This window comes from Pinibacter soli, assembly GCF_029961145.1.
Lineage (GTDB): Bacteria > Bacteroidota > Bacteroidia > Chitinophagales > Chitinophagaceae > Pinibacter > Pinibacter soli.
In genome coordinates this window covers 57,897-173,239 of sequence record NZ_JASBRG010000007.1, presented here as the reverse complement: position 1 = coordinate 173,239, position 115,343 = coordinate 57,897, and the positions used below count along the sequence as shown (strand labels likewise).

Annotated in this window: 92 protein-coding genes, 1 pseudogene and 1 riboswitch (1 of these 94 only partly in view); of the genes and pseudogenes, 46 read left to right on the top strand and 47 right to left on the bottom strand. The window is 41.3% G+C overall.

Translation table 11 applies throughout. The features are described 5' to 3' along the window. Window positions 1-836 carry the 5' portion of a phosphoglycerate dehydrogenase gene (serA, locus tag QJ048_RS11730; RefSeq protein WP_282334544.1) on the bottom strand. 397 nt of this gene lie to the left of the window's left edge, so the window shows 836 of its 1,233 coding nt (coding positions 1-836); it begins with the start codon at window positions 834-836; its stop codon lies off the left edge, out of view. A gap of 265 nt (window positions 837-1,101) precedes the next feature. Here serA and QJ048_RS11725 point away from each other — a divergent pair, with 265 nt between their 5' ends. Then, window positions 1,102-2,289, top strand: a complete 1,188-nt coding sequence (locus tag QJ048_RS11725) for a serine hydrolase domain-containing protein (RefSeq protein ID WP_282334543.1) — start codon at window positions 1,102-1,104, stop codon at window positions 2,287-2,289. A 392-nt stretch (window positions 2,290-2,681) separates the two neighbouring features. After that, the gene (locus QJ048_RS11720) at window positions 2,682-4,196 is read left to right on the top strand and encodes an NAD(P)H-hydrate dehydratase (protein ID WP_282334542.1); all 1,515 of its coding nucleotides are present in this window, start codon (window positions 2,682-2,684) and stop codon (window positions 4,194-4,196) included. 333 nt (window positions 4,197-4,529) lie between these two features. Here the strand turns inward: QJ048_RS11720 and holA are convergent, their stop codons facing one another. Further along, window positions 4,530-5,528 carry a DNA polymerase III subunit delta gene (holA, locus tag QJ048_RS11715; protein WP_282334541.1) on the bottom strand — a complete coding sequence of 333 codons (999 nt, stop codon included), beginning with the start codon at window positions 5,526-5,528 and terminating at the stop codon, window positions 4,530-4,532. A 216-nt stretch (window positions 5,529-5,744) separates the two neighbouring features. Here holA and QJ048_RS11710 point away from each other — a divergent pair, with 216 nt between their 5' ends. Next, window positions 5,745-6,722, top strand: a complete 978-nt coding sequence (locus tag QJ048_RS11710) for a coiled-coil domain-containing protein (protein WP_282334540.1) — start codon at window positions 5,745-5,747, stop codon at window positions 6,720-6,722. 334 nt (window positions 6,723-7,056) lie between these two features. Here the strand turns inward: QJ048_RS11710 and QJ048_RS11705 are convergent, their stop codons facing one another. After that, window positions 7,057-10,533: a hypothetical protein gene (locus QJ048_RS11705; RefSeq protein WP_282334539.1), complete on the bottom strand. Its 3,477-nt coding sequence runs from the start codon at window positions 10,531-10,533 to the stop codon at window positions 7,057-7,059. A gap of 460 nt (window positions 10,534-10,993) precedes the next feature. Here QJ048_RS11705 and QJ048_RS11700 point away from each other — a divergent pair, with 460 nt between their 5' ends. Beyond that, window positions 10,994-11,200, top strand: coding sequence for a hypothetical protein (locus tag QJ048_RS11700; RefSeq protein WP_282334538.1), 207 nt, complete (start codon window positions 10,994-10,996; stop codon window positions 11,198-11,200). A 118-nt stretch (window positions 11,201-11,318) separates the two neighbouring features. Beyond that, the gene (locus QJ048_RS11695) at window positions 11,319-12,383 is read left to right on the top strand and encodes an ankyrin repeat domain-containing protein (protein ID WP_282334536.1); all 1,065 of its coding nucleotides are present in this window, start codon (window positions 11,319-11,321) and stop codon (window positions 12,381-12,383) included. A 130-nt stretch (window positions 12,384-12,513) separates the two neighbouring features. Here QJ048_RS11695 and QJ048_RS11690 read toward each other — a convergent pair whose 3' ends face one another. Both QJ048_RS11690 and clpB read right to left on the bottom strand, forming a co-directional pair. Further along, complete coding sequence (locus tag QJ048_RS11690) at window positions 12,514-13,071, bottom strand: DsbA family protein (protein ID WP_282334534.1); 558 nt, start codon at window positions 13,069-13,071, stop codon at window positions 12,514-12,516. 154 nt (window positions 13,072-13,225) lie between these two features. Next, on the bottom strand, window positions 13,226-15,841 hold the full coding sequence (gene clpB / locus QJ048_RS11685) for an ATP-dependent chaperone ClpB (RefSeq protein ID WP_282334533.1): 2,616 nt from the start codon (window positions 15,839-15,841) through the stop codon (window positions 13,226-13,228). 323 nt (window positions 15,842-16,164) lie between these two features. Between clpB and QJ048_RS11680 the strand changes: the two genes are divergently transcribed. From QJ048_RS11680 to QJ048_RS11670, 3 genes are all read left to right on the top strand, one after another. Continuing rightward, window positions 16,165-17,226, top strand: coding sequence for a serine hydrolase domain-containing protein (locus QJ048_RS11680; RefSeq protein WP_282334532.1), 1,062 nt, complete (start codon window positions 16,165-16,167; stop codon window positions 17,224-17,226). Window positions 17,227-17,414: 188 nt separating this feature from the next. Further along, entirely contained in the window at window positions 17,415-17,921 is a 507-nt protein-coding gene (locus QJ048_RS11675) for a hypothetical protein (protein ID WP_282334531.1), read from the top strand. Between the two features lie 709 nt (window positions 17,922-18,630). After that, window positions 18,631-19,512, top strand: a complete 882-nt coding sequence (locus tag QJ048_RS11670) for a T9SS type A sorting domain-containing protein (protein WP_282334530.1) — start codon at window positions 18,631-18,633, stop codon at window positions 19,510-19,512. A gap of 114 nt (window positions 19,513-19,626) precedes the next feature. On the opposite strand, the gene QJ048_RS11665 is transcribed toward QJ048_RS11670, so the two are convergent. After that, on the bottom strand, window positions 19,627-20,970 hold the full coding sequence (locus QJ048_RS11665) for a sigma-54-dependent transcriptional regulator (protein ID WP_282334529.1): 1,344 nt from the start codon (window positions 20,968-20,970) through the stop codon (window positions 19,627-19,629). Between the two features lie 363 nt (window positions 20,971-21,333). Here QJ048_RS11665 and QJ048_RS11660 point away from each other — a divergent pair, with 363 nt between their 5' ends. Next, window positions 21,334-21,741, top strand: coding sequence for a DUF2141 domain-containing protein (locus QJ048_RS11660; RefSeq protein WP_282334528.1), 408 nt, complete (start codon window positions 21,334-21,336; stop codon window positions 21,739-21,741). A gap of 326 nt (window positions 21,742-22,067) precedes the next feature. Here the strand turns inward: QJ048_RS11660 and QJ048_RS11655 are convergent, their stop codons facing one another. The 8 genes from QJ048_RS11655 to QJ048_RS11625 all read right to left on the bottom strand — a co-directional run bounded on the left by QJ048_RS11655 (window position 22,068) and on the right by QJ048_RS11625 (window position 33,056). Beyond that, the gene (locus tag QJ048_RS11655) at window positions 22,068-23,762 is read right to left on the bottom strand and encodes a HAMP domain-containing sensor histidine kinase (RefSeq protein WP_282334527.1); all 1,695 of its coding nucleotides are present in this window, start codon (window positions 23,760-23,762) and stop codon (window positions 22,068-22,070) included. Continuing rightward, window positions 23,759-24,829 carry a sensor protein KdpD gene (locus QJ048_RS11650; RefSeq protein WP_282334526.1) on the bottom strand — a complete coding sequence of 357 codons (1,071 nt, stop codon included), beginning with the start codon at window positions 24,827-24,829 and terminating at the stop codon, window positions 23,759-23,761. Before QJ048_RS11650 ends, QJ048_RS11655 begins: the two co-directional genes overlap by 4 nt. 224 nt (window positions 24,830-25,053) lie before the next feature. Continuing rightward, window positions 25,054-26,154: an outer membrane beta-barrel protein gene (locus tag QJ048_RS11645; protein ID WP_282334525.1), complete on the bottom strand. Its 1,101-nt coding sequence runs from the start codon at window positions 26,152-26,154 to the stop codon at window positions 25,054-25,056. A gap of 189 nt (window positions 26,155-26,343) precedes the next feature. After that, on the bottom strand, window positions 26,344-26,907 hold the full coding sequence (locus QJ048_RS11640) for a K(+)-transporting ATPase subunit C (protein WP_282334524.1): 564 nt from the start codon (window positions 26,905-26,907) through the stop codon (window positions 26,344-26,346). A gap of 137 nt (window positions 26,908-27,044) precedes the next feature. After that, window positions 27,045-29,114, bottom strand: coding sequence for a potassium-transporting ATPase subunit KdpB (gene kdpB, locus QJ048_RS11635; RefSeq protein WP_282334523.1), 2,070 nt, complete (start codon window positions 29,112-29,114; stop codon window positions 27,045-27,047). Between the two features lie 92 nt (window positions 29,115-29,206). After that, entirely contained in the window at window positions 29,207-30,925 is a 1,719-nt protein-coding gene (kdpA, locus tag QJ048_RS11630) for a potassium-transporting ATPase subunit KdpA (RefSeq protein WP_282334522.1), read from the bottom strand. A 180-nt stretch (window positions 30,926-31,105) separates the two neighbouring features. Continuing rightward, complete coding sequence (gene kdpF, locus QJ048_RS23455; RefSeq protein ID WP_217794469.1) at window positions 31,106-31,183, bottom strand: K(+)-transporting ATPase subunit F; 78 nt, start codon at window positions 31,181-31,183, stop codon at window positions 31,106-31,108. Between the two features lie 433 nt (window positions 31,184-31,616). Beyond that, window positions 31,617-33,056 (bottom strand): hypothetical protein, encoded by a 1,440-nt coding sequence (locus QJ048_RS11625; RefSeq protein ID WP_282334521.1) that lies wholly within the window; start codon window positions 33,054-33,056, stop codon window positions 31,617-31,619. A 320-nt stretch (window positions 33,057-33,376) separates the two neighbouring features. On the opposite strand from QJ048_RS11625, the gene QJ048_RS11620 reads away from it, so the two are divergent. Next, window positions 33,377-34,177: an alpha/beta fold hydrolase gene (locus tag QJ048_RS11620; RefSeq protein WP_282334520.1), complete on the top strand. Its 801-nt coding sequence runs from the start codon at window positions 33,377-33,379 to the stop codon at window positions 34,175-34,177. On the opposite strand, the pseudogene QJ048_RS11615 reads toward QJ048_RS11620, so the two are convergent. From QJ048_RS11615 to bshB1, 4 genes and pseudogenes are all read right to left on the bottom strand, one after another. Beyond that, a pseudogene (locus QJ048_RS11615) lies at window positions 34,145-34,996 on the bottom strand (IS3 family transposase); the annotation flags it as partial. The gene QJ048_RS11620 and the pseudogene QJ048_RS11615 sit on opposite strands and share 33 nt — an antisense overlap. Window positions 34,997-35,134: 138 nt before the next feature. After that, window positions 35,135-35,317, bottom strand: coding sequence for a helix-turn-helix domain-containing protein (locus QJ048_RS23450; RefSeq protein ID WP_425607797.1), 183 nt, complete (start codon window positions 35,315-35,317; stop codon window positions 35,135-35,137). Window positions 35,318-35,476: 159 nt separating this feature from the next. After that, window positions 35,477-36,544 carry a fatty acid desaturase family protein gene (locus QJ048_RS11610; RefSeq protein WP_282334519.1) on the bottom strand — a complete coding sequence of 356 codons (1,068 nt, stop codon included), beginning with the start codon at window positions 36,542-36,544 and terminating at the stop codon, window positions 35,477-35,479. A gap of 259 nt (window positions 36,545-36,803) precedes the next feature. Next, window positions 36,804-37,541 (bottom strand): bacillithiol biosynthesis deacetylase BshB1, encoded by a 738-nt coding sequence (gene bshB1 / locus QJ048_RS11605; protein WP_282334518.1) that lies wholly within the window; start codon window positions 37,539-37,541, stop codon window positions 36,804-36,806. Between the two features lie 230 nt (window positions 37,542-37,771). On the opposite strand from bshB1, the gene QJ048_RS11600 reads away from it, so the two are divergent. The 3 genes from QJ048_RS11600 (at window position 37,772) to QJ048_RS11590 (ending at window position 39,352) form a co-directional block, all read left to right on the top strand. Continuing rightward, window positions 37,772-38,077 carry a YtxH domain-containing protein gene (locus tag QJ048_RS11600; RefSeq protein ID WP_282334517.1) on the top strand — a complete coding sequence of 102 codons (306 nt, stop codon included), beginning with the start codon at window positions 37,772-37,774 and terminating at the stop codon, window positions 38,075-38,077. Between the two features lie 187 nt (window positions 38,078-38,264). Beyond that, a complete protein-coding gene (locus QJ048_RS11595; RefSeq protein WP_282334516.1) occupies window positions 38,265-38,819 on the top strand; it encodes a hypothetical protein in 555 nt (184 codons plus the stop codon). Next, entirely contained in the window at window positions 38,816-39,352 is a 537-nt protein-coding gene (locus QJ048_RS11590; RefSeq protein WP_282334515.1) for a hypothetical protein, read from the top strand. Before QJ048_RS11595 ends, QJ048_RS11590 begins: the two co-directional genes overlap by 4 nt. A 141-nt stretch (window positions 39,353-39,493) precedes the next feature. On the opposite strand, the gene QJ048_RS11585 is transcribed toward QJ048_RS11590, so the two are convergent. Both QJ048_RS11585 and QJ048_RS11580 read right to left on the bottom strand, forming a co-directional pair. Next, window positions 39,494-40,117, bottom strand: a complete 624-nt coding sequence (locus QJ048_RS11585) for a class I SAM-dependent methyltransferase (RefSeq protein WP_282334514.1) — start codon at window positions 40,115-40,117, stop codon at window positions 39,494-39,496. Between the two features lie 187 nt (window positions 40,118-40,304). Next, on the bottom strand, window positions 40,305-40,655 hold the full coding sequence (locus QJ048_RS11580) for a HesB/IscA family protein (protein WP_282334513.1): 351 nt from the start codon (window positions 40,653-40,655) through the stop codon (window positions 40,305-40,307). 278 nt (window positions 40,656-40,933) lie between these two features. Between QJ048_RS11580 and QJ048_RS11575 the strand changes: the two genes are divergently transcribed. The 4 genes from QJ048_RS11575 to QJ048_RS11560 all read left to right on the top strand — a co-directional run bounded on the left by QJ048_RS11575 (window position 40,934) and on the right by QJ048_RS11560 (window position 44,394). After that, the gene (locus tag QJ048_RS11575; protein WP_282334512.1) at window positions 40,934-41,446 is read left to right on the top strand and encodes a DUF7935 family protein; all 513 of its coding nucleotides are present in this window, start codon (window positions 40,934-40,936) and stop codon (window positions 41,444-41,446) included. A 117-nt stretch (window positions 41,447-41,563) separates the two neighbouring features. Further along, a complete protein-coding gene (locus tag QJ048_RS11570; RefSeq protein ID WP_282334511.1) occupies window positions 41,564-41,986 on the top strand; it encodes an SRPBCC family protein in 423 nt (140 codons plus the stop codon). A gap of 101 nt (window positions 41,987-42,087) precedes the next feature. Next, window positions 42,088-42,690 carry a DUF1801 domain-containing protein gene (locus QJ048_RS11565; RefSeq protein WP_282334510.1) on the top strand — a complete coding sequence of 201 codons (603 nt, stop codon included), beginning with the start codon at window positions 42,088-42,090 and terminating at the stop codon, window positions 42,688-42,690. A 141-nt stretch (window positions 42,691-42,831) separates the two neighbouring features. Continuing rightward, on the top strand, window positions 42,832-44,394 hold the full coding sequence (locus QJ048_RS11560) for an acyl-CoA mutase large subunit family protein (protein ID WP_282334509.1): 1,563 nt from the start codon (window positions 42,832-42,834) through the stop codon (window positions 44,392-44,394). Window positions 44,395-44,640: 246 nt separating this feature from the next. Here QJ048_RS11560 and QJ048_RS11555 read toward each other — a convergent pair whose 3' ends face one another. Then, window positions 44,641-45,795, bottom strand: a complete 1,155-nt coding sequence (locus QJ048_RS11555) for a prolipoprotein diacylglyceryl transferase (RefSeq protein ID WP_282334508.1) — start codon at window positions 45,793-45,795, stop codon at window positions 44,641-44,643. Between the two features lie 345 nt (window positions 45,796-46,140). After that, window positions 46,141-46,554: a BrxA/BrxB family bacilliredoxin gene (locus QJ048_RS11550; RefSeq protein WP_217794406.1), complete on the bottom strand. Its 414-nt coding sequence runs from the start codon at window positions 46,552-46,554 to the stop codon at window positions 46,141-46,143. A gap of 216 nt (window positions 46,555-46,770) precedes the next feature. Here QJ048_RS11550 and QJ048_RS11545 point away from each other — a divergent pair, with 216 nt between their 5' ends. The 7 genes from QJ048_RS11545 to QJ048_RS11515 all read left to right on the top strand — a co-directional run bounded on the left by QJ048_RS11545 (window position 46,771) and on the right by QJ048_RS11515 (window position 52,694). After that, window positions 46,771-47,208, top strand: coding sequence for an Hsp20/alpha crystallin family protein (locus QJ048_RS11545; protein ID WP_282334507.1), 438 nt, complete (start codon window positions 46,771-46,773; stop codon window positions 47,206-47,208). Between the two features lie 246 nt (window positions 47,209-47,454). Then, on the top strand, window positions 47,455-47,949 hold the full coding sequence (locus QJ048_RS11540) for an RNA polymerase sigma factor (protein WP_282334506.1): 495 nt from the start codon (window positions 47,455-47,457) through the stop codon (window positions 47,947-47,949). Between the two features lie 10 nt (window positions 47,950-47,959). Continuing rightward, a complete protein-coding gene (locus QJ048_RS11535; RefSeq protein ID WP_282334505.1) occupies window positions 47,960-48,586 on the top strand; it encodes a hypothetical protein in 627 nt (208 codons plus the stop codon). A gap of 110 nt (window positions 48,587-48,696) precedes the next feature. Beyond that, the gene (locus QJ048_RS11530; protein ID WP_282334504.1) at window positions 48,697-50,007 is read left to right on the top strand and encodes a hypothetical protein; all 1,311 of its coding nucleotides are present in this window, start codon (window positions 48,697-48,699) and stop codon (window positions 50,005-50,007) included. Window positions 50,008-50,118: 111 nt separating this feature from the next. Beyond that, window positions 50,119-50,721 (top strand): NTP transferase domain-containing protein, encoded by a 603-nt coding sequence (locus QJ048_RS11525; RefSeq protein ID WP_282334503.1) that lies wholly within the window; start codon window positions 50,119-50,121, stop codon window positions 50,719-50,721. 280 nt (window positions 50,722-51,001) lie between these two features. Then, window positions 51,002-51,682, top strand: coding sequence for a phosphatase PAP2 family protein (locus QJ048_RS11520; protein ID WP_282334502.1), 681 nt, complete (start codon window positions 51,002-51,004; stop codon window positions 51,680-51,682). A gap of 70 nt (window positions 51,683-51,752) precedes the next feature. Then, window positions 51,753-52,694, top strand: a complete 942-nt coding sequence (locus tag QJ048_RS11515) for a TraB/GumN family protein (RefSeq protein ID WP_282334501.1) — start codon at window positions 51,753-51,755, stop codon at window positions 52,692-52,694. 187 nt (window positions 52,695-52,881) lie between these two features. Here QJ048_RS11515 and QJ048_RS11510 read toward each other — a convergent pair whose 3' ends face one another. Beyond that, window positions 52,882-54,804 (bottom strand): menaquinone biosynthesis decarboxylase, encoded by a 1,923-nt coding sequence (locus QJ048_RS11510; RefSeq protein WP_282334500.1) that lies wholly within the window; start codon window positions 54,802-54,804, stop codon window positions 52,882-52,884. 350 nt (window positions 54,805-55,154) lie between these two features. Here QJ048_RS11510 and QJ048_RS11505 point away from each other — a divergent pair, with 350 nt between their 5' ends. Then, entirely contained in the window at window positions 55,155-57,092 is a 1,938-nt protein-coding gene (locus QJ048_RS11505) for a T9SS type B sorting domain-containing protein (RefSeq protein WP_282334499.1), read from the top strand. A 386-nt stretch (window positions 57,093-57,478) separates the two neighbouring features. Here QJ048_RS11505 and QJ048_RS11500 read toward each other — a convergent pair whose 3' ends face one another. From QJ048_RS11500 to QJ048_RS11480, 5 genes are all read right to left on the bottom strand, one after another. Next, window positions 57,479-58,321 (bottom strand): DUF6089 family protein, encoded by an 843-nt coding sequence (locus QJ048_RS11500; protein WP_282334498.1) that lies wholly within the window; start codon window positions 58,319-58,321, stop codon window positions 57,479-57,481. 169 nt (window positions 58,322-58,490) lie between these two features. Continuing rightward, window positions 58,491-58,976, bottom strand: coding sequence for a cytidine deaminase (locus QJ048_RS11495; RefSeq protein WP_282334497.1), 486 nt, complete (start codon window positions 58,974-58,976; stop codon window positions 58,491-58,493). A gap of 172 nt (window positions 58,977-59,148) precedes the next feature. After that, the gene (locus QJ048_RS11490; RefSeq protein ID WP_282334496.1) at window positions 59,149-60,705 is read right to left on the bottom strand and encodes a S26 family signal peptidase; all 1,557 of its coding nucleotides are present in this window, start codon (window positions 60,703-60,705) and stop codon (window positions 59,149-59,151) included. Window positions 60,706-60,990: 285 nt separating this feature from the next. Beyond that, entirely contained in the window at window positions 60,991-61,845 is an 855-nt protein-coding gene (locus QJ048_RS11485) for a fumarylacetoacetate hydrolase family protein (protein ID WP_282334495.1), read from the bottom strand. A gap of 190 nt (window positions 61,846-62,035) precedes the next feature. Further along, on the bottom strand, window positions 62,036-62,800 hold the full coding sequence (locus QJ048_RS11480; RefSeq protein WP_282334494.1) for an SDR family NAD(P)-dependent oxidoreductase: 765 nt from the start codon (window positions 62,798-62,800) through the stop codon (window positions 62,036-62,038). A gap of 452 nt (window positions 62,801-63,252) precedes the next feature. On the opposite strand from QJ048_RS11480, the gene QJ048_RS11475 reads away from it, so the two are divergent. Continuing rightward, a complete protein-coding gene (locus tag QJ048_RS11475) occupies window positions 63,253-65,481 on the top strand; it encodes a sodium-translocating pyrophosphatase (protein ID WP_282334493.1) in 2,229 nt (742 codons plus the stop codon). Window positions 65,482-65,760: 279 nt separating this feature from the next. Here the strand turns inward: QJ048_RS11475 and QJ048_RS11470 are convergent, their stop codons facing one another. From QJ048_RS11470 to QJ048_RS11460, 3 genes are all read right to left on the bottom strand, one after another. Continuing rightward, window positions 65,761-66,417 (bottom strand): HAD family hydrolase, encoded by a 657-nt coding sequence (locus QJ048_RS11470; protein ID WP_282336699.1) that lies wholly within the window; start codon window positions 66,415-66,417, stop codon window positions 65,761-65,763. A gap of 291 nt (window positions 66,418-66,708) precedes the next feature. Beyond that, window positions 66,709-67,545 carry a rhomboid family intramembrane serine protease gene (locus QJ048_RS11465; RefSeq protein WP_282334492.1) on the bottom strand — a complete coding sequence of 279 codons (837 nt, stop codon included), beginning with the start codon at window positions 67,543-67,545 and terminating at the stop codon, window positions 66,709-66,711. Window positions 67,546-67,715: 170 nt separating this feature from the next. After that, on the bottom strand, window positions 67,716-68,528 hold the full coding sequence (locus tag QJ048_RS11460; RefSeq protein ID WP_282334491.1) for a hypothetical protein: 813 nt from the start codon (window positions 68,526-68,528) through the stop codon (window positions 67,716-67,718). Between the two features lie 224 nt (window positions 68,529-68,752). Between QJ048_RS11460 and QJ048_RS11455 the strand changes: the two genes are divergently transcribed. Beyond that, a complete protein-coding gene (locus QJ048_RS11455; protein ID WP_282334490.1) occupies window positions 68,753-69,025 on the top strand; it encodes a DUF4242 domain-containing protein in 273 nt (90 codons plus the stop codon). Between the two features lie 102 nt (window positions 69,026-69,127). On the opposite strand, the gene QJ048_RS11450 is transcribed toward QJ048_RS11455, so the two are convergent. The 6 genes from QJ048_RS11450 to thiM form a co-directional block, all read right to left on the bottom strand. Next, a complete protein-coding gene (locus QJ048_RS11450) occupies window positions 69,128-70,627 on the bottom strand; it encodes a glycosyltransferase family 39 protein (RefSeq protein WP_282334489.1) in 1,500 nt (499 codons plus the stop codon). A gap of 249 nt (window positions 70,628-70,876) precedes the next feature. Then, complete coding sequence (locus QJ048_RS11445; RefSeq protein WP_282334488.1) at window positions 70,877-73,018, bottom strand: TonB-dependent receptor; 2,142 nt, start codon at window positions 73,016-73,018, stop codon at window positions 70,877-70,879. Between the two features lie 316 nt (window positions 73,019-73,334). Further along, on the bottom strand, window positions 73,335-73,988 hold the full coding sequence (gene tenA / locus QJ048_RS11440) for a thiaminase II (protein ID WP_282334487.1): 654 nt from the start codon (window positions 73,986-73,988) through the stop codon (window positions 73,335-73,337). Beyond that, window positions 73,972-74,808, bottom strand: coding sequence for a bifunctional hydroxymethylpyrimidine kinase/phosphomethylpyrimidine kinase (gene thiD, locus QJ048_RS11435; RefSeq protein ID WP_282334486.1), 837 nt, complete (start codon window positions 74,806-74,808; stop codon window positions 73,972-73,974). The genes tenA and thiD overlap by 17 nt, the downstream gene beginning before the upstream one ends. 124 nt (window positions 74,809-74,932) lie before the next feature. Then, the gene (thiE, locus tag QJ048_RS11430) at window positions 74,933-75,568 is read right to left on the bottom strand and encodes a thiamine phosphate synthase (RefSeq protein WP_282334485.1); all 636 of its coding nucleotides are present in this window, start codon (window positions 75,566-75,568) and stop codon (window positions 74,933-74,935) included. 2 nt (window positions 75,569-75,570) lie between these two features. Then, on the bottom strand, window positions 75,571-76,362 hold the full coding sequence (thiM, locus tag QJ048_RS11425) for a hydroxyethylthiazole kinase (RefSeq protein WP_282334484.1): 792 nt from the start codon (window positions 76,360-76,362) through the stop codon (window positions 75,571-75,573). Window positions 76,363-76,427: 65 nt separating this feature from the next. After that, window positions 76,428-76,520, bottom strand: a riboswitch (TPP riboswitch). A 162-nt stretch (window positions 76,521-76,682) separates the two neighbouring features. On the opposite strand from thiM, the gene QJ048_RS11420 reads away from it, so the two are divergent. The 3 genes from QJ048_RS11420 to QJ048_RS11410 all read left to right on the top strand — a co-directional run bounded on the left by QJ048_RS11420 (window position 76,683) and on the right by QJ048_RS11410 (window position 79,603). Beyond that, window positions 76,683-76,862, top strand: coding sequence for a hypothetical protein (locus QJ048_RS11420; protein ID WP_282334483.1), 180 nt, complete (start codon window positions 76,683-76,685; stop codon window positions 76,860-76,862). A gap of 213 nt (window positions 76,863-77,075) precedes the next feature. Further along, complete coding sequence (locus tag QJ048_RS11415) at window positions 77,076-78,497, top strand: tetratricopeptide repeat protein (RefSeq protein WP_282334482.1); 1,422 nt, start codon at window positions 77,076-77,078, stop codon at window positions 78,495-78,497. Between the two features lie 302 nt (window positions 78,498-78,799). Then, on the top strand, window positions 78,800-79,603 hold the full coding sequence (locus QJ048_RS11410; protein WP_282334481.1) for a DUF4382 domain-containing protein: 804 nt from the start codon (window positions 78,800-78,802) through the stop codon (window positions 79,601-79,603). 97 nt (window positions 79,604-79,700) lie between these two features. Here QJ048_RS11410 and QJ048_RS11405 read toward each other — a convergent pair whose 3' ends face one another. Beyond that, on the bottom strand, window positions 79,701-80,897 hold the full coding sequence (locus tag QJ048_RS11405; protein WP_282334480.1) for a neutral zinc metallopeptidase: 1,197 nt from the start codon (window positions 80,895-80,897) through the stop codon (window positions 79,701-79,703). Window positions 80,898-81,486: 589 nt separating this feature from the next. Between QJ048_RS11405 and QJ048_RS11400 the strand changes: the two genes are divergently transcribed. From QJ048_RS11400 to QJ048_RS11385, 4 genes are all read left to right on the top strand, one after another. Continuing rightward, window positions 81,487-81,738, top strand: a complete 252-nt coding sequence (locus QJ048_RS11400) for a hypothetical protein (protein ID WP_282334479.1) — start codon at window positions 81,487-81,489, stop codon at window positions 81,736-81,738. Window positions 81,739-82,110: 372 nt separating this feature from the next. Then, the gene (locus QJ048_RS11395) at window positions 82,111-82,461 is read left to right on the top strand and encodes an ArsR/SmtB family transcription factor (RefSeq protein WP_282334478.1); all 351 of its coding nucleotides are present in this window, start codon (window positions 82,111-82,113) and stop codon (window positions 82,459-82,461) included. Next, entirely contained in the window at window positions 82,458-83,432 is a 975-nt protein-coding gene (locus QJ048_RS11390) for an SRPBCC domain-containing protein (protein ID WP_282334477.1), read from the top strand. The genes QJ048_RS11395 and QJ048_RS11390 overlap by 4 nt, the downstream gene beginning before the upstream one ends. A 365-nt stretch (window positions 83,433-83,797) precedes the next feature. Then, a complete protein-coding gene (locus tag QJ048_RS11385; RefSeq protein WP_282334476.1) occupies window positions 83,798-87,055 on the top strand; it encodes a T9SS type A sorting domain-containing protein in 3,258 nt (1,085 codons plus the stop codon). A 157-nt stretch (window positions 87,056-87,212) separates the two neighbouring features. On the opposite strand, the gene QJ048_RS11380 is transcribed toward QJ048_RS11385, so the two are convergent. Together QJ048_RS11380 and QJ048_RS11375 are read right to left on the bottom strand one after the other, a co-directional pair. Beyond that, window positions 87,213-89,450: a glycoside hydrolase family 95 protein gene (locus QJ048_RS11380; protein WP_282334475.1), complete on the bottom strand. Its 2,238-nt coding sequence runs from the start codon at window positions 89,448-89,450 to the stop codon at window positions 87,213-87,215. Between the two features lie 245 nt (window positions 89,451-89,695). Beyond that, complete coding sequence (locus tag QJ048_RS11375) at window positions 89,696-90,478, bottom strand: carboxylesterase family protein (protein WP_282334474.1); 783 nt, start codon at window positions 90,476-90,478, stop codon at window positions 89,696-89,698. Between the two features lie 256 nt (window positions 90,479-90,734). Here QJ048_RS11375 and QJ048_RS11370 point away from each other — a divergent pair, with 256 nt between their 5' ends. The 3 genes from QJ048_RS11370 (at window position 90,735) to QJ048_RS11360 (ending at window position 97,241) form a co-directional block, all read left to right on the top strand. Beyond that, window positions 90,735-93,194, top strand: a complete 2,460-nt coding sequence (locus QJ048_RS11370) for a TonB-dependent receptor (RefSeq protein ID WP_282334473.1) — start codon at window positions 90,735-90,737, stop codon at window positions 93,192-93,194. A gap of 66 nt (window positions 93,195-93,260) precedes the next feature. Further along, a complete protein-coding gene (locus QJ048_RS11365; RefSeq protein ID WP_282334472.1) occupies window positions 93,261-94,565 on the top strand; it encodes a PepSY-associated TM helix domain-containing protein in 1,305 nt (434 codons plus the stop codon). Window positions 94,566-94,823: 258 nt separating this feature from the next. After that, complete coding sequence (locus QJ048_RS11360) at window positions 94,824-97,241, top strand: cation:proton antiporter (RefSeq protein WP_282334471.1); 2,418 nt, start codon at window positions 94,824-94,826, stop codon at window positions 97,239-97,241. Between the two features lie 106 nt (window positions 97,242-97,347). On the opposite strand, the gene QJ048_RS11355 is transcribed toward QJ048_RS11360, so the two are convergent. Both QJ048_RS11355 and QJ048_RS11350 read right to left on the bottom strand, forming a co-directional pair. Beyond that, window positions 97,348-98,511 carry a sigma-54-dependent transcriptional regulator gene (locus QJ048_RS11355; RefSeq protein WP_282334470.1) on the bottom strand — a complete coding sequence of 388 codons (1,164 nt, stop codon included), beginning with the start codon at window positions 98,509-98,511 and terminating at the stop codon, window positions 97,348-97,350. Window positions 98,512-98,976: 465 nt separating this feature from the next. After that, window positions 98,977-99,579, bottom strand: a complete 603-nt coding sequence (locus QJ048_RS11350) for a hypothetical protein (RefSeq protein ID WP_282334469.1) — start codon at window positions 99,577-99,579, stop codon at window positions 98,977-98,979. Between the two features lie 188 nt (window positions 99,580-99,767). Here QJ048_RS11350 and QJ048_RS11345 point away from each other — a divergent pair, with 188 nt between their 5' ends. The 4 genes from QJ048_RS11345 (at window position 99,768) to QJ048_RS11330 (ending at window position 103,627) form a co-directional block, all read left to right on the top strand. Next, a complete protein-coding gene (locus tag QJ048_RS11345) occupies window positions 99,768-101,171 on the top strand; it encodes an MATE family efflux transporter (protein WP_282334468.1) in 1,404 nt (467 codons plus the stop codon). A gap of 585 nt (window positions 101,172-101,756) precedes the next feature. Then, window positions 101,757-102,326, top strand: coding sequence for a Crp/Fnr family transcriptional regulator (locus QJ048_RS11340; protein ID WP_282334467.1), 570 nt, complete (start codon window positions 101,757-101,759; stop codon window positions 102,324-102,326). A gap of 151 nt (window positions 102,327-102,477) precedes the next feature. After that, on the top strand, window positions 102,478-102,915 hold the full coding sequence (locus QJ048_RS11335) for a carboxymuconolactone decarboxylase family protein (RefSeq protein WP_282334466.1): 438 nt from the start codon (window positions 102,478-102,480) through the stop codon (window positions 102,913-102,915). A gap of 154 nt (window positions 102,916-103,069) precedes the next feature. Beyond that, the gene (locus tag QJ048_RS11330; protein ID WP_282334465.1) at window positions 103,070-103,627 is read left to right on the top strand and encodes a GNAT family N-acetyltransferase; all 558 of its coding nucleotides are present in this window, start codon (window positions 103,070-103,072) and stop codon (window positions 103,625-103,627) included. Window positions 103,628-103,779: 152 nt separating this feature from the next. Here the strand turns inward: QJ048_RS11330 and mtaB are convergent, their stop codons facing one another. Further along, window positions 103,780-105,054 carry a tRNA (N(6)-L-threonylcarbamoyladenosine(37)-C(2))-methylthiotransferase MtaB gene (gene mtaB, locus QJ048_RS11325; RefSeq protein WP_282334464.1) on the bottom strand — a complete coding sequence of 425 codons (1,275 nt, stop codon included), beginning with the start codon at window positions 105,052-105,054 and terminating at the stop codon, window positions 103,780-103,782. Window positions 105,055-105,419: 365 nt separating this feature from the next. On the opposite strand from mtaB, the gene QJ048_RS11320 reads away from it, so the two are divergent. Continuing rightward, entirely contained in the window at window positions 105,420-105,848 is a 429-nt protein-coding gene (locus QJ048_RS11320) for a DUF4258 domain-containing protein (protein ID WP_282334463.1), read from the top strand. A gap of 45 nt (window positions 105,849-105,893) precedes the next feature. Continuing rightward, a complete protein-coding gene (locus QJ048_RS11315) occupies window positions 105,894-106,640 on the top strand; it encodes a lysophospholipid acyltransferase family protein (protein WP_282334462.1) in 747 nt (248 codons plus the stop codon). A gap of 194 nt (window positions 106,641-106,834) precedes the next feature. Here the strand turns inward: QJ048_RS11315 and QJ048_RS11310 are convergent, their stop codons facing one another. Continuing rightward, a complete protein-coding gene (locus QJ048_RS11310; RefSeq protein WP_282334461.1) occupies window positions 106,835-108,502 on the bottom strand; it encodes a chloride channel protein in 1,668 nt (555 codons plus the stop codon). Window positions 108,503-108,853: 351 nt separating this feature from the next. On the opposite strand from QJ048_RS11310, the gene QJ048_RS11305 reads away from it, so the two are divergent. Further along, the gene (locus tag QJ048_RS11305) at window positions 108,854-109,534 is read left to right on the top strand and encodes a Crp/Fnr family transcriptional regulator (RefSeq protein WP_282334460.1); all 681 of its coding nucleotides are present in this window, start codon (window positions 108,854-108,856) and stop codon (window positions 109,532-109,534) included. A 368-nt stretch (window positions 109,535-109,902) separates the two neighbouring features. Here the strand turns inward: QJ048_RS11305 and QJ048_RS11300 are convergent, their stop codons facing one another. Then, complete coding sequence (locus QJ048_RS11300; RefSeq protein ID WP_282334459.1) at window positions 109,903-110,880, bottom strand: alpha/beta hydrolase; 978 nt, start codon at window positions 110,878-110,880, stop codon at window positions 109,903-109,905. Between the two features lie 172 nt (window positions 110,881-111,052). On the opposite strand from QJ048_RS11300, the gene QJ048_RS11295 reads away from it, so the two are divergent. Next, window positions 111,053-111,580, top strand: a complete 528-nt coding sequence (locus QJ048_RS11295) for an HD domain-containing protein (protein WP_282334458.1) — start codon at window positions 111,053-111,055, stop codon at window positions 111,578-111,580. Between the two features lie 47 nt (window positions 111,581-111,627). Here QJ048_RS11295 and QJ048_RS11290 read toward each other — a convergent pair whose 3' ends face one another. Further along, window positions 111,628-113,256, bottom strand: coding sequence for a hypothetical protein (locus QJ048_RS11290; RefSeq protein WP_282334457.1), 1,629 nt, complete (start codon window positions 113,254-113,256; stop codon window positions 111,628-111,630). A gap of 122 nt (window positions 113,257-113,378) precedes the next feature. Continuing rightward, on the bottom strand, window positions 113,379-114,071 hold the full coding sequence (locus QJ048_RS11285) for a DUF1345 domain-containing protein (protein WP_282334456.1): 693 nt from the start codon (window positions 114,069-114,071) through the stop codon (window positions 113,379-113,381). A gap of 320 nt (window positions 114,072-114,391) precedes the next feature. Here QJ048_RS11285 and QJ048_RS11280 point away from each other — a divergent pair. Beyond that, a partial coding sequence (locus QJ048_RS11280) for a hypothetical protein (protein ID WP_282334455.1) occupies window positions 114,392-115,343 on the top strand: 952 nt, incomplete at its 3' end.

Here is a 115,343-nt window from a genome sequence, read left to right as displayed (position 1 = left end):
GTAAATTTGTCCCCGTTTTTCTCAGGTTCCCAAGGATAAACGTCGATCGCAGCACCGGATAATTTGCCTTCTTTGAGGCAATCAGCCAGTGTATCCAGGTCAACCACTTCTCCCCTTGCATAGTTTATAAGTATAGAACCTTCTTTAAATTGCTTTAGTACGTTCTTGTTGATCAGGTTTTTGGTAGAATTGTTCTCTGGAACGTGCAGTGTTACTACATCCGCTTCACTTACCACATCTTTAATGCTTTTTTTCGCAATAGCATTTCCAAGAGGCAATTTGGTTACCGCATCGTAAAAAATTACGTTCATACCCAGGGCTTCCGCAAGAATACTTACCTGCGTACCGATGTTACCATAGCCAATGATACCCAATGTTTTACCACGTAGCTCAAAGCTTCCTTTGGCGTCTTTCATCCAGATGCCTTCGTGTGCCGCTTTGTTTTTGTCGATGATGCGACGGATGAGCATGATGGATAAACCGATAACCAGTTCTGCAACCGAGCGTGTATTGGAGTAAGGCGCGTTAAACACTACAACACCATTGTCTCTGGCACTCTTCAGGTCAACCTGGTTCACGCCAATGCAAAAACAGCCAATTGCCTGCAATTTGGTCGCTGCTTCCAGTACTTTTTTGGTGATTTGAGTTTTCGAGCGGATGCCGAGTAGGTGTACATCTTTAATTTCTCTGATCAGGTCCTCTTCAGAAAGGGCGCCGGAGAGTTTTCGTGTGTTACTGTAACCTTCTTCCTTAAAATGTTTTACAGCTTTATCGCTGATGTTTTCCAGGAACAATACATTGATCTTCTCTTTGGGATAGCTAGTCGTTTTGTCCATTATGTTACATGATATTTAAAAAAACTGTTGCAAAGATGAATTATTTTAGGTTAAAAACGGTAATCCGTCCGTAAATTCATCAAAAATGCCTTTTTTAATAAAAAAATTGCAAAATATCGAAACAGCTCGTCGTTTGGCTGGTTTAGTTTTGCAATTGTAAATTTCTGTAAAATAAATTTAAAAATTATTCGTCTTTAGGTTGTCAGTAGCAAGTGTATTTTATATTTGCCCACTTTCAGAGAAAAATCATTAGTTAACCTGATCAATGTTCCTTTTGAAAAACAAGAACTTATTTTTAATACTAACCATAGCCGGCGCATCGGCATTTTTTTCCTGTAACAGTCAGTCTCAAAAACCTCCGGTAACCAAAACAGTTGTTGATTCTTCTGCCACCGTTGCCGTTAATATGCTACCCAAAGCAGAATACGACCGTTATCATAATACAGCCAAACATTTCTTCGACTCTTTGTTAAAAGATATAAATGGAAGTTACCTCGTGGCCAAAGATGGTCAGGTGGTTCTGGAAAAATATGTTGGCTTTATAGATCCGCAGCGAAAGAAAGACTCCATTACCAGCACCTCGGCATTTCACCTTGCATCGGTGTCCAAAACCTTTACGGCAATGGCTACTTTGAAGCTTTGGCAGGATGGCCGTCTTCGCCTGGAAGATGATCTGACAAAATATTTCCCCAACTTCCCTTATCCGGGCGTTACTGTAAAAATGCTGCTGACACACCGCAGTGGCTTGCCAAATTATGTACACTACCTGGAAAGCTACCATTGGGATAAACGCAAACTGGTTACAAATGAAGATGTGTTGAGTACACTTTACACAATGCACCCGCCATTGCAATTTGCTACGGGCAAACATTTTGCGTATTGCAATACCAACTATGCTTTGCTGGCCCTTATTATTGAGAAAGTGTCGAACATGAAGTACGCTGATTTCCTGAGTACGACCTTCTTCAAGCCTTTGCAGATGAACGACACTTACGTGTACAACATCAGCGACTCGCTAACCGCAATGCCGTCGTTTGAATATAACAACAGGAGATTTCCACTCGAATTTCTTGATCTCGTGTATGGCGACAAAAATGTCTACAGTACTGTTCGCGACATGTTGAAATGGGATCAGGCTTTGTATGCAGGTAAATTCTTCCAGCAGGCAACGCTTGACAGCGCCTTTTCGCCATACAGTTTTGAAAAGAACGGTAAAAGAAATTACGGACTGGGCTGGCGCATGACTTTTTTGGACAATGGTAAAAAACTATTGTACCACAACGGCTGGTGGCACGGTAACAACACTGCCTTTATCCGCCTGATCGACGAACACGCGACCATCATTGTGCTGGGAAACAAATTCAACAAAAGAATCTACCAGTCAAAAAAATTGGCTGATATGTTCGGCGACTATCAGCAACACGGGGACTTTGAAGAAGAAGGTGCGCCGTAAACGGCAAATGTGGAAATATGGAAATTTGAAAATAATTTCTCCGCGAGATTTTCTATAGAATTTGATCTGCTCGATACAAAATTAAAATGGGACTTCAGTAATGAGGTCCCTTTTTATTTTACTGCATTCCCAAATTTCCAAATCGTTCAATAACCGTACAACAATCGCGAAAGACTGCTTGTCATCCCGAGGAACGAGGGATCTGGGTGATGAGCCGGCGGGCTGTTAGTGCCAGTCACAGATCCCTCGTTCCTCGGGATGACAAGTGAGAGTCTTTATTTTTTTGAATTTTCAAATTGTGCAAACCGATGCAACTTCACTATTTTCAAATCTTCAAATTTTCATATTTTCAAATTGCTCCCGTTTTCAAATTGTTTGCATAATTTTCAATTATGCAAATCTTGTCTGCTGAACAAATTAGGGAGTGGGATGCGTATACCATTGCGCACGAGCCGGTGGCTTCTGTTGATTTGATGGAACGCGCCGCTGAAGCTTGTGCGGAATGGATCGAGAAGAAAGGCTGGCTGCATTTTGATTATTCCGTTTATTGTGGCAAAGGGAACAATGGCGGCGATGGCCTGGCCATTGCGAGGATGCTTTCTCAACGCGGCTGCAAGATCACTGTACATATATTGGAATTTGGCCACAAAGGCACGGATGACTTTCAGGTGAATCTTGAGCGCTTGCATGAATGCAATGTGCCGATCGTTTTCATACAGGACAATGGTTTTCATCCGACACCCAAAGGCAATATCATCATTGACGCTTTGTTCGGCTCTGGTCTCAACCGGCCGCTGGAGGGCATTGTAGCGGATCTGGTTGATTTCATGAACAATAGTGGCAACAAAATTGTCAGCATTGACATTCCCAGCGGATTGTTTACCGATAAAAGTTCGAAGGGAAACACCGTGGTGAAAGCCGCGCATACATTGAGTTTCCAGGTATACAAGACTGCTTTTGTAATGGCTGAAAATGGCCAATATACAGGGCAAATTGAAATACTCGACATCGGTTTACACAAAGATTATCTGGAGCAACACAAAGGCGCTTTCTTCCAAATGACGGATGAAACTTTCATTCGTTCCATCTATAAAAAAAGAACTTCGTTTAGCCATAAGGGTAACTTCGGCCATGCATTACTGATGGCAGGAAGTTATGGTAAAATGGGCGCTGCGGTGATGGCCGCGAAAGCCTGTTTGCGAAGCGGTGTTGGTTTGTTAACCGTCCACCTTCCAAAGTGTGGTGTTGATATTATGCAAACATCCACGCATGAGGCCATGGTGAGTATTGATAAGGACGAACATTGCATTATTTCAATTCCTGATGATATTTCGAAATACAATGTAATCGGCGTTGGTCCCGGCATTGGCCTAGAGAATGAAACGAAATCGCTTTTGCCTGCTATCCTGCAACTGAAAAAACCGTTGGTGATAGATGCCGATGCTTTGAACATCATTGCGGAAAACAAAGCACTCTTGCAACAACTACCAGCACAAACAATCCTTACGCCACATCCAAAAGAGTTTGACCGTTTATTTGGCGAAAGTCCCAACGATTTTGTGAGAATGGAAAAGGCACAGCATGCGGCCTCAAAACATAACTGCGTAATCGTTTTGAAGGGACACAATACATTTATGGCAGCTCCGGGAGCAAAAGGATTTTTTAATAATACAGGAAATCCGGGAATGGCGACAGGCGGCAGCGGAGATGTGTTAACCGGGATCATTACCGGTTTATTGGCTCAAAAATACAGCGCTTTGAATGCGGCGATTTTAGGTGTTTATTTACATGGCCTTTCGGCAGATATGGCATTGCAATTCAATAGTTTCGAAACCCTATTACCTTCGGACATTATCAAGTACTTGTATAGGGGTTTTAAGAGCATTATAACAGAAAAAAAAGAATAAAAAAAAGTTATTTTTCTGTTGTTTTTTTGTCAATTATCTCTACATTTAACCCCTAGTTGATCTAAAAAGGCCAACTATTCAGCTTTTGCTTATAAAAACATTCCTGCGAAGGAGAACGATTGCCTGTTCATAGAGATCCCGCTTCGGCGGGATTTTTGTTTCCCTTCGGTAAACAAAAAATTTGAAAATTTGAAAATATGGGAATTTGAAAATGCTTTCTGTGTTTGTCTCCAATTAATTCATTTCTCTCGCAATGCAATCAGTTTTGAATTACTCATGAATGATGCACTAAAAGAATTTTCAAATTAGCATATTTTCAAATTCTCAAATTACTTAAAGCATTGCTTTCACAATCATTTCCTTTAATAGCGAAGCGTCGCTGGTCCCCGCATCATTAATCCCCAGGCTTTTTAAGTTGTAGTCGTGTAACAAGAGCAGCACCCTTTCTGTGGCTTCGTAATTGAATTTTTGGGCGGCTGCGAGGTAGTCTTTTACAAAGAATGGACTTACACCAAGCGCTGCAGCAGCAGATTTTTCATCCTTAGATGCCGTGCCATGTAATATATATAGCTTGCTGAAAAAGTTGTAGATGGAAGGCAGCACTAACTGTATAGGTGCGGCTTTTGGGTTACCTTCGAAATATTGCAAAATTTTCATTGCCTTGCCCAGATCTTTTTTGGCTATGGCATTCTGCAATTCAAAAACGTTATACTCCTTACTTACCCCAATGTATTTTTCAATGTCGTCTTCCGTGATGTTCTTTCGTTGCGAAAGATTTACCAGTAGTTTTTCAACTTCATTATTAATACGGCTAAGGTCATTTCCTATATGATCGACCAATAACATTAAAGCTTTTTGTGATATGGAGTAGCCTTTGGATTCTACAAGCTCATTTGTCCATTGTGGAAGTTGATTCTCATACATCTTTTTGGTAGTAACCAAAACCGCTTTATCCTTTAATAACTTTGCCAGCTTGCTTCTCCCGTCAACTTTTTTTTCTTTATAGGCCACCACAAAAATAGTTGACTTCAGCGGACTCTCAATGTAGTTTTCCAGCTTGTCAATATCCTTCATTTGTTGCGCTTCTTTTAAGAGCACCACCTGCTTGTCTGCAAACATAGGATAGCGCATACAGGCATTTACAACGTCTGCCCAGTTTGCGTCGCGTCCGTAAAAAACAGTGAGGTTGAAACCGGCTTCAGATTCAGACAGGATGTGATGTTCGGCATAGTTTACTACCTTGTCAATATAATAATCTTCCTCCCCTTCCAGCCAATATACCGGTCCGAATTTCTTCTGTTTCCAATCCTGAACTATTTTATCTGCAGACATAATTTTTGTTTTGTAAAAGCGTTTGCAATTTCAGCTTTTATTGGCGAACTTTCATAGGTGGAAACTCTTATGAAAATATTTTTCTCCAAACCCTTAGTGGCATTGAGTTTCAGGGAGTCATATTTTTTGGCATGGTTTTGGAAAAAGGAAAGCTGAACAAAGTTTTTAACCAAAAGTTTTTCGTTTATTCACTAAATCCTGAAAAATAATAACAAAATGAGTAACACAAATTATCCATCAGCAACTCCTCCAAGTCAGTCACCTAAGAAAGATTATCGTGGCCTTATCATCGGTTTGTTGGCCCTTGGTTTGATCGGCACTTGGGGTTATTTATTGTGGAACAACAATAAGAACGAACAAGTACACACTGCAGATCAGCAAACTATTACTAAAGTTGAAGACGAAAAAGCAGACCTTAGAAGAAACTATGATGCGTCTGTAGCACGTCTGGATTCAATAACAGGTAGCAATAACCAATTACAGGGTCAGCTTTCTTCTGCTAATAGCGAGATCGCTAAAATGAAAGGTGAAATCCGCAGCATTCTTAACAAGAAAAATGCAACTGCTGCTGAACTTAGCAGAGCAAAATCATTGATCAGCGAATTGAACGGTAAGATCGATAACCTTGAACAAGAAGTTGCACGTCTTACACAGGAAAACAAACAACTTGGTACTGATCTTGGCGTTGAAAAAGAGAAAACAACTAAGTTGACAACTGACCTGGCTTCTACCAACGCAGCTAAAGAAGATTTGGCTAAGAAAGTAGACGTTGCTTCTACATTGAACGCAACAAACATCACCATCACTCCAATCAACGAAAAAAGCAACGGTAAAGAAAAAGTAACTACTACTGCAAAAAGAGTAGACAAACTGGTTATTGCTTTCGATGTAGATAACAGAATTGCACAGTCTGGCAACACTGATATTTATGTTTCAATCACTGGTCCTGATGGCAAACCGGTTTCGGTTGAAGCTTTGGGTTCTGGCACGTTTGAAACACGTGATGAGGGTTCAAAACCTTACACAGCAAAAGTGCCTGTAGAATATGAAGCTGGCAAAAAGAAAAATGTTCAGTTTGCATGGAAACAAAACAGCGATTTCCAACGCGGCGATTACAAAATTGAAATCTACAACAATGGTTTCAAAATTGGCGAAGGCGTTCGCACTTTGAAAAAAGGCGGTTTGTTTAGCTAATATGAATACGAAAGAATTTGAAAAAGCTGTCACAATTGTGGCGGCTTTTTTTTTGCTCAATTGGCTGGAGCAAAATATTCATTTGGTGCAGTCTGTAGTTGCGGTCACCCAGATCCCTCGTTCCTCGGGATGACAAGCGGTCGTTGTTTTACTTGAAAAAACTCTCTCACTTGGGATGCCTTTTCTCGTTTATACATTTGAATGTCCGATGCATTAGATGAGTCAGCTTGTCATCCCGAGGAACAAGGGATCTGGGTCTTGCCTAGCGACCTGTTTCTGGTAATAGAAAAAGCCGCACCAAAAGAATTTTCAAATTCTCAAATTTTCAAATTGATTACAATAGCGCTCTCAAACTCGCTCTCCCTATATTCACTGTCTTTCCATCTCCTGGTTTACGGCCTTCGTACTGGAGGTTTATTTCAAGGTTGTTTGCCAGTCGTTTTGTGACATCTAATGTCCATAAATAGTTTTTGCCGGGCAGCAAACCATCAAGCATTGTGTAGCTTACCGTGGTGTTTGTAGGGAAAGGATATTTAATCTGGTTGAATGTAAATTTTCCCTGTATGGATGTGCTTTGCAGCAAATTGTATTTCACTTCTGAGTTCAACGAATTGGAATTATATTTTTCATTGTCGCCAATCTGGTTTTGGCGATTCAGGTATTTGTAACTGGCAAGAATGCGGAAGGTGGAGCTTTGTGTAAATGTAATTCGCGGCTCTGCGGAATACTGATCAATGCTGTAGTTTCTATTGTCGAACTTGTTGCTTTCTGTAGTCAGGCGATTGTAACCTGTCTTAAAGTTCGCATCCAATGTGATTTTACGAGTGATGTTCCAGCGCGGCTTGAAACCCCACTCTGCCGTTTGGCGACTTTCTAATCCATATGTAAGCAACGCTTTTCCATTGTTGCGAAGATTGGTTATATCAAAGCCCCATTTGGAACTGAACCTGTTATATGCAAATGTATTCGACCACACGTTCGCCAGCGTAAGTAATGACGTGTCGTTGATTGCTTTCGCAAATGGATTCAAGTTAATAAACCCGTGTGCAATTTCTTTCTTCGAGATCTGCAGTGATGACTGAAAGTTAATGTTCGACAATATTTTTTTAAAGCCATGCCTGTTTTTCGGGTCAATGATCGAACGTGGATTTATCGAAACGCTATAGTTGAACGTGTTATAGTTTGCTTTTACAAACTGATTAGTTGGCGTAAATATGCGAATGTACTTTGCCTGGTCCTGGAACTGCGCCAGTTCAAATTCATTCAGCTGTTGCACACCATCGTTGTTATAATCGATCCATGTATACTGTCCTTGTCCTGCAGGCACTTCAAGGTACGCGTAGTCCCTTTTTTGTTCCTGCCCGGATCCAACCTCATATAAAATATTGCCGGAGGCAAAACCTTTCCAGACGTTTGCCTGGTACTCTGCCCTTGCAAGCAGACTTTCATCGGCGGTTTGGGAAGTGATGTCTTTTTGTAGTACGTCCAGTTTCCGATACGTCGCGTTCACGCGTAATTGGTTCTTTGGATTTTTTAACAGATCTGCAAATACGTTGATGTTGTTACTTCTGTCGGCACGTTTAAGGTCTTTTCCGTAGGGATAAGAATCAGTGCGGTTAAAATAAGTTATTCCCCATTTGTTATACTTGCTTACATCCGATTTTAAATAAGCCTGAATGGTCTGAAAAGAAAAGCTATTGCCGTTGATCGTGTCGGAAATTTTGTTGCGAATCTCATTGTGTTCCAGCGCATAACTCGCACCAATAACATAATTGTGCATCGCCCTCAACAATTTCGAAACATCAAGAGTCGGTCGAAAGAAATAACCTTTATCAGTGGACGAAACGGAGTTCGTCAGGTTTATCTGGTTATTAAAACGAAAACCTTTTATATCCTGCTGTTGTGTAAGAATATTTCGAATGCCGTTAAAGCCGTCGCTTCTGGTGTATGAGTTGAAATCGTAGCGCAGCCTGTTATTCATTTTGTCCTGCAATTCCGTTCCGGCGGTGATGATCGTTTCTGTGGCTGGTGTGGTAACCAACGGCAACCCCCAATCCCTTGTGTACTCTACGTTTCGCAACCTTTCGACCGGTTGGAATTGTGCCTGCACCCATTCAATTCCTGCATTGGAAACGAGTTGCAATTTTTTATCGGCCCGACTTCTTAACGGGTGAACATCTTTGATCACAAATTTTCCTGCATACCCTTTATCATTGCCTTTGTCTTTTTGGGAAAACAAATTGACGTCGTAATTGCTGTACGCCATTTCACCGGTAACGGTTGTATATTTCGATATGTTATAGTCTGCCCCCACTGTAACGACCTGTTGCTTTTTCGGTGTAACTAAAAAACTCGCGGCTTCAAAATTTCCCTGCGGTACACCATTGACAGGCGCTACCCACTTGTACACTTTTCCGTTTGCGCCATTTAGATCAGGCACATAGTTTCCTTTGTTTGTACCTACTTCAGTAAACGACAAATTGTATTTGGCGCTATCCGGATTGATAGAATAAACATATACACTATCATGCTGGCCATTAAATACCGTATCGATCCTGGCGTACAATATCTTGTTGGCACTAAATGTGTCGAGCGTAGCAACAGGATAAAATGCACGATTGGTACTGTCGCCTATGGCATTTAGAAAGTGCTTTTGTGTACTATCCAACGATTGATTGATCGGCGAATTTTTCGCATCACCATTGCTGTATGCGGCTACACGCAGTTTGAGTTTGTTATTAAAATTCGTTTCGTTAGATAAGTACAAATTTGTGTTCAGGTAATTTCTGTCGGCATACTCAAATTCAATCTGTATACGACTGTCCTTGGTAATCATTCGCCTTGGCGTGAAGGTTAGTTCAGCTGTGTTGTAATTGATAATGTAATCCTGGTCCTCGCCGCGTTGCAGGAGTTGTCCATCCAGAAACACTTTTTCCGTTCCACCCAAAATCACGAAATAGAATTCATTGTTGGCGCCTTGTAATCTATACGGTCCCTGGTTTCCCTCCTGCCCCTGGAAAACATTTCGTGTAAATTTCCCCTTGGCAATCGAGCCGCTAACCAATATAGTGTTCGTAATGTTTGGCGCAAGCTTGCCTGTGTTTTCAAATGTGGCTCCCTGCAAGCGTTTATAGTAGCTGAGGAAATAATTTTTGTTCTGTCGCAGATCAATATCTCCCAAACTAAGTTGCCAACCGTTCTTTTTAAACTGAAGAAAAACACGGTCAAACTCGTTTAGTTGTTGCGTTGTACCATCGGGTTGAATGGGGATATTGTTATCTGTGATCGCAGCGAGAATCTGAATACTGTCTGACAAATATCCGCTTAACTGGAGGTTAAGATTTGAGGTAACCACCACGTCCTGGCTATTTCCAAAAGAGATGCCTCGTCCAAAACTACCATTGTAAGTAAGGTTGCCAAAGTTGAAAAAGTTATTGGCGTTTTTATCTGCCTCGCCTGTTATGTAAGGTTTTGCCAGAAAGAAATTGATCAGGCTATCATAATGCATGTGACTCGCGACTGCGTTTAGTTTGGCCGGAAAGACGCGATACACCATAACGAGTGTGTCTATCAGTGGCTTTTGTTTCCACGCTAAAGTAGCATTGACAAAATCTACCGTGAAGCTGCTATCAGGAACACCTAAAATATGAACGCTATTGGGGACAATACTCAGTGAATCAAAAGGTACGATTGAACCGCTTACGGTAATTGTCTTCTTCCGCAGATTCGAAATATTTTTTGCCGAGGGCACTTGGCCAAAGCCTGATAACACCGCAAGGGAAATCAATATTACGATAAGCAGTTGCTTCATACAAGGTTTAAATAATTGCGCAATATTGCCGGAGGCAATGCCTATAAAACGTAGATATTTAAAATTACTGCTTATTTAAAAGGAATTTGCTGCAAAATATTGTATATGAGGAAACAAATACGAATTAATAATTAATAATTAATAGGGCGTCATTAAAAGGTTTGTTTGAATTGCCGACAGTACAATGTTTGTCAAGTACTATTCGACATGTTAGCGAAGAGTGAAGGCGCTCACAAAATGCTGCAATCGATTTCGCAGGCAACCTATTAATTTTTAATTCTTAATTATTAATTCAAAAATACTGATAATGAGCCGTTTGCGTTGCAAACAAACTACGGCACTTGTTTGTAAATATATAATATAAAAAACGCCACTAACAGCGCAGGTTGGAGTGCTGTTTGGGTACAATTTTTAAAGTGGTAAAGTCAAACGATTGCTAAATTTTAAATAAAAAAATTGTATGTCTAAGAAGTCTTTCCCGAAAGAAAAAAAGGTCGATAAAAAGAATGAGAAGACCAATAAAATCGAAGAAGAAATATTTCATCAGGAGACCGACCTTGATATGAAACTTAGTATCGAGCGCCGCAAAAAAGGTCTGCCCGATCATGGGCTGAAAACGCCTGATGATTATAATGAGGACCATACTATGGATAGGAATGTGTTGTGAAATTGAAAATTGAAAGTTGAAAATTGAAAATGAAGAGGTGTTACTTCTGGCACTGAGAAAAAAATACTGGTTCAAGTAAAAAGCACACAACTTATTTAAAGCATAATTATTTTTGGCTATGGCTAAAAAAAGAGCAACACTTCCCAGGGACTTTGACCAACTTGTTGAAGCATGCGACCTTGATGAGTTAAAAAGGGTTTTCGACAAATGTGACTTGAATGCTGTGGCAGGATACACGCGAAGTACTGCGTTAGGTTTTTTTAACATTCCAGAAGAACTGGTACGTTGGCTTGTGTCAGAAGGCGCGGATATTGAAGCCAGAGATACGTATGGCTTAACACCTCTTCACCAACAAGCCAGTATGCGCACAGGCAACATCGACATACTGATAGAGTTAGGCGCTAATATAGCGGCCATTGATAATAACGGATGTAGTCCTTTACATAGAGCTGCAGCTAACGCATTTAGTCCTTCTACGGTACAAATGTTATTGCAAAAAGGAGCAAATGTTCTGGCTATAGATCGTCAGGGAGCCACACCATTACTACTGGCGTTAAAACAAACGCAAAACGCAGATATTGAAAATGTCGCTACAATCTCCCAAATGTTGTTGGAAGCAGGAACACCCGTAACAGAAGAAATGCAAAAAGCTGTGGCAAGTATTGGCGAAGGATTTGAGTTCTACATGGATAAATTCAACAAGGACTACCTGGAAGCTACTGAAGCAGGATTAGCCAAATTATATCAATTATTTAAAGTAGAGCCTGTTAAAAGGCGAATAACGCATGATGGAATTTCCCTAATTCAAGTCACTACAAACAATTGGAAAGATCAACACAATGAATTATGGGAATTGCTGGTCCCCGCCTCCGGGCCAGCAAAAACTATTCAGGGAGAAGTAATTCGTATCACGGGCCGGGTAAGCCATGAGATATTAAATAACGGCGGTGGGAATTGGGACAGCAATTATAAAAAAATGCTAAGTGCGTTGACAACATATGTCAGTTTAGGAATTCCGCTTGAAGACAGTAATATGAATGAAATTCGTTTGCTTTCAACAGAAGTGTCCAAAGGATACTATTGCGATGAAGAAAAGCTTTCCCGTTTACACGAATTGGCCGTGACGTGGGTTAGAGCGAATCCAAATCCGATATTATTGGAAAAGCCTGGCTACAATCGATGACGTTAGGATTAGCGGTTAGAAACTTTTAAAAGCTGTCCGCCTTTAGGGCTGGCATTAATCAATCAATCTGAGGCACTGAAAGCATTTTCAAATTAGCACATTTTCAAATTTTCAAATAAAAAAAAGCCGCTTATGCGGCTTTCTTTCTTTTCGATTTTTGCGCTGCTTCCAACGCTTTACTTAAGTTTTGAAACGTTGGCTTTTCTGTGAAAAGCTCGCCGTTGATGAAAAATGTAGGCACGTCTTTAACGCCTTTATCTAATCCTTCCAGCAGGTCAGCTCTTACCGTCCATCCATATACGGAGTCCACGAGTTTGGGTAAGAAATTTTTGTCTGTTACACCTGCATCACGTGCATGCTCCTTCAGGCTGATAGTGCCAAGGTTGCGGTGATAACGAAACAACAGATCATGCATTTCCCAGAACTTTCCCTCCTGGGCTGCTGCCACTGCAGCTTCTGCGGCCTTGTGGGCGCGTTGGTGTATTTGCGTTAAAGGAAAGTGACGATAATTAAACCTGAGTTTTCCTTCGAATTCCTCAAGTAATTGTTTAACCACATCGTGCGCCTTTATGCACTCATCACTTTCATAATCGCCAAACATCACAAGGCTTAACGGTGCTTTGGCATCACCCGTCCACACATTTTTCGGTTCTATAATTTCAACCGTTTCTTTTTGCTTCATAGCCATGCTCCTTTTTTAATGATTAAATAACTGAGTAGACTGAATGTTCATATTCAATCAAACACTGCGACCGTCAACCACCCAGTTTATTCAGTCCATTCAGTTATTCAGTTTATTTTATTTAAAAAGCAAAACCGCCTATCCGGCGGCTCTACATGTATTATCTCACGGGTTCTTTTACATCATTTCTAAAGACCACTACTCCGTCAAATACATCGACCAGAACAGGATGCGTTTTGTCTACATCGCCGGCGAGTAATTTTTTACTCAGCGGGTTAACGATTTGTTTTTGAATGAGCCTCTTCAAGGGTCTCGCACCAAACTGAGGATCGTAACCCTGTTCAGCGAGGTATTCTAACGCATAGTCACTAAATTCAAGATCTACGCCGCTTTGCGCGACCAGTTTTTTCAAACTGTTAAGCTGGATCTTCACGACTCCCTTGATGTTGTTTTTCAACAACGGATGGAACATGATGATCTCATCAACGCGGTTCAGGAATTCAGGTCTTATTGTTTGCCTCAACAAGTCCATCACTTCGTCTTTCGTTTTGTCTACTACGTCGTCAATGTTTCTTTCATTCACATCTTCGAAGTTGGCCTGTATCAATTGGCTTCCGATGTTGCTCGTCATAATGATAATGGTGTTTTTGAAATCCACCACGCGACCTTTGTTATCAGTCAGGCGGCCATCATCCAACACTTGCAGCATAATGTTCCAAACATCCGGGTGAGCCTTTTCAATTTCATCCAGCAACACCACGCTATAAGGTTTGCGTCGCACTGCCTCTGTCAATTGCCCGCCTTCATCATAACCCACATATCCCGGAGGCGCACCAACCAGGCGGCTTACGGTATGTTTTTCCTGGTACTCACTCATGTCTATTCTTGTCATCATATGCTCGTCGTCAAACAGGTAATCTGCCAAAGCTTTCGCCAACTCTGTTTTACCTACACCCGTTGTACCAAGGAAAATAAATGATCCAATCGGTTTTTTAGGATCGTGCAATCCGGCACGGCTTCTTCTTATAGCATCTGCCACAGCCGTAATTGCTTCCTCCTGTCCTACCACACGTTTATGCAATTCATCTTCCAGGTTCAGCAATTTTTCACGCTCTCCCTGCATCATTCTTGATACAGGAATGCCTGTAGCTTTTGCCACACTTTCAGCAATATCATCTGCATCCACTTCTTCTTTCATCAGCCTTGAATGTTGACTAATCGTATTCAATTCATCTGTGAATTGCTGAATCAATTTTTCCTGTTCCTTCACTTTGCCGTACCGTATTTCGGCCACTTTACCATAATCACCTTCACGTTCTGCACGATCAGCTGCCAGCTTCAGGTTTTCCACTTCTGCTTTCGCATTTTGCACTTTCTCTACAAGGTCCTTCTCTTCCTTCCACTTAGCTTTATAAGTATCGCGTTCTACGGAAAGATTCGCTATTTCCGTATTCAGCTCTTTAAGTTTTTCTTCGTCGTTTTCACGTTTGATCGCTTCTCTTTCAATTTCCAATTGACGGATCTGTCTTTCCAGTTTATCCAGTTCTTCCGGCATGGAATTCATTTCCAGCCTCAATTTCGCAGCACTTTCATCTATCAGGTCAATTGCTTTGTCCGGTAAAAAACGATCCGTAATATAACGGTTCGATAATTCTACTGCCGCGATGATCGCTTCGTCTTTAATGCGCACATGGTGATGCGTTTCATATTTATCCTTAATACCTCTGAGAATAGAAATCGCATCTTCAACAGAAGGTTCTTCTATCATTACTTTTTGGAAACGACGCTCAAGTGCTTTATCTTTTTCAAAATACTTTTGGTATTCGTTCAGCGTCGTTGCTCCTATCGCTCTCAATTCACCTCGGGCCAAAGCCGGTTTCAAAATGTTGGCAGCGTCCATAGCGCCTTCGCCGCCGCCGGCGCCCACGAGTGTGTGAATTTCATCTATAAATAAAATGATTTCGCCATCGCTGGTACTCACTTCTTTTATAACACCTTTCAATCTTTCTTCAAACTCACCTTTATATTTTGCGCCTGCGATCAATTGGCCCATGTCGAGGGCGTAAATAATCTTGCTCTTTAAGTTTTCTGGTACATCGCCGTTTACTATGCGCATTGCCAAACCTTCTGCTATAGCCGTTTTACCAACACCCGGTTCTCCCACTAGCAGCGGATTGTTTTTAGAACGGCGCGACAAAATATGCAGCGTTCTTCTTATTTCTTCGTCACGGCCAATTACAGGATCAAGTTTGCCCTGGCGACCCATTTCGTTCAGGTTCTTTGCATATTTGTTCAAAGTATTGAACTGTGATTCCTGTGTTTGGGAATTCACAGTAGATCCCTTACGCAGGTCTTTCACTGCAGCAATCAAACCTTTTTCTGTAAGACCTGCATCTTTTAACAGTTTTGCTGTATTGTCGTTGCCCTGCAAAATGGCGAGCAACAAATGCTCGACGCTTACAAACTCATCACCAAAAGTTTTTAAACCGGCACCTGCACGCAATACCACGTTGTTAGCGTCTTTGCTGATGTTTTGTGCCGGCTCACCGCCCTGCATTTTTGGCAACCGCTGAATGCTCTCATTCAGCTTTGTTTCAACGAAATTTATGTTTACGTTGTTTTTCTTCAACAGGAACTCTATCAGTGAATCCTGGTCCTTCAACAAAGCCTGCAGCAAATGCTCGGTTTCAATGTTGGGATTGTTGCTGTTAAACGCCAGTTGTTGCGCCTGTGCAATTGCTTCCTGTGCCTTGATGGTAAAATTGTTCAAATTCATAACCTTTCTTTTTTGGGCCGCACATGTTTAAATATTCCGGCGGATTGCCGGAAGCATGCGCGGTTTTTCGTGAATGGTCAATCATGTACGTCAATCGTCAAACATGAATGGTGGCTGGATTTCGAAGGCCCTGATGAACCGGAATATATTCACGATCCACGTTTAACCTTTCACGACCATTTAAAAAAAATGCCAATCAGCTGATTTTCACATTTGATTTACATACTTTTAAATTGATCATCACGTTCTTCTATTTATCAAAAAACATACAACAAAAAGAAAGGTTTTAATCCCAAGTAAATATGTCACAAAAATCACACAACATGCGACGTTATTGCAGTACAGGACTGATTTTCATGCTATTTTTTCAGTTTGCCGGTGCCCAAACCAAACCTAAAAAGGATGCGCCACTTCCATCGCCTTACAACTTCTCAGCACTTGATGACGCCATCAAAAGCAATCAAAAGATATTGGGCGAAAATGCCGTGGTGCTCGTGTATAAGGACAGTCTTATTTACAAAAGTGTAACTGGTGAAATGAAAGAAGATTCGCAGGAACCGGTTGCAAGCTGCAGCAAATGGATAACTGCAGCTGTTGTAATGACTTTTGTAGATGAAGGAAAAATCTCGCTGGATGACGAGATGAGCAAATACCTTTCTTCATTCGGTTCTTACAGTAAAGGAAATATCCGCATCAAGGATTGTCTTTCCCAAACAACCGGAATTGAGTCCGACAAAAGCATTCTTGCACGGATGGCAGAAAAGAAAAAGTATACTTCCCTGGAAGATGAAGTAAATGCAATTGCTGCAAAAAAAGACATCGTGGACAGGCCAGGCAAACAATTCTTCTATGGAAACGTAGGACTGGACGTTGCAGCGAGAGTATGTGAAATAGTGGCCAAAAAGCCTTTTGAAAGATTGGTGAAAGAAAGAATAACAGGACCGCTTGGCATGCGTAAAACAACTTTCCAGGATGATAATGGAAATGCAGTGGACCCTTCCGGCGGAGCAAAATCTTCCGCAAAAGATTACCTCATATTCCAGGAAATGCTGCTAAACAAAGGCATGTACAACGGCAAACGCATTTTATCTGAAGAGTCCGTTGCATTGATGTGCAAAGCTTATACAACGCAGGAAATGATCAAATACGCTCCTAAAGTAGCGCAAGGCTACAACTATGCGCTCGGGGCGTGGGTGCAGGAAGCAGACGAAAGCGGCAAACCAACTGTATTGGCTTGTCCGGGCCTGTTCGGCACATGGCCGTATATCGACCTCAAAAGACATTATGCCTGCATTATTTTCACCAAAAGCCTTCTTGGCGAGCAAAAAAGAGACGTTTATTTGCAGTTTAAGGAGGTGATAGATCAAGCGTTGGATAGCAAGTAGGTTGCTATCCAATTAATAATTAATAATTAATAGTGTTACACACAAGTTACAAAAAGGCACTCCTGATCCTTCAACAAATAGGAAGCTACAAAGGGATAGTTGACACTCTATTAATTCTTAATTATTAATTATTAATTCGTTTAACGCCTTGGCACAACTTTTTAGCATACCCTCTAAATAGCTGTGTCATGAAAAAACAATCAGCAAAAGCACCAGATACAAGCGATAACAGACTGGCAGATAAATATGCGGGTAAAGATTTACCCGATAGTGAAAAAGACAGGAAGGAAATGGAGCAAGAAGAAACAACTATCGATTTGCCGGATGTAAAAGATATACCGGGCCAGGAACATATACACGTCCCGCGTTTTGGCGAATATGGAGATACAACCATCTCCTCCAAAGATGAAGAAGGTGGTAATTTGTTTGAAGAAGAAGAAGATACATTCAATGAAAGCAATGTAAGTAAAACGGAGCGTAAGCTTTTGCAGAAAGCTGCAGTTCAAACACCCGGAGATGAAGATGAGGCTGCCGTCCGTGCCGCAGCACTCGACCGTACCGATGAAGAAGGAATCCCGTTGGAAGAATCAAATCTTGTGAAGGACCGTTTTGGTGAGGACCTCGATCTTCCGGAAGCAGAAGAAGTCACAGATGAGGATGAAACTGCGGAGGATGATGAAGCAGAGGATATTTAGACTCGCAATAGGAAAATAAGATGCGGCTTTCGGGCCGCATTCTTATTTTTAGCTGAATACTAAATGCCAATGCCGAACGTTACGCATCTGTAGAGACGCGTTGAACGCGTCTCGGGCGCATGGGGCGGAGACGCATTTTCATGCGTCTCTATGGGATGCGAAATGCTCCGTAACAGACTTGACAATCTTATCAATATCTGCGTTGTAAAATCCAGCGCCATTCATGCAGCCACATTCGACTATATAATAGTCATCACCACACTGGCAAATGTCCATTACAAACACTTCATGTGGCGTGTATTCGCGACACCGGCTTTCTGCAAATTGTACCACTTCGGGTGGGCAACCACGTTGCTTTGATAGCTTGAAATATTCACGATACCTCGCAAATGCCTGTTATTATTGGACATCTAGGTGTAAACACTTAGACGATAAATTGAATTTTATTTTGCAAAATAAAAAGCACATTATATATTCGCACCTATTGGGCTGTGTTATCTACCCAATTTTGTCTCCAATCCAATACCTGCTGATTAGCCTTCATTTAAAGAGGTATTAAAAGCTTGTGGTTTTTACATATCCGGTCTTCATATCCTACTCCAAACCAAATTAAACTAAACCTTTTCCTCCATGTAAAGATTCCATTTTGGGATACATATTCCCGTTAATGGCCTATGTAATCGATCCCTTTTAAAAATTAAAACCACATATGACTAAATTTTACTTCCGTACAATGAAAGCATTTGCTTTGGTAGCTCTTGCTCTTTCTTCAGCTTTTTCCGCATCTGCACAAACCTGTCCTCAAGGTTCAATTTCGCCTTCAAACGGTAATTCTAACATGAACATTGGCAATGGTGTTGTCGTTTGCGTAACCGGCAATACAGCTAAAAAATTTACAGTCCAATCTGGTGGTACATTGTATATCGCATCAGGCAACTACACAGGCGACCTTACTATTCAAGCAGGCGGAAAAGTAATTGTGGACAAGCCCCAAGGCGCAACCTTTAATCCAAATCCGCTTAGTGGCTCCGGTACCGTGACAACCTTAGCAATTGTTTTGCAAAGCTTTACGGCAACTGCAAATGGTAATACAGCAGAACTTCGCTGGTCAACAGCTTCTGAGCTTAATGGCAAAGCGATGATCGTTCAGCATAGCGTGGATGGTTCTAATTTTGAAGACATCAAAACTGTTGCTTCCACAACAAACAACTCATTGGTTCAAAACTATTCTTATACAGACTATAACGCATCAAGCGGTGTAAACTATTACAGATTGAAACTCGTTTCTTCCGATGCTCCTGTTGCTTACAGTGCGGTTGTTGCTGTTAAGATCAACAATGCATCTTCTTCTTCTGTTGCTGTTTATCCAACTGCATTCACTGATCATTTTACAGTGAAGCTTAACGACGTTAAATCCGGCAACGTAATTGCGAAATTGTATAATGACCAGGGAGTTGTTATATTGGTTAAAACATTGACTGGTTCTGCAACACAGGTAATTAACACTCCTGCTAATTTAGCGACTGGGTTGTATATCCTGGAAGTAATCAATGGTACAGAGAAATCTTACCAGCGCTTGATGAAACTATAAGATAATTAGAAATTCAAAATTTAAAAGTCAAAAGTCAAAGCGAGTTTTCGTTTTGGCTTTTTTCGTGATTATTTTTCACGCGACAGGAAAATTATATTGGGACGGCCGTATTAATCATTGATTCGAAATTCCATACTCTTCCATCTTCCTGTACAACGTTGTCAACCCAATACCCAACAACTCCGAGGTTTTTGTTTTATTTCCTTTAGTGAGAGAAAGTACTTTTTGAATGTGTAATTTTTCGACTTCGTCTAATGACAGAGGCGATGCACTTTCTGTATGCGGATGCGCGATTTCGAATGGAAGATCATCTAATGTAATTTGATGCGTGTCGCAAAGAATGCAGGCACGTTCAATTACGTTTCTCAACTCGCGGATATTGCCTTTCCAACGATAATTTTTTAGCAGTAACAAGGCATCTTTTTGAATGCCCTTGATTATCTTTTTTGTTTTAGCAGCAAATCGTTGAATAAAAAAAGTTGTTAGTGCGTCAATGTCCTCTACTCTTTCATTAAGCGATGGAACATTGATAACAAACGTGGCGAGCCTGTAAAACAAATCAGCACGAAAGCCTTGTGCATCTATTTCTTTTTGCAGGTCGCGATTCGTAGCGGCAACGATACGCACATCAACGGTTGTGGGCTTCGTTTCTCCAAGCTTTGTGAAAGTTTGCGATTCCAACACACGCAACAATTTTGCCTGCAATTCGACAGGCATCTCTCCTATCTCATCAAGAAACAGTGTGCCCTGGTGCGCTTCTTCGAAGAGCCCTTTTTTATCTCTGTCGGCTCCGGTGAATGCCCCTTTCTTATGTCCGAACAGTTCGCTTTCCAACAACTCTTTTGGAAATGCACTGCAGTTAATGGCGACAAAATTTTTGTTTTTTCTTTCGCTGCTATAATGAATGGATTGAGCAAACAATTCTTTGCCGGCGCCCGTTTCACCCGTTATTAAAACATTGGTATCTGTGCCGGCAACTTTTTTCGCCAATTTAATAACACTCTGAATTGCCGGTGAATTTCCTATGATCTGCTCGAAACTATAATGAACATTCAGCTTCGCCTGCAGGCTATACACCTGCTTTTGCAGTTGCACTTTGTCAATGGCGCGGCTGAGTGCGGGAATGATTTTATCGTTGTCGTCACCCTTTACAAAATAATCAAAGGCACCCCGTTTCATCGCTTCAATGCCGTCGTGAATGGTCGCAAAAGCAGTCATGACGATAATTTCAGCGGCAGGCAAATACTTTTTTGCTTCCGGCACAAGATCAATGCCGTTGCCGTCGGGGAGCTTTACGTCGGTGAGGATGATGTCAATCTCTGCGTGTTTTTGCATCAATTGCAAACCAGTTTTATAATCCTCTGCCTGTATCACATGATATCCTTCCAATCCGATTATACGTGCAAACAAGTGCCGTAGTTTGTCTTCGTCGTCGATTATTAGTATGGTACCTGACATAGACCAAAGCTAATTTGAAAAGTTGAAGATTTGAAAATTTGAAAATGACAGCTCAAGTAGGGCGAATCGCATTCGCCCTGTCGAACAAAAACATCTCTAAAAAATATCATCCCGTTGCACGCAAACCCTAAGTTCCATAGCGTTACAACAGTTGAAGTGTGCGACGCAACGAAAGTTCAATCAAGGATAAGATGTCTGGCCACAAATGAACAACCGAATAACAGAATAACTGATTTCCTGAAGACATGATTGACCCAAAGAATTTTCAAATTTTCACATTTCCACATTTTAAAATTTCACGTCCGCGGCACGATTTTTTTATTGTTTTAGTAAACGGAAGTGAAGATATATCTACTGTGTTTAATGACTTTATTGACATTCATTTCCTTTAGAAAAACAGAAAAATCCGGCTCATTAAAAGTGACCTTGACGGGGATGAGAAACGACAAAGGAACGGTGTTGGTTGGTCTGTATAAGACCGAAAACGGCTTTCCGTTTGACGCTACCAAGGCTTTTAAAGGTGCGAAGGCCGAAATAAAAAACGGAAATGCTGAGGTGGATTTTGAGGACATTCCTTCTGGAGTGATTGCCATAGCGGCATTACACGATGAAGACAACAACATGCAGATGGCAAGAAAACCAAACGGGTTGCCCGATGAAGAATACGGATTTTCGAATGATGCGAAAGCAACTTTCGGACCTCCAAAATTCGACAAGGCCAGCTTTGAACATACTGGCGATCAGGTCATTTCTATTAAAATGAAAATTTGATGGTAACTATTATTAGCGGTGCTTTTTGTCCAAGATGTGTAGTTTGATAATGCTAATAATAAGTTTAATGGCCGTGCCGTAAAACGAAGGAAGAAAGCCGCGAGGCATAGATTCCTTCGTTTTTTTGTTGTTAGCACGCAGATGACGCTGATTTAGCAGATTGACGCTGATTTTTTTATTTGAGATTGGTATTTGAAATCGGACAGTTGCCTCAATTTCAAGTATCAAATTTCAAATTATTTCAGTAACGTGTTTAAGTATTGGATGAAATAACACATCCAAAAGATCAGTGTAAATCAGTCGAATCAGCGTCATCTGCGTGCTCTCTACGCTTTCGGTAATTCAAATGCAAACACACTTCCCTTTCCTTCTTCGCTTTCAACCCATATCTTTCCGCCTTGCGATATGATGAAATCCTTGGCTATGGCCAGTCCGAGGCCGGTACCGGATTTGATGTCGCCTTTTGTTTTATAAAATTTTTCGAAGATGTGGCTTTGTTCTTCCTTCGAAATGCCTTTACCAAAATCCTGCACGCTGAACTGCACTTTGCTGTCGATATTTTTTATGGTGGTTATAATTTTTGAAGAAGCCGATGAATACCTGATCGCGTTGGTGAGCAAATTTGTCAGCACCCAGGTCGTTTTTTCCGCATCAGCCTTGCAATACATTTCTTCGTTGCTGGTTTTTATTATTTCAAGAGTGATTTGCTTTTGCGTAGCCTGCATTTGTACGGATTGCAATGCAAAGTCGAGAACTTTATTAACATTCACAGATTGTATATTAAGTCGTATGTTTCCTGTCTCCACCTGCGACAAGTCAAGCAACTCTCCTACTATTTTTACCAGGCGGTTTTTATCATCTTTGATATGTTCCACCAGTTCGTGCTGCTCGTTGTTCAGGTCGCCGGTACGCTTATCTTTCAATAGTTTTAAAGAGAGATCCATTGAGGCAAGCGGTGTTTTTAATTCATGTGAAATGGTGGCAATGAAATTTGTTTTTGCGAGATCAAGCTCTTTGTATGGCGTGATGTTTTTAAATACAATTACCCGGCCGGTTTTCTGACCGTCTTGTGTGATATCGTTGATCTCCTTAGTGAAATAATTCTCTTTGTTCTCCACTACAATTTTGAAAGGAGTGCCATTGTTTTCCTGCAATAAAAATCTAAACAGATCATTTCGTTTGCCTACTTCTTCCTGGGATTTGTTGATTACATCAACCTCTTTCAAATTCAACAATTGCAATGCCTGCCGATTGGCAAATAAAACTTTTCCGTTCACATCAATTCCAAGGCTGGCATCTTTCATCGTTTGAATAACAGTTTCTGCTCTTTGCTTTTCAAACAAAATGGTGGCGAGATTGCTGTGCTCATATTCATCCAGTTTTTCCGCCATAGTATTGAAAGCCTGTGCAAGTTCGCCAAATTCATCTTTCCGGTTTATATGCACACGATAGTTGTAATTCTTGTCAGACAAGGCTTTGATCGCTTCGTTGAGTTTTGAAAGTGGGCCCGAAACGTAGGAAGGAAAATTGGCAAGAAAAGTAAATGATAAAAGAAAAACAATGGCGCCCAACACTGTAATGATGGTAATTGCTTTGGTAGCTGTATGCTGCGCTTGTTTGTTCTTTCTGTCGATTGCCTGCATGTTGAGTGCCAGCACCTCCTGAATATGATTTTCTATTTCATTCTTAAGTAGTGGAAATTTTTCTTTAGATGCTTTGAATTGTTCGAATGCACTTCGAATATGTGCGGTTGCTTGTGCTTCACCCACTTCCGTCGCGTTCTTTTCTTCGAGTTGTAACTGTTGATTAAACTTGCGGATAGCATTCGAATCCTTGTCCATCATCACCAATTGTTGTTGCATGGAGTGACAGTAAGACAAACTTTCATAATTGTCCTTAAGAATTACGTTGGCGTCGTGACTTAGTGCTGTTAAAAAATAAGCGGCGGTTCCTCCGACGATCAACAAGAGTAGAAACAAAAAAGCAACACCTGTGATTATTTTGGTTCTTAAGCGATTCATGATAAAATGATAAGATCAATGTCGTTCAATGACAATGTACGGAGTAATTGTTTGAAAACACTTGTTTGTAAAATTATCTGAAATAAATTCATGTGCGGTTTTCCGATAGTCACCGTAGTAACCTTTTTTTCAATTGCTATTTGCATAATAGCTTCAGCAACGTTGTCCTCTTTTACCTGTATTACTTCCGCGCCAAGCTCTGTAGCGTTTTTGAAGTTGTTAATGAGATGACGTTGTTTATCGAGCGGAATTTTGTCCATACTCTCCCGTTTCGTTTGCACGTAAAGTACATACCATTTGGAATTATAGTAAGAAGCAAGTCGTGCCGTTTTGCGGATGATCTTTTGTGAAGTTGTGTGATTGCTTGAAATGCAAGCCAGGAATCTTTCGGGCCGCAGTGATTTGTCGCGGGTAACTTCTACGTCTACTTTGCGCTCCACCTGTCCCGCGACTTCTTTCAGGGCCAGTTCCCGCAATTGCAATATCTTCTCCGGTTTGAAAAAATTTTGCAGCGCATGTTGCACCTTGCTGTTGTCATAGATCTTACCTTCTTTCAGTCGCGTTATCAATTCTTCGGCGGTGAGATCTATGTTCACTACTTCATCGGCGATTTGCAAAATGGTATCGGGTACACGTTCTTTCACTTCTATACCAGTGATGTGATACACTTCATTGTTAATGCTTTCAATATGCTGAATATTGATGGCAGTAATGACGTCGATACCTTCATTTAAAATATCTACTACATCCTGCCAGCGCTTTTCATTTTTGCTTCCGGGAATATTGGTGTGTGCCAATTCATCAATAATCGCCACTTGTGGATGCAGCAGTAAAATGGCCTGCACGTCCAGTTCATCCAGCATTTTTCCTTTGTAGAAAACCTCTCTTCGGGGAATGACTGGCAGCCCGTCAACCAGCGCCTGTGTTTCCTGTCGCCCATGCGTTTCTATATAGCCGATCTTCACATTTACACCATTGCGCAACAAGGCATGAGCCTCCTGCAACATGCGGTAGCTCTTACCTACGCCGGCGCTCATGCCTATGTATATTTTTAGTTTGCCTTTCAATTTGGTTGTTAGTTGATTGTTGTTAGTTGTTAGGGTGGTTTTGAGTTATGAGTTATGAGTTTTGAGTTTTGAGTTTTTTTGGGGTCGACTGAATTGCTACTATTGTGCTACTCTTGCGTCGCACTCTTGTACTATATGAATTCTATTCAACAAAGGTTCTATATTCCGTCTTGAATTATTTATCATCGACAACTACTCATAACTCATCACTCATAACTTATCACTCAAAATCTCGTTGTTACTCCCGCAATCATCCACAGATCATTCTTCACAGGTGTTGTTTCTTTCAGGTACACTTCTTTGCCGGATTGAAAATATCTTGCTTCTACTCTGAACAATACTTTGTCGGTTACGCTCCAATTATAACAAAGACTTTCGCTGAAACTGTTGAAGCCGATAACATTGGTAATAGGCTGCACAATTACACCGTCTTTGTCATCGAAATATTCCACCCGCGCAGAGAGTGAGTGGTGCTTTGAGAATGAATATTTGATGGCTGTGTTAGCGTGCCACCAATAACTATTTTCCATTGTATTATCGTCGATTAATTTTTTCTGCAAGCCAATGTAGGTACATGCTGCAAAGCTTATTTTTTGAGAGGGGTTCCAGGTGGCATATAAATCAGTGAAATATCTTGTCCTGTAATCAGGATGGGCCGCAGAGCTTTCATCGCCTATGTAGGTGTCCCAGTCAAGTGTAAGGTGTTCATTGGCGCTTAGCTCAAGGTTTGATCCAAAACTCATAGAGTTGTTTACATCCGAAATTTGTTGCCAACCATTGAGTAAATACAGACTGGTCGTAAGTTTTTTACTTAATGGCAGAGAAAGCCTTGCACCAGCCAGGTAGTAAGGAGAATTTTCCGCGCCATAAGTTCTCGTATATACTAACTGATTAAATGAAAAAGCAGATTCATTTGTATAAGGTGAAGGCAAGATGCCAATGTCTAACCAGATGTTCTTTTTGGCGAATGGTTTGAAACCGGCATATGCTTCGACGATATATTTCAGGGAGCCGCTTTCCGCTGCATAGTTAGCATTCATATAGGTGCCAAATCCGGGAGCCACCGTCGCTCTAAATCTTTCCGAGCTGTATTTAAATGAAATATAAGCAAGGTTCAAATTCACTTCGTTGTTGCGCGAATGCGAAACAAAATATGGTCTGTCTTTTGTCTGCAGTTTATTAAAATCATAGCCGTAATAAGCGTCAATATTTCCTTCGATGGTAAGTTGTGATTTGTTCGCTGTATCGATATTGATAACGGTTTGAGCTTTTGTTCGTCCGTAGATAAATCCCCAAAGGGCTGTAATTAGAATTATTCTTTTCATCTGTAAGTATTTAAGAGAGCACGCAGATGACGCTGATTAGACTGATTTGCACTGATTTTTTTCCATTAGGCATGCAGTAAAATCATTTTAACCTCTCAAACAAATTAATTAATCAATGGTTCAAGTATTTAGTTATAAAGAATCTGCGTAAATCAGTCTAATCAGCGTCATCTGTGTGCCATTGTATTTCTATTTCATTTCATCTAACGTCACATTCAGTTTAAGTACATTCACTTTTGCAGGGCCAAACACCCCAAGCAAAGGTTTAACAGTTTGCTCATCTATCAGGTTGTTTAGTTTGTCTTCTGAAATATGTCTCGTGGCGGCTATGCGTTTCACTTGAACTTTGGCGCCGGCCGGAGAAAGATCAGGATCGAGACCGCTACCAGATGCAGTTACAAGCTCCGCAGGAATGTCTTCTTTTCTGATTTCCGGATTATGTACAAGAAATGTATCGATCCTATCCTGCACTGTTTTTAAATACTCAGGATTGCTTGTTGCTTTGTTCGAACCTCCGGAACCTGCTGCATCGTAATTCACCGCAGATGGACGGCTCCAGAAATATTTATCCTGCGTAAATTTTTGGCCAATGTTTGCATAGCCAACTACTTTTCCGTTGATACTTACGGTTTCGCCATTCCCTTTGCCACGGGCCAGTTTGCCTACGGCAGATAAAAACAAAGGATATAAAACAGCAAGTAAAACAAGTAGCACAGCCGTTAATTTTATTGAAGTAAGAAGATACTTTTTCATGATTTTTATTTTTAAACTAGTAGGTGCTTCGCACCTGTTTTTTGCCACAAAGACACAGAAAAACAGAGGATAGTATAAACTGCTTATCAAGCTTCAGTAAAATTCCGCGTCCACTGTGCCTGTGTGGCAAATTGCTTTTACATAAATACTCCCAGCAACATATCAATCATCTTAATGCCAATGAACGGTGCGACGAGACCGCCAAGGCCATAGATCAATAGATTCCTTCGCAGCAAAGCGCTGGAGCCGATTGGTTTGTAAGAGACACCGCGCAGTGAAAGAGGAATCAGCATTGGAATAATGATCGCGTTGAAAATAACCGCTGATAATATGGCGCTTTCCGGACTTTTAAGATGCATGATATTCATGGCTTGCAAGGCAGGAATCGATGTAATAAACAACGCCGGAACGATGGCGAAATATTTTGCTACATCATTCGCGATGGAAAATGTTGTAATTGTTCCTCTTGTGATCAACAATTGTTTTCCAATCTCAACGATCTCGATCAACTTGGTTGGATCATTATCAAGATCTACCATGTTGCCCGCTTCTTTTGCAGCTTGCGTGCCACTGTTCATAGCTACACCAACGTCTGCCTGTGCAAGTGCGGGAGCATCATTTGTGCCATCTCCCATCATTGCGACGAGCTTACCGGTATGCTGTTCTTTTTTGATGTAGTTCATTTTATCTTCCGGCTTAGCCTCTGCAATGAAATCATCTACACCCGCTTTTTCAGCAATGTATTTTGCAGTTAAGGGATTATCACCCGTTACCATTACAGTCTTCACTCCCATTTTTCTCAGTCGTTCGAAACGCTCGCTGATGCCAGGTTTGATGATATCCTGCAATTCGATCACACCTTGCACCTGGTTGTTCTTACTCACAACCAGAGGTGTCCCACCATTTGAAGCAATGGTTTTTACACGTTCTTCAGTTTCTTGTGGAATGTTGTTTCCTGCTTTTGTGACCTGGTTCCTAATGGCATCAAATGCACCTTTTCTGATCTTTTCATTTTCGAAATCAACGCCACTGCTTCTTGTTTCAGCGGTGAACTCTATGAATTTTGGAGCTGTATGTTTTGCGAGTAACATTTGTTTGTACTCATCAATATTTTTTGGTGAACCGTTGCTGTTGGCTGCGAGTTCAACAATTGATTTTCCTTCAGGCGTTTCATCTGCAACAGAAGCCAGCACACAGGTTTCAATGAAGGACTTGCTGTTGATTTCTTTTACCGGCCAGAAGTGTGTTGCCTTCCTGTTACCGATCGTGATGGTTCCCGTTTTATCAAGCAGCAGCGTATCAATATCTCCCGCTGTTTCTACCGCCTTACCGCTTTTCGTGATGACATTTGCACGTAGTGCGCGATCCATTCCAGCGATGCCGATAGCGCTTAACAAACCGCCGATTGTGGTTGGAATAAGACATACAAACAATGATATAAATGCCGCGATGCTGATAGTAGTGTTGGCATAATCCGCAAATGGCTTCAAGGTCACACACACGATGATGAAGATGAGCGTGAAGCTTGCCAGCAAAATAGTCAGTGCAATTTCATTCGGCGTTTTTTGTCTCGATGCACCTTCCACTAATGCGATCATTTTATCGAGAAAGCTCTCGCCGGGCTCGGTAGTAACACGTACTTTGATGTGGTCAGACAAAACCTTTGTACCGCCTGTAACAGAGGATTTATCGCCGCCAGCTTCGCGTATCACTGGTGCAGATTCGCCCGTGATGGCGCTTTCATCTATAGTAGCAAGCCCCTCTACTATTTCACCATCCATCGGAATAATATCGCCTGCATCGCAAACGAAGTAATCTCCTTTTTGCAAACGGGATGATGAAACGATTTCGATTTCGTTGGTGAAAATTTCACCGACAAGGTTTACTTTCTTCGCGGGTGTTTCTTCACGTGTCTTGCGTAAGCTGTCGGCCTGTGCCTTCCCCCTTGCTTCTGCGATAGCTTCCGCAAAATTGGCAAAGAGCAAAGTGAGAAACAGCACAATAAAAATGGTAAGATTGTAACCAAAGTTGCCAATGGTTTTATCTTTTACTGTATAAGAATAAATAGTAACCACCAGCATTACCAGTGTTCCAATTTCCACTGTGAACATCACAGGATTGCGGAACATGCTGCGTGGATTGAGTTTTATGAAGGATTGCGCGAGAGCTGGTTTGATTAGCTCAGGAGCGAACGTTGATGCTTTCATTTCAATTAATAATTAAGAATTAATAGGTGTGGCATAAAAAATATGGTCGATTATTGCTTGAGTGTAGCGTATTAATTATTCATTATTAATTATTAATTCGCTCCGCGCAAAGCTTCCGCTATCGGTCCCAGCGCCAATGCCGGGAAATACGACAGCGCATTGATGATGAGTATAACTGCCATTGTCATCATGCCGAATGTGAGTGAATCTGTTTTTAATGTTCCTGCGGATTCGGGCACAAATTTCTTTTTCGCCAACAGTCCTGCAATGGCGACCGGGCCAATGATGGGAAGAAACCTGGCAAGGATCAAAACAAAGCCTGTTGACACGTTCCAGAAAATATTGTTATCGCCCAATCCCTCGAAACCGCTGCCATTATTGGCATTGGCAGAAGTGAATTCATACAGCATTTCTGAGAAGCCATGATACGACGGGTTGTTCAGCCAAGCCGATGGTTTAACCGCCCACGCCATATCACCATGATGTGCGACGAAGTATGCTGCCAATGCGGCGCCTCCTTTGATGAGGAATGCAGACAATAATGTGACTAGTGCAGCGATCTTTACTTCACGTGCTTCGACTTTGTGACCCATCAATTCTGGTGTTCGGCCTACCATTAATCCCGATATAAACACCGCTATAATGATGTAGATGTAATAGTTGAGAATACCTACGCCGCACCCGCCATAAAATGCATTGATCATCATACCGAGCATTTGCATCAAACCGGAAACCGGCATGCTGCTATCGTGCATGGAGTTGACAGAACCCGTAGAAATAACAGTGGTAATGATGCTCCAATAACCGGAAGCAGCCGGGCCAAAGCGCACTTCTTTTCCTTCCATTGCGCCGGTTGGCTGACTTACGCCAAGTTTTGAAATGGCCGGACTGCCGCTGATTTCAGAGACCATCGTTGGCACGAGTAAACAAAGCATGCCGATGGTCATGATGCCAAATATTACGTAGGCAAACTTTTTCCGTTTAATGTATAATCCCATTGCAAACAGCATTGCTATCGGAATGACAGTTTGTGCTATCAATTCGATCATGCCGGTGAAGTAGTTAGGGTTTTCCAAAGGGTGCGCAGAGTTGGCACCGAACCAGCCGCCACCGTTTGTTCCGAGATGTTTGATCGCAACCATTCCAGCAACAGGGCCGCGTGACACTCCTACAGTATCACCCTGCATCGTTACAATTGTATCTTTTCCTGCAAAGCTCGAAGGCATTCCGTTAAAGATGAAAATGATTGCGATTACAATGCTGATAGGCAGTAATATTCTTGTAATTGTTTTGATGAATATTTGCCAGAAGTTGCCGAGATTGTTGGTCGTCTTTTCTTTCAAAGCGTTGAAAACGCCTACCAATGCGGCAATTCCTGTCGCGGCACTTACAAATTGCAGGAAGGTTACAACAAACAGTTGTGTAAGATATGTAACGCCGGATTCGCCTGAGTAGTGCTGCAGATCACAGTTTACAAGGAAACTGATCGCAGTGTTAAACGCGAGATCTGGTGTTTGAGCCGGATTGCCATCAGGGTTGAGCGGCAATTTGTCCTGGAACAATAACGTGAAAAAAGCATACACAAGCCACAACATATTGATGGTGAGCAATGCCTTTAAAAACTCCTTCCAGTTCATTTCTTTTTGAGGGTCAATACCGCAAAATCGATAAATGAATTTTTCAACCGGGTTCATGAAATCGGTGAGTGTTCTTTCTCCCGCAAATACTTTTGCAATGTATCTGCCGAGCGGTATTGCTAATAGTACGGTTATGATAAAGGTGACTATCACACCTGCTAGTTCTGTGTTCATTGTGAGATTTTTAATAACTGAGTAACTGAATAACTGAATAACTGAGTTGTTGAATTTTGAAGATGCTTTTTTGAAATGCAAACTTTTATCTATTCTACCGTTGAATAACAGCGTAATTGAATATTAAACAGGTTCATCGACTTGAACCTTCTGTTATTCAGTTACTCAGTTATTCAGTTATTAAAACTTTTCTGGCTTTACAAGTACATACACCAGGTAAACAAATACGATGATCGAGATAGCAAATAATGTGTTCATAGTAGCTGTTTTAGGATGCTTAAATGTTTTCAAACCAATCGACGGATTTGAAAAAGATATAGAAGCAAATAAGCCCTGCGAGACATAATAATAATGTGATCATTTTGGGTTTAATTTAAAATTCGAGACGTAGGGCGAATCGCATTCGCCCCCTTGCACAATCGTGAATCGTTGAAAAAAGGGTGACTTGCATTTGCCCATTCGGAGGACCATTCGTTTTCATTGTGTAGTGTTTGACCCTATATTGCCAAACGAATGCCACAGAAAATAAAAACAGAGTGTAACTGAATGGAACGCAGTGAGAACAATGGTTTGGGAAAATTTTATAAAAATTTGACACAAGGACAAAAAACGAAAACCCTTTCATTTTGAAAGGGTCATTATCAAAATGAAAGGGCTTCGACAAGCTCAACCTGACAGTTTACTAATGCTGTCACTTTTTTACTTCCACAACTTTGTGTCCGTTGAATTTGTACATTTTTCCACCGATCATCATTTGCTTTCCTTCTTTTAACAAAGTCAGATCCACAACATCTTCATTCAAAAAATGAAGCGATCCGCCGGTAAGTAAAGCAACGGTTATACAATCGGGATTTACACCAATCATGTTATCACCGCAGATAACAACTTTCACCGGTTTGCGAATCTCTTTAGCAAGGGAAATGTCGCGCATGGGTGCCCAGTTGTCGGCCAACAGAACCACATCGTTACAATCAGGAAACATTTCGATTGCCTTGATGACTGCTTCGCAATCGTTCTCCGGTTCGTCGCCACCATTTCCACCCCTCATTACGGTTTTAATAAAATTCGCCGCATTGGAGACGTTTGTGTATTGACGACCGTAAATGCCTCCCGTCTCTCCGATCTTTTTCTGATTGTCAGCTTTAATACCCCCATCGTTAAAACACACAAGATATTTAACAGAAGAGTCTTCATCGTGAAGTGACAACCACGACAATAGTTGGCCGGTGTACCTCGCCATGCTACCCGTAACATCAGCAATAACCAGCGCATCTGTAATCGGAACCCGGTTTAAAACGGAAGGAATTGTTCCCCTGATTATTGATCGCTCACCATACGTTATGGTGTCATTTTTTGCAATCACTACAAACGGACTCAATACCAAGAAGACAGAATCACTTTTAATGGCGCGTTCCTGCGGAAAAACCAACAATTGTTCCTTCCTGGCAACCTCTGTCGGTATTCTGATAAGCGTATCTTTCTTGGGCCAGAATAGTTTTTTTACCAACCGTTCATCATCGGTAATAATTTTTATCGGTCTACCTGCATATTCCCTGTACACGTTGGCATTTTTTCCATGTATTACATCCCAGTGGCGGATCTTGTCGGAAGAAACACTATCCACTATTGGCTCACGTTTGCTAAGCTTTTTAATTACACTGTCAATATAGGCGATTTCCGTTTCGGTATCTTCTGGTTTGAACTTCGGACGATAGTTAATTACCCAGCCATGCAAAAGCCCGAGCGATGACTCTTTGTCTTTGCCATCCAATTGCCGGATCATTTGCCAACTGATATTGCCGTCATGAATATTGATAGGAATAAGATTCAGCAGATTATTGTACCGCTTTCTATTCAAAGGTTTCAGATCCTGGGCAGAAGGATAGTCTGTAAAAACCAGGTCGACGGATAATATCTGGGCATCTTTTAGTTTCCAAACTCCGGTGGAATCTAGAATATCCGGCTGCCCAAAATTCATCTTCAGCAGCAGGCTTTCATTGCTTTCTGTGGGCCGCGTGTATTTTGGAACAAGAATAAGCCGGTTATCCAAAAGCGAATCAATGAATTTGCTTCGCTGGGCATTGAGTAAGAGTGGCAGTAAGGCAAGCAAGAGGCACGGTAGTGTTTTCAATTGAAAATGGTTTGTGTTTGTTTCGATGCAGTGCATTTTTTCCAACACTAAGACACTGAGGACACTAAGCCTCACTTAGTAATACAATGTACGAAAAATCGATAGAATGCTGTATCTTGAAGGAACGCAGATTTTCATGATTACGATGATTTGGTAAGATTTTTTTGGGGATCAGCTGTAGAATAAAAATTGATCTTCGTTGCGTCGCACACTTCAACAGTAAATCATTAATCAGCGACTTGGACAAACAATTAAAGACCATAACAAATCATCACAATCGTGAAAATCTGTGTTCCTTCTCTTACCTCAAAATTGCTTTTATGAAATCCATCTTCTCTGCAATATTCTTTACGCTATTTCTTTTCTCTGCAAGCTTCGCTCAGAAAGTTGATAGTGGTTATTTTAAATCGTTCGACAGCACCCGCATTTATTACGAAGTGCACGGCAGCGGCTATCCTGTAGTGATGGTTCACGGATTTGTGGTAAACGGAAATTCGTGGAAACGCAGTGCACTGTATACAGATCTCTTGCAGAAAGGTTATAAGCTCATCATCATGGATCTGCGGGGAAATGGAAAGTCGGACAAGCCCAAAAACGACAGTGCATACATGAATGATGCAGAAGCGAAAGACATAATGGGGTTGCTCGATTATTTACACATCAATCTCTATCACCTCATCGGTTATTCCCGCGGCTCGATTATAAGTACCAGATTAATGGTAAAAGACAAACGAGTTGACAAAGTGGTGCTGGGTGGAATGGGCGCTGACTTTACAAATCCGCAATGGCCGAGGCGGATATTGTTTTACAGGGCATTGAATGGCGATACTTTGGCTCCCTCGCTTGAAGGGTTTATGAAATTTGCGAAACAAACAGGGCTTGACACCAAAGTGCTGGCGCTGATTCAAAAATATCAGCCTTCCACCAGCGAGGAAGAGTTGGCCAAATGCAAAAACAAAGTGATGGTAATTTGTGGTGATGAAGATAAAGACAACGGCGATGGCAAGGCACTGGCGAAGTTGATACCCGGTGCAACTTTTGTTGAAGTGCCCGGCGTTCATAATACAACGATGCAAACAAAAGCATTTTCAAATGCGGTGACTTCTTTTCTTGAAAAATGAAAGGGCTGCCTGAAAAAGCTGCCCTGTGTAAAACCCGTACAAGATTTTACTATTGATGAAAACTGAACTGGCCCCAAAAAGTTGGACGAATTTAGTTATTGATTTGTTATAATGAGCTCGATATTCTATCGGGCTCATTCCATTTAAATTTAGCTTTATTCTTTCTTTATTAAAGTACTCAATATAGTTATGTATGTCTTCTTTAAGCTCTTCTGTGGATACATAGTGTTTTTGGTAAAATAATTCTGATTTAAGAGTTCCAAAGAAGTTTTCGACTACAGCGTTATCCAGGCAGTTTCCCTTTCTGGACATGCTTTGTATGATCCCATTTTGTTTCAATACCTTTTGATACTTCAACATTTGATAATGCCACCCCTGATCCGAATGTAAAACCAACTCCGTGGGTTTATCTATTTTTTTTAATGCTGTTTCGAGCATATCCATTACTCCTTTAAAATGCGGCCTATCAGTTAGCTCATAGCTGATGACCTCTTGGTTAAACAGATCAATTATCGGCGACAGATAGAGCTTTTTTTCCTTAACTCTGAACTCTGTGATATCTGTTGCCCATTTCTGGAAAGGTTTCTCTGCTTTAAAGTTTCTTTCTAAAACATTGCAAGCAATTTTTCCTTGTGTGCCTTTGTACGACTTGTATTTTTTAACTCGTATTGAGCTCTTTAATTTTAACTCACTCATCAATCTATAGACTGTTTTGTGGTTTATGTTTAATCCATTTTTTTTGACCTGACAGGTAACCCGGCGATAGCCATACCGTCCTTTATGGGCATTGAAAATAGCTTTGATCACGCCTTTAGTCTCAGCGTATTGTCTAGCCGGTCATTTTTCTTAAGGTAGTAGTAGAATGTACTCCTCGCCATCTTTGTACAGTCTAACAGCATATTTAAGTCAAACTGATGCCTTAGCTCTATTATGGCTTGCGCTTGTTTTCTTCGTGAGCTAAGGCGTTCTAGGAAGTAATCCTGATGCTCCATGGTGCTCGTATATTCTATACCATGTCTCAAATAACGAATAAGCAATCCCGAATTCTTTCCCAAGTGATTTTGCAGAGCGATAATGCTCACTCATTTGTTTTACACAGCTTAACTTAAACTCAAAACTGCGGCTGTTTCTTTTTATCATAAAAAATGCCCCCATAAAGTGTCTAACTTTTTGGGGGCAGTGTAATATTTTGAGACAGCCTCTTTAATTATACATTTTCACTTCGTGTTTACATGGGAGACTCATTCAATGCGTCTCTACGGAGTGGCTAATTTTCAACTTTCAATTTTCAATTTCTCTCTACGCCCTTCCGACATGTCTTAAGAACGACACGTGTGAAGCAACTGCGTAACGAACTTTGGTGTATTCAATGTATTTGATGCCATATTCTTCGCAAGCTTGTTTGATGATCTTGCTGATTGCAGGATAATGTACGTGTGAAATTTTGGGAAACAGGTGGTGCTCAATTTGGAAGTTCAGACCACCTACCAGCCAGCTAACCACTTTATTTTTAGTGGCAAAGTTTGCGGTTGTTTTCAATTGGTGAATTGCCCACTCGTCGTCCAGTTTGCCGGTGCTCTCATTTGGCATTGGGAAAGATGTATGCTCAACAGTGTGCGCCAATTGGAACACGATGCTCAATACAAATCCGGCAACCAATGTAACAATGAGGAAACTTATCAGCCAATCAGTAAAACCTACCATGTAAATAGGCAAACCAATAAACAGAAAAGCATGAAATAATTTAAAGCCCCAGAATACAAGGTGATCAGATAGGCTCATCTTTTTCAATTGCATGGTGCCCACCTTTGATTTAAAATATTTTTGATAATCCAGAACAAAGATCCAGAAGAAATAAAGCAAGGAATAAAAGAACCAAAAGTATAAGTGCTGGTATTTGTGCATCTTGTATTTCTTTTGAGTGGCACTCATGCGCAACCAGGGTTGGGCATCGATATCATCATCTACACCATCAACGTTGGTAAATGCGTGGTGAATAACGTTATGCTTCATGTTCCACATAAAGCTGTTTCCACCCAGTATGTTTAAAGAGAATGCTGCTATGTGATTTACCCATTTGTATTTGCTGAAACTGCCGTGGGCACCGTCGTGCATTACATTGAAACCAATCGCCGAAATCAGGCAACCCATTACTGCACTTTCAATGATGCACCAAAAAGCGTTTGGAGTAAAAAATACAAGGTGAATATATACAAATGATAAACTCACCATCAAAATAACCGCTTTCATAAACAGGCTGTAATTTCCCGTCTGTGATTTGCCCACTTCTTCAAAATATTCACTGATCCTCTTTTTTAACTCAGCGTGGAATGAGTTGGGAACACTGGGAAATTTAGGAATTGCCATCACAAATTCATTTTAAAGTAAGCCACAAAAGTATGCTTAAGTAGCGGAGATTCCCTTAAATGAACGACAATTAATTTTAAACATATTAGAAATGTAGAATATTTAACAGTTAAAATTACAAGGGGATGACTTGGGCGTGTTTTAAGTCGAAAAGGCCTAAAAAGAATAACTGAATAAACTGAATGGAATGAATAAACTGAAAGTGGCCAGCTCTACTGCGTTTCAGTTTATTCAGTTTATTCAGTTTATTCAGTCATTGTTATGTTTCATTCTGCACCAACGCGTCCAAACTTCTGATTCCAATTTTTTTCTCGCTTATATATCCTTCGCCGTACTTCACTCCTATGCGTTTGCCAAGCATACGTGCCCTTGCGGTTACACTATCGAGAAAATCGGGTGTGGAAATGTAGGTAACCGGCTCATCGTTCGCCTCACCTGTGCTAAAGAATTGTGTGCCATAAGCTTCGATTGCTTTCATTCGTTGCTCAAAAACATCTGAGATGTCGATGATCAGGTCTGGTTCGTGATACCAATCCTGCAGGTAATGCAGTACATATTTCGGGCGCCATTTTTCCTGCGGATTGCCATCCTCATCATTCGTTTTCACCTTCGTGAGGCCGGAAAGAAAGCATGCATCTGCGATCAGGTGACCTGCACGGCCATGATCTGGATGACGATCGTGCAAAATGTTCGCAATAACTATTTCCGGTTGGTATTTGCGCAAAGCACTTATCAGTTTCAGTTGATGCTCCTCATCATTCTTAAAAAATCCGTCACGCATTTTCAGGTTTTCACGCACGTGAACACCCATCACTTCCGCGGCTTTCACGGCTTCCGTGTAGCGCGTATCAATCGTTCCACGGGTTCCGAGCTCGCCTTGTGTCAAATCAACCACGCCTACCTTTTTACCATTTTTTATTTCGTTGATCAGAGTGCCCGAACAACCAAGTTCCACATCATCCGGGTGAACGCCAATTGCCAGTATATCCAGTTTCATTCGCTAAGTTTAAGAACCAAAAATAATTTGAAAATTTGGAAGATTTGAAAATTTGAAAATTCAGTGGGTGGGTCAGGGGGCTAGTATTGCCGACCGCCTCAAAGAATTGATATTTAATATCAGGAATGATTCAGTGGAAGCATTTTCAAATTCCCATATTTTCAAATTAGCACAACCTTCCTTTGGCACGAATGTTACAATGGTATCAACCAAATTGTAAAACTTCTTTTATGAGTGTAGATTCCAAACACATTGCCACTTTCCTTTTGGGTGCAGCAGCGGCATTTGCGGCACATAAGTACATGTCAATGACGCCTGAGGAAAAAGAAAAGCTTGCCCAAAATCTGAAAGACAAAGCGCATCAGTTCAAAAACGAGGCAGAAAATGCTGCCGATAAAGCGAAAGATTATTTCGCAGAGCTAAAAACCAAAGGCTCCGAAGCTTTCAAAGAACATTTCGGAGATGTTGAAGGCATGTTTCACAACCTGTTCAACAAAGGAGAAAAGCCGGAAGACCCGGGGCCAACTACTGCGTAGTTGCAATTTGAAACTATGGGAATTTAAAATGCTTCCGGTCAATCCTTCTTCAATAATGGCTGTCAGTCTTTAAGCGCCCGCCATTAATCATGTTTACCGACGCACTAACAGCATTTTAAATTCCCATATTTTCAAATTTTCAAATTCGCATTTTTTGCGGTATCTTTCTAAGTACTAACTCCTTGTAATGAAAAGCGTCGTTCCCGTTGCTGTGATCGTTGGCTGGCTGGCTATCGCCCTCTACTTTGGCAGTGGTGGCATTACCCGGATGGAGAACAACAACCTCATTAAAAAAACGATCGACGAAAAGGATACTGCTAAGGTTGAATACAATGGCATTTTGTTTAAGAACAGGGTTTCCATGCAATCTATTCTTGAGGGAGAAAAAACACAGAAACTTTTTCCCTGGGCTGAAGATGTTCCCTCCTATCTCAGTTATATTATTACTGCCTGTTCGTTTGGAATGATTGGCGCATTGATAGCCATTATTTTACAGATAGCTTCAAAAAAAGCACGCATTGAAGACACGCCATATTGGTCGTTGCCGGTACTGGGAGCACTTACGGGATTAGTAGTGCTGGGCCTTTCGTTGTTAATACCCAATTTATTCTTTTCGGGCGAATTGGATGTGAAGCCCGGGGCATTAATGTTTATTTGTTTGTTTAGCGGCATTTATTCCGATAAATTCTATGAAAATCTGTATCTCATTTTTTCAGGTTTACTAAACAAGAAAAAAGAATGAAAGCAGTATTAATTGGTTGCACAATGATGATTTGCTGTTTTGTTGCTTTGGCCCAAACAACTTCTTCTCCACAAGAAGCCACCCGTGTGGCGGTGAAATCATTGCAGAATAATGTCTGGAAGTTTGAGGACAATAAGAAAAAGAAGACTTCTTATTTTTCGATAGATAATAATCAGCGCATGAGTTTGTTGGTGGTGAATGGTAAGGATTCAATCAGATTTCCTGATTACGATGTTGATTACGAACAATCGAAACCGGATGAAATTTTATTCAAAACGACTGTTGACACTTTGGGATCAAAGTATTTGTGTTTTGTAAAAGTGACGGTGAAAGATAACAACAAACTGAAGGTGAAACAGGCATATAACATTGGCAAAGACACCAGCCAGCCGAGCTATTATGAGGGGCCGCAATATGGTGGCACTATGGAATTCAGGCAAATCAACTGTTGTAACAACCACGATCCGCATCATTGCGTAAATGGCCTTTCGGAAATGCTGTCGTTCTGTAAGACGAAGAAATGCACCTTTTGAAGGAATTAAGAATTAGGAATTAGGAATGCTTCAACGCGTAGTCACTAATCTCTTGAAGTTTGCAAATAACCAAGTAATAAATTAATTGAACGTGTACGCAATCAAAGAATTTTCAATTTTCAACTTTCAATTTTCAATTCACTACCTCTTCTCAGCCACAAACCTCACCACAGAACCTACGCCGTTGTGAAACAATCCTTCGTTCAGTTCAATTTCCGTTTCTACCAATTCTTTGAAGTCATAGTTTCTGAAATCGGCTTTAATTTCTTCGATTGAGAATAAAGAACCCAGATCTTTCGGTCCGCCGACTTTCTCATTTTTTACAAGGTACTCAATATGTTTTTTGCTGAACGCTTCGAAAATTACTGTACCGCCTTTGCATAAGTACTTGTTCAGTGTTTTGTGAATCAGGGATTTCATGTCTGCAGGAAAATGAGCGTAGATAAGCGCAATTACATCAAACTGATCAGGCTGGTAATTTAATGTTTGCAATTCCCCAACCTCATAATGAATTGAAACATTATTCGAAGCGGCAAGCTGTTGCGCTTTCTTTTGCCCTTCGGCGCTAATATCAAATGCAAAAACATCCCATCCGTTCATTGCGGCAAATACCGCATTACGGCCCTCACCTTCCGCAGGAAAGAGAATTTTTCCCGGAGGAAGTTTGTTTAGTTGCTCCTTTAAATAATTATTGGGTTCGATGCCGTAGGCAAATTCTTTACCAGCGTATCTTTCATTCCATCTGTTGGTCCAGGCGTTTGTCATGGCTGTTGATTTAAAGTTAGGTAGATGCTGTCCAATAACGATGCGCAAAACTAGGCACGTTAAAAACGATTTGTTTACGTTTTAGGAAAAAATCAATGAGACGATCGAACCGGATTACAGAATCCTAAAAACAAAAAAGCAGAACCATTCGAGGCCCTGCATTTCAAAACATTATCGGGAAAAAATCTTACACTGCAAATGAGGTTCCGCACCCGCAGGTTTTGCTTGCGTTTGGATTGGTAAAAGTAAATCCTCTTGCGTTCAAACCTTCTTGCCAGTCGATCTCCATGCCCATAAGATACAATCCGTGGGATTTATTCATTATACATTGAATGCCATTGATTTCGAAAGTGTCATCGTTTTCCAGTCTCGCATCAAAACCCAGCACGTAACTCATGCCACTGCAGCCGCCGCCTTTCACTCCTACTCTCAGAAATTGAGATTTATCGAAACCTTCTGCGTCCATTAATCTTTTCAGCTCCTTCACCGCACCTTCAGTGAGTGTTACCGGAGCAGTTGTTTCTGTAGTTGTTTCCATAGCGCAAATTTAGGAATAAATGAATAACTGAGTAACTGAATAACTGAATAACCGAGTATCTGACTCGTTAAATGAAAACGGCTTTAAAAATATATGTCATCAGTTAATAGCCGAGTGACCGAACACCTAAAGATACTTTTTGACATTTTAACCTTCAGTTATTCGGTTAATCAGTTATTCAGTTATTTAGCCATTCAATAATTCAACTATTATCACGTTTATTTACATTTGCTCAAATAGATATATAATACACAATGGATTTCTTAAGTACAACCCAAATGGTCTTAGTAGTTATTGCCCTTGCCGTTATAATCGGAGGCCTTTACTTTTTCTATTACTTACGCGACAAAAAGGAGCTGAAAAAAACGGAAGCTGCAACCCCGGCTAAATCCGAGGTAAATGCTTCAACTTCTCTGCAATTACAGGCGTATGAAAGGCTGGTGATTCTGGCCGAAAGAATTGCATTGCCAAACCTCATTAGCCGCCTCAATCAACCCGATGCCAACAAGACTGAAATGCAATTATTGCTGACAAACACGATCCGCCAGGAATTTGAATACAACCTTTCCCAGCAGATTTATGTTTCAGCTCAGGCATGGGAAGCCATCAGAACTTTAAAAGAACAGAATATTCACCTTATAAACCAGGTGGCATTAATATTGCCGTCAGATGCAAGTGGACAGGAGCTCAACAGAAAGCTTCTTGAAGTGATCATGAGTCAACCGCAGGGTTCGATGCACGGACTGGTGCAGGAAGCGTTGAGTTTTGAGGCGAAGAAGATAATGCAATAAAAAGTAAAAATTTAAAAGTCAAAAATCGAAAAGGTTAGAGACGTTAGCCTTTTTTAGGACTGTACACTTTTTGAATTTTGACTTTTGAATTTTGCGTTTACATAAAACGAACATACCATGGATCAAAAAAGATCTCACCTCACTGTGGAAGTCCTCATCGAGGCCCCGCTTGCCAAAGTTTGGAAAAGCTTTACTAATCCTGAAGCTATTAAGCAGTGGAACAATGCTTCGCCTGACTGGCACACACCTGCAGCGCAAAACGATCTTCGCAAAGGCGGCAGTTTTTCTTATCGTATGGAAGCGAAAGACGGCAGCTTTGGATTTGACTTTGGCGGCGTTTACGACGAAGTTGTCGAGAAGGAACTGATCGAATACACCATGGGCGACGGCAGAACGGCAAAAGTCCTTTTCAAGGAAGAAGACGGCCAAACCGAAGTCGTTGAAACCTTTGAAGCCGAGGAAGAGAATTCGCTCGAAATGCAACAAGCCGGCTGGCAGGCCATTTTGGACAATTTCAAGAATTTTGTTGAGAAACAATGAGATTTTAAAAATTAAAAGGAAAAAATCAAAAGTAGAAAATGCGTTTATTTAATCATCCTTTCTGAATACAAGGTTTTTGACTTTTAAATTTTGACTTAGTTATGGACAAAGCCGAAAACATCGACGCCTACATTGCTGCTTTTCCTGCAGACGTTCAAAGTCTTTTGGAAAAAGTAAGAAAGACCGTGCAGAAAGCTGCGCCAAAAGCAAAAGAAGTTATTAGTTATGGAATGCCTGCGTTTGAGCAGAATGGTAAGCTCGTCTATTTTGCAGGATATAAAAATCACATCGGCTTCTATCCCACCTCATCCGGTATTGCCAATTTTCAAAAAGAAATACAGTCGTTCAAAAACTCAAAAGGCGCAATACAGTTTCCTCTCGACAAGCCTTTGCCGGTCGACTTAATCACTCAGATCGTAAAGTTCAGAGTAGCAGAAACTGATCAGAAAGTTGCGTTAAAAAAAACTGCTAAAAAAACAACCGTAAAAAAGACGGCAGAAAAAAACAAAGTTGCCGACAAAGATTTCCTTTCTACACTTGTTGCGCCCGCAAGAAGAGCATTAGAAAATAACGGCATTACCACTTTACAAATGCTTGCCAAATACACAGAAAAAGAAATTCTTACTTTCCACGGTATGGGGCCAAGTACGATGCCGAAGCTGCGAACAGCATTGGCAGAGAAAGGATTGGCGTTTAAGGAATAATTGGAAATTGAAAATGAACTTCTTTGATTTGGGTGTTCAAACTTGATGCACTTTCAATTTTCAACTTTCAATTTTCAATTATTTGTCCGCTCCCAAAAATCCCTACCTTCACTGCCCTATTGATTGCTATAAAATATCAGAATGCCAGAAAAAAAATGTTTTACCGACTCCGGTATTGAGATCAGACAGGTGTATTCGCCGAACGGAGAGATTGCTCATGCCGGAAAAGAGCTGCCCGGCGAGTTTCCTTTTACCCGCGGAATTCAAACCGACATGTATCGTGGCAAGCTGTGGACCATGCGCCAGTACGCAGGTTTCAGCACCGCAGAAGAAAGTAACAAACGCTATCATTATTTGCTCAACCAGGGAGTAATGGGTTTGAGTGTTGCCTTTGATTTGCCTACTCAAATTGGTTACGACAGTGATCATGAGCTTGCAGAAGGCGAAGTGGGAAAAGTAGGTGTTGCTATTGACAGCATCGAAGATATGCAGGCACTTTTTAATGGTATCAAGCTGGAAGATGTTTCTACTTCCATGACCATTAACGCGACGGGATTTATTCTCCTTGCATTTTATGTAGCATTGGCAAAACAACAAGGTGCGGACCTCAAAAAGATATCCGGCACCATCCAAAACGATATACTTAAAGAATATGCGGCAAGGGGCACTTACATCTATCCGCCAAAACCTTCGATGCGCATAATTACCGATATTTTTGAATGGTGCAGCCATGACCTTCCAAAATGGAACACCATTTCTATTTCCGGTTATCACATTCGCGAAGCAGGAAGCACGGCCGTGCAGGAAATTGCTTTCACTTTGAGCAATGGAAAAGCTTATGTACAAGCTGCACTTGAAAAAGGTCTGGATATTAATGTATTTGGCAAACGTCTGTCCTTCTTCTTTAATGCACATAATAATTTATTTGAAGAAGTGGCGAAGTTCCGCGCAGCGAGACGCATGTGGGCGAAGATCATGCAATCGCTTGGAGCAACAGATCCCAAAGCAATGATGCTGCGCTTTCACACGCAAACCGGCGGCAGCACTTTAACGGCACAACAACCGCTCAATAATATCAGTCGTGTTACCATTCAAACACTGGCTGCTGTGCTTGGTGGTACACAGAGTCTGCATACAAACGGTTACGATGAAGCTTTGAATCTTCCAACAGAAGAAGCTGCGAGAATTGCGTTGCGTACACAGCAAATTGCAGCCTATGAAAGTGGCATTGCAGATACCGCCGATCCGTTAGCAGGCAGTTATTTCATCGAAACACTAACTGATGAAGTAGAAGAAAAAGCATGGCAACTGATCGCTAAAATCGATGCAATGGGCGGCAGTGTAAGCGCTATTGAAGCCGGATTTATCCAGGATGAAATTGCACGCAGTGCATACGAATACCAGCGCAATATTGAAACGGGACAAAAGATCATCGTGGGCGTAAACAAATTCGCGATCGATGAAAACCAGCGTCCGCCTTCATTTAAAATTGATGACAGCATAAGACAACTGCAGGTACAAAAACTCAATAGTTGGCGTCATAACCGCAACCCGGCTAAATGTGATTCTATTTTGCAGGAATTAAATGACAAAGCCAACAGCGGCGATAACATTATGCCAACTGTAATTGAAGCCGTTGAAAACAAATGCACACTGGGGGAAATTGCAGATGAGCTACGAAGCGTGTTTGGGGAACATAAATAACCCCGATTATCTTTTTTACCACGGAGTTAACGGAGTCTTTTTCACAGAGGAAAAGAGGGGTTGAATTGTTGAGATGATTCGTGTAAAAAAAATCATCGCGACTGATTGTGAAAATCTAGTCACACTCTTTAAAACACCTCTCCTTTTCTCTGTGAAAAAAACTCCGTTAACTCTGTGGTAAACAAAAAAAGAGGCTTTAGCGTCTTCTGATTTTTTTAAGTCTTAATGGTAAGTAAATCTCTCACCTTACCCAACCTTCTCCAACACCGGTTTCTTCCTCGTCAAATAGATGATCAATATTATGCCGCCAAGCACCATTAAAGAAGAAATGATTTCAGCTTGCGTTGGATGGAAGCCATCAATATCATATTTGGTGTTTACTCTTATCTTTTCGATAAAGAAGCGTTCAAGACCATTTACTATCAGATAAATTGAAAACAAAACACCTGGGATTTTAATCCTTTTGCGTATGCTCCAGAGGAATGCAAACAAGATTAGACCCATTACTGTCTCGTAAAACGGAGTCGGGTAAACAGGCTCCGGAAGTTGAGCGCAATACTGTCCCACACAGCCGGGAATTTGAATACCTTCACCTATTACGTTATGAGGAAATCTGAATGACCACATCCAGTTTGGCAACCATGAAAACGGATTTGGTTTTGTATTTACAATACCCCAGTCGCCATCACCTGCAACCATACAACCGATACGACCGATGGCATAAGCCAGCATCAAACCTGGAGCCGCCGCATCGTTCAAATACCAGAAACCAATATGATGTTTTTTTGCGTACCACCAGATCGCAATCGCTGCACAAATCAAGCCGCCATAAAAAGTTAATCCGCTGAAAGAAAGCAAAGAGCCTACAGGGTCGCGCATCAACTCGTTCCAATTCTCCAGGTTATGAAAAATTTTTGCACCTGCGAAACCAAAAATTGCTGCGAAGATCACAAGGTCGCCTACCCTGTCGTGGGGCCATATGCGAATGATTCTTTCTTCAGGTTTGGAAAGCTTTTGTTTGTTTTTTTCCGACCATTTAATAAAAGCAAAAAAAGCGCCCAGCAAGATACCTGCGATCCAGTTACCATCGGGAGAAAAAATAAACTCCTGGGGATTTTCTGCATTTGAAAGAAACGCACCAATGATTTTGTATCCTAATAAGAAACCCAGAAAAAAGTTCAATATAAGAGAAGAAGCGCTTGCTGGTTGTCCGATTATTATTTTTTGCTCCTCATAGTGCAAAAGCCCCTGTTGGCTTTTTCTCTTCAACTCAAGGGTTAGTGTCCACGCAGCACCAATAAAAGCCAGCGCAACAAAGAAACCAAACGAATTAACGAATCTCAGTCCCGTCCAATTAACTCCAAACAAATCTTTGAATGCGTAGTATAAATTCGGATACATGTATTTTGTCGATTAAAGCAGCAATGATACTGAAAAGTTGTAAGTTTTGTGTAATAAGTTATAAGTAATGAGTTTTGAGTTCTGAGTTTTGAGTTAGGCGCTTCACTTGCGCCACCTACCCCAAACTCATTACTTTTTAAACAAAAAACCCTTCTCCGAAAGAGAAGGGATAATCACTATGAACAAAGCCAGAAAAAGTTTTGAGTTATGGGTTTTGAATTAGCCGTTGCATCAAAATGCTCGCTTTTTACTCATCTCTCACAGAAAGTTGCGGATTTTGAGTTTTATATTTCAAGGTATATAACACACTTTCAACCGCCTCACTCATTACTCAATACTCATAACTTAACAATATGTATCAAATGCTGCGATCAAATTATGGGCGATCATTTGTGCAGACCTTCCTTCGATCATGTGGCGCTCAATAAAATGAACCAATTCTCCATTTTTAAACAATGCAATAGAAGGAGAAGATGGTGGGTAAGGCATTAAATGCTCTCTTACTTTTCTCACTGCATCAACATCAAATCCTGCAAAACTTGTAGTTAAGTAATCAGGTTTTTTTGCTCCGTTAGCAACGGCCATCAATACACCAGGACGTGCAGTACCTGCTGAACAACCGCAAACAGAATTTATAACTAACAATGTTGTACCATCTTTCGAAAGCTGCGCATCTACTTCTGATGGGGTTAAAAGCTCTGAAAATCCGTTTTCAGTTAACTCTTCTTTCATTGGTATAACTATCTCTTCTGGATACATTATTTACGTTTTTAAGATTTTGTGATACCGCAAAATTACGAAAAAGATAAAAGCAAAGCATTTTATGCAATTATGGCAGTAAATTTTACATTTTAATGACTTTCTGTCTCTTTTAAACAGTCAAAAATGCCAAACTGATCGATTTTTATGCATTGGTATGTCATTTGAAAAATAGAATTCAACAAAGCAAATTTTAAAAACAAAAAAATAACAGCTATGACATTCGTAAAAGTTAACAACCCACTGCAAAAATCAGTAAACAATGTATTTGATGAGTTATTCAATGAGTTGCCTAATTTCTGGAATAAAGAAGTGAAGAACAGCTTTAACCAGCCTCCGGCAAATATTGTTGAAACAGCAAACGGTTATAATCTGGAAATAAATGCTCCCGGTAGAAACAAAGAAGATTTTAAGATCAGCGTAGACAATGGCTTGTTGACCATCAGCTACGAGAAGAAAGCGGAAACTAAATCAGAAGATGCAAAGTCAGTTCGTACCGAATTCTCGCTCCAAAGCTTCAAGCGCAGCTTTACTTTGGATGACAAACTGAAAGCGGATGGTATTGAGGCGAAGTATGAAAATGGCATTTTGAAGTTGTTTGTTCCTAAAAAGGAAGAAGTGAAAGAAACTGCCAGAGAAATTTCAGTTCAATAATTTTTGCGCATCTTTTTTCATAAACAGCGCTTCGTGGGGCTCCCACGGAGCGCTTTTGTTTTTTGCACCAGTAACTGATTAACTGATTAACTGAATAACTGAACTTGAAAGGTGACCTTTCACCAATAATTCAATTATTCAATTTATTCAATATTTCAACTGTTCAGTTACTCAGTTATTCAGTTATTCTCCCCTCCCCTGTAATATTTTCCTATTTTGAGTTACTAACGCTGCAGGCGTCTATTAATGGAAGAGAAAGAATTTATAGCACTAATTACAAATCACCAGCGGATCATTTATAAAGTTTGCAATCTGTATGCGCAGAGTCATACGGACAAGGAAGACCTTTTCCAGGAAATAACGCTAAACGCCTGGAAGGGCATTCGCAATTTTAAAGGCGATTCGCTCTTCACTACATGGTTGTATCGCGTGGCACTCAATACGGCCCTCACTTTTAAACGGAAAGAAAACAGGCAGAGAAAGGTGGACAGCGCTGTGGATGCATTGGCGTTTTCCCATGATCAACAACCCGAGGCCGATGAACAATTGACCGCCATGTACAAGGCCATCCATGGACTTTCCGATATCGACAAAGCGCTGGTAACCCTATACCTCGATGATTATGATTATAAGGAAATGGGTAATGTGCTTGGTATTACTGCCAATAATGTCGCAGTAAAAATGAACAGACTGAAAAAGAAACTTAAGGAAGAAAGCGAAAAATATTTATACAGTCATTAAAAATATTCTGATGGAACTGGATGCATTGAAGGATCAACTTAAACTGGGACTGGAAAGCAACCGCTTTTATCAAAAGCCGGATCTGCTGCAAAGTGCTATGCTCATGAAGGCCGAGAGTGTGGTAAAAAAAATAAAACAAAGCGTAGTAGCAGAAACTGCACTCGCAATTGTGGCGTCTGTTGCTTTCGTGTATTTTGCCTTTGCCTACCCTTCTTTTAGTTTCAGAATGTATTTTGGTGCTTTCTCATGCATAAGTATCTCGTTTGTTTTTGCATTGCTGGCGCTTCGTTTAAAATTACACAAGCTAGACAGTGATCTTTCGGTAAAGCAAAATCTTCTTGACACCCAATCAGTAATCAAAGCGTACGTGAGACATTACTTTCGATTTTGCATGATATTGTTGCCGGTTTGCCTCTGCATGGCGGTGTTTGTTTTTCTTTTTGAATTCAATTCTGTAACGCCTAATCAGTCAATTTTCACCTTTTATATGTTTTCGCATTTGTGGTTGCCGCTTATTATTTGTTACTTCCTGTTTAGCCTTGGCATGTTTTTTTTCACAAAACTTTATTTGCAAAAGTTATACGGCGAACACCTGCAATTGCTGGAAAATTTGATTCAAGAACTTGAAAATGAATAATAAATAATTGATGCTTGTAGAGTTTTTAGCCGATAAAAGCGCTAATATTGCGCATTCTTGTATCGATTACACAAGTTGTTTTAAGAAAACAGGCTAAAAAACATTATTTCATGAGAAGAATTCGTGTTCAATTTTTAGTATTGTTATTATGTATCCTGGGTCAAACCGCTTTTTCTCAATCCGATTCCACACCTCGTGTAAAGCCGGACACTGTAAAACCGACAGTGATTGATACCTTGATTGAAAAAGCTGACACTACGCTGCGTATACTAAATCTCAATCCATACATTACCCTTCACGTTGATTCAACACTTAATTACAAGCTGGATATTAACAGGGAAAGCAGAGATTATTTCTGGTTCCTGAAAAACGCCCCTCTTGGTTTGAAGATCAACAAGGATAACGGCATACTAACGTTTAAAGCTGAAAAAAGTTTTTTCCTCTCCGGAAAATTAAAATATGACTATGATTATCGCGTAAGTCTGGGTGTACAAAGTACGTTGAACCCTAAGGAAAGAGTCGATACCTCTTTTACACTTGTTTTCTATAGCACAGATATTATTCCATCGTTGGTGAAGCCTACCGTTGGTTCGATGCTTACTGTGGACGAAGGTGATACTGTATCGTTTCAGATACAGTGCGACAACGGAAGTTTCCCGATAGAAAGAGTTAACTTTTTCTCAAGTTTACCATTAAAGCCTTTAACAACTATTCATGGTTGCGATGATACTTTCACATGGGTTCCGTCGTACGACTTTGTTAAGGAAACGGATACCGGAAAAATGAAAACAGTGATGCTGAGTTTCGTTGGCTCTACCAAGTTCATGGCGAGAGATACAGCTACTATTAAAGTGGTGGTAAGAAATGCACTCAACTATCCGCATTCAGTGCAGGAACATGCGGCACTTGCGAAATCGATCAGCACTTACATTTTACAATTAAAATTCGTTTTCCTTCAATTAGATAAAACGGTTAAGAAAAACAAGGGAGCAAGAACAACGTTCGATGTTACTTCTGCCACGACCGCTATGACGGGTACTGTTTTGGCCACGTCATCAACTGCGGGTAGTAGCGCTGCAAATATGGGAAAAATTCTTCCAACAGTGGGCGTTACGCTTGTTCCGGTAAAAGAAGCTGTGTCGCCGACAAAAACATACGACCAGAACCAGGCGACTCTTGTTCGCGGAGCAATCAAGAGGCTTGAATACATGCTGCGCGATAATGCTTTAGTTGGTGAGCGTGATCCGGATATTGTAAAGAAGACAAATAAGATGCGCGACGAACTGCAAGCGGCGCAAGTACAACTGGTAGATATTCCAATCGAAATTGTAAACGGTATCAGCGAAGAAGAACTGAATGAATATTTCAACAGTCCTGCGGTTAACAAAAAGTATCGGATGAGTAAAAAGAAAAGCAAATAATAAATTGTGAAGAGCCTTTCGAGGCTCTTTTTTATTAGGCTTAAACAAAAGCAATCGTGATAAATATTCGCAACCGCATGAATTGCGGCCCAAAGAATCGTAAATTTAACTATGGAAGCTCCCTCCTTATACCAGCAGCCATTGTATGCCCTGATCTTATGCGGCGGTGAAAGCAGCCGGATGATGACAGATAAGTCCTTGTTGGAATATCATGACATGCCTCAATGGCTCTATCTGTACAACCATTTAATGCCGCTCGTGGATAAAATATTGATCTCATGTCGCGAAGATCAAAAGGCATTGTTTAAAGGTTACGATCTGATCTTCGACGGTGACGAAGGCAAAGGCCCAGCCGCTGGATTGCTGGCTGCTAACAAAGCATTTCCAGATGTAGCGTGGTTATTGATTGCATGTGATCTTCCACTGCTAACCAATCGATCATTGAAGTCTCTTGTAGCGCATCGAAATCACGAAAAAATTGCAACGACTTTTATTGGCCCGGAAAATCACTTGCCGGAACCAGTGATCACCATTTGGGAAACCACAGGAATAGAACTACTGCGCCTTAGAGTTGCAAAAGGCTTTAACAGCTTGCAACATGTGCTTGAAGACAATGATATTGAGCTGTTGCAAAATGAATTTCCGCATGAGCAAATTAATGCAAACACGCCTGAAGAGAGAGAAAAGATTCAGGACATGATTAAGAAAAATTAGACTTCGGTCTGCTAATGAGATTGCTTCAGCAATGGCCGAAAGTGTAAAAGTATCTCTTCTGTTCATTATTGTTTTTTTCCTGCCTCGCAATGTGCGTGCGGTTGCGAGATGCAGTATTAACAGTCTGTTTGATAAAAACTTGGTTGCGGAGAATAGAAGATCGAATTACAAAATCAATGTAAAATAATAAACAATCGAGCGAAACAATCTCATTCGAGGAGCTACGTTTTAACAAACAATATTATCCAAACAACAATAAATTCGCTCAAAACAAAACCATTTGAATCAACCACAAAGACCTTCATGGATAGAAGTTTTTACGCGAGATTTTATTTTAGCGATCTCGTTATTCTTCATTGCTTTTATTCTCTTTTCTATCATCGCAGATCAAATAGTTGTTAATAAAAAAGATTGGTTCGACTCGACAGTATTCGAACAAGTCAATCGCCTTCACTCTCCCTCTAACAATGGCATTGCAATTTTCATTACATCGCTTGGGACAGGCATCTTTTTAATACCGACTTATCTGCTGATACTGTTCTGGTTGATTCGTGCAAAACACAGAAATACCGCGGCGTTGGTCGCATCTGTTGCTTTTGTGAGCTTGCTCCTGAGTGCATTACTTAAAAATGTTTTTCAACGTGCACGTCCACCATTTAAACATCTTGACTATGTTGCAGGATATAGTTTTCCCAGCGGACATTCAATGGTTGGGTTTACTTTTTGCGGCATTGTTATGTATCTGCTGTGGACCTTACCGTTTAGGAAGATTGTTCGCATCGTATTTTCCATTATTGTCGCCGTGATTGCCATACTTATTGGACTCAGCAGAATTTATCTCAACGTGCATTTCGCGAGCGATGTTCTGGGTTCATTGCTGGTGAATGTGATGTGGTTGTCGCTTTGCTTTGTTTGTGTTCGGGTTTATGATCACAGAAAGTTGAGGGCTGCGAACTTCTAATGCTACTCTCTCAAATCTCAAATTATAATAATCTTCAAAATCTGCGTTCCAAATTCAGTAAATTAGAAGTATGAAAAAACTGACCGCATTCATCCTTTTCTGTGCCATTGCTCTGGGACTGTACGCACAGAAAACTACCAATAAATCTGCCGTCGCCAAAAGTGAGCCTTTGGCCAATTCATTGCTTTGGAAAATAAGCGGTCATGGGCTTTCGCATCCATCTTATCTTTTTGGCACCATGCACATTTTATGTTCGGATGATGCACAATTGAGCGACTCGCTGGAATATGTTATACGAACGACGGACAAAGTGTATTTCGAAATTGACATGGACAACATGATGGAGATGATGGGCGCACTGAGGTACATTCGCATGAATGGCAATCAAAAGCTAGCGGACCTGTTGAGCGAGGGTGACTACAAAAAAGTGAAGGATTATTTTACAAAGAACCCTTCCATGATCCCATTCAGCATGATGGAAAAATTTAAGCCTTATTTTATCGCATCGCTTTTGTCGGAACAAAAAATGGATTGCCCGCAAAAAGATGGTATGGAGCAAGTGATCATGACTTATGCAAAGAAAAATGGAAAGGAGATAAAAGGATTAGAAACGGCGGCATACCAGGCAAGTATTTTTGACAGTATTCCTTACAAAATGCAAGCTGATCAACTCGTGAAGATGATTGATAGCATTGATGTAAAAAGTAATGATGATACCGATCTGGAAGATGTCTACAGAAGTCAGGACCTTTCCAAGATTCAGGAAATGGTAATGAAGGAAGACGACATCAACCAATCACTCGATCTGCTTTTATACAACCGCAATAAAAACTGGGCAATAAAAATTAATGATATCATTCAATCTACGCCATGTCTCTTTGCAGTAGGCGCGGCGCATCTTCCGGGCGATTTGGGCGTGATCAATTTGTTGAAAAAACAGGGTTATGTCTTAACACCGGTTAAGCATGCACCAGCAAATAAGAACACGCAAGTAGCAATAGCACACAGATGACACGGATTAGACGGATTTACACTGATTTCTTTCTGACTGCATTATCGTATTGTATATTCGGGCACTTTGCTAAAACAATTTGAGATTTGAAATTTGAGATTGGAGAGCTGCCGCCAATCTTAAATTTCAAATCTCAAATCAAAAAAATCAGTGTTAATCTGCTAAATCTGTGTCATCTGTGTGCTCTCTACTCCACCACAGCTTCTTCGCCATACATTTGTCCTTTGTACTTCAAAGATGGCGATGAAAGAAATGCGCCTAAACCAAGCTTGTTCCATTTTTCATCTACTGACTTGATGGTTTCATCTGCGGCAACGATAATATTCGGCCAGTCACGCTGAAAACCATCAAGTTCTTTGGTTTTACGTGTGCCATCAAGACCAAGACAGGCAAAGGTTTTACCAGCTTGCGTAATTGAAGCGTTTTTCACTAAAAACGAATCACGTTTCGGATCAAGATTGTTGCAGAAGCGCCACAATGCGGTTGGCAGATCTTTTGCATCCACTGTATGTTCAACGTATAAAATCATTTTGATGCCTTCCATTTCAGGAAGTTTGCAAAGCTGTTCATGCATTTCTTTTACATGATGCCTTCTATTCTTTTCGATAGAAACAATAATGCATCCAACGCCATGTTTCAGCAGCGCAGTGTTCACGCTTCTAATTTCCGTATACAATTGAAGAAGAGAATTTTCATTCAAAGCAAATGCAGTCGGCGTCAACCAGTTGCAATCTTCAATTTCTTCTTCCATTTTTTTTGTACCGTCAATGCAGATCTTGCCACCAAATCCAAGTTTGTTACAACTGTGATCAAGCACATCCATCGGACCTGTGCTGATGATCACATCGTTTGCCACATCTAAATTGGCAAATACATATTTCGCCAGTGCTTTGTAATCCTGTATTTTAACGTGCTGGTCTCCCAGTACCAAAATTTTGTTGAACATCATTTGCCCAGCGCCCCACATGGCGTTCATTACTTTTTGTCCCTGGCCCGCATAAGATTTTTCAATTTGTGCAATCACCAAATTATGGAACACACCTTCAATCGGCATGTCCATGTCAATGATCTCAGGCACCATTGTCATTTTGATCGGTGCAAGAAATATTCTTTCTGTGGCCTTCCCTAACCATGCATCCTCCTGTGGAGGAATACCCACGATTGTTGCGGGATAAACCGCATTCTTTTTATGTGTAATAGCAGTGATGTGAAAGCGCGGATACCAATCAGGCAATGAATAATACCCTGTATGATCGCCAAAAGGACCTTCCCAGATCAATTCATCACCCGGATCAACATGGCCTTCAATGATGAAGTCTGCGTCAGCGGGCACTTCTATTTCGGGCTGTGTGATACATTTTACCAGTTCCACTTTTTTCTTACGTAAGAAACCTGCCAGCATGTATTCATCTACATTCTCCGGCAATGGAGCAGTGGCGCTGTATGCATACGCAGGGTCTCCGCCAAGGGCCACGGCCACAGGCATTCTTTTATTCAGCTTTTTATATTCGCTGAAATGTTTTGCACTCACTTTATGCTTATGCCAATGCATGCCCGTAAGTGTAGGGCTAAACACCTGCATGCGATACATGCCTACGTTTCTTGCATTCGTGTTGGGATCTTTTGTATGAATAACAGGCAGCGTTACAAACGGACCGCCATCTTTCGGCCAGCAAGTGATCACCGGCAGTTTGGTAATATCGGGAGTCGTCATTACAACTTCCTGGCACTCACCTCTCCCGTTTTTTACTTTGGGCATCCAACTGGCAAACTGGCTCAGCTTTGGTAACAGTTTCAGTTTGTCGATAATATTTTCCTTCGGAGCGGAAAGCATTTTAAATAGTCCCTCTATTTCCTTCGCAACATCATCGAGGTGATTTACGCCAAGCGCCATGCACATCCGTTTTTCACTGCCGTAAGCATTCATGAGTACGGGAAAATCGTAGCCTGTATTTTCGAACAACAATGCCTTCCCGCCGTTGCCGCTTTTGCTTATCCTGTCTGTTATCTCTGCTATCTCAAGTGCCGGATTTACATATTCTTTGATACGAACCAACTCTCCTGCACTTTCAAGCGCTTGTATAAATTCCTGCTGATTTTTATATGCCATGCTGCAAATGTAGATTAATTTGAAAATGTGGAAATTTGAAAATGAGAAGGAACGCGGATTTTCATGATTGTCATGGTTATTGATGATTTGAATTTTTAGATTTGAGAAGACTTCAAATTTGAAATCTCAAATCACCACCGATCATGACAATCATGAAAATCTGTGTTCCTTCTCTCACATTTCGCTGCCACACCTTAAACCTTAAACGATACTCCTCTCATCCATCCTTTTAACCATGGTATAACAAAACAGTCGATTCATTAAAAAATCTCGCACATTTCGTTTTCAAATCTTCAAATTTTCAAATTAATAATTTGTAAGTTTGTCCCTACACCCGACGACACGCCGCCATGAAAAGACTGTTTCTTCTGTGCATTCTGATTGCATTTTTTAGTTCCCAAATCTTTGCCCAACAATTATGCAGCGGCAGCCTTGGCGATCCTGTAGTGAACATTACTTTCGGTAGTGGTGCCACCAATCCCGGTCCGGCATTGGATCCATCAGTTACATTTTATACGTTTTGGGGAAATAACAGCTGCCCCAATGATGGCCTTTATACAATTAGCAATTCTATTGTCAGTTGTTTCGGTGATTCCTGGCACACATTAACCAATCATACGCCCAACGATCCAAACGGCTATATGATGGTGGTGAATGCTTCCCTGCAACATGGCGACTTTTACAAGCAAACGGTTACGGGACTTTGTGGCAACACTACTTATGAGTTTGCAGCATGGGTTGTAAATATCCTTAGACAATCTGCTTGCGGTGGCCCAGGATCTCAACAGGAACCTAATCTTACTTTCAGCATTGAAACAACTACCGGAACGGTCCTGAGCACTTACTCCACCGGGAAAATCCCGTCCACGACTTCACCGGTTTGGAAACAATATGGCCTTTTCTTTCAAACACCGGCAAACGTGAGCCAGGTGGTGATTCGCATGACAAATAACGCCGATGGTGGTTGTGGTAACGATATCGCGCTGGACGACATTACTTTTCGTGCATGTGGTCCAATGCTGAATGCCGGAGATGCTACTACCCACACACCCAGTGTGAATCAATGTGAGAATGCTTTGGCGCCGGTACAGCTGCAGGCTACGGTTACATCTGGCTATAGCAATCCAACGTATCAATGGCAAAAGAGCGCCGACAATGGCGCGACATGGTCTGACATACCCGGCGCGACTACCACTACTCTTAATTTTACGCCAACAGGAAAAGGCGTTGTTCTATACCGCATTGTATCAGCAGAGTTGGGAAATATAAATTCGACTGCATGCAGAATTGTCTCGAACGTAGTAACGGTAACGGTAAATGCCATTCCACCAACAGGCATCGGTTCCAATAGTCCGGTTTGCGACAACAACACCATAAAGCTCTCGGCCAATGCCGGCAAGGCGTTCGCGTGGGCCGGGCCAAACAGTTTTACTTCAACCGACCAAAACCCAACATTGACTGCACATACCGTTAGCGCAGGCACTTATAAACTCACGTACACCGATAATAATAGCTGTACCAATACCGGCTCAGTCGATGTGGTAGTGAATCCGCTGCCGGTTATCAATGCGGGGCAGGACGTGGCGATTTGCAACGGCGAATCGACGAACCTGCAAGCCTCTGGTGGAGCTAACTATGTTTGGTCGCCACCTACGGCTTTATCAAACACAGGAGTCGCAAATCCAGTGGCATCACCTACGCAAACCATCACTTATCGCGTTTCCGCGTCCGACGCAAATGGGTGCATCGGCTCTGACGACGTTATAGTAACCGTTTGGAAAAATCCAACAGCAAATGCAGGCCCGGATAGAAAAATATTGCAGGGACAATTCATCACGCTAAACGGTCAGGCCTCGGGCGATGATATCAGTTATAGCTGGCAGCCGGCTACCGACATTTCAGGAGAAAGCACTTTGCAGCCAACTGTGAATCCTGCAAAAGATGTCTCTTATACCCTCGTGGTAACATCGGCACATAATTGCCCAACGGCTACTGACGACGTATTTGTGAAGGTCTTTAAAAAACTGCTTATCCCTAATGCATTTTCCCCCAATAATGATGGCGCAAATGATTACTGGCGCCTCGAATCGCTGCAGGTATATCCGACTTCTACCGTAAAGGTCTATAACAGGTTTGGACAGTGTGTTTATTCAGCAATCGGCGCCGAATCTCCGGTGTGGGATGGTAAATACCAGGGCAACCTATGCCCAATGGGTGGTTATTCTTATGTAATCGATTTGAAAAACGGCACGCCGATATTGACAGGCATGTTGTTTATCGTGCTGTAGCGCATCCGAATTGAAAATTGAAAGTTGAAAATGCTGGGCGCCCTGTAGGGAGAATCGCATTCGCCCTGCCAATCAAGTTGATTAAAAATTTGAAGTGGATAAAAATTTTTCTTTCACGATATTAATTAATTATTCCCGCCAGCTCTTGCATCATCTTTCTTTTACGTTGAACAGGAGGTAGAAATGAAAATATTTTCAAGGAATTTGATTAATTGTTTTTCTGGCATATTTACGACAATTCATAAAAAAAGTCAATGAACAACTTCATTGACTTTTTTATGATAAGGCTTGATTTAATGGAAAATTGAAAGTGGAAAATTATTGGAAAAATTATAGCCATTCGCCCTACCGACCATTTTCAATTTTCCACTTGCGATTTTCCATTATTAATAAACTCTCGTCGGACAACCCAACCCTTTCGGCGTGTGTCCATTTTTGCTGAGGCCTATGCTAAGCGAAAAGCCTGAAAAATAGTACCAGTCTTTTCTGTTTGCTCCTCCTCTTTTCTCACCATCTGGCGGATAAGTTGGATCGCCATTTTTTAATTCATCACCACGATAAGACATTTCCACTGCCAGCGGACCTTTTGCTGCCAGTAATGCATCGTGATCAACATATGTTTTGCTTACGTCATCGAGATAGTCTGTCAGTGCCGGACGGAAGCCCATTTCATAGCCAAGAACAAGGTTCTCCGCCAATTTGAAATGAAGACCTATGCCAAATGGAATTGTAAATTGAGTAAGGTGATAAGGCTTTCTATCAGGATATTGCGCCAAGCCTTGTCCTTCTGTGCTCAATGGTTGCAGGAAAACTTTTCTTCCGAGTGTGTCATAGCTGTACGGATTGAAATGATAAAAGCCAATGCCTGCAAATACATACGGGCTCAATCTTTTCTCAGAAAGGTCAAAGAAATCATATTGTGCCAAAACACTTCCTTCAGTTATGTTGCTTTGAAAATTAAGATTACGTGCTTTTCTGTAAACATCAACGCTGTTCTTATCATCGGCCCCAACTCTGCCGAACATCATTCCCGCCTTTACAGAAAGATGATTATTGATGTCACATTGTGCCCCCAAGCCAAATGCTGCCTTAGAACCGCTAAATGTGTACGGTTTGTCTTGCAAATCCCCCTGGTAATTTGACAATCCACCAAACAGCGTAATGTGAAACGGCTGAGCCATTGATAACAAAGGGCTTACTGCGATTAAAAAAATGAGTAATTTTTTCATAATTTATTAAACGTATATCTCGCTAAACAATTTTTGAGCCAGTTTTTTATACAAAAAACAATACAAGATTTTAGAACTCTCAGCGAAGCAGCCGGCCGGTTATAATTTACGGTTTTTAAGGAGGGGAAGAACAAGGACAAGATATACTGGTAACGAAAAAAATAAAACTTTATTGTAGATCAGTCGCAGAAAATGATAAAGGCAGCAAAATATCCGCATCGGATAAAATGTAAACTTCGCCTTTCTCGCCTGCCAGGATCAATCGCATGCTTTGTTTTACCCGCAATTGGAACTCGTGTAGTGTTTGCCTGCAAACTCCGCAGGGAGTAATGGGATGGTCGCTTTCCAGCTCGGTGCTTTTGTAGCTTATGGCCATTGTATCGATGGCAACATTGGGAAACAAAGACGACGCAGCAGAAAGCAGTGTTCGCTCTGCGCATATGCCAACAGGATACGACGCATTTTCCTGGTTGGCCCCTACAACGATCTCGCCGTTGGCAAGTTTTGCGGCCGCGCCCACATTGAATTTCGAATAAGGAGCATATGCAAGACCAGTGGCATCTATTGCTTTACGAAGCAACAGTGCATCATCCGGTTGCAACTCGTTTATGGAATTGTATTTCTCGAAGACGAGGTTTATGTGTTTTTGCTCCATGATAATACATTAAGAGAACGGAACGCAGATTTTCAAGATTTTCATGATTATTATGATTTGAAAATTGGGTTTTCGTGTGTCAGCCATTACTAAACCCTTAAAAACCTGGTAACTCAAATCAAAAGATCATAACTAATCATGACGATCATGAAAATCAGCGTTCCTAGTTCTACTATTTAATCGTTTTAAACAATCTCTTCCATCTGATTCCTTTGTCCCAGCTCATCCAAATCAATGAGGCAGAGCCTACGATGTGATCTTCCGGAACAAAGCCCCAGTAGCGTGAATCCTGTGAACCGTGACGGTTATCTCCCATCATCCAGTAATAATTCAGTTTAAATGTATACTGGTTAGTTTCCACATCGTTTATGTAATACTTGCCGTTTCTTACTTCCAGCTTATTGCCTTCGTAAGTGCGGATTGCCCTTTCATACACTGAATAATTCTGTGGCGTCAATGTAAGCGTCGCACCTTTGGCAGGGATCCACAACGGACCAAAATCATCAACGGTCCATTTGTGCAGTGTGTCGTAAGGCCAGGTCACCTGTCCCCACATTTGTGCGGGAATATCTGAAGGCTGTTGCAATTGTGGTTTAATAGTTTTTGCAAGACCGTTCTTTTTCATTTTGTCTACCGCCTCCTGCGTTAGCAACATAGTAAATTTGTTGCCACCATAAGGTTGAAATTCTTCCGGGTTCTCAATGTCAATATTATATTCATCTCTCATGATCTGCGGATCGAGCGGTTGACCGGAAGTCTCGATTTCGTAAGGGATTTCAGATTGCGGCGGAATGAAATTTTGTTTGCCGTTTATGAAAACAACACCTTCTTTAACTTCCAATGTGTCGCCTGCGATTGCTACACATCTTTTGATATAATTCTCTTTTTTATCCACAGGACGAATTACGAGCGGATAAGTTTCAGGATCGTTTAGAATGATGTTTCTACCAATATTGATGTCGCCATTGCCTAAACGGCGGGCCACATCATAATAAGGGTCTTTCGATTGAAATTCTTCTTTGTTGATCACTGTATCACCTGTGGGGAAATTGAAAACGACTACATCGTTTCTGTTAACGGGAGAAGCGAACCAACGTATGTATGGAAGGCTTACAATTTCAGTGTAGGATTTGCCGTTGCCAAATGGCATTGTGTGATGTACAAAAGGCACTGCCAGTGGCGTATTCGGAATCCGCGGACCGTATTTGAATTTGCTTACAAACAAGAAGTCGTTTATCAGCAATGTTTTCTCCATTGAACCGGTTGGAATGGTATAAGCCTCAAAAACAAAAGTGCGGATAAGTGTGGCAGCCACAACCGCAAAAATACCTGCGTCGATCCACTCGCGGGCAGTTGATTTTCTGTGTTTTTTTACTACCGCAGAACCCAAAAACCGGTCGTCCTTGTTAGCAGCGATATACGGGAAATAAAGAAACGGCACCAAAGCCGCTGCCGCATGTTCCCAAAATGCAAACTTGCCAAATACTTTTACCCACTCGATAAAAATCCCCATGGTGATAAACCAGCCAACGATGGGAATGAATTGCCAGTAAACCCAATGTACGGGCCTGTCTGCCAACTTCTGCATTATATAAGTATTGTAAAAAGGTACATAAGCTTTCCAGGTAGGAACACCTGCTTTTTTAAACATTCCCGCGATACCAAATGAGGGAAGCATTACCAGTAAAATCGAGATAAGAAATAGTACAAAAAGCTGATGGGACGACATTCAATTGTTTTTTAAAATTGGACAAAAATACCATTCTGCCTGAAAAGTACAGAAGAAATTGATTCCGTGTACTTTATTGGATCAGAAATTCATTCTTAATGTTTGTAACAGAACGGATTGAAATATTACAGGGTGAAGTGCCAATTAATAATTAATAAAGAATAATTAATAAGGCAGTCCGCGATTTAAGCGCATCCGCAACTGATGAATGAACAGTTTAATCATAAAAAAAGTGGCATTCAATAACGAATGCCACCCTATTAATTATCCTTTATTAATTATTAATTACTTCGTCCACGCTTTCGCCACTTGTCTCGAAACGCCCAATCCATCGATCCCCAGCTCCATTACATCTCCTGGCTTAACGTATACATTTGGGTTCATGCCTAAACCTACACCGGCAGGTGTTCCTGTGGAAATGATATCGCCCGGAAGCAAGGTCATAAACTTGCTGACGTAAGCGATAACAAACGCCACATTAAAGATGAAGTTGGAAGTATTTCCGTCCTGCATGGATTTGCCATTGAGTGTTAACCAGAGACGCAAATTGTTTACATCTTTAATTTCATCTTTAGTGGCAAGGAATGGGCCCATCGGGGCGAAAGTGTCGCAACCTTTACCTTTATCCCAAGTACCGTTTCTTTCCAATTGAAATTCCCTTTCGCTGATATCATTGTGAAGGCAATATCCTGCAACGTAATCCATCGCATCTTTTTCTTCTACATAGGAAGCTTTTTTGCCAATCACAACTGCAAGTTCCACTTCCCAGTCTGTTTTTACAGAATTCTTTGGAATAACCACCTCATCATATGGCCCGCATAATGCAGTAGTTGATTTCATAAAAATTACAGGCTCCGGAGGCAACGCGGCGCCGGTTTCTTTCGCATGGTCGGCATAGTTCAATCCGATGCACACAATTTTAGAAGGTCTTGCCAATGGCGAACCAAGACGGCTTCCCGCAGGAATTTCTTTTAAAGAACCTTTGTTTTTTTCTACAAATTCTGCAAGACGTTTAATACCATCTGTAGCGAAAAATTTCTCATTGTAATCTTCACCAAAATCAGATGTATCGTATTGTACACCATTAATGATAACACCTGTTTTTTCCTGTTCAAAACTACCGTAACGAATAAGTTTCATTGAATGATTTTTTGAGAGAGCGAACGCAGATTTTCAAGATTGTCATGATTTGTTATGATTCCTCTTTTTATACTACGTTCTAAATTTTATTATTGAATCAAACACAAATTTAGAGAGTCTGTGATTTGCTATGATTTCTTCAAAAAAAATCATAGCGAATCATGACAATCTTGAAGATCTGCGTTCCGTCTTATGTATTTAGTTTTATAAAGCCACCATCTATCGGGTAATCGCAGCCGGTGATGAAACCCGCTTCGTCACTGCAAAGGAACAAAATGAGATTAGCGATCTCATCTGGTTTACCCATGCGGCCGATCGGCTGTGTTTTAGATAGTTTCTCGTACATTTCTTTTTCCTGACCTGGATAATTCTTTTGCAAAAATCCATCTACGAATGGTGTATGAACCCTTGCCGGTGCAATGGAATTACAACGGATATTATCTGCAAGATAATCTTTTGCAACAGACATCGTCATTGCATACACCGCGCCTTTACTCATGGAGTACGCAAACCTGTCCGCTAGACCAACTACTGCAGCAATGGATGACATGTTTACAATCACACCACCTTTGTTCGTCTTCATTCGCGGAATGGCGGCATACAAGCAATTATAAACGCCTTTCACATTTACAGAATACACTTTGTCAAAATCGCTTTCGCTGGTATTGTCGGCACTACCAATGTGAGATATACCGGCACTATTCACCAGTATGTCAACCTTTTCAATTGAATTGAATAACTCTGTAACCTGCTTTTGATTAGTTACGTCGCACACATGAGCCTGTGCCCGTCCTCCGGCAGATGTAATGTCATTTACTGTTTGCAGCGCTGCATTTTCCTGCACATCCAGCACGTGCACAATGGCGCCTTGTTTGGCAAACACCAATGCTACTGCTTTCCCGATCCCGCTTCCTGCTCCTGTTATAACGGCATGTTTATCGTCTATTCGAAACATAGGAATGTATTTTTATTCTGTTCTATTTAGTAAAATTTTGCAAGGCGAATTAATAATTAATAATTGATAATTAATATTTCGACTCTCTAAAACTTTGACATTTCACCTATCTGGCGGTATCAAAGGGCCTTGGATATGCTGCATTTTTTCAATGACGGCAGCCCTATTAATTATTCTTTATTAATTATTAATTGGCCCCGCACGGTGCTTCAACTTAAACTTGTTGTTTTTTGACCGCGCAAACTTAGGGATAAACCAAATTCGCAGTACGAAATATAGTGTAATATGATGAGAATAGATGCCAATATATTGACCGCATAACAATTTTTACCCGAAATAAAACTGATAAAAATCCCCAAACAAAATTGGCCCGCAGTTTCACAACTTAATTGGCAAAGCCTATATTTATAGAATTATATATTACAACCACATTAAAACAACGATTAACTTGTATGGACAAACTGATTTATTTGGTTCCTGCGATGGGCGCGATAGGACTACTGTACACTTTTATAAAATTCGCCTGGGTTTCAAAGCAGGATGCCGGTTCTGACCGAATGAAAGAGATCGCCAAATACATTGCTGAGGGGGCCATGGCGTTTCTGAAGGCAGAATATAAGATTCTTGCGTATTTCGTGGTAATCGCTGCATGTTTGCTCGGCTTTATGGGAAGCCGTAACCCTGAGTCCCACTGGTCAATTTGTATTGCTTTTGTTTTGGGTGCTATTTTCAGCGCACTCGCCGGTTTCATCGGTATGCGTGTTGCCACCAAAGCCAATGTGCGTACGGCACAGGCCGCAAGAACCAGCTTGGCCAAAGCATTGAACGTTTCTTTCACCGGCGGTTCCGTAATGGGTCTGGGTGTTGCCGGACTTGCAGTTCTTGGTCTCGGAAGCTTGTTTATTATTCTAGTACACATATTTGCTCCGGATGCAATGGCAAACGATCACATGGTGACACGTGCCATTGAGGTGCTGACCGGATTTTCGCTCGGTGCGGAATCTATCGCATTGTTTGCCCGCGTGGGCGGCGGTATTTATACCAAAGCTGCTGACGTAGGTGCGGATCTTGTTGGTAAAGTAGAAGCCGGTATTCCGGAAGATGATCCGCGCAACCCTGCTACCATTGCAGATAACGTGGGTGATAACGTGGGTGACGTTGCCGGAATGGGTGCTGACTTGTTCGGTTCTTATGTAGCAACTGTTTTGGCAACAATGGTACTAGGTCAGGAAACTATTGCGCAGGACGCATTTAACGGATACTCTCCTATCCTGCTGCCAATGATAATTGCAGGTGTTGGCATTTTGTTCTCTATCATCGGAACATTCTTCGTGCGAATTTCTGAATCTGCAGGAATCAGTACCAGTGCGGTTCAAAGAGCGTTGAACATGGGTAACTGGGGATCAATTGTCCTTACTGCTATTGCTGCTTTCTTCCTTACCAAAAATATTCTTCCCGATACACCAATGACATTAAGAGGTTTTGAGTTCACCAGCAATGACGTGTTCGGAGCCATCGTTGTCGGTTTGGTGGTTGGTACGCTGATGAGCATCATCACTGAATATTACACAGCGATGGGTAAAAAACCGGTGATGAGTATTGTAAAACAATCAGCTACTGGTCACGCGACCAACGTTATCGGCGGTCTTGCGGTGGGTATGGAATCTACTTTTCTGCCGATCCTTGTTTTGGCTGGCGGTATTTATGGTTCTTATGCTTTTGCCGGATTATATGGCGTGGCAATCGCTGCTGCCGGTATGATGGCAACCACTGCCATGCAATTGGCGATCGACGCTTTCGGTCCGATTGCAGATAACGCAGGTGGTATTGCTGAGATGAGTGAATTGCCTAAAGAAGTGCGTGAAAAAACCGACATACTGGATGCCGTTGGTAACACCACCGCTGCAACCGGTAAAGGTTTCGCGATTGCTTCTGCTGCATTAACGGCGCTGGCGTTGTTTGCCGCTTTCGTTGGTGTTGCAGGAATCAAGGGTATTGATATTTACAAAGCCGATGTATTGGCTTCTTTATTCATAGGCGGTATGATCCCGTTTGTATTTTCTTCTCTTGCTATCCGTGCGGTTGGACAAGCTGCTATGGCCATGGTGGAAGAAGTTCGTCGCCAGTTCCGTACCATTCCAGGCATAATGGAAGGTACAGGAAAACCTGAGTATGAAAAATGCGTTGCGATCTCTACAGACGCGTCCATCAAAAAAATGATGCTGCCAGGTGCGATTGCTTTGATCTCTCCATTGCTGATGGGTTTTATTCTAGGACCTGAAGCATTAGGCGGTTTCCTTGCCGGCGCTACAGTGAGTGGTGTGTTGATGGGCATGTTCCAAAACAATGCCGGCGGTGCATGGGACAACGCAAAAAAATCTTTTGAGAAAGGTGTAGAAATTAACGGAGAAACTTATTACAAAAAATCAGAGCCACATAAAGCTTCTGTAACCGGTGATACTGTAGGTGATCCATTCAAAGATACTTCAGGACCATCAATGAACATTTTGATCAAACTGATGTCAATTGTGTCTTTGGTAATCGCTCCTACATTAGCACAGGTGCATCATACGAAAGAGGTTAAGATGGGTGTTAATAATAAGTTAGAGTCAAAAAAAGAATTATCTGGTGTAAGTACTACAGCGAATTTACCAGCTCATACGTATATTCTGAAAAATTAACTTTGAGTAAAATTTCCAAAGTCGATTTTTTACCTATATTTGCTTCAGAAACTAATCAATTCCAAATACCAAAAGTCCCGATGTGTCTACATCGGGGCTTTTTTTATTCGAAGAAGTCAAAAATCAAAAGTAAAAAAGGTCGCTGTGCGGCGACCTAAATATTATCGGAGCGTTTGACTTTCAGATATATCTCCGTTCCTCTGTGAAAAAAATCTCCTTACCTCTGTGGTTAAAAAAATGTCACACAAATAGGGTGCAACACCTGAGACGCATGCGTCTCTACAGGAGCGAAATTAAATGCGGATCGGTGTAATCTTTAATGAATCCTCTAACGTTGGAATATTGTGCAAACTCTTCTTTTTCATGCATGGTGGTTAACACGATTGATTGCATTCCCGCATTTTGTGCGGCTTCTACGCCTTTTGGTGCATCTTCAAATACTATACAATCTTCCGGAGCAACGCCCAACAGCTCCGCTGCTTTCGTGAACGTTTCAGGATGGGGTTTGCTTATGGCCACATCATCTGCACTTACAATTACGGGAAAGTATTCGCGGATGTGCAGGTTGTCCAACACAAAATCAATATTAAAAGGAATCGCCGCAGAGCCTATCGCCAGTTTCACGCCTTGTGATTTTGCAACAACCAATAATTCCTTCAACCCATCGATCAATTTTAAGAAAGGCAAATATTCCTGCTGGTAGCGTTTTTCCTTTTCAATGGATAACGCTGTCATTTCCGCCAGGCTAAACTTTGAAGGACCGAAAATTCTCACAAGCACTTCATCATTCTTTCCATACATTTCTTTTTTCACCTCATCATAAGTCAACCCCGCCCGCAGGTCATCGTTCAGAATATTGTACCAGGCTTTGGCGTGATATGCCATGTCATCGATCATTGTTCCGTTCATGTCAAACAATAAGGCCTTCGCTTTCATCATAGCCACTGGTTTAAATTTTCCGCAAAAATAAAACATTCACAGCCGGCTGCAGGTATAAATCATGGTAAATAGAGCAGATTATGTCAAATAAGTGTCAAATTGATATTTAATCGGGTGCCGACTTGTTGTTCTTCATTTTTCCAGATGAAGCCATCAATGATATAGTGCGTTATTTGCGGAAGCATTTACGCTCTCAAACAACCGGCTTGCAAGCTGGTTCTTGTTGAAGTTGACCAGCACTATCAACTATGTTAAGTCTCGGGCAAAGGCGATTCCGCTACTATTGAATTACTTCGAATATTCTTTAAGCGTTTCCCTTTCCTTCTTTGTCAAACTCTTCATGCCTCGGGAGCTTATTTTGTCGAGGATGCGGTCCACTTCCTGCTGACGGTTGTATCTTTCCGCATTGTACCTATGATCTATGGAGCGATAGTTCTTATGAGTATCGTAAAATAAATTATTAACCATCAGGAGATGCGGCTGCTTCGCGATGATGTAAATGAAAGCGATAGTAGGAACCGCTACTGCAAGGATGGCGAAGTAGTTATGCGAAACAACAGTTGGCTTCAGCAAGATGGCCGTGATCATGCCCACTAATGCACCGCCGAGATGTGCTTCGTAACCAATATTATCCCTGCCTGATCTAATGCCATAGACTGAAATGCCGACAAACAATAAACTGTACAACCAGGCCGGAACAGAGATGGGTAAAGGAAAAAGCATTATGCTCATGCCGGGAATCAATGCGACTGCTGCAAACAAAATTCCACAAGTGGCACCCGAAGCGCCGATGCTGCTATAGTCAGGATGATTGCGATGAACGTATAATGCAAACAGGTTGCCGCCAATCAATCCACCAAAATAAATGAGTAAAAATTGCCAGTGGCCGATTCCGCTTTCAATGCTGCCGCTAAAGAAAAACAATGAAAGCATGTTAAAGACCAGGTGCAGCCAGCTTACGTGTAAAAAGCCGCCCGTTACAATTCTTTTATAGTCTTTATACAGAAGTACCTTTTCTACTTCAAACTTATATTTTTCATAAAAAGAACCGCTCTTCAATCCTCTGTACGTAACAATGATATTGGCCAATATGAGCAGTAAACCTACGAGTCCGATGCCTAACATTCCAGGGTAGTTTTAAAATTTTAATTTATCCGCCATGCCAATTATCTGATGGCTTCTTAAAAATACAAAAGTTGCAATGAAAAACGATTGCCCGTTTATTTTTAACTACTGGTTCTGGAAAAATGCAAAATTTCATTGGTTGTCAAACCGTTAGGCACCCACTGCTTCTTCTATTTCTGATCGACCTCTGCAAATTCAATTTTACCATCTTCCGGTTTCATGGTGGCCATCTCCAGTTTGAAATTGTACAGCCTTGAGGTAATGGCCCAATGAACCATCGATTTCACATAATACACGTTGCCAAATTTTATATCAACGAAGGTTGAAGATGCATCTTTATACAACTTGCTTTTGATCTCGTATCGGCCTTCTTTAATTATTGCAAAGCCATAGCCGGTATTGTTTTGTCCCACACACAAAGGCTCATTGTTGATGTAGATATTGTACTGCCCCAGCGAGTTGCTCAATTTGCCTGGTCTGTAAACGTATAGAATGGCGTATTTCGAAGTATCACTGAAATGGAGCTTTTTCAAGTTTACATTAGGTTTCAACTGCCAAAAAATTTGTGTATTGCCAGCATCAACTTTTTCGTGCAGCCACATCGTGTCGTTTACGATAACTTGTTTTTTGTCAACAAATCCATCAAACACATAATAGCTATCGGCAACCTTTGATATTTCAAATTCAGGCGTACTTTTCTTAAGCAACTCAACTTGTTTCTCATTAAAATTCCCACCTGAAACATATTGCAGTTTGTACCTGCAATCGCTTAGCCATTTCACGCTCCATACACTTGTATCGCCCTTTTCCGTCTCGATTTCATGCACTGAGTCTCCATTCCTGAAGTCAATGTAGTGAGCAGCCGAAGTTTTGGGATAATAATAAAAGAGGCCATTGCGAACATCCAGGCAAGATTTGTTTTGCGCGACAACATAAACGGAACACAAAATGAACAGAATTAGAGGGGAAAAAAGTTTATTCATAAACACGGTATTACAAGGATGCGATAATAACAGTTATTCCTGACTAATACAAGAAGCCACGAACATTGCCGCACTTGCAAATGCTGTCTTTATCGCTTATCTTAGGCAACAGCGTTGTCTGCGGATTTGATTTATACTCTCTTTCAAGTCCTCTCCTCTGAGGCGCTGAAATTACTTCCCTGAAAAAATTCTCTTAGTTTTTTTCATCATTAAAAACCGAACAAATGCCTATGTATGTTATCGAACGGGAGATTCCCGGCGCTGGAAAACTATCTTCACAGGAGCTGAAAAATATTTCACAAACATCCTGCAGAGTATTGGGAAGTATAGGTCCAACAATCCAATGGGTGGAAAGCTTTGTAACCGGTGATAAAATCTATTGCGTTTACATTGCACCTAATAAGGAAATGGTTATTGAACATGCGAAACAAGGAGGATTTCCGGCAAATGTGATAAGCCAGGTGTCAACAATGATTGACCCAACGACTGCTGAGTGACAAATGACTGAATAAACTGAATGGACTGAATAACTGAATGGTTGATATTCGGCATGGGAAATTGAAATTGAACCACTCAGTTATTCAGTCCATTCAGTTTATTCAGTCTTTTCTTTTCCCCGGCTTATAATTCGTGCACTCGTAGACTAAAAACTTTCTGATGGATTTGCCATTTTTATCTGCGATGATAATGGGATCAAGTTCTTTAATGCCATCAAAATATTTCAGTAAAATATCAGGCTGGTCATTCGCTTTCTCCAAATTTTTAAATCGTGGATCGACACGGAAATACAACGCATTTTTCCCTCTCAACGCCTCAAAATTGTTGTTGACAAAATCAAATTGCAATCCCTCTTCGCCTATAATGTTTGCGCCATAAATCATTTCGTCCATGTAAAAATTAAGAACGGCAGATGTCTTGTATCCATCTGCAGAAAAAATAAAATCACCAGGATAAGCTTTTCGAACTGTTTCCACTTTTTGAGCGAGTTGCGGCCATCCTACCCATGTATCATTTGATTTTACAGGAACCAGATAAAAAATAATTTCCAGCGCCAACGCTACATGCAGCACCAGCGCAAATGCCACCTGAACCTTCAGCCACTTTTTATTAAAGAATTTAGTGACCCAGATAATAGCTGTAATATAGGCCGGCATTATCCAGTTCAGTTTTATCCAGTAAACGAATGACAGCAAAATAAATCCTCCAAACAATGGAAGAAAGAAACACAATAGAAATAACTCTTCGGCTGGCATACTTCCTACACGTAGTTTGTATTGCTTAAACGTTCTAAACAACAAAATAAAAAAAGCCACCAACAGCACTGGCATTAATATACCTGCCTGATGTCCAAGCAAACCGAAAAAATATTGTATGTTCAGATGTGAAGTTTCAGGATCACTCATTCTGCTTTCCGATTGAAAACGGAAGGATGCAAAATCATGTTGAGCGTTCCATATAATAACGGGACTGATAGTAATAACAAAAAGTATCGCTCCAATCCATAGCCATGGTGAAAGCAATTGCCTGCGATAGGTAGGAGACAAAATTAAAAACAGGAACACTCCTGCCGGCAAAAACACGGCCGTATACTTGCTATCAAACGTAAGCCCCATGCATATTCCGGCCAACAGCCAATAATATTTCTTTTTACGAAAAATGGCATTGTACAACACCAGTAGCGACAAGGTCCAGAATAACAACAAGGGAACATCTGGTGTTGAAATGAGGGACAAGATCGTTACCATAAATGTGCTCAGCAACAAGATCATTGCTGTGGGTACCTTCTCCTTGTCAAGAAAAAGCGATGCCAATTTGTAGAAGCAAAAAATAGTAAGCGCTGTAACTACGGTATCTGCTAGTTTCAAAACAAAAACATACCGGCCGAAAATCATCATAAAAAACCTGAGCATGTAAGCAATTGCTGGAGGATGATCAAAATAAGAAAGTGCCAGGTGATCGGAATAAAAACTATAGTATGCGTCCTGCGGCATCATACCCATTTCTCCTATAAAACACAGCCGCAATAAGCAAATGAACAAAACCGAAACGACGATAAAGTTGCCATAACGACTTTTGATAGACTCCAACAAAGACTGCATATGTTTTTGCAAATTGAATGTTTTTAAAATAAGGCACGCAAGACGGGCATTATTTTTTTGAACAACGAGTTATGCAGAAAAGATACAAGGCTTTGTTTGAATAAGCTAGTTAATCCAGAAGAATAACTGAAGAAAGAAGAGATTTTACTGTGAAGGGAAATGACTGAGTAACTGAATAACTGAGTTGTCGATAGTCGAAGTGCAAAATCGAAAATGAACTACTCAGTTATTCAGTTATTCAGTCATTTCTTAAAGGGAAAACTTTACACTTAAATTCACTGCTCTTCCATCAATTGGCCCCCAGAGTGGTTTGAATTGCGGATCGCTCATCGGCCCCGTGTAAAGTGGTTCGTTTTTACCCTGGCGAGAGTCAAAAAGGTTTTCGCAGTTTAGAACAACGGTGAAGTGATCGCCAAATTTGCACTGAACCATTGCAGCCCAAAACCAGTAATCAGGCGCCTTGGTATTATCTGGTAAATATTGATTGCCTACCCAACTGCTTTCAATACCCATTCGCCATTTTTCTTCAAGGCTGTATGCAAACGTAAAAGCAAATTTATCCCGCGGAGCGAACGGGAAGTTGGTTTTGGCATCATCCCTATATTTTGAAACGGTATGGTTATAACCAAGATACAGTTCCCAGTTGTTCCATTCGGATTGTACGTAGGTATCTGTTCCTAAGCTGTGCGCATTAAAAGGAGCGCTTTGCAAACTATAATATCCATCAGCACGAACAACAGGAATAATGACATGTTGGATGTCGGTGTAATACAGTGCCTGGTTCAGTGTTAGCTTAACCTCTCCCACTTTAAATTCATAATTCGCGTCGAAGTTGATGCCATAACTTTTTTCAGACTCAACGTTGTCTCCCAACGGCAACAATTTCTGGTAACCCATCATTTGTGTCTGCGAAGTAAATATCTCAGGCACCTTATATCCCGTTCCTGATGAAAGGCGAATGCTCATTCCATCGATTGGTTTATACACAAACGCCATACGGGGCAATATGAACCAATGGTAGCGATTATGGTAATCTACGCGAATGCCAAGCTCTGTAATGAATTTGTCTGAAAAATGTATACCGTCCTGCGCAAACAATCCTGTCGTGTTATAGAAATAATTGTTCACTAATGTGCTGTCATCCGGTTTGCGTGAATAGTTTTCACTTGTATTATTAAGACCGAATACAAGATCATTTTTGCCAACAACTTTGTTGTATGACACTTCCGCATAGCTGTTTATTTGTTGACCGTGTGTGAGAAAATATTTTTCATTCTCATTCACATTAAAAAGACTTCCTACAGCCTTTGCCGTAAATTTTCCTCCATCGGTGCCTCTTTGCGTGTACTGCAAATCTAAACTGTGACGACTGTTCGTGTTGTTGTCAAAATAATGGCTAATTCCCGACTCCTTTGTACCGATCGCCCGCATGTCGCCACCGTTGCGGGTTTCGAATGTTCCGGTATAGCCGGCACTAAAAGTTGCTCTCGGATTAATATAGTAAAAGAACTTCGGATGAATAATGTATTGGCGCAATTGTGGCACATCGCTAAAGCCATCTTTGTTTACGTCCACTGCTTTTTGTTGTGTAGTGCCGGCGAAAAAAGTAACACCGGTTTTATTCCAACGTTGAGCATAATAAACATTGGCATTGGTCTCCTTCAATGTTGAGTGATTGAGCAAAACCGTCAGCTCAGGTTTTTTAGTTGGTGTTTTTGACACAAAGTTGATCATACCTGCAATCGCGCCGCCGCCATACAAAGTAGAAATGGATCCTTTAATAATCTCAATTTGTTTCAGGTCCAGCGGTGGAATGGCCAGCACACCAAAGTTTCCGCTGATGCCCTCATATACCGGAACACCATCTCTTAATAATTGTGTGTATTTACCATCCAGGCCTTGCATGCGGATGGCATTGCTGCCGCTTACTGCTGAGGTATTCTGAATATGGATAACGGACAGATCGCCCAATAAACTTGCTACATTACCGGGCTTGATACCGCTTTCCTCCTGCGTTTCTTCCTGACCTAAAACCTCTACTTTCATCGGCAAATCTTCTATCCTGTTCGCCGATGATCTTGTACTCGTAATTACTACTTCTGCAAGATCATTTTCTTTTCTGCTCAAAAGAACGTTCAGCGTATCTGAAGAAAATGGCAGGGTAATATCTACAGTTTTTTCATTGTAACCAGTAGATGAAAACTGAAAAGATCTATTTCCACTTTCAGACGTAGTCAAAATGTAAAGACCATTGCTGTTGGTTGTACCACCTTTTTTTGAAGACCTGTCTATTATAGAAACGCCATCCAATGCTTTTTGCGAAGCGCTGTCTTTCACTGAAATCACCAATCGTGATGCCTGTTGTGCCTCAGCTGCAAAAACAAAAAACATTAAAACTATTGACGAAAACCATTTCATAATCCGAATATATTTCAGGCAAATAAAAACAATAAATTTGGAGTAATTCTGTAGCGAATGTTAACTCTACGCTTCGCTGAGATTTTTTTTGACCACAGAGGAAAGGATTTTTTTCACAGAGGGAAGGGGGAGTTGCAAGGCAGATAGCTGTCGTTGAAACAGGTAGAGAACTGAAGGTTTATCGCCGTTCTCATATGTCTATCCTATTTGTTATCACTTTCGTAATCTATTCTCCTTTTCTCTGTGAAAAAAACTCCTTTCCTCTGTGGTCAAAATAGTGCCCGGAACATCAAGTATCCCATTTTCTTATCCTGTAAGCAGCATCCCAGAAATCAAACTCAAGCTTGCTGGCTGTTACAAAAGCCTCTGTCATTTTTTGCTGCTGTGCTTCAGTGCACTTTGCTGCAGCATTGTCACAAATAGCAATTGCACGATTCACCAACTCGCCAAACTCTTCGCCTGCATATGTATCGATCCATTTGCGGTAGGGGTTTGTTGCGTTTGCCTGGTTGCTATAAATATGATCACCTACCTTTTTGTATATCCAGAAGCAGGGCAAAACTGCCGCCATTGCAACTTCTACGGAATCCAATGCTGCAGTGCTTTTAAGAAAGTTGATATAATGATGACAGGCAGGCTCAATATTGCCTGCGCTGGTTATACCAAACATTTCGAAATAAGAACCATGCAAAGCATTTTCAACTACAACGGCGCCTTCGGCAAAACGAATGAAAGCCAATGCATCCTGCAAATCATTTGCCCTCGCCCCGATCAATGCCAATGCCCTGCCAAAATGATCGAGATAGCGTGAATCCTGCGTTATGTAAAACTGAAATTTTTCCAGAGGCAATGAGCCTTCCGTTAATTCTTTAATGAAAGGCATTTCGATAATGTTCTTATAAATCCCTTCAATTGCATTCCAAGCCTTAGCCGACCAATTCATGTGTTATAAGTTTTTGCGGATCAAAAAAATGATTCAACGGGCCGTTGCCTTTCCCTATTTGCAAGTCTTTTCCATAATAGATCGCCTTGTGTACATAATTCTGCGCCATTGCAACAGCTTCTTCCAATGGCCTGTTTTGCGCAATATAACTGGCGATCGCAGATGACAAAGTACAGCCCGACCCATGAGTGTTATTAGTCTCAAATTTTTCGTAATGATATTCATGCACTTTTCCTTCTTCCGCAAAATAAAGCGAAGTAAGTACACTTGCTTTTAAGTGACCTCCTTTTAATAATAAAGAATGGCAACCAAGTTTCTTAATTTTTTCCCCGGCAACATACATTTCATCCACCGTTTGAATCTTCATGCCTGCAAGGATTTCCGCTTCATCAAGATTGGGTGTAATGACAGATGCAATTGGAATTAGTTTGTCGATGATTGTTTGAATGGTTTGTTCTTCAATTAAGCTATGTCCACTCGTTGCCACCATTACCGGATCAAACACCAGCGGCACTTTCGTGTATTGCTGCAATGTGCTTACAATTGTATCCACCAAATCACTGGTGTGCACCATACCTATTTTAATCGCGCCTGGAAAAATATCGTCCATCACTGCCTTGATTTGTTCTTCCACAGCTTTGTTTGGTATGGGATAAATGGAACGAACGCCCATTGTATTTTGCACCGGCAACGCTGTTAATGCGGAGGTAGCATAGCAACCCAGCGCTGAGATCGTTTTTATATCTGCCTGTATGCCCGCTCCTCCGCTGCCGTCAAAGCCTGCGATGGTAAGCACGGAGGGGGGTTTGTATTTTTTCATTGTTGCTTTTTTTTCAGTCATGAGTTATGAGTTTTGAGTGATGTGCAATTCTCTATCAATTAATGTGGCCAATGAATTTTTGCAATATTTACAACTTCGAACCTCAACTCATAACTCATAACTTCTATAGTGCTCTTTCAATATTCCCTCTTATCTCTCCCGCCGCTTTCTCCGGGTCGGCGGCACCACAAATTGCAGAAACGACCGCGAGGCAATCAGCGCCAGCTTTCATTACATCGTAAGCGTTTTGTGCATTCATGTTGCCAATGGCTACCAGCGGCTTATCTGTGATGCCACGTATTTGCCGCAGGCCCGCCAATCCCCACTGTGTAACGGTATCGCGTTTAGTCAACGTATCGAATATAGGACTAATGCCTAAGTAATCTGATACAAGCGTTTCTTTGCTAATCAGTTGCTTTAGATATTCAATCGAATAACCGAGACATTGACACTCCGGCCATCCTTCCCTTATCACAGTTGGCGGCAGATCACTATTGCCCACGTGAATGCCGTATGCCTTGCTGCGTCTTGCAACATCAAGATTGTCATTTATAATCAACGGTACGTTGTACTTGTACAAAACTTCCTGCAATGACATTGCTTTTTTCAAAAACACTTCTGAAGTATCGAATTTCTCTCTCAGCTGAATAATATCAACCCCGCCGAGAATAGCCATTTCGGCTACTTTGTTAAGTGGTTGTCCATTACAGGCATCTTCGGAAATTACAAGGTATAATCTGTAGGGAAAAACATTATTCATTTCTAAGCCGACAATTTGATGTGTTGATCAAATTCTGTTTGGGTCAGGTTGTATAATTTATCCAGCAAATGTATTTGCAAGCTTCCCGGTCCTTCCACATTTTTTGCCACAATTTCGCCTGCAATATTCAATAGCGAAATAGCCGCCGCAGCCGCTTCGACAATATCTCCTGTTACTGCGATAAATGCACCGATAATAGCTGTTGCTGTACAACCGAGACCTGTAACCTTTGTCATTAAAGCATTTCCATTGAACAGACGCATTTCTTTACCAGCAACAATGATATCTGTTTCGCCGGAAATACAAATAGTCGAACCAAATTTCTTATGAAGATATTGAGCCGCTTGCACTGCGTCATTGCTATGTGCAGTACTGTCAACGCCTTTGGTTTTTTCCTGGTTGAGTTTTGCCAGCGCCAGTATTTCAGAAGCGTTGCCCCTTATTACCGTTGGTTTAAAAGATAGCAGATACTCAAGCGTTGTATCCCTGTAAGAAGTAGCACCGGCACCTACGGGATCCAGTATCCACGGCTTGTTCAGGCGATTTGCCGTTTTTGCAGCCTGTATCATTGAAACGGTCCAATACTCATCCAGTGTACCAATATTAATTACCAAAGCCTGGCAAATGTTGACCATTTCTTCCACTTCCTGGTGTGCATGGGCCATGATGGGCGATGCGCCAACGGCCAACAAAGCATTTGCAGTATTGTTCATTACTACATAGTTCGTGATGTTGTGTACGAGCGGAGATTTTTCCCTGACGTTTTGAATATGCTTCCAGAGCAGTTGTTCCATAATCTGTTTTGTTGAATAATAATTATGGCTTTTTGAACCTCTGGTGAGAGTAGAAAATAGATGCAGCGTGTCATCTGACTTTTCCCTACGCCGGTATCAACCGAATCAGGTTCAAAGGGACTATCTCAATTCTTTTCAGAATACCCCTAAAGCCGGTTAAAATTAGGGAGATTTAATTAATAATTAAGAATTAAGAATTAATAGAGTTTGATTCGTTATTGAATTTAAAACAGTTGACGTTGAACCGAATAGAACTTATTTCTCATTTTGCTGTTACACCTGTTAATTGTTAATTATTAATTATTAATTCGAATTAAACGATGACCGCGCCGTCAACTAAGATCTTACCCGAAAAGATGCGGGAAAAATCTTACCTGCAATACAAGATCCAGCAAAAGCATGAATATTGGAAAACGCCGAAGAGCGCATTATTGCTGGGCGCCGGCTGCTCCTATCCTGTTGTGCCGCTTGGATCGGGTATTATTAAGTTTTGCCAGTAGCTAAGTTTCCTAAGAGACAAATTTCCACTATATGCAGCTGAAATACATGCAAACTTTTTAACTAAGCCAAGCTCTGATATTATTGACAAGTTTTTCCAGGACCAACAAATTGACCAGCAAACTTTTGAAGACTATGTAGCAGAAAAAGAAAAAACAATTACCCTCAACATTCAAAAAGTAAAAACAGAGGAACTAAAGAAACTGCAAAGCTTAGTGCCTGAAGCAGACTGGAACGATTATGAGAGTCATCTTGTATCTGATGCCAAATATGGTTTTTGGATGGATGCCTACAACAATAGCCCGAGAGAAAGGCAACGACTGGTAGAAGCATTGATTGAAGAGTGCAACCCCGGCGGAGCATATGTTATACTTGCTCACATGATTGATAAAGGATATTTCAACAATATACTTACCACGAATTTTGACGACTTTATCAACGAAACGGTGGCCTACTTCACTTCGAAACGAGTGAGGTTCTTTGCGGACGACGAGATCAGCCAATTTATTTCCATTTATGGCAACAAACCAAATATTATTAAGCTACACGGCGACTATCGCTACGCAAACATTAAAAACACCAGCGAGGAGACAATGCGTTTGTCAAAAAGCATGGAAGAAAAACTTCGGGAGTTGTTAGTAAACCAAGATCTTATTGTGATCGGCTACAATGGAGCGGACTATTCCATCATGAATGTTTTACAGCAAATGAAGTCTCCCAACTGTGAATTGCTTTGGTGCGGTCTTGATGAAAACAATGTGCACTGGCGTGTGGCTAATCTCATCAATAACACATCGAATAGTTGGTTCATCAAAATAAAAGACTTCGATGATGTGATTAGTGATTTTTATTATCAGTTCCTGGAGAAATCGCTCGGACCCGTTACCAGGGCCAGAAAACGAGAAGACGAGTTCAATCGCTATATAGCAGAAATTTCGAAGAAGGTAAAAGAGAATGCGTCTGCAACCGAGATCAACAAGCTGGAGAAACAGGAAGTCGTTTGGGACCTGATCAACAAAACCAATAAAGAAACCGATGAAGAAAAACGCTTTCAGTTACTTTCAGAAATACTAAAACATGACCCTGATTTCACTGATGCCTATATGCACCGCGGATTTATTTATGTGAATAATAAAATGGATTACGATAATGCCATTAAAGATTTTACCGAAGCGATCAACCGCGACGATAAAAATTCATCCGCCTATCGCGGACGTGGCTGGGCCTATACCGACCGTGGGGATTATGATCTGGCCATTAAAGATCTTGATACCTCTATCAATTTAATGGAAGCAAGTGCCAACATGTCAAATATTGACAAATCTGTTTTCTACAATACACGCGGTTACTATTTTCTGCAAACAAGCAGATATCCGGAAGCGATTGTTGATTTGGAGAAAGCGATTCAATTGGATCCAACTTACGAATATCCTTACAAGCACCTTGCGGAAGTTTACTATGCACAGGGAAAATATGAACAGGCATTGGAAGCCGCAAATAAAGCCATCGAATTTGACCGGAGCTATGTTTCTGCGTACAAAATAAGGAGCAAGATACACATGGCTATGGTTCACGCTGATCTTGCTGCGGCCGACGATAACACGATCAAGGAGCTCGAAAAAAATAAGGTAACATAATGAGAACATTCCTGAAGCTCTATTTAAAAGATTGTGTACAAAGCACCACATGTTTTACCAGAAAATCAATATTAAACGCATTGATCCTTAGTTTTTTAGGATAAAAATCATGGGAACGTTTTTTGCAACATATAATTTGCGCAGTTGTTGCGCTCATCATTTCAGCTATTGACATAAAAAAGGGTCCCGTTTACGAGACTCTTTTTTGTTTTTGGTTTAAGGACGAATGCATTTGCCCCCACATATTTTTAATCAGGAATAAATTGGCACGGAATTCGAATACGTTGTGAAAACGTAACTCAATGAAAAAGAACATCCTTCAATTAACGGCGTTATGCTTATTGATCATAGCAATCACATTTGCCGCATGCAGTAAGAACGACAACAAGAGCTCGTCTGGCGGTTCAGCTAAGCTTGAATTGAGACTTACTGATGCTCCGGGAAACTACGATGCGGTGTATGTTGATATTCAAAGTGTGAAGATCAATGCTACCACTGACTCAACAAACGGCTGGACCGATGTACCTTTAATAAAACCAGGAGTATACAATCTGCTGGACTTTAGAAATGGCATCGACACGTTGCTCGCTTCTGTAGATATTCCTGCCGGAACAATAAGCCAAATAAGATTGGTGTTGGGGAATAATAACAGTGTTGTAGTAAATGGTGCAAGCTATCCGTTGAATACACCTTCTGCACAGCAAAGCGGTTTAAAACTTAATCTTCACGCAAATCTTACTCCCGGAATTGTTTACCGTTTGTGGATCGATTTTGATGCGAACAAATCTATCGTTGCAACAGGAAGCGGCAAATACAATCTTAAACCTGTTATCAGAACTTATTCGGAAGCAACAGGCGGTACGGTGCAGGGTACAGTTTTACCTCCTGATGCAAAAGCAACAGTGATGGCTGTAAACGGTACCGACACATTATACGCCATTCCTTCTATAATCGGGTTCTATCGCTTTGCAGGCATAAATGCAGGAACATGGAGTTTATATTTTGTTCCGGATTCTTTAACCGGCTACCATAACTCCAGCATTGCAAATGTAGGAGTACAAACAGGCGTGGTGACGAATGTGCCTACTGTTACTTTGGTTAAATAGTAATTAATTTAAAATTGAAAGTTGAAAGTTGAAAATGGTTCGTTCAATAACGACTATTCGTAATCAAACGCCATCATTTTCAACTTTCAACTTTCACTTATTGACTTACAATTCCCGGCAATGCAGCGTCAAACAAAGCAATAAAGTCATTAGCGCTCATAATATGACCTTGTTTTTGTGCATTGTTCGCTGTTTGATAGCCAAACTCTGCAGCCGCCATTCTTTGTGTTGGCGTACCGTGGTGATTGATGCTGGTAAATGAACAGTCGCCGATATTAAAGAACACCTGCAAAAATTCTTTAACTCTTTTCCACTGCATTGAAGCTCCTCTTGCGCTGGAAAGAAAATATGCAGACATCGCATCTGCCATTAACTCTGTTCTTCTTGTTGCTTCCGGTGAAGACACGTTACCAAATACACCTCTTTGAAATTGCACATGGTGGCCAAACTCATGAGCGAGTATCGCCTGAGGAGCAACGTCACCATAGCCGATAGCAGCATAGGAATCCAGGATGCCATCGCCCATTACAATTTTATCAGGCACTACACCAAATGGTGGAAAATCAAACGAGCCTTGAGCAAATGCGTTGAAAGTAAAAATGGGATGGTTGCCGTTTCTGTACTGAGGAATTCCCTGGAGTAATTCTGCTATTACATCTGCCCAATATTCTGCACCAATTTCTGAATCGCCGTAAAGAATCATATCGATCCTGATCACTTTGTCTCTATTCTGTAACATACTTCCATGCATCGGTACTACAATTATCTGGGAAGATTGAATGTCCCAGAAACGTTTCAAATCCTTCATCGTTTTGGTGATGCGGTGCGAGTACTCTCCATTGATACCAAATTGCTGGCCACTCTCTGTGTTCTCAAAAAGCAATGCATCGTAAGTAGGAAAGTCAAGCATTCCTGTAAGAGACGCATAGAAAATAATTTCGTAGCTCCAGTCGGCTAGTTGTAGGTTCAACCATTGAGTAACCAAAGTGTTGTCGTCACAAGTTGTTTCTGTAAGCTTGAGGGCATTCAACACAGTATACTTATACTCAGGGTTAACTTTCGCAAGCAGGTCGGCTTTAATACTATTCGATCTGCTTTCGAAATTGGCAGGCAGTGTTGCCCTGAGTTTAGCCAGTGTTGCAGCCACATCAGCCGGAGTTGTTGTCTTTGTTTTAGCAGCGGAATTGCTTTGAGCCGGTTGGGCTGCCTCATCACTTTTGTAATCCTTTTGGCAGCCGGTGGTAAGCAATGCGCAAACCACCGTTGCAAGCATCGATGAATAAAGAGTTCTCATAATTAAAGGTTTTTGATTTGATTTTAATAACACGTGTTTCATACTATATGTTTAAATAGTTACATTGCCGCCACTGCACGAAATTTTTCATGATTGAAAAATGCACGCAGAGTCTCGTTTACAGCATTTCTATTAAATTGTTTTTCCGCCTTCGGTTATAATCTTGTGTAGAAGTGAGTGTGCCTTGTCATTGCAGATTTCTGTATTGCGTGGCATCAGGGCCTTCAATGAATCTTTTAATTAAAGCACTTTTCCTCATGGTCGATTAAAGAAGATGCAGTCAAATTTGATTTAACGCGGTACGAAAAAAATCAAGACACCATTCAATGATGTTCCTGCCAGGAATTTCATCTTCATTCTTTGTGCCGCACACATGCCACACAAAGTCACGTGATCGGAGAAATTATTTCCACATTGTTTACTGTGTAGTCCACTGAAGCCCGGCAAAGAAGATAAATTGGGGAAGCCAGGATTGGCGGCTTTGTCGGAACTTAGTACTAACAAGTTAATAAAAAAAAGCTGAATATCACTGTCGCGTCAAAGAATTTCGCGGGTATCAAAATTGCAGACGAACCAGTAAACTTATTGTATGAAGATGCAGATTTTATTCAAGTATGAAGATGATTATCTGAAAGCCGATTATGAAGAGAAAGATGGTGGGTATGAAGTGACAAACGTTAGAAATGATGAAACAGGAAAAGTATATCTTGACAAAGCTACAATAAAGCCAACCCTCATAAACGACGAATCTTCATGGGTTGACAGCAATAATAAATCTGACGACCTGATCATTGCGATTGGCGAGGCGATCGAGGACAATAGTTCAAGCGTGAAACGCTAGATCAGAACTAGGAATCAGGAATTGGAAGATAAATACGGAAATGTCATTTTCTATTTGGTGAGTGTTGAGTCCTACACTAATTCCTAATCCTTAATTCAATGTCGTTTAGTTAAGCAACTTTTCAATTACTTAGTTGCCATGTCCAGGAAAGAAATACTGCTTGTCATCCCGACGAAGGAGGGATCTGCTTGATTGTTTACGCAAAGTGTTCGTTAGTGTTAGGCCCAGATCCCTCATTCCTCGGGATGACAAGCGAGATGCTTTTGTTTTTTCAAACACCTTAACCAAACGACATTGAATCCTTAATTTCTATTTTTTTTATTCTGTAAGCAAATACTTACGTATATTTGCGTAAGCATTTACTTACACATTATGTCTATAGAAGCAAGAAGAGATGTATTCCAGGCAATTGCCGATCCAACAAGGCGTCAGATCATCAGCCTGGTCGCAAAGCAATCAATGAACCTGAATGCGATCGCAGAGAATTTTGACATCAGCCGTCCGGCTATTTCTCAGCACATTAAGATCCTGACAGAATGCGGAATGATCGTTATCAAAAAACAAGGCAGGGAAAGATATTGCGAAGCCAAACTTGATAAGCTTGTTGAAGTGTCTGCCTGGGTGGATCAATACAAGCAATTCTGGAACGAGAAATTCAATGCTCTCGATAAATACCTGCATAATATTCAATTAAAGAATAAAACTAAAAACAATTCAAAATGACAAAGACCAATCAAGCAACACAACGCGAAGTACTCGCAATCGTACGCGAATTTGACGCGCCGAAAGAGTTGGTATTTGACGCTTTCGCAACCCCAGAAGCAATGGCGGCATGGTGGGGACCTATCGAATTTAAAACGACCGTCGTGAAATTTGATTTCAGGCCCAAAGGAGTTTTTCATTATAAAATGGAAAACGGCGGACACACGATGTGGGGCAGATTTGTGTACGGTCATATTCAAAGACCCGACCTGCTTGAATTCACAAACTCATTTTCAAATGAGAAAGGTGAAATTGTGAGAGCCGATTTTGATGAAAGATGGCCGCTGGAAATTTTTAATCGAATAACATTTACTGAAAAAGATAATAAAACAACTATCTCGCTGGTTGGTTATCCTATCAACAATACAGAAGAAGAATATGAATTCTTCCAATCAATGAAATCCAATGTCAACGGTGGTTTCAACAAAACATTTGATCAACTTGACAAATACCTCGAAGCCGGGTTTAAATTAAGAAAAGCTGCAAAAACGGATACAAAAGCAAGAGTTTGTACCTATCTGAATTTTGATGGCAATACATACGAAGCATTTAAATTCTATCAATCGGTTTTCAAAACTGAATTTGGCGGAAAAGGCGTTCAACGTTTCAGCGATATTCCTCAAGATGCTGACCATCCGAATATCCCCGACAACATCAAAAAGATGATCCTTCACATAGAACTCCCTATTCTCGGCGGCCACGTACTGATGGGAACTGATGCACCGAAGGAAATGGGGTTTCAACTAAACTTTGGCAACAATGCACACATTTGCCTTGAGCCGGAATCACGGGAAGAAGCCAAAAGATTATTCGATTCTTTATCTGAAGGTGGCATAGTTACCATGCCTTTGCAGGATATGTTTTTCGGCGCTTACTTCGGTGAGTTTACTGACAAGTTTGGTGTGAAGTGGATGGTGAACTACAATAATTAATTAGCGACCCGTAGAGACGCCTGATCATGCGTCTCTCTTTTTTTGGGTGTCCTCCAATAATAGTCAATGATGCGTTCGCGTGAAGCACCGGAGACGCATTATCATGCATCTCTACATGAACCGGTTTTGGTTGATCTTTTAAAAATGGCATTTACTTTCCTTCCATTAAGCTATCATGATTTTCTTCAAAGGCAATATATTTTTTAAAAAATCTGTATTAACTTCGTCGCTTAGATTATCCATCACTGTTAGTCAATATATCCTTTCGAAAACTCCCATCGTCGCTTTTACCTGATTCGTTCCCCTTGCCGATTTTTTACTGTAAATAATTACCCCGTTCGATGAAAAATTTCAACCTTATTCATTTGACAAAAAGAATTGTCAGCCTTTTGTTCTTTGTCGTATTTTCATTTGTTTCCCTAAAAGCCTTCGCAAATTCGCATCCGCGGGGCATTCCTGTAATCACTTCGTTTTCCCCTATGACGGCGACACCAGGAACACTCATAACCATCAGGGGAAGCGGATTTACAGGTGCAACGGGTGTAGCATTTGGAAGCGGAATCGCAAGCGGATGGCACGTTGATTCTGATACGGAGATATGGGCCTTTGTTGGTTCTCAGTGTACGAGCGGCAGTGTAACAGTTAGTTCCGGTGCAAATATTGTATCTCTGGCCGGTTTCACTTTTGTTAATACCAAAATAACATCCATTGCTCCAACAACGGGAAGGCCAGGCGATCACATCACGATTACGGGCACTGACCTGGATTATGTAAGTGCCGTTTCATTTGGGGGTCAGGCCGCGGCATCGTTCCAGGTACTATCTTCCACTCAAATTGATGCGGTGTTGGGAAATGGAGCACAGGGTGCTGTTGTTATCAAAGGAGCCTACAGTGGTGACACCTCGATGAATTTCACATTTATCGCCGCTCCTTCTGTCACACAAATCTCCCCATCAACCGGTTACACCGGCGACCTGATCAAGGTTTATGGCAGCAATTTCACCAATGCAAGTGCAGTGACCTTTGGAGGTGCGCCTGCGAAAAGTTTTACAGTCCTGAATGCCGGGCAAATCAATGCCTATGTGGACAATGGCGCAAGTGGATCTGTAAAAGTAACCACCCCATATGGTACCGATTCGGGAGGCAGTTTTGTGTATGCGCTGCCAAATGCAGTAATTAATAGTTTCACCCCAACATATGCCAAAAACAATGACGTAGTTTACATTTATGGCACCGGTTTCGTTAATGTTCAACAAGTTTTCTTTGGAAATGTGGCGGCAAAAAGTTTCACAGTAAGTTCCAGCACTTTGATTTCCGCCATCGTCGACACAGGCGCGAGTGGCGCAGTGACCGTACAAACCGTAAGCAATACCGCAAATCTGGCAGGCTTCGGCTATATCACACCGCAAACCACCATCACATCGTTTAGCCCCACCTCATCAAAGCCGGGAGGCACGGTCGTAATAACTGGAACCAACTTCGTGAATGTTAATGAAGTCAGCTTCGGTGGACTCAATGCAAAATCTTTTGAAGTTGTTTCCCCTACACAAATAACAGCAGTAATAGACACCGGCAAAAGCGGAAGTATTGTTGTAAAGTCAGCTTACAACACAGCCACAGCCACCGGTTTTATTTACCTGGCGCCGCCACCGCCCACTATCACAACGTTTAGTCCTTTCGTCGCAAAGATTGGCGACCCAATTGTTATAACCGGAACCAACTTATCAGCAACGACCGCGGTTACCTTTGGTGGTCAGCCCGCAGCCTCGTTCCAGGTAAACAGCGACACACAAATCACCGCAATCTTAGGTGACGGAAACGACGGTGATGTGCTGGTTACTACACCGGCGGGCCAGGCATCGCGCAGCGGTTTTACGTTCAGCTCACCACCACCTAAAATTGCGTCGGTATCTGCTCTTGCAGGAGGTAAAGGAACTGTTATCACCATCACGGGAGATTATTTTGCCCGTGTTAACCAGGTTAAGTTCGGGGGCACAGCTGCTGCGGGCTTCCAGGTTATCTCAAGAAATCAGATACAGGCACAGGTTGATTATGGCAGTTCAGGATACATCGCCGTGTTTAGCCCGCTCGGGATAGATTCAGTAGCTGGCTTTGTTTACGCGCCAGGTCCTCCCATCATTTCATCGGTTAATCAAAATTCTGTGACAGAAGATCTTGAGTTGATTATCAGCGGAAATAATGTTGGCTATGCAACGACTGTTACGATCGGTGGGGCACCTGTTAAATCAATAAAGGTTTATTCACTGGGTTTGATTCATGTTTTTGTTGGCACAGGTATTCCGGGTGCGGCCCAACTTATTGTAACAACCCCTAACGGCAGTGTAAGCTACGGGCTCAATTTCTACTCACCCACACCGCAGGTCAATTCGTTCAGCCCTTCCACAGGCAGCGTAGGAACGGTTGTTACAGTGAAAGGAAGGTATTTTAATTACGCAAAATACGTTGACTTCCTTCCCGATGTAACATCGGATTTAAAACACGCTTCATCTTTCAAAATTATTTCTGACTCTGTGCTGACAGCTGTGATAGACACTACGTGCAAGGGAAAGCTCGGTGTAGGCAACGACAGGCGCGTGTATGGATGGTCAGGCGCATTGTTTGATTACAAAGATCCCTTACAACCCCTTGTTGCCGCATCCGGAACCAACCCGGTTAGCGGCGCTGTAAATACAAAAATAACTGTAGACTCCGCTGTGCAGGAATATAACGGCAACCCATACGTGCAAAGACACTACGATATTGAGCCGATAAATAATCCGTCTACTTCAACGGCTCTTGTCACGCTGTATTTCTTCCAGTATGAATTCGACAACTACAACCAGGTACCGGATCACGGCTTCGATCTGCCTACCGGTCCGGCAGACATTGCGAATAAAGCAAACCTGAGAGTATATCAATATCACGGATTCAGTGCCACCAGCAAACCCGGCACTTATGATGGCGTTGGCATTGAAATCAACCCGGATGATAATAATATCGTTTGGAATGCAACTACGCAAATGTGGGAAGTAACCTTCGAAGTAAATGGCTTCAGCGGTTTCTTTGTTGCTTCAATGGGTAGTGCTATTTTGCCTTTAAAACTACTATCGTTAAGTGCACAACAAAAAGAAAGCAATGTTATGCTAAACTGGAAGACGGCTGACGAGAAAAACGTAGATCATTTTGATGTCATGAAAAGCAATGATGGCGCAGCATTCAACCTCATCGCAACAATAAAATCACAATCGCATGCGGGTGAAAATTCTTACAGTTACAATGATCCTGCAGGCAATTCAGCGACCGCATACTATCGACTAAAGATGGTGGACAACGATGGAAAATTCAGCCTGAGCAAGGTGGTTAAGACATTTGGTGTGACTGACAATTTGTTGGTTGTATATCCAAATCCGGCAAGAGGTAAAGTAACGATTGCCCATCCTGAAGCCAAAGAAAACAACCAGGTAAAACTGATTGATCTAGGCGGACGCGTTGTAAAAGTTGTAAAAATGGAGAAAGGTTCTACTCAAACAATAATCAACTTACAAGGTGTTGCTGCAGGAACGTATAAGATCGTGTGGAGTGATGGCAAACAAACAATTATAAAGTCGCTGATGGTAGAATAGGTTAGTAAGCCGCAGTAAGGAAAGCTGACAAATAATAAGAGAAAGACGCCTTGAAGGCGTCTTTCTCTTATATGTAGGCGGTCCGATCAAACACTACAAACGTTATGGTGTTGCGCAGACGCATGCAATGCGTCTCTACGATGTCCCGAAACGAATATCAAATCACCTCAATCGTATAAACTCCATTTTTCACGGTTGCAAATTCCATTGCGCCATCCTCTCCTTTTTTGTACTTCACTGTTTTACCATTCCTATCTTTTATCGAGAATTTATCATTCAATAAAATCTTACAAGGCAAGCCACTTGTCGAAACGATATTGATTGTTTGCACTTTCGCGCTCTTCCAATTAAAAGAAAGTTCAAAACCACCGCGAGCACGCAAGCCTTTCACAAAGCCAGTTGGCCATGCGTCCGGCAATGCTGGCAACAATCGAATCGCGTTTGATTGGCTTTGCAATAACATTTCTGCCACTGCCGCTGTGTAGCCAAAATTTCCATCCATTTGAAATGGTGGGTGCGCACAAAAAAGATTGGGATAAATACCGCCGCCTTCCTTGTAATTGATGTTTGCACCACCTACTAACGTGATGAAATTTTGCAGAATTTTATATGCGTGATTGCCATCCAGCAGCCGGGCCCAAAAATTTATTTTCCAGGCCATAGACCAACCCGTTGCCAAATCGCCTCTTGCATTCAGACTAACTCTTGCAGCGTTGAAAAGCGCTGACGTTTCTGGTGTAATTTGTTTTCCCGGATGTAATGCAAATAAATGCGAAGCATGCCTGTGACGATTGGTCGAATCATCCCTGTCTGTTTCCCACTCCTGGATCTGTCCCCACTTGCCTATTTTAGGTTTCAACAATTTCTCTCTCATTTCATATACATGCTGACGATATGAGGCATCAACTTTCAATGTATCTGCTGCCGCAATATAATTGGTGAAGAGATCGTAAATAATCTCCTGGTCATAAGTCACACCTTCTTCTTCCGGGCCCTGCTCAGGCGACCAGCCGTCAGGTGTCACCAAAGTGCCGTCCGGCCTGCGTTTTAAATGATCTTCCCAAAACTCACAAATCTCTTTTAAGATTGGATACGCAAATGTTTTGAGGTATGCTTTGTCCATCGTGAAGTCATAATGTTCCCACAGATGTTGCCCATACCATGCGCTTCCCGGCGGGTTCCATTTCCAGCCTGAGCCTCCGTATATATTGTTTTCCGTTTGCACTGTCCACCCGCGAACGCCTTTGTAGTAATCACTTGTTGCTTTTTTGCGAACATCACGAATGCTGTTGATATAGTCAAGGAATGGCAAGTGCAATTCTGAAAGATTAGTTGGTTCTGCCAACCAGTAATTCATTTGTATGTTGATATTGGAGTGGTAATCGCTGCGCCATGGCGGTGTGTTGCTGTTGTTCCAAAGACCCTGCAAGTTGGCAGGCAAGCCGCCTTTGCGTGAAGAACTGATCAATAAATAACGGCCATATTGAAACAACAACCCTTCTAGTTGATGATCTTGATTTTTCTTATACGCAAGAATTCTCTTGTCGGTTGACTGTTGCAAGGTTGCAGCATCCGTACTACCCAAATCAATTTGTACACGATCAAACAGGGCTTTGTAATCTTTTATGTGTGCGGCCTTCAGCTGCTCATATGTTTTTTGCAGAAACGCAGGTTTTGATGAGCGTGCCAAACCTGCCGTGCGCCATCCTTTTTTGCTGTCCTGTAAATAATTAGTAGTTGCAGTGAGATATATCGTAAGATTGTTTGCATTGCTAACAGAGATAAAGTAACCAGCAGTGTCCTGCATCAATTTTGTTTGGCCTCCTTCTGTTTTTACATAAACATCAGCGCCATACAATAAATTATTTGAGAGCCCTCCACTTGATGCGATATGATCATTGCTTGCACTGAAAGTCGCCTTGTGCATATCTGTCAATCTTATTTTACAGTTGTAAGCATTTTGCTTATTGGCTGTAAACCGCAGCACCATTACTTTGTCGGGAAAGCTGCAAAAATATTCGCGGTTAAATAGCACATCGTTTTGTACATAGGAAATGCGATGAATTGAACTGCTGATTTCCAAATCGCGGCTATAGTTTGCAAAAGCATCCTTATTGCTGAAATTAATGTAGAGATCGCCGAATGCCTGGTACTCGCCCGTTTCTTTTTCATCACCAGTCCATAAAGATTGTTCATTGAACTGCAGATGCTCCTGATCAACACCTCCAAAGATCATCGCTCCCATTCTACCATTGCCCATCGGCAAAGCCTCAGTCATCCAGTCTTTTGCAGGAGATGTGTAATGCAACTTCAGGTCTTCCTGTGCACTGGCTATTGTGTTTGAAAAAAGTAATGTACCCAACAAAGTACAAGCTGCAATTGTGTTTTTAGTCATATGCAATGCGGTCCGTTTAATGGCGATATTTGATTTGTGTTAACGTTTGCGCAACTAAGATAATGAAAGAAAGAAAACGGCACGCGGCTGACGCAGATTTAGCTGATTTACACGGATGAACAGCTGAATAACTGAGTAACTGAATAACTGAATAATTGAAAGGAAAGGCGAAGTTGTGCTCAGTTACTCAACTGAAAATAATCTGTGTAAATCAGCCAAATCAGTGTCATCTGCATGCCGATCTCTTACTTCTTCTGCGTAAACAACCACGACAGGAAGTCCGGTTCGGCAAAAGCATTTTTCCAGCTGTCGTGCCCAATGCCCGGATATTCTGTGTATTGTACTTTGGCACCGGCTTTTTGCAAAGCGGCTACCATGGAACGGGAGTAGTTTACACCAACGGCAGGATCATTGCTGCCATGAAAAACGCGGATGGGAAATTTTTTCGCATAAGCATCAACTTTACTAGTATCACCACCACCGCAAATGGGAAACGCTGCCGCAAATAATTTTGGTCTGCGCCACAAAGCTTCAAACGTGCCAAAACCGCCCATTGACAGACCTCCGATATAAATGCGTTTGCGGTCGACCACTCCGGACGCCACTAACGAGTCGATCAATTCCAACACTAGCGTCAGCGGTTTACCAACTGGCTCGTTTGAGAGGAAAGTAAAGCGGTTTGAAGAATCTCCTCCTTTGCGGCCTCCTACCCGTCCCCAGGACTCGTTTGAGGGGCATTGCGGGAATACGACAATGGCCGGAAATTTTTCCCGGTTGGCCGGGTTGGCAAACAGATCGCCGCCCCATTTTAGCTGTGCTTCATTGTCATTTCCCTTTTCTCCGGATCCATGCAGCACCACCACCAGCGGGTATTTTTTAGATGGTACATTGTTCAACGGGTACTGAACCCTGTACAGCAGTACATCGCCCTTATGGGTAAATTTTTGCTTTTGGAAATCACCCAATAATTGTCCCTGTGCCGCGATCGATAAAATGGGCAACAGTATGGTGGAGAGTAGTTTGCGCATGAAGTGAATTTAGGGCATTTGGTGTAGCTCAACAAGATCTTCTACAGAAAACACAACCGTGATAAGCAAGACGTATGATGTACGGAGTACGATGTACGATAGTTATTAACGTGCTCGTTCTCAACGAATTTCGCACATCTTACATCTTTCATCGAACATTGCTATTTCTCTTTTTCCCGATACCGTAAACCGTTTTTCCCGATCCGGCACTAATTAAAGTTTGCTTCGTTCTTTTTTTGCATAAAATTTGACCAAAGTGAAATATCTCTATTTACTACTGCTAACAGTTTTATTCAGCACAATTAATGGAATCGCACAGACAGGCAATATCGGGGTAGTCGCACAGACGGACACAATTACAACAATGGTTCAGACTGGCGCTATCAATGGAAACATCACAACAACAGACGGAAAGCCGGCAGCTTACGTAAATATCGTTCTTAAGGAAACTTCAAAAGGAACTATCTCAAACGAAGACGGCACTTTTTCGTTACACAATATAAAGGTGGGCCAGTATATGCTGGTTGTATCGTATACCGGACTGCAAACACAAACCAAAGAAGTTGCGGTAATAGCGGGAACCACCACAGAAGCAAGTTTTGTTTTGAAAGAAACTTCAAAAGAACTGGATGAAGTGATCGTGAATGCAAGAAAGGGCCTCAATGCAAAACCGCTGACAATCGGTAAAGCGCCAATTGATCCGATGGATCTTCCACAGAGCATCAGTATCATCAATAAAGACATTATTACAGATCAGCAATCACAACGCCTGAGCGATGTGGTGAAAAACGTAAACGGCATTTACCTGGCAACTACAAGAGGTTCAACGCAGGAAGCTTTTTCCAGTCGCGGCTACAGCTTCGGCAGCAACAATATGTTTAAAAATGGTGCCCGTGTAAACTCTGGCGCAATGCCGGAAGTAAGTTCTCTGGAAAGAGTGGAAATATTGAAAGGCAGCGCGGCTATCCTGTACGGAAACGTTGCTCCGGGCGGCATTTTGAATATGGTGACCAAGCAACCCAAATTCCAAACAGGTGGTGAAGTGTCAATGCGTGTTGGAAGCAACGCTTTGTACAAACCATCTTTTGATGTGTACGGACCAATCAGCAAAACAATTGCGTTCCGCATAAATGGCACTTACGAAAATGCAAAAAGCTATCGCGATGTGGTAAAAAGCGAACGTTATTATGTAAATCCTTCCATGTTGTTCAAACTCGGCAAACGCACGGAATTATTGGTTCAGGGAGATTATTTGCACCACAATTTCACTCCTGATTTTGGCATTCCTTCAGTAGCAGATTCTGCTATTGCTAAATTGCCAAGAAACAGGTTCCTCGGCACAAACTGGCAATATACCAAAACAGAACAATCATCTGCAGGGTTCTCTTTGAAACACCAGTTGAATGATAGCTGGACGATTACTGCCAACGGATCTTACCAGATGTACAAAAGAGATTACTACTCTATAGAAAGAATGCAGGCTGCTGCAAATGGTAATTTGCCCCGACCAATCAACAAATTGTACACAAGAGAAGATTACTATGTTGCGTCCGTGGACCTTACGGGCAAATTCAAAACAGCTTTCATTGAGCATACATTGTTAGCTGGTGTGGATGCGGATAGATTTTATACATCGAACTATACTTACAGTCTTGCAAATGTAAAAGGTGGTATCTATGACACCATCAACATTTATGATGCCACCAAATACACTCCACGTACAGATATTCCAGTGGCAACAGCATTGAAGCTGGGTCACCAGCCTGTTAACCGCTTTGGCGCTTACGTGCAGGATTTGATCAGCCTTTCATCAAAATTAAAAGTATTGGTGGGTGTTCGCTGGTCATACCAGGATTCGAAAGCTCCAGATACATTGACGTTTGCAACGAATGTGAAAACAATGGGCTCCGACAAAGTGGATAAAGCGTTTTCACCAAGAGCAGGTATCGTGTATAAACCGTTCGGGCATACTTCGATCTTTGCGAGTTATTCAAACAATTTTGTGGTTAATACCGGAACTGATATTAACTACAAACAATTGGACCCTTCTATTGTGAACCAATATGAACTAGGTGTAAAAAATGATTTCTTAAACGGTAAATTATCTGCGAACGTAACGGTTTACAGAATCGTAAATAACAATCTTGCGCAAACCGCGCCATTCCTTGCAGATGGTACACCTAACAGCAACGCCAACATCAAAGTACTGGCAGGTGAAACAACCAGCGATGGTGTAGAACTTGATATCACAGCTCATCCTTTAAAAGGTCTTGATATCATTGCAGGTTACAGCTACAACAATATGCGCTACACTAAAACGCCAGATGTAAAAGGTAACTACGTAGAAGGTCAAAGACTGGTAAACACTCCGGCAAACACTGCAAATGGTAGCCTGTTCTATAACTTCTCTCGTGACAGCAAATTGAAAGGATTTAAAGTTGGCGCAACGGTTGTTTATATCGGCGATCGCTTTGGCGGCTGGAACGACACAAAAGATCCTTCTAAACCAGCTGGTTCTTATACCAAATCAAGATTGATCCCTGTTAGTGGCTTCACTACCATTGATTTGTCTGCGGGCTATACATTCAAACATATATCGGTATTGGCAAAGCTTTCCAACATCACCAATACATTGAACTACTATGTGCATGAAAACTATAGCATTAACCCGATTCCTCCAAGACAGTTCATGGCCACAGTGGCTTACAGATTTTAATTTAATACTCACTTAATACGATAAAGGCTGCCGTTAAATGCGGTAGCTTTTATTTTGGATAATAGCATGAAAAACAAATTGACGTTTCGCAGGGTAATTCATCTGATACATTTATGGGTAGGCGTTCCATGCGCCCTGTTTCTATTCTTTATTTGCATTTCCGGAACAGTATATGTTTTCAATAAAGAAATTACACAGTGGTTCGACCGTGATCTTACTACAATAAAAGCCACAGAAGGCGCAGTGAAATTGACACCAGACCAGTTGAAAGTATTGGTAGAAAATGAAAAAAAAGGAATGATCATTGCGGCGATTCAAATTCCGCAAAGCAATACTGAAGCCTGGGTCTTTTCAATACGCCCCAAAGAAGACAAGAAGAACAAGCCACAAGCGGAGATGAACGAGATGCAATCTGCCCCACCAAAAGCGGATGGCAAAAATGGTAAGGACGAAAGAGGCGGACCGCAAAGAAAAAACAATGAAAGGGTTCAAATGAAAAACTTTTTCGTGGACCCTTACACAGGAAAAATATTGGGAGATGCGCAAACGCCATCGGCAAAATTCTTTCTTTTCGTCATGCAGTTTCACAGATGGTTGCTGATAGACAATCATGATATAGGCGCCGCCATTACCGGCACGGCTGCTATTTTGATGATACTTTTGCAGATTACCGGAATGATGTTGTGGTTTCCTGCTAAAATAAAAAGCTGGAAGAAAAAACATTTATGGAAACAAGGTTTTGTGGTTAAACGCAATGCCTCAGGAAAACGTTTCAATTTTGATCTTCACAAAGCAATAGGTTTTTACACTTTCCTGTTTATTACCATCATGGCCATCACCGGACCTGTTATGGGATTCGACTGGTACAAAGCTGGTTTCTCAAAGGCACTGGGCGTTAATCCAGTGAAGAAGGGACAAGAGAATGAAATGAAGTCAGCGGTGAATACAGACAGTTTGCCTGCCATCAGTATTGCAACAGCTTTGGCAAAATCAAATGAAACACTTGCCGGTGATTTTACCACAAAATTTTTTCTTCCAAAAGACAACGAAGGTGTGATTACGGTGCAGAAAAACAAAGAAGGTTTCTTCGAGTCTCCAGCAGCGGATCGATTGATGATTGATCAATACACTGCACAGGTGATAAAGGTGGAACGCTTTGCAGAAAAAACAACCGGACAAAAGATCGTTACGCTTGCAAAAGCAATTCATACAGGTGAAATTTTCGGCACGTTCTCTAAAATACTCTATTTCATTGCCTGCCTGCTTGCAACAAGTTTGCCGATAACAGGCGTTATCATTTGGTGGGGACGTAGGAATAAGACATCAAAGACGAGTGTTGTTGTGAAGGAAGATGATCTTGTGACTGTTTAAGCTTCAACCGCTTTTTCTTTTAACAACATCCTCAATTCTTGCTGATCGTAATCAGTAAAGAAAGGTTGCTTGTCATCCCGACGAAGGAGGGATCTGGGTTTAACACTGGCCAACATGCCACATAAAAAAAGCACCCAGATCCCTCCTTCGTCGGGATGACAAGCAACATGCATTCAATTTGTATACGACTTAATAAGCATATGGTAAATGAAGGTTTTCTAACAATTAATTCATTACTACAATTTTACATTTAGGTAAATGAATAGTAATATTGAAGAGTATTTTGAGGTAGAAACTTTATCCCACGTGTCGATTATGAGAAAATTGAGCCTGTTGTTTTACACATTGGTCGTGGCTTTCTGTGGTACGGCGATTTATTTTATTGCGCAATTTGGATCCAAACTTCAAAAAGCGGGATTGAATCATGCCCACAAACCCGTTTCCGGAAATAGCTTTGGCTTGTTTGCAGATTCACTTCAGCATAGTCTTACGCATCCTTCCGCTATATTGCTTTTGCAAATCATCACGATTGTTGTTGTTGCAAGGGTATTTGGATTCATCTTTAATAAAATTGGACAACCTGCAGTAATTGGCGAAATCATAGCTGGTATTGTATTAGGTCCTTCGGTGCTTGGGTTGTTTTTTCCCGGCGTTTCAGGATTTATTTTTCCCGCAGCTTCGTTAGGCAATCTTAATTTTCTCAGCCAGATCGGTTTGATGCTATTCATGTTTGTAATAGGAATGGAACTCGATATCGAGCATGTACGGAAGCAGGCGAAAGACGCGGTTGTAATCAGTCATGCCAGCATCATCATTCCATATACACTTGGAATGGGACTGGCGTGTTTAATGTACACTCAGTTTGCCCCAACAAGTATTTCATTTTTATCGTTTGCACTGTTTCTCGGCATTGCGATGAGCATTACTGCATTTCCTGTGCTCGCACGTATTATACAAGAACGCGGTTTAACCAAAACAAAACTTGGTTCAATGGCCCTTACATGTGCCGCTGCAGACGACGTAACAGCATGGTGCATACTGGCTGCCGTGATCGCCATTGTAAAGGCAGGTACAATTGTAACAGCGCTATACACGATCGCACTGGCAGTAGGTTATGTACTGTTCATGTTAATGGTTTTAAAACCATTCCTAAACAGGCTTGGAAGTATTTATGCGGGTCGCGAAATGGTGAGCAAAGCCGTGATGGCATTTGTATTCATGATCCTGCTGGGCTCTGCCTATGCAACAGAGGTGATTGGCATACACGCATTATTCGGTGCATTTCTTGCCGGAGTGATCATGCCCGATAATTTTAATTTCAGAAAAATTGTTACCGATAAAGTAGAGGATATCAGCATAGTATTACTTCTTCCATTGTTCTTTGTGCTAACAGGTTTGCGTACACAAATTGGTTTATTGAATACACCGGAATTGTGGCTGGCTTGCGGAGGCATAACGCTTGTGGCTGTTGCAGGAAAATTTGGAGGCAGTACCTTTGCGGCACGCATCATGGGCCAAAGCTGGCGCGACAGTCTTTCAATAGGTGCATTGATGAACACTCGCGGCCTGATGGAACTTGTGGTACTAAACATCGGTTACGACCTTGGCATTCTTTCACCACAAGTGTTTGCAATGATGGTGATCATGGCCATCGTAACCACGTTCATGACAGGTCCGGCGCTGGAACTTATCAACTGGTTCTTTAAAGGGAAAGACGCAGCAAAAAGACCGGCAGTCGCCAATACCAGGACTTTCAAAATATTGCTCTCTTTTGATGCTGCAGAAAGTGGCAGAAAACTATTGCAACTGGCGTCGCAACTCATGGGCAGAAAACAATTGAACAATCACATTACTGCTATCAATCTTACCTACAATCCTGATATCACTACCACGCAGATCGAAGAGTTTGAAAAGGAAAGTTTTTCTCACATACGCGAAGAAGCAAAGAAGATGAAACTTCAGCTTAACACACGCTATCAACCTGTTATTGATGTGCGGAAAGAGATCGTTAAAATAACTGAAGATGAGCATTATGATTTTATGCTGATCGATGCGGGGAAATCATTGCTGAAAGGTACTTTTCTTGGTAGCTTATTCCAGGCGACAAAAGTTTTGTATCCTGAAAATTTGTTGAAGACTATAACTGGCGATAAAAAACTGATGCCGCAATTGTTGCCAACCAATGATATGATCGATCAAAAGGCAACGACGTTTATTGAAGAAGCGAAATGCAGCATCGGCGTATTTATTGACAAAGATTACCGCAACTCGAAAGATATTTTCATGCCAATGTTCCATCCATCTGACGCGTCGTTGCTCAGGTATGCAAAGAAATTTATTCAAAACAACGAATCAAAACTTGTAGTACTGGATGCGTTGAGCAATGTGCATGAAAATGAGTACTGGGACAAAGAAGTTGCAGAAATACAAAGTGAATATCCTGCTTCTATCGAACTGGCATCAGACAGAACCATCAATAAATCTTTATTGTCAAAATTCAGCCTAACGCTGATCAGCTACGAAAGCTGGAACTCACTCGTTGCCAGCAAAAGCGTTTGGCTGGAACATGTACCAAGTGTGCTGATCATAAAACATACGGAGGTTCCTGAAGATGCGCCTTTGAACGCAGGAACAATGGCACGTTTGGCGACTAAATTAATAATTAATAAAGAATAATTAATAGAGCCGCATTCACTCAAGAATGTGGCTCTATTAATTGTTGAACGTAAAATCAATCGTGCTTCGATTATTGCTGAAGCACCTATTAATTGTTAATTATTAATTACCTCCTCGGCACCACATTATTCACCACATCTTCCCTCGTAATTGTTTTACCGGAAAGAATAACAAGGCGCTCTACAACGTTTCTTAATTCGCGGATGTTACCGCTCCAGTTGTAGTTCTTTAATTCGTCAAGCGCTTCCTTGTCAATGGCTTTTTTTGCGATACCATAGTCGGCGCAAATGTCTTCGAGAAACTTATCAGTTAAGAGAGGAATGTCATCACGTCTCTCGTTCAGTGAAGGAACATGAATGAGAATGACACTCAAACGATGGTACAAGTCGAGACGGAAATTTTTCTCTTCCACTTCTTTCAGCAAATCCTTGTTGGTCGCCGCGATCACACGTACGTCAACTGAAATTTCTTTATCCCCACCTACGCGGGTAATTTTTGCTTCCTGCAAGGCACGCAATACTTTTGCCTGTGCGCTAAGACTCATATCTCCTATTTCATCCAGGAAGAGCGTACCGCCTTGCGCCTGCTCAAACTTTCCTATGCGCTGTTTGATGGCGGAAGTAAATGAACCTTTTTCGTGACCAAACAATTCACTTTCGATCAACTCTCCGGGGATAGCAGCGCAGTTTACTTCTACCAAAGGGCCGGAAGCACGGTTGCTTTTTTCATGCAGCCATCTTGCCACCAGTTCTTTACCCACTCCGTTTTCACCTGTGATAAGTACACGGGCCTCTGTTGGTGCCACTTTATCGATTGTGTCCTTTATACGTTGAATGGGCGCAGCGTCTCCAATGATTTCCTGCACCTTGCTCACCTTCCGTTTCAGCACTTTGGTTTCAGTAACCAGAGAAGTTTTATCCATCGCATTGCGAATCGTAATAAGCAACCTGTTCAGATCCGGTGGCTTGGAAATATAATCAAACGCACCTTTTTTCACAGCTTCAACTGCAGTCTCTATATTGCCGTGACCAGAGATCATTATGATAGGAACATCTGTATTTATTTCCCTTGCTTTTTCGAGAAACTCAATGCCATCGATCTTGGGCATTTTAATATCGCAAAGAACAACGTCGAAAGGCTTTTCCTTAAATTTTTTCAAGCCCTCTTCGCCGTCCATCGCTTCTTCAATCTTGTATCCTTCGTAAGAAAGAATTTCGCCTAAGGTTTTCCGTATGGCCTTTTCATCATCGATGATCAAAATGTTAGACATAGGCTTCGTTTTGTTGCTTTTATTAATGCTAATGGTTTCAAAATTAAGGCAGATGGCTCTAAGGCAATTACTTTGCCAATTTTTTACCCATTTCTGGTGAAAGCCGCATGGTAATATTACTATTAAAATAAGGTAAAACTCTTATTGCAAGCACAAAATCTTATGAGTAAGTTTGAATTGTCCTTTATCTTATCATCCTAAAACAATACCTATGACAACAATTACATTGCGCCCTCAAAATGTTTACAAAGAGATTCCGGCATGGAAACTTGTTTCTAAGTTAGTAATGCTGGCATCTGTATTAATGGCTTTTAGTTATTGTGTTTTATTATCCATACATGGCGTAGCTAATTTGGTCCATTAACCATAACTCAATAAGGTATATTCTTTAACTAGGCCGCAGCAAAAAAGCTGTGGCTTTTTTATTAACTGAATAATTGAGTTATTCAGTTATTCGCATACAAATCACCGTTTGTTTATCCTTCCGTCTTTTGTCACAATAAACAAAGTCGTATCAACAGAAAGTTTCATTGTATTCTTGATAATATCTGTTTTATCCTTGTTCAGTTTCCATCTTTTTGTAGAATCGATTACGCTAATCATTTTGTCTGCACCCACCATTAAATATTCTACGCTTTCATATCCCATATCGAAGCCTGTTTTTTTGTACGGCGCCAGTGAATCAATTTTGTTCCCCTTCTTATCATAGGAATTGATATAAGGCACCTGGCCATCTTCACCAACAGAAGTTTCCATAGTCACCACGTACTTATCTGTTCTGTATAAAACGCCGATGGGTTGCGTCGTCCATGCATGTTTGAATTTAATAAAACCGGCTTTGTCATAATTTTTTGAATACGATTTAATGCAGCCAGCAATGGTTGAATTCTTAAAAGGCAAAGGGATTGTGGACAATGACGCCAAGTATTTATCAAAGTCCGGTTGGATAGTACTTTTGGCTGTATCTTTATTTTGATTATTGTGTTTGGATTTTTTCTTTGAACCTGAATTTTCGTCGCAACTGGTAATGGCTAGTACGGTAAATAGTAATAGGGCAATTCTTCTCATACAATGAATGTAGTTATTTTGATTTAGCTGCTATGCAAAAATTGAACCACAGGGGAGAAAACAATTAATAATTAAGAATTAATAATTAAGAGGGCTACATTCGTTGTTGAATGTTATCCTCAAAAATTCGATGGTACGGCAGCTTGCATTGTACGTATGGTGCAATAACTATTAATTATTAATTCTCCATGACGCATAAAGGTTTTTTTGCACGTTCTATATCTTTTCTAAAACTCGCTATTGACGGACCTCCGCAGGATTATACAAAAGGAAATATAAGCAAGGCGGTGCTTTTGCTGGCGATTCCCATGATCCTTGAAATGATGATGGAGTCAGTGTTTGCCATTGTAGACATTTACTTTGTGGGCAAACTCGGCAATGGCGCTGTCGCAACCGTTGGTTTAACAGAGTCGGTTTTAACTATTGTATACTCCGTGGCTATCGGCTTAAGCATGGCGGCAACAGCAACGGTAGCAAGACGTATTGGCGAGAAAAATCCGGAGGCTGCGGCAAAATCGGCCATTCAATCTGTATTGCTTGCATTGGCTTTTACACTTGTTATTAGTATACTTGGAATTATCTTCTCTCATAATATCCTGTCGCTGATGGGCGCGGATCAGCAGGTGGTTGAAAACGGCGCCATATACACAAGAATCGTTTTTGGCGGTAGCATTTTCGTGATGTTGCTCTACCTTATAAACGGTGTATTTCGTGGAGCTGGTGATGCGGCAATAGCCATGAAAAGCCTGTGGATCGCAAACATTTGCAACATCCTCCTTTGTCCTGCGTTGATCAAAGGCTGGGGACCTTTCCCTGAATTGGGTCTTAAAGGCGCGGCGATTGCTACCACATGCGGACGCGGCATCGGTGTAGTATATCAATTGTACCATTTGTTTAAAGGAAATGGTGTGTTGAAAATTTATAAGGAACATTTTATTCCTGATTTCAAAATGATCAGATCATTGTTCAACATTGCCTGGACGGGCACTTTACAGTTCCTGATCGGTTCTGCGAGTTGGATATTCCTCGCAAGAATTGTTTCTGAATTTGGTAAGGATGTGATGGCAGGCTACCAGGTAGCATTGCGCATCATCACGTTCTTCATTCTGCCCGCCTGGGGATTGAGCAATGCAGCTGCAACACTAGTGGGGCAAAATCTTGGCGCCAAACAATTGGACCGTGCCGAAAAAAGTGTCTGGCAAACCGCACTCTATAATGCTATTTTCATGTTGATGGTCACGCTACTTTTCTTTGCGTGGGGTACTAATATCGTGCGATTTTTGAATGATGATCCGATCGCGGAAAAAGTCGCGATCAACGCAATAACAATTGTGAGCACAGGATATATTTTTTATGGAGTTGGCATGGTAATGATGAATGCCTTCAACGGCGCCGGAGACACAAGAACACCAACTGTTATTAACCTGTTTGGTTTCTGGCTTTTTCAAATACCCATAGCTTATTTAATGGCCATCTATTGGAAGCTTGGTCCCAAAGGTGTGTTCGCGGCAATACCCATTGCAGAAAGCCTAATGACCGTGATTTCCGTGATCGTATTTACAAGAGGAAAGTGGAAATTGGTTAAAGTGTGATCTTTTTTTAAACCGCAAAGAACTCAAAGGTTGCGCAAAGAACGCAAAGCTTTTACAACATTGGAGAACAGCAAGAGAGATTGATAGAAGCATAAACACTCCTTTCTTCTTTTAGGCAAAACGTATTCGATTAGAAACCCTTCGTTCTCTTTGCGCATCCTTTGCGCCCTTTGCGGTTAAAAATAAAAAAGCCCTCCGCAAGCGAAAGGCTTCTGACCCAAGGTCAGCAGATTATTTTTATGGAGAAAGCCCGGTTACGCGATAATAACCGAAGGCGTCCATGATTTATCTGTAGATTGCATGAATACCTCCTTTTTCTTTGGTGAACACTAAAGTTAAATGAAAAATAGCCAAAACGAACAGGGTAGAAAATTTATTTCTGACCTTCGCAATTACCTTTTTTTGGGGGAGGAACGCAGATTTTAGAGTGATGAAGATTCGTTATGATTTGAAATTTTGGGTGAGATTTTTCAACAGGGTTTCTCCGCCAATAATCTGAAGTTTTAATCCCAAATCAAAAGATCTTAACAAATCATGACAATCATGAAAATCCACGTTGATATTCTTAAGCAATAAACTCAACAAATGCCCGCTGCTTTTATTGATCACGTCAGAAAATTTGTTCCGCTTTCCAATGCCGAAGCCAACATTTTGTTGGAGTTCGTTGAGATTGCTACGGTAAAGAAAAAAGAACTGCTGGTAAAAGAAGGCCGGGTTTGCTCAGGCAATTATTTTGTTTTGAAAGGATGTCTTCGCTCCTATTTTTTAAATGAATTGAAAGCCGAGCAAATAACTCAATTTGCTATTGAAAACTGGTGGCTGAGCGATTACATGAGTTATGAAACAGGCAGGCCCGCGTCTTTTTTTATTCAAGCGATCGAACCAACCGAAGTGTTGATCGTAAGAAGAAATATGCAGGATGAAATGTTTCAAAAGCTTCCGCAAATGGAGCGCTATTTTCGCATTATTATTCAAAAAGCATACGCCGCTTCGCAAATGCGTATCCGGTATATTTACGGTATGACTGGCAAAGAACGCTATCTCCATTTCAGCAATTTGTTTCCTGAATTTATTCAACGCATTCCGCAGTACATGCTCGCGTCGTACCTGGGATTCTCGGCGGAGTTTTTGAGTAAGATAAGAGCGGGGAAATAATTTGAAAATTGAAAATGATTGTTCTAATTCAATTAGGCTTTCCTGATCCACAGCAATTCAACTTTCAACTTTCAATTTTCCATTTCTTGAACTACTTCAAGTTTTTCAAATTCCCAACTGCCCCACCTTTGTGTAAGTAAAAAACTTACTCATGAGCACAAGAATCAAAATGAACGAAACAAATCCGGAAGCGTACAAGGCAATGATCGAGTTCGATAAATTTTTAGCGACCACTAATATTGCTCCGCTGCACAAAGAGATGATCAAGATAAGGGCTTCGCAAATCAACGGTTGTTCTTATTGTATTGACAAGCACACCAAAGATGCCCGCAAACTCGGCGAAACAGAGCAAAGGATTTATGCACTTTCCGTGTGGCGCGACACGCCGTTTTTCTCTCCTGAAGAAAGAGCTATCCTTGCACTAACGGAAGAAGTGACTTTAATCCATCAGCATGTTTCCGACGCAACTTATGCGGAGGCAGCAAAATATTTTGACGATAAAACAATCGGCCAGCTGATCATGGCAATCATTATCATCAATGCATGGAACAGGATTGGCATAGCAACGCACATGATGCCGGCTTTATAATATCTGCCACAGAGGCACAGAAGGCACTGAGCTTTACTAAGGTTTACGTTAATTTCTCTTCATAAAACTCAGTGCATTCCGTGCCTCTGTGGAAAAAAGATGCATCGCATCTCTCCCCCTTTTCTTACATTGCATCTCACAAAACCTTCACACCATGATGCAGGTAAACTTCGAGCCATTTCCCGTGCTCGTTACTGAACGATTGGAGCTGAAAGAAATCACAGCCAATGATGCAGAAGCCTTGTTTGAAATAAGGAGGGATAAAGAATTGATGAAATACATTTCCCGTCCGGTTGCTACCAACCTGCAGGACGTTACTAGTCTGATAGAATTAATCGCCAGAAGAAGGAAAAGCAATGAAGGCATCAACTGGGGTATATTTCTAAAAAACAATCCGTTTCTCCTGGGCATGATAGGTTTTGTAAATCTGTACAAAGAAGATTATCGTGCCGAGATCGGTTACATGCTTAACGGCAAATACCACCGGCAAGGAATAGTACAGGAAGCCTTTGACGCTGTGGTAAAATATGGTTACGAAAAAATGAATTTACATTCCATCGAAGCAACTATTCACCCCAATAATATACCATCTGCAAAATTGCTGGAAAAGAAGGGCTTCACACGCGACGCCTACTTTAAAGAAAACAAACTCAGTCTGGAGGGTGTGTTTGAAGATACAGTGATATATTCCCAGGTCAAGCCAAGAGAATAATTTGAAAATGTGGGAATTTGAAGATTTGAAAATTCAGTCTGTGCAGGTGTCATTATTAATTTAAATCATTTTTGCATTGCAAGAACAATGAAGATCACTTGCGAAGACGCACCTGAAGCATTTTCAAATTTTCAAATTTTCAAATTCGTCATCTAGACTTTCCAGTCAACAATCCCATTCACCCACTCAGCATTAAACGGTGCAGAAATCTTGATGTAGTTGTCGGTATAGCCTTCCATCATGCCGTTCTTTTCGTGGCCCTCAAATAATACTTTTCTTGTTTGACCGGCATGTTGTTCGGTGAAGTATTGCATTTTCATGTAAGACAGATTGCGCAAGGTTTTATTACGCTCATATCTCACATTGACAGGAACAACGGGGTTTATAGTAAGTGCGTGTGTATTGTCGCGTTCGGAGTAAGTGAACACGTGCAAATATGACACATCAAGAGAATGCAGGAAATCAAATGTTTCTTTAAAATCTTCGCCAGTCTCGCCTGGGAAGCCCACGATCACATCCACACCAATCGCGCAATGCGGCATCAATGTTTTAATAAGATGCACTCGTTCCGCGTACAATTCTCGTTTGTAGCGGCGACGCATTTGACCCAGTGTTTTATTGCTACCGCTTTGCAATGGAATATGAAAGTGCGGCATGAACTTATCGCTGTTTGCCACAAACGTGATGATGTCATTTGTCAGCAAATTAGGCTCAATAGATGAGATCCTGTAGCGCTGAATACCTTCCACTTTATCAAGCGCCTGTACCAGATCAAAAAAGCTTTCTTCGTTTTTTTTATTGCCATCCGGACCTTTACCAAAATCGCCGAGGTTCACACCTGTAAGCACGATCTCTTTTACACCATTAGCAGCCAGTTCTTCCGCATTGCGGATCACATTTGCTATACTATCACTACGGCTTTTACCGCGGGCCATTGGTATAGTACAAAATGAGCAGGTATAATCACAACCGTCCTGCACTTTAAGGAAAGTACGTGTACGATCGTTTATAGAAAAAGAAGAATTGAAACCGGTAACTTCTTCAATATCGCAACTGGAGATTTTGGCAGAATCGCCTTTGCTGAGTTCCGCAATATGCTTGGCAATATTGAATTTTTCAGCAGCTCCCAGCACAAGGTCAACGCCCGGAATTTCAGAAATTTCTTTGGGTTTCAATTGTGCATAACAGCCGGTGATAATAACCAGGCTTTCAGGAGATTTGCGCTGAATGCGACGCACGATCTGGCGGCATTCTTTGTCAGCATTATCGGTTACGGAACAGGTGTTGATCACGTAAACATCGGCAATGTCGTCGAATTCCTTCTTCACAAAACCTTCATTCTCCATCATTCGTGAAATAGAAGAGGTTTCAGAAAAGTTTAGTTTACAACCCAATGTGTGAAATGCGACTGATTTACTTGCTGACATAAGGGCGCAAAGATAAGCAAAAGGGGATTTCACGCAAAAGCGCAACGGTTTCACGCAAAAGCGCAAAGATAAAAGCCAAGAACGCAAAGAATTTCACACAGAGATTTGTTTCTCGCAGCGAACGCAGCGGAGCAGCGACGCAAAGCATGGTTGATGATATGAATTCACTAGCATTTTCTTGCTTTACTGTTGTTAACATTTACATGCAGAAAAAAAATGAATATTCATACTTACCGCCGCCTCGCCGCTCCGCCGTGTTGGCCGCGTGAAATTCTTTGCGCCCTTGGATTTTCTCTTTGCGTCTTTGCGTGAAATTCAACTCATTGAGAGAAAATGCTTTAGATTTGGCCGTTTAAATTCCGATAATGACAAAGAAGCTTGTTCCCTTTTTCCTTTTAATCGTACTCGCTGTATTGCTGTTCTTTGTTCGTACCTGTCGCGGCTTGAATGATAACGGCAAAAGAACAGACGATAACGGTCCTCAAGCCAAGCCCGAAACTACCCGCAGCCGCGGATTCAACAGAAAAATCAGCTATCTTGACTACACGCAACATGCAAAATGCCGGATGAAATGCAGGCACATCACGCAAGCTGAAGTGGAAGACATCATGAAGACAGGCAACATCAATTATAAGAAAAGCAATCTGCAGGATCAGCCCTGCCCTACTTACGCACTCGAAGGATACACACAGGATCAACAGCACGTGCGCATCGTGTTTGCCCAATGCGAAACCGACACGAAAGTTGTGACCTGCATTGACCTGGATAACGATTTTGAATGCAATTGCAATTAATGCATATTTGAAAACCCAAGTTTAGATTTTATTACTGGAATTTACATGAAGTATATTATTAAACCCTTCCAGCTTATTTACTCACTTTACGCGATGGCGCTCTTTGTTGTCCTGTTGCTATTGCTCATGCCATTCTTTTTCATTGCTTCTTTTTTTGGCAGAATAAAGGGCGGCAACATGATGTTCAGGCTCTGTACTCTATGGGCAGACATCTGGTTCACGCTGATCGGCATTTACCCCAAAACAATCCACGAAGCAAAGTCAACAGAAAAACGGCCATGTGTGTTTGTAGCGAATCATATTTCCTATCTGGATATTCCGATGATCGTAAAGATCATTCGTGAGCCCGTGCGTCCGCTGGGCAAATATGAAATGAGCAAGATTCCGTTATTTGGCTTTTTATATCGAAATGCAGCGGTTATGGTTGACCGCAGCAGTGCAAAGAATCGTGCCAGAAGCGTTCGCACCTTGAAGCAATTCATTCGTTTCGGGGTGTCGATCTTTATTTTTCCCGAAGGCACTTTTAACGAAACTGCGCAGCCGCTAAAATCATTTTACGATGGAGCATTCCGTATTGCCATCGAAACGCAAACGCCTATTCAACCGTTGATCTTTCCTGATACGGTGAAAAGATTACACCACAGCAGCGTATTTTCATTTACACCGGGCATTTGCCGCGCCATACTCTTAGAGTCGGTTGAGGTCGCAGGCATGACACACCATGATGTTTCGAAACTGAAGGAAATTGTACATGCGAAAATGGAAGAAGCGGTACGGAGATACAGGAGTTAGGAATTAGGAGCTAGAAATTAGGAATTCCTAAGGTCTCCGTTTCGTTATGAATATTTGTCTGTCTTAAAGAACGAGAAGGCATCGACAAACACAACTGACAGCGTAACAGTTTGTCAGTTGTGCTTGTCGATGCCTTTTACAATATAGTGATAAAGGCCATCTTCGTTATGTTACACAGAATGAATTTCTAATTCCTAGTTCCTGAGAAACAGCTTCCTTCCTCTCACCATAATCCTTCTGGTTCTTGCCGGCGACTCGTAGCGATGAGTCTTTGCTCTTTCCTTGCTGTAGAATTGCAGGATTGCGCGGGATGTAATGATTCCCTCAGCGACGTCGTTATCGTTTAAAACAATCAAAGAGTCAGTGTTGTACTTACCCATTATCTCCGCAGCAACCGCTATATCATCCGACATATGCACATAAAAATTACCGCGGTGGTCTTGCAGAGCCGGAGACATGAGCACCTGAACCTTCGTTTGCTGCAACACATCAGGCTCGTAAGCATTGGGCGTTTTTACCCCCCTTCTGTGGATCTTTTCCGTCATTATACTTTCTTTCATCATAAAGAAAGAGATTGCGTACGCCGCAATACAAGCCGCGATCAACGGAAGCAATCCATTGCTTTGCCCAGTTGTTTCCAGTGCAAACACAATGGATGTTAGCAATGCACGTGACGCACCTGCAAACATAGCTGCCATGCCGATCAATGCAGCGGTTGCCACGTTAATACCCAATGAAGGAAACAGTTGCAATGCATAAGTGCCCAACAATGCACCGAGCGCACCTCCAATGGTAAACAATGGCGCAAGTGTACCACCGGAAGTACCGCTGCCCAGCGCAATAACCCATGATATATATTTAAGGAAGCACAATACCAGCAACATTTGCAAAGGCAAGCTGCCAGTTAATAAATTTTGAATATTGCTATAACCAACGCCCATTGTAACAGGGGCAAAATATCCTACAACACCTACCGCCACAGCGCCGATCGCCGGCCACCACATCCAGTGGATGGGCAATTTCTCAAACAGATCTTCCACTGCATACACAGACTTCGAAACAAAACTGGCAACAACTCCAACGATCAGGCCAAAGACAACGTACACGATCAATGCAGTGTCTGACGGAGCAGGAATGTTTGGCATTTCAAACACCGGTCTGCTCTCAAATAAAAGTATGTGCATGCCCGCACCTGTGATACAGGCAAGCGTTACGGGGATGATTGATCTTGGAGAAAATTCAAACAACAGCAATTCGATAGCCAGCAAAACGGCTGCCAGCGGGCTTCCGAAGATGGCTGACATACCAGCACAAGCTCCGGCAGCCAGAATGATCTTTCTTTCCGTAGATGAAATGTGCATCCATTGACCTGTAACAGAACCGAATGCACCACCAGTTGCGATGATCGGACCTTCGGCGCCAAAAGGACCACCGGTACCGATTGAAATGGCGGCGGATAAAGGTTTCAGAAAAGTAATGATTGGCGGAATACGGCTCTCCTCAAGAATAATTTTTTCCATTGCCTCGGGGATGCCATGGCCACGAATGGCTTTTGATCCGTAACGGGCCATTATACCAACAATGATGCTGCCGATAATAGGAACGAGCAACACAGCCATTCCCAAATGATGTCCTGCAGGAGAAGCGGGTTGGATAGACCACTTTCCGTAGAAAGCGATGTTGGTTACAAAATTGATCAGGTAAACGAGGAGACGTGCAATTAATCCAATGATGACGGCATTTACAATTGCCTGAACAGCAAGGTACAAAACACGTTTGTTAACTACTTCAGTCTTAAGCTTTTTTTGTTTTCCATAGGGTACGTTTAGCGATGGCGCTACAGGTATACTGTCACTTTTCATTAATCGTATTTTTTACAAAAATATTGCATAAGCAATATTTTTAAGCAAAATTAGACGTTATTTTATTAAAAAATATAAATTGAAAAACATTTAAAGGAAACGGAACGCAGATCTTCATGATTATGATGATTTGTAAACATTTTTTGATTTGAGATTTGATGGCACGCAGATGACGCTGATTTGGCAGATGGGCGCTGATTTCTTTCTGCTAAGGAAGCAGTAAAATTAAATCGACCTCTTACTAATTCGACTCCTCAATGATTCAATGATTCAGGTATTAATATTAAAAAAATCAGCGCCCATCTGCTAAATCAGCGTCATCTGCTTGCAAAAAAAACTTATTATTGATCCATGCAAGTATCTAAATGTGATATAGAAAATTGCTTTCTCTGCATTCATTGCATGCCCGAATGGCGCGACGCAATCAGTGTGAAGAAAACCACTTATTCCTTTAAACGCGGTGAAACAATTTTCGCCGAAGGCGATGCCGTAAAAGGCATTTACTTTATTTACGAGGGCTTTGTAAAAGTGCATAAACAATGGGTAGACAATAAAGAGCTCATCATCCGCTTTGCAAAAGCCGGTGATGTTTTGGGGCATCGAGCCCTGGTTGACAATGATATTTATCCTATCTCAGCGACAACATTGGAAGATTGTAAGGCATGCTTTATTACAAACGATTTTCTTGAAGCGACATTTAAAACCAATCCTTCTTTCACTTATAAAATGATGCAGTTGTATGCAGCAGAATTGAAAAAAGCCGAGCGCCGCATGCGCAATCTCGCACATATGGATGTAAAGGGTCGCATTGCAGAATTGCTGTTGGAGATGCAGGAAATATTCGGATTGAATAAGGATAAATTTATTGCAGTAGCCATTACGCGCCAGGACATTGCTTCTTATGCGGGTTCCACTTATGAAACGGTATTCAAATTCTTTACGGAACTGTTACAGGAAAAAATCATCACGACTTCAGGCAAGAGCATTAAGATTAATAATGCAAAGAAGCTGAGGGGATTTGTGAACAATTAAGAATTAGGAATTCAATGTCGTTTATTTAAGGTGTTTGAAAAAACAAAAGCATCTCATTTGTCATCCCAAGGAACGAGGGATCTGGGCCTCACTAACGAACACTATGCGTAAACAATCACACAGATCCCTCCTTCGCCCCGATGACAAGCAGTCTTTCTTTCCTGGACATAGCAACCATGTAATTGAAAAGTTGCTTAACTAAACGACATCGAATTAGGAATTAAGATTCTTTAGTTTGAATTTTCTTAATTGGAAGGTCACATGCACGTGAGAAACGAAGGCCTCGACAACTTTTACAATGCGTAGAGATTATATATTTTTATTCGCCTGCAACACAGAAACAATTCTTAATTCCTAATTCTTAATTTCTATTTAAGCGCATTCGCGATCTCGGCACCCGCTGACCTCAAAGCTGCCTGTACCGCCGGAGTGGTCGCTAACGGGTTCAACAGTCCGAAATCATGGATCATGCCCTGCACTCTTGTCAGCGTTACATCCACTCCTGCTTCGTCCATTTTTCTTGCGTAAGCTTCTCCTTCATCACGCAAAACATCGTTTTCTGCGGTTTGTACATAAGCAGGGGGAAGTCCTTTCAACTGGTCAAGGCTTGCTTTAAGAGGAGAAGCAAGTATGTCATTTCGTTGTTCGCCGGTATAGTTGTCCCAGAACCAGATCATCATGTTTTTTGTAAGAAATCTTTGGGTTGCATATTGGTTGTAAGAACCTGTCTCGAAGTCGGCATTTGTAACCGGCCAGAACAACAATTGCAATTTCAATGCAGGACCACCTTTTTGTTTTGCCATCAAAGCTGTAGCCGCAGTAAGATTGCCGCCCACGCTGTTGCCGACAACCGCCAGTTTTTTACCATCAACATTTATTTCGGCGCCATGTTCAGCTACCCATTTCGTAGCGGCATAACATTCATTCAGTGCGGCTGGATATTTAGCTTCCGGAGAACGGGTATATTCAACAAATACGCATGCCACACCCGAGTACACTACTAGGTCGCGAACAAATCTTTTATGCGTAAGAAAATCACCCAGCACCCATCCTCCACCGTGAAAGAACATGAAAACCGGTAATACACTTGTTTTGCCCGCAGGCTTTATAACATACATTTTCACAGACAAGCCATCTTGTGAGATCGTTTTTTCCGTTACATCAATTCCGGAAACATTCACTGTAACTGATGTTTGTGCCCCTTCCAGAACCCTCCTTGCTTCACCAGGAGTCATTTGTTCCATCGGTTTTCCGTCGCCGCTGTTCAATGAGTTGAGGAAGCTTTTCGTATGAGCCTCAATGTTTGGATCGGTAGCGTAATCCGCCACCTTGATTTCATTTTGCATATTTCTTTTGGTTTTTTAGTGTCATTGTCATTACAACTAAGTTCCCGGATTGTTGGCACAATCAAAAAAAAGTTTTTGCTGACTTGATTTGCATTTATTCTGTTAGTGAAGCACTGCTGCTCATTGCTTTTACCGGCTCAGTGGATTACATTTAACGCAAGAAAATCGAGCAATGACTTACACAAATAATTTAATAGAAGATATACTGAATAGCTTCTACCCTGTTCTTGGCAATGATTATGAGAAATATCGCAACCATGTATATCGCGTATTTCTTAATTGTAAAATGATTGACAACAGCCATGAGAACGAATGGAAATACTCTGTGGCTGCTGTTTTCCACGATATTGGCATTTGGACAAATAACACGATTGACTATTTGCAACCATCTATGGAGCAGGCTAAAAATTATTTGATCTGCGAAAACAAGCAAGCATTTGTTGATGAGTTGATGCAAATGATTTACTGGCATCACAAACAAAGCGCATACAAAGGAGAATATAAAACTGCAGAAGTGTTTCGCAAGGCGGATTACATTGATGTTTCGCTTGGCCTCATTACATTTGGCTATAGTTCAAAAGAAATCAGCAATATCCGGAAACTATTGCCCAATAAAGGTTTCCATTTTTTTCTTATCAAAAGGATTACGAAGAATTTATTTAAACATCCTTCCAATCCATTACCAATGTTTACAAAATAAAAAAGCAAACTCTTTTAAAAGAAGTTTGCTTTTTTATTTTGTAAATTTTATTTACTGCTTACTACTTCACCCGGCTTCACAGTTATCAGCAATGGCTGAAAAAGACTCCTTTTCAACCGCGCCCTGCCTATAAATTGATTGCTGTTAAACTTGTAAAAATCTGCGGGAAAGATCATAATATCTTCTTCTCTTGTATCGAAGAGCAGATCTTTTGAAACAGCGCCATCATTAGTAATTTTAGTAACCATCACCTGGCCACCGTAACCGTCAACATGGTATTTTGGAGTTTCATCCTCTGCCAGGTTGAGGTTCTTTAAATTGTCAAGATACAGGAAGTAATAGCCTGAAGCATCGTTGATCAATTTAAAACTCATTGTTCCTCTGCCTGCTGAACCTTTTTGATTCTTTGGAATTTTTCTCAGCCATTGAAAGTTACCGGAAGCATCAATTTTAGATGCAAAAATATCTCCATAATAGTAGGTGATATAACGGCGATAACTGTGGGTCATGTTATCGTAATAACTTGTCTCTATCACCTGGTATTCTTCACACGTAATGAAAATGCCACCATCTTTGTCTAAAATAATGTCACGAACTGATAGATTCTTTGCTTCGTAATTTTCTTCTTTGTCGATTTTTCTTTTGCTTCTTGCCGATTCGAATTTTTTCAGTTCTTCTGCAGGAAACTGGTAGTACCCTTTTTGATAGCCTACCAATTTACCACTCGGATCTATTTTAGCCAGGAACACACCTTCAGTGCCGTTGCCCTTTGATTTTTTACTGTATGTGCAAGCCACAACCAGTTCATGTTGCGAATCTTCAGTTATTGAGGTTTGCTTAATAAAATAGTTATCCAGCTCAACCGGAATGATTGCGGGCTTTTTACTGTCCCTGCTAAATTTCAGTATCTCGAAATGGTAACCAGGATTTCCCGTTTCCTTATCAACCTCTTTGCGTGAATCGCTGGCATATACTTTGGTGAGCATGTATGCATTGCCTTCAGCATCTACAGAAAAATCCAGGTTATCCATTACAGCTTCTGTGTAAGGCATCGTAAATTCGCCGCCCCATATTTTTTTCATGTTTTCGTCAAACACGTTCAAGCCTATTTTATCATAGTTCTTTTTATCGTTTTTTTGTTCGGGATGAAGACGGTAACTAATCAAGAGTTTTTTATGCGCAGCATCGTACTGAAAGCCATACTTATCAGTTGTTTTCATGTTGTAGAAGCCTTTGGCAACTGATGTTCCGGCAATTTTCGTTGTCTCCAGCAATTTGGTATTGGCTTCAGCAATTCTTCCTTTTGCAATATCAACTTTGTCGCAATACAGTATTTCTGTTTCACTGCTTTTGTCCCAATCACTATGTATCCAATAGTAACTGCCGTTGTAAAAGTCCGTTAATATCTCACTGTTGAAATTTCTGGTCGCATCAAGATCAATCCGTTGTTCTGTTGTTCTCTCAAGCGTAGAAGGATTGAATCTCACGAGAATCAATTCTTCCTTTTTTAAGGAGATATTTACTATGCCATCTTTCTGGTTGCCTATGAATGCCAGATCGGTTGTTTTACGTGGCAGGTCATATTCAGATCCTACTTTAAAATCAAATTTGTTGCTTTTTTGAGCAAATAACATTGCCGACAAAAAGCAAGCGGGTACGATTAATAACTTTTTCATTACTGCTTAGGGTTTACAATTTTCGAATGGCTCCGGATTGATAGACCTATTCGTCGTAAGGCCGGACCCGGGTACAAATATAAAGACGTTTTTATGAAAAGAATCCAGGCACACTAAGCAAATTATCCCTTTAATCCGGCGATTAAGTTCACCGTCAACGCCACTACAAACGTATTGAGTACAAAAGAGATCAATCCATGCGCAAGAGCAAGTCTTCTTATTTTACGATTACTGATCTCTACATCCGAAACCTGGAAGGTCATTCCAATGACAAATGCGAAGTAGGCAAAATCTAAATAATCAGGTTTTTTCTCGGATGGAAAATCGAGTCCACCAACTTTCAAATGCGGATCGTTGTCATCGTGATCATAATACATGTGTGCATAATGAAACGTAAAAGTTGTATGAACAATGATCCACGAAAAAAGCATGCCGGCGATAGTAGCGATCAAATAAAGGGTGTGATGTTTATCAGAATCACTTTTAGATAAAATGAGCATCAGCACTGCAATCATGCTGGCGAAAGACGATATCAAAACAAGCAGAAAAACATACAAACGACTACCATCTTCACGCCTTGCAAATTCGCGGATTCTTGCCGTGGATCGTGCAAAGATCACCGTCCAGCTAAGCACAATAAGCATGGCGGCAAATATATCCCACGAAAATGTAAGACGAAGCAACACGTTCAACTGAAACGCGTTCAATAAAATAAAAACCAGTGCCCCTGCGGTAAGTCCAATGATTACGCGATGTGTTGGTGTTAAACGCAACCAGAAATTTTCTTTCTGAAGCTTTGCATATTCTGCATCCATAAGAGGAATGAAATGTTTCGTTCAAATTACAGAATAATTTTTAAAAGCACTTTATAATCAATATTTTAAAAAAAGTAAGTCAGCCCTTTATAAAATCAGTCCTATCAAACTAAACAAAAGGCTTTTCAATAAAAACCTTTAGGACTCGCTTGAATATATTTGATGTTTTCTCCGGAGCGGCCTATCAAACCAGCCAAAGCATTCTTCTATTCTACAACAATAAACATGAATACTGTAGAATGAATAACCTTAGGAGAAAATAATACTCAGAGAAACGCTAAAGAGAATCATCAATATCATTAAATAACAAACACATCTAAATGAAACAATTACCAGCCGTTATTTTTATTCTGGCTTTATCTCTTTCAGGCTTTTCACAAAATTCAAAAACTCAACCGAATAAAAAAACGGCAAAAAAAATCCCTCAGCAAAGTATTATTATCGCTCCTGTCGATACTACTGCTTACCAAATAATAGCAGAAGAGAGTAAGGTCGTTGATACGTTGCGTATACAAGCAGGAAAACCATGCTTAGTTTTAGTTAACGTTTACCAATATCCAACTGTAGGTTATAATGATCATGTTGAAGAAAAGGAGTTAATTCAAAATTTTGGAAAAGATGCGTTGCAAATAATATATATAGATCAACACACTTATGTCATTTTTGAAAACGGACAAACGTTAGATATAAGCGATTTTGAAAACTCTTACCAGGCATTTGCTTATTGGGGAGGAGATCTGGAAGATAAGGTGCAAACAAAAGAAGGAACTCATTATGCTACTGAATTTGTAGCGGAACAGATGAATGTACACAAGGAATCATCTTATGTTGCCAACACAAGAAAATACAAAAAAGAAGTTGCCTCTTTGGAAAACGCGAATAACGTTACCGAAAAATCAAGAAAAACAATGAATGCTTTTTTAAGCAACCTATCAATTCCGTTTCCTGACGATAAAGGTGAAGATGCCCCGTTGTATGAGCAAAAATTTACAAGGTTGAAAAGCATCGAAACCTATTTTCCAGAACCCAATGGCAAAAAAATACTTTTAAAAAAGATTGAGTTCAATAAAGATCAACAACCTATCTCGGTAAAAAACTATAATAGAAAAGGAAATGAAAATGGAAGAACCAGTTTGATTTTTGAAAACGGAATGCTTATAAAAATTATTCACGGGGAAACATCTACAACAACTATCAAATACGATGACAATCAAATGATTCTTTTCTCAAATGCCGGGGATGGCAATGAAACGACAGTAGCATGGATTGAAA

Excerpts from the sequence above, each read along its gene's own strand:
- QJ048_RS11450 (WP_282334489.1), bottom strand. The coding sequence starts at position 70,627 with ATGCAGTCTTTGTTGGAGTCTATCAAAAGTCGTTATGGCAACTTTATC.
- clpB (WP_282334533.1), bottom strand. The coding sequence starts at position 15,841 with ATGAATTTGAACAATTTTACCATCAAGGCACAGGAAGCAATTGCACAG.
- QJ048_RS11620 (WP_282334520.1), top strand. The coding sequence starts at position 33,377 with ATGAAATCCATCTTCTCTGCAATATTCTTTACGCTATTTCTTTTCTCT.
- QJ048_RS11695 (WP_282334536.1), top strand. The coding sequence starts at position 11,319 with ATGGCTAAAAAAAGAGCAACACTTCCCAGGGACTTTGACCAACTTGTT.
- QJ048_RS11725 (WP_282334543.1), top strand. The coding sequence starts at position 1,102 with ATGTTCCTTTTGAAAAACAAGAACTTATTTTTAATACTAACCATAGCC.
- QJ048_RS11340 (WP_282334467.1), top strand. The coding sequence starts at position 101,757 with ATGCCCGCTGCTTTTATTGATCACGTCAGAAAATTTGTTCCGCTTTCC.
- QJ048_RS11710 (WP_282334540.1), top strand. The coding sequence starts at position 5,745 with ATGAGTAACACAAATTATCCATCAGCAACTCCTCCAAGTCAGTCACCT.
- QJ048_RS11565 (WP_282334510.1), top strand. The coding sequence starts at position 42,088 with ATGGACAAAGCCGAAAACATCGACGCCTACATTGCTGCTTTTCCTGCA.
- QJ048_RS11360 (WP_282334471.1), top strand. The coding sequence starts at position 94,824 with ATGAATAGTAATATTGAAGAGTATTTTGAGGTAGAAACTTTATCCCAC.
- QJ048_RS11335 (WP_282334466.1), top strand. The coding sequence starts at position 102,478 with ATGAGCACAAGAATCAAAATGAACGAAACAAATCCGGAAGCGTACAAG.
- QJ048_RS11570 (WP_282334511.1), top strand. The coding sequence starts at position 41,564 with ATGGATCAAAAAAGATCTCACCTCACTGTGGAAGTCCTCATCGAGGCC.
- QJ048_RS11490 (WP_282334496.1), bottom strand. The coding sequence starts at position 60,705 with ATGTCGTCCCATCAGCTTTTTGTACTATTTCTTATCTCGATTTTACTG.
- QJ048_RS11420 (WP_282334483.1), top strand. The coding sequence starts at position 76,683 with ATGACCGCGCCGTCAACTAAGATCTTACCCGAAAAGATGCGGGAAAAA.
- QJ048_RS11585 (WP_282334514.1), bottom strand. The coding sequence starts at position 40,117 with ATGACAAACGCCTGGACCAACAGATGGAATGAAAGATACGCTGGTAAA.
- QJ048_RS11595 (WP_282334516.1), top strand. The coding sequence starts at position 38,265 with ATGAAAAGCGTCGTTCCCGTTGCTGTGATCGTTGGCTGGCTGGCTATC.
- tenA (WP_282334487.1), bottom strand. The coding sequence starts at position 73,988 with ATGAATTGGTCGGCTAAGGCTTGGAATGCAATTGAAGGGATTTATAAG.
- QJ048_RS11305 (WP_282334460.1), top strand. The coding sequence starts at position 108,854 with ATGCAAGTATCTAAATGTGATATAGAAAATTGCTTTCTCTGCATTCAT.
- QJ048_RS11445 (WP_282334488.1), bottom strand. The coding sequence starts at position 73,018 with ATGTTTTTTGTTTTTGCAGCTGAGGCACAACAGGCATCACGATTGGTG.
- QJ048_RS11515 (WP_282334501.1), top strand. The coding sequence starts at position 51,753 with ATGAAAAAACTGACCGCATTCATCCTTTTCTGTGCCATTGCTCTGGGA.
- thiM (WP_282334484.1), bottom strand. The coding sequence starts at position 76,362 with ATGGAACAACTGCTCTGGAAGCATATTCAAAACGTCAGGGAAAAATCT.
- QJ048_RS11345 (WP_282334468.1), top strand. The coding sequence starts at position 99,768 with ATGACGCATAAAGGTTTTTTTGCACGTTCTATATCTTTTCTAAAACTC.
- QJ048_RS11575 (WP_282334512.1), top strand. The coding sequence starts at position 40,934 with ATGGTCTTAGTAGTTATTGCCCTTGCCGTTATAATCGGAGGCCTTTAC.
- QJ048_RS11400 (WP_282334479.1), top strand. The coding sequence starts at position 81,487 with ATGAAGATGCAGATTTTATTCAAGTATGAAGATGATTATCTGAAAGCC.
- kdpB (WP_282334523.1), bottom strand. The coding sequence starts at position 29,114 with ATGAAAGCATCAACGTTCGCTCCTGAGCTAATCAAACCAGCTCTCGCG.
- QJ048_RS11610 (WP_282334519.1), bottom strand. The coding sequence starts at position 36,544 with ATGGCAATTCCTAAATTTCCCAGTGTTCCCAACTCATTCCACGCTGAG.
- QJ048_RS11665 (WP_282334529.1), bottom strand. The coding sequence starts at position 20,970 with ATGTCAGGTACCATACTAATAATCGACGACGAAGACAAACTACGGCAC.
- QJ048_RS11525 (WP_282334503.1), top strand. The coding sequence starts at position 50,119 with ATGGAAGCTCCCTCCTTATACCAGCAGCCATTGTATGCCCTGATCTTA.
- thiD (WP_282334486.1), bottom strand. The coding sequence starts at position 74,808 with ATGAAAAAATACAAACCCCCCTCCGTGCTTACCATCGCAGGCTTTGAC.
- kdpA (WP_282334522.1), bottom strand. The coding sequence starts at position 30,925 with ATGAACACAGAACTAGCAGGTGTGATAGTCACCTTTATCATAACCGTA.
- kdpF (WP_217794469.1), bottom strand. The coding sequence starts at position 31,183 with ATGAACACATTATTTGCTATCTCGATCATCGTATTTGTTTACCTGGTG.
- QJ048_RS11580 (WP_282334513.1), bottom strand. The coding sequence starts at position 40,655 with ATGGAAACAACTACAGAAACAACTGCTCCGGTAACACTCACTGAAGGT.
- QJ048_RS11480 (WP_282334494.1), bottom strand. The coding sequence starts at position 62,800 with ATGTTTCGAATAGACGATAAACATGCCGTTATAACAGGAGCAGGAAGC.
- QJ048_RS11315 (WP_282334462.1), top strand. The coding sequence starts at position 105,894 with ATGAAGTATATTATTAAACCCTTCCAGCTTATTTACTCACTTTACGCG.
- QJ048_RS11555 (WP_282334508.1), bottom strand. The coding sequence starts at position 45,795 with ATGTATCCGAATTTATACTACGCATTCAAAGATTTGTTTGGAGTTAAT.
- mtaB (WP_282334464.1), bottom strand. The coding sequence starts at position 105,054 with ATGTCAGCAAGTAAATCAGTCGCATTTCACACATTGGGTTGTAAACTA.
- QJ048_RS23450 (WP_425607797.1), bottom strand. The coding sequence starts at position 35,317 with ATGATAAAAAGAAACAGCCGCAGTTTTGAGTTTAAGTTAAGCTGTGTA.
- QJ048_RS11655 (WP_282334527.1), bottom strand. The coding sequence starts at position 23,762 with ATGAATCGCTTAAGAACCAAAATAATCACAGGTGTTGCTTTTTTGTTT.
- QJ048_RS11380 (WP_282334475.1), bottom strand. The coding sequence starts at position 89,450 with ATGACTAAAAACACAATTGCAGCTTGTACTTTGTTGGGTACATTACTT.
- QJ048_RS11405 (WP_282334480.1), bottom strand. The coding sequence starts at position 80,897 with ATGAGAACTCTTTATTCATCGATGCTTGCAACGGTGGTTTGCGCATTG.
- QJ048_RS11470 (WP_282336699.1), bottom strand. The coding sequence starts at position 66,417 with ATGAAAGCGAAGGCCTTATTGTTTGACATGAACGGAACAATGATCGAT.
- QJ048_RS11310 (WP_282334461.1), bottom strand. The coding sequence starts at position 108,502 with ATGAAAAGTGACAGTATACCTGTAGCGCCATCGCTAAACGTACCCTAT.
- QJ048_RS11690 (WP_282334534.1), bottom strand. The coding sequence starts at position 13,071 with ATGGCTATGAAGCAAAAAGAAACGGTTGAAATTATAGAACCGAAAAAT.
- QJ048_RS11560 (WP_282334509.1), top strand. The coding sequence starts at position 42,832 with ATGCCAGAAAAAAAATGTTTTACCGACTCCGGTATTGAGATCAGACAG.
- QJ048_RS11390 (WP_282334477.1), top strand. The coding sequence starts at position 82,458 with ATGACAAAGACCAATCAAGCAACACAACGCGAAGTACTCGCAATCGTA.
- thiE (WP_282334485.1), bottom strand. The coding sequence starts at position 75,568 with ATGAATAATGTTTTTCCCTACAGATTATACCTTGTAATTTCCGAAGAT.
- QJ048_RS11485 (WP_282334495.1), bottom strand. The coding sequence starts at position 61,845 with ATGAAACTTATTCGTTACGGTAGTTTTGAACAGGAAAAAACAGGTGTT.
- QJ048_RS11455 (WP_282334490.1), top strand. The coding sequence starts at position 68,753 with ATGCCTATGTATGTTATCGAACGGGAGATTCCCGGCGCTGGAAAACTA.
- QJ048_RS11590 (WP_282334515.1), top strand. The coding sequence starts at position 38,816 with ATGAAAGCAGTATTAATTGGTTGCACAATGATGATTTGCTGTTTTGTT.
- QJ048_RS11510 (WP_282334500.1), bottom strand. The coding sequence starts at position 54,804 with ATGGCATATAAAAATCAGCAGGAATTTATACAAGCGCTTGAAAGTGCA.
- QJ048_RS11535 (WP_282334505.1), top strand. The coding sequence starts at position 47,960 with ATGGAACTGGATGCATTGAAGGATCAACTTAAACTGGGACTGGAAAGC.
- QJ048_RS11355 (WP_282334470.1), bottom strand. The coding sequence starts at position 98,511 with ATGTCTAACATTTTGATCATCGATGATGAAAAGGCCATACGGAAAACC.
- QJ048_RS11680 (WP_282334532.1), top strand. The coding sequence starts at position 16,165 with ATGCGACGTTATTGCAGTACAGGACTGATTTTCATGCTATTTTTTCAG.
- QJ048_RS11495 (WP_282334497.1), bottom strand. The coding sequence starts at position 58,976 with ATGGAGCAAAAACACATAAACCTCGTCTTCGAGAAATACAATTCCATA.
- QJ048_RS11705 (WP_282334539.1), bottom strand. The coding sequence starts at position 10,533 with ATGAAGCAACTGCTTATCGTAATATTGATTTCCCTTGCGGTGTTATCA.
- QJ048_RS11330 (WP_282334465.1), top strand. The coding sequence starts at position 103,070 with ATGATGCAGGTAAACTTCGAGCCATTTCCCGTGCTCGTTACTGAACGA.
- QJ048_RS11700 (WP_282334538.1), top strand. The coding sequence starts at position 10,994 with ATGTCTAAGAAGTCTTTCCCGAAAGAAAAAAAGGTCGATAAAAAGAAT.
- QJ048_RS11465 (WP_282334492.1), bottom strand. The coding sequence starts at position 67,545 with ATGTTAGGCATCGGACTCGTAGGTTTACTGCTCATATTGGCCAATATC.
- QJ048_RS11300 (WP_282334459.1), bottom strand. The coding sequence starts at position 110,880 with ATGCAAAATGAAATCAAGGTGGCGGATTACGCTACCGATCCAAACATT.
- bshB1 (WP_282334518.1), bottom strand. The coding sequence starts at position 37,541 with ATGAAACTGGATATACTGGCAATTGGCGTTCACCCGGATGATGTGGAA.
- QJ048_RS11475 (WP_282334493.1), top strand. The coding sequence starts at position 63,253 with ATGGACAAACTGATTTATTTGGTTCCTGCGATGGGCGCGATAGGACTA.
- QJ048_RS11675 (WP_282334531.1), top strand. The coding sequence starts at position 17,415 with ATGAAAAAACAATCAGCAAAAGCACCAGATACAAGCGATAACAGACTG.
- QJ048_RS11395 (WP_282334478.1), top strand. The coding sequence starts at position 82,111 with ATGTCTATAGAAGCAAGAAGAGATGTATTCCAGGCAATTGCCGATCCA.
- QJ048_RS11660 (WP_282334528.1), top strand. The coding sequence starts at position 21,334 with ATGACTTTATTGACATTCATTTCCTTTAGAAAAACAGAAAAATCCGGC.
- QJ048_RS11550 (WP_217794406.1), bottom strand. The coding sequence starts at position 46,554 with ATGTATCCAGAAGAGATAGTTATACCAATGAAAGAAGAGTTAACTGAA.
- QJ048_RS11460 (WP_282334491.1), bottom strand. The coding sequence starts at position 68,528 with ATGAATAAACTTTTTTCCCCTCTAATTCTGTTCATTTTGTGTTCCGTT.
- QJ048_RS11545 (WP_282334507.1), top strand. The coding sequence starts at position 46,771 with ATGACATTCGTAAAAGTTAACAACCCACTGCAAAAATCAGTAAACAAT.
- QJ048_RS11720 (WP_282334542.1), top strand. The coding sequence starts at position 2,682 with ATGCAAATCTTGTCTGCTGAACAAATTAGGGAGTGGGATGCGTATACC.
- QJ048_RS11290 (WP_282334457.1), bottom strand. The coding sequence starts at position 113,256 with ATGAAAAAGTTATTAATCGTACCCGCTTGCTTTTTGTCGGCAATGTTA.
- QJ048_RS11600 (WP_282334517.1), top strand. The coding sequence starts at position 37,772 with ATGAGTGTAGATTCCAAACACATTGCCACTTTCCTTTTGGGTGCAGCA.
- QJ048_RS11350 (WP_282334469.1), bottom strand. The coding sequence starts at position 99,579 with ATGAGAAGAATTGCCCTATTACTATTTACCGTACTAGCCATTACCAGT.
- QJ048_RS11375 (WP_282334474.1), bottom strand. The coding sequence starts at position 90,478 with ATGCGCAAACTACTCTCCACCATACTGTTGCCCATTTTATCGATCGCG.
- QJ048_RS11530 (WP_282334504.1), top strand. The coding sequence starts at position 48,697 with ATGAGAAGAATTCGTGTTCAATTTTTAGTATTGTTATTATGTATCCTG.
- QJ048_RS11670 (WP_282334530.1), top strand. The coding sequence starts at position 18,631 with ATGACTAAATTTTACTTCCGTACAATGAAAGCATTTGCTTTGGTAGCT.
- QJ048_RS11505 (WP_282334499.1), top strand. The coding sequence starts at position 55,155 with ATGAAAAGACTGTTTCTTCTGTGCATTCTGATTGCATTTTTTAGTTCC.
- QJ048_RS11295 (WP_282334458.1), top strand. The coding sequence starts at position 111,053 with ATGACTTACACAAATAATTTAATAGAAGATATACTGAATAGCTTCTAC.
- QJ048_RS11640 (WP_282334524.1), bottom strand. The coding sequence starts at position 26,907 with ATGAAAAAGTATCTTCTTACTTCAATAAAATTAACGGCTGTGCTACTT.
- QJ048_RS11410 (WP_282334481.1), top strand. The coding sequence starts at position 78,800 with ATGAAAAAGAACATCCTTCAATTAACGGCGTTATGCTTATTGATCATA.
- QJ048_RS11500 (WP_282334498.1), bottom strand. The coding sequence starts at position 58,321 with ATGAAAAAATTACTCATTTTTTTAATCGCAGTAAGCCCTTTGTTATCA.
- QJ048_RS11540 (WP_282334506.1), top strand. The coding sequence starts at position 47,455 with ATGGAAGAGAAAGAATTTATAGCACTAATTACAAATCACCAGCGGATC.
- QJ048_RS11285 (WP_282334456.1), bottom strand. The coding sequence starts at position 114,071 with ATGGATGCAGAATATGCAAAGCTTCAGAAAGAAAATTTCTGGTTGCGT.
- QJ048_RS11645 (WP_282334525.1), bottom strand. The coding sequence starts at position 26,154 with ATGAAAAGAATAATTCTAATTACAGCCCTTTGGGGATTTATCTACGGA.
- holA (WP_282334541.1), bottom strand. The coding sequence starts at position 5,528 with ATGTCTGCAGATAAAATAGTTCAGGATTGGAAACAGAAGAAATTCGGA.
- QJ048_RS11365 (WP_282334472.1), top strand. The coding sequence starts at position 93,261 with ATGAAAAACAAATTGACGTTTCGCAGGGTAATTCATCTGATACATTTA.
- QJ048_RS11320 (WP_282334463.1), top strand. The coding sequence starts at position 105,420 with ATGACAAAGAAGCTTGTTCCCTTTTTCCTTTTAATCGTACTCGCTGTA.